General features: G+C 67.2%; 105 protein-coding genes, 2 pseudogenes and 1 riboswitch (2 of these 108 running past the window's edge). Of the genes and pseudogenes, 43 read left to right on the plus strand and 64 right to left on the minus strand.

All coding sequences use genetic code 11. The features are described 5' to 3' along the window. Nucleotides 1–533, minus strand: partial view of a ribonuclease D gene (gene rnd / locus J2X41_RS00765; RefSeq protein ID WP_310078838.1) — the 5' portion only. It extends 640 nt beyond the left edge of the window; the window shows 533 of its 1173 coding nt (coding positions 1–533); it begins with the start codon at nt 531–533; its stop codon lies off the left edge, out of view. A 112-nt stretch (nt 534–645) separates the two neighbouring features. Here rnd and purM point away from each other — a divergent pair, with 112 nt between their 5' ends. From purM to J2X41_RS00785, 4 genes are all read left to right on the plus strand, one after another. Continuing rightward, nucleotides 646–1671, plus strand: coding sequence for a phosphoribosylformylglycinamidine cyclo-ligase (gene purM, locus J2X41_RS00770; RefSeq protein WP_310078840.1), 1026 nt, complete (start codon nt 646–648; stop codon nt 1669–1671). After that, on the plus strand, nt 1668–2246 hold the full coding sequence (purN, locus tag J2X41_RS00775) for a phosphoribosylglycinamide formyltransferase (RefSeq protein WP_310078842.1): 579 nt from the start codon (nt 1668–1670) through the stop codon (nt 2244–2246). The genes purM and purN overlap by 4 nt, the downstream gene beginning before the upstream one ends. Nucleotides 2247–2479: 233 nt before the next feature. After that, nucleotides 2480–2585: riboswitch (glycine riboswitch) on the plus strand. A 281-nt stretch (nt 2586–2866) separates the two neighbouring features. Further along, nucleotides 2867–5269 carry a TonB-dependent receptor gene (locus tag J2X41_RS00780; RefSeq protein WP_310078844.1) on the plus strand — a complete coding sequence of 801 codons (2403 nt, stop codon included), beginning with the start codon at nt 2867–2869 and terminating at the stop codon, nt 5267–5269. A gap of 71 nt (nt 5270–5340) precedes the next feature. Continuing rightward, a complete protein-coding gene (locus J2X41_RS00785) occupies nt 5341–6558 on the plus strand; it encodes a dipeptidase (RefSeq protein ID WP_310078845.1) in 1218 nt (405 codons plus the stop codon). Between the two features lie 44 nt (nt 6559–6602). On the opposite strand, the pseudogene J2X41_RS00790 reads toward J2X41_RS00785, so the two are convergent. The 4 genes and pseudogenes from J2X41_RS00790 to ndk all read right to left on the minus strand — a co-directional run. Next, a pseudogene (locus J2X41_RS00790) lies at nt 6603–6703 on the minus strand (hypothetical protein); the annotation flags it as partial. 28 nt (nt 6704–6731) lie between these two features. Further along, nucleotides 6732–7376 carry a YoaK family protein gene (locus J2X41_RS00795; protein WP_310078846.1) on the minus strand — a complete coding sequence of 215 codons (645 nt, stop codon included), beginning with the start codon at nt 7374–7376 and terminating at the stop codon, nt 6732–6734. A gap of 63 nt (nt 7377–7439) precedes the next feature. Next, nucleotides 7440–8513 carry a histidine kinase dimerization/phosphoacceptor domain -containing protein gene (locus J2X41_RS00800; protein WP_310078847.1) on the minus strand — a complete coding sequence of 358 codons (1074 nt, stop codon included), beginning with the start codon at nt 8511–8513 and terminating at the stop codon, nt 7440–7442. 164 nt (nt 8514–8677) lie between these two features. Then, nucleotides 8678–9097 carry a nucleoside-diphosphate kinase gene (gene ndk / locus J2X41_RS00805; RefSeq protein ID WP_310078848.1) on the minus strand — a complete coding sequence of 140 codons (420 nt, stop codon included), beginning with the start codon at nt 9095–9097 and terminating at the stop codon, nt 8678–8680. A 99-nt stretch (nt 9098–9196) separates the two neighbouring features. Between ndk and J2X41_RS00810 the strand changes: the two genes are divergently transcribed. Next, nucleotides 9197–11065 (plus strand): ABC-F family ATP-binding cassette domain-containing protein, encoded by a 1869-nt coding sequence (locus J2X41_RS00810; protein WP_310078849.1) that lies wholly within the window; start codon nt 9197–9199, stop codon nt 11063–11065. Nucleotides 11066–11068: 3 nt separating this feature from the next. Here the strand turns inward: J2X41_RS00810 and J2X41_RS00815 are convergent, their stop codons facing one another. Both J2X41_RS00815 and J2X41_RS00820 read right to left on the minus strand, forming a co-directional pair. After that, nucleotides 11069–11620, minus strand: coding sequence for a hypothetical protein (locus tag J2X41_RS00815; RefSeq protein WP_310078851.1), 552 nt, complete (start codon nt 11618–11620; stop codon nt 11069–11071). Between the two features lies 1 nt (nt 11621). Beyond that, nucleotides 11622–12062 carry a hypothetical protein gene (locus J2X41_RS00820; protein WP_310078852.1) on the minus strand — a complete coding sequence of 147 codons (441 nt, stop codon included), beginning with the start codon at nt 12060–12062 and terminating at the stop codon, nt 11622–11624. Nucleotides 12063–12307: 245 nt separating this feature from the next. On the opposite strand from J2X41_RS00820, the gene J2X41_RS00825 reads away from it, so the two are divergent. Then, complete coding sequence (locus J2X41_RS00825; RefSeq protein ID WP_310078854.1) at nt 12308–12712, plus strand: hypothetical protein; 405 nt, start codon at nt 12308–12310, stop codon at nt 12710–12712. Nucleotides 12713–12736: 24 nt separating this feature from the next. Here J2X41_RS00825 and J2X41_RS00830 read toward each other — a convergent pair whose 3' ends face one another. The 4 genes from J2X41_RS00830 to J2X41_RS00845 form a co-directional block, all read right to left on the minus strand. Beyond that, entirely contained in the window at nt 12737–13087 is a 351-nt protein-coding gene (locus tag J2X41_RS00830) for a DUF2200 domain-containing protein (protein ID WP_310078856.1), read from the minus strand. A 100-nt stretch (nt 13088–13187) separates the two neighbouring features. Beyond that, entirely contained in the window at nt 13188–13532 is a 345-nt protein-coding gene (locus tag J2X41_RS00835) for a peptidase inhibitor I78 (protein ID WP_310078857.1), read from the minus strand. Then, complete coding sequence (locus J2X41_RS00840; RefSeq protein WP_310078858.1) at nt 13529–13990, minus strand: DNA polymerase III subunit chi; 462 nt, start codon at nt 13988–13990, stop codon at nt 13529–13531. Before J2X41_RS00840 ends, J2X41_RS00835 begins: the two co-directional genes overlap by 4 nt. A gap of 2 nt (nt 13991–13992) precedes the next feature. Further along, entirely contained in the window at nt 13993–15477 is a 1485-nt protein-coding gene (locus tag J2X41_RS00845) for a leucyl aminopeptidase (RefSeq protein WP_310078859.1), read from the minus strand. Nucleotides 15478–15718: 241 nt separating this feature from the next. Here J2X41_RS00845 and lptF point away from each other — a divergent pair, with 241 nt between their 5' ends. From lptF to J2X41_RS00880, 7 genes are all read left to right on the plus strand, one after another. Continuing rightward, nucleotides 15719–16855 carry an LPS export ABC transporter permease LptF gene (gene lptF, locus J2X41_RS00850; protein WP_310078860.1) on the plus strand — a complete coding sequence of 379 codons (1137 nt, stop codon included), beginning with the start codon at nt 15719–15721 and terminating at the stop codon, nt 16853–16855. Continuing rightward, on the plus strand, nt 16852–17955 hold the full coding sequence (locus J2X41_RS00855; protein ID WP_310078861.1) for an LptF/LptG family permease: 1104 nt from the start codon (nt 16852–16854) through the stop codon (nt 17953–17955). The genes lptF and J2X41_RS00855 overlap by 4 nt, the downstream gene beginning before the upstream one ends. Nucleotides 17956–17983: 28 nt before the next feature. Continuing rightward, nucleotides 17984–20419: an LPS-assembly protein LptD gene (locus tag J2X41_RS00860; RefSeq protein WP_310078862.1), complete on the plus strand. Its 2436-nt coding sequence runs from the start codon at nt 17984–17986 to the stop codon at nt 20417–20419. Between the two features lie 75 nt (nt 20420–20494). Next, complete coding sequence (locus J2X41_RS00865; RefSeq protein WP_310078863.1) at nt 20495–21862, plus strand: peptidylprolyl isomerase; 1368 nt, start codon at nt 20495–20497, stop codon at nt 21860–21862. After that, complete coding sequence (gene pdxA / locus J2X41_RS00870; RefSeq protein ID WP_310078864.1) at nt 21859–22863, plus strand: 4-hydroxythreonine-4-phosphate dehydrogenase PdxA; 1005 nt, start codon at nt 21859–21861, stop codon at nt 22861–22863. Before J2X41_RS00865 ends, pdxA begins: the two co-directional genes overlap by 4 nt. Nucleotides 22864–23011: 148 nt before the next feature. Beyond that, entirely contained in the window at nt 23012–23839 is an 828-nt protein-coding gene (gene rsmA / locus J2X41_RS00875) for a 16S rRNA (adenine(1518)-N(6)/adenine(1519)-N(6))-dimethyltransferase RsmA (protein ID WP_310078866.1), read from the plus strand. Between the two features lie 91 nt (nt 23840–23930). After that, a complete protein-coding gene (locus tag J2X41_RS00880; protein WP_310078868.1) occupies nt 23931–24386 on the plus strand; it encodes a GNAT family N-acetyltransferase in 456 nt (151 codons plus the stop codon). Nucleotides 24387–24431: 45 nt separating this feature from the next. Here J2X41_RS00880 and gmk read toward each other — a convergent pair whose 3' ends face one another. The 9 genes from gmk to J2X41_RS00925 all read right to left on the minus strand — a co-directional run bounded on the left by gmk (nt 24432) and on the right by J2X41_RS00925 (nt 31867). Further along, nucleotides 24432–25076, minus strand: coding sequence for a guanylate kinase (gmk, locus tag J2X41_RS00885; protein WP_310078869.1), 645 nt, complete (start codon nt 25074–25076; stop codon nt 24432–24434). Beyond that, a complete protein-coding gene (locus tag J2X41_RS00890) occupies nt 25066–25947 on the minus strand; it encodes a YicC/YloC family endoribonuclease (protein ID WP_310078870.1) in 882 nt (293 codons plus the stop codon). The genes gmk and J2X41_RS00890 overlap by 11 nt, the downstream gene beginning before the upstream one ends. Before the next feature lies 1 nt (nt 25948). Beyond that, nucleotides 25949–27097: an endolytic transglycosylase MltG gene (gene mltG, locus J2X41_RS00895; protein ID WP_310078871.1), complete on the minus strand. Its 1149-nt coding sequence runs from the start codon at nt 27095–27097 to the stop codon at nt 25949–25951. After that, nucleotides 27094–28374 (minus strand): beta-ketoacyl-ACP synthase II, encoded by a 1281-nt coding sequence (gene fabF / locus J2X41_RS00900; RefSeq protein WP_310078872.1) that lies wholly within the window; start codon nt 28372–28374, stop codon nt 27094–27096. Before fabF ends, mltG begins: the two co-directional genes overlap by 4 nt. Nucleotides 28375–28549: 175 nt before the next feature. Continuing rightward, nucleotides 28550–28789 carry an acyl carrier protein gene (locus J2X41_RS00905; protein ID WP_007672577.1) on the minus strand — a complete coding sequence of 80 codons (240 nt, stop codon included), beginning with the start codon at nt 28787–28789 and terminating at the stop codon, nt 28550–28552. A gap of 188 nt (nt 28790–28977) precedes the next feature. Continuing rightward, a complete protein-coding gene (gene fabG, locus J2X41_RS00910; protein WP_310078873.1) occupies nt 28978–29718 on the minus strand; it encodes a 3-oxoacyl-[acyl-carrier-protein] reductase in 741 nt (246 codons plus the stop codon). 140 nt (nt 29719–29858) lie between these two features. Then, a complete protein-coding gene (fabD, locus tag J2X41_RS00915) occupies nt 29859–30803 on the minus strand; it encodes an ACP S-malonyltransferase (protein ID WP_310078874.1) in 945 nt (314 codons plus the stop codon). A 67-nt stretch (nt 30804–30870) separates the two neighbouring features. After that, on the minus strand, nt 30871–31317 hold the full coding sequence (locus J2X41_RS00920; protein WP_310078875.1) for a hypothetical protein: 447 nt from the start codon (nt 31315–31317) through the stop codon (nt 30871–30873). Between the two features lie 70 nt (nt 31318–31387). After that, nucleotides 31388–31867 (minus strand): group II truncated hemoglobin, encoded by a 480-nt coding sequence (locus J2X41_RS00925; protein WP_310078876.1) that lies wholly within the window; start codon nt 31865–31867, stop codon nt 31388–31390. Nucleotides 31868–31990: 123 nt separating this feature from the next. Between J2X41_RS00925 and J2X41_RS00930 the strand changes: the two genes are divergently transcribed. From J2X41_RS00930 to J2X41_RS00940, 3 genes are all read left to right on the plus strand, one after another. Continuing rightward, the gene (locus tag J2X41_RS00930; RefSeq protein ID WP_404979851.1) at nt 31991–32545 is read left to right on the plus strand and encodes a peroxiredoxin; all 555 of its coding nucleotides are present in this window, start codon (nt 31991–31993) and stop codon (nt 32543–32545) included. Nucleotides 32546–32626: 81 nt separating this feature from the next. Then, entirely contained in the window at nt 32627–33739 is a 1113-nt protein-coding gene (locus J2X41_RS00935) for an AraC family transcriptional regulator (RefSeq protein WP_310078878.1), read from the plus strand. A gap of 71 nt (nt 33740–33810) precedes the next feature. Next, entirely contained in the window at nt 33811–34614 is an 804-nt protein-coding gene (locus J2X41_RS00940) for a sterol desaturase family protein (RefSeq protein ID WP_310078879.1), read from the plus strand. 4 nt (nt 34615–34618) lie between these two features. On the opposite strand, the gene J2X41_RS00945 is transcribed toward J2X41_RS00940, so the two are convergent. Next, a complete protein-coding gene (locus J2X41_RS00945) occupies nt 34619–35266 on the minus strand; it encodes a hypothetical protein (RefSeq protein ID WP_310078881.1) in 648 nt (215 codons plus the stop codon). A 92-nt stretch (nt 35267–35358) separates the two neighbouring features. Continuing rightward, nucleotides 35359–35907, minus strand: a complete 549-nt coding sequence (locus J2X41_RS00950; RefSeq protein ID WP_310078883.1) for a DUF2059 domain-containing protein — start codon at nt 35905–35907, stop codon at nt 35359–35361. 235 nt (nt 35908–36142) lie between these two features. On the opposite strand from J2X41_RS00950, the gene rpsF reads away from it, so the two are divergent. The 7 genes from rpsF (at nt 36143) to alr (ending at nt 43601) form a co-directional block, all read left to right on the plus strand. Beyond that, a complete protein-coding gene (rpsF, locus tag J2X41_RS00955) occupies nt 36143–36523 on the plus strand; it encodes a 30S ribosomal protein S6 (RefSeq protein ID WP_028038546.1) in 381 nt (126 codons plus the stop codon). Nucleotides 36524–36538: 15 nt separating this feature from the next. Next, nucleotides 36539–36814, plus strand: a complete 276-nt coding sequence (gene rpsR / locus J2X41_RS00960) for a 30S ribosomal protein S18 (protein WP_029914647.1) — start codon at nt 36539–36541, stop codon at nt 36812–36814. 13 nt (nt 36815–36827) lie between these two features. Beyond that, nucleotides 36828–37412 carry a 50S ribosomal protein L9 gene (gene rplI, locus J2X41_RS00965; RefSeq protein WP_310078885.1) on the plus strand — a complete coding sequence of 195 codons (585 nt, stop codon included), beginning with the start codon at nt 36828–36830 and terminating at the stop codon, nt 37410–37412. A 172-nt stretch (nt 37413–37584) separates the two neighbouring features. Further along, nucleotides 37585–40023 carry a TonB-dependent receptor gene (locus J2X41_RS00970; protein WP_310078886.1) on the plus strand — a complete coding sequence of 813 codons (2439 nt, stop codon included), beginning with the start codon at nt 37585–37587 and terminating at the stop codon, nt 40021–40023. A gap of 161 nt (nt 40024–40184) precedes the next feature. Continuing rightward, on the plus strand, nt 40185–41711 hold the full coding sequence (locus J2X41_RS00975; protein WP_310078887.1) for a replicative DNA helicase: 1527 nt from the start codon (nt 40185–40187) through the stop codon (nt 41709–41711). A 68-nt stretch (nt 41712–41779) separates the two neighbouring features. After that, nucleotides 41780–42463, plus strand: coding sequence for a MarC family protein (locus J2X41_RS00980; RefSeq protein WP_310078889.1), 684 nt, complete (start codon nt 41780–41782; stop codon nt 42461–42463). A gap of 55 nt (nt 42464–42518) precedes the next feature. Continuing rightward, nucleotides 42519–43601: an alanine racemase gene (gene alr, locus J2X41_RS00985; protein WP_310078890.1), complete on the plus strand. Its 1083-nt coding sequence runs from the start codon at nt 42519–42521 to the stop codon at nt 43599–43601. 1 nt (nt 43602) lies between these two features. Here alr and J2X41_RS00990 read toward each other — a convergent pair whose 3' ends face one another. Then, complete coding sequence (locus tag J2X41_RS00990; protein WP_310078891.1) at nt 43603–44796, minus strand: Yip1 family protein; 1194 nt, start codon at nt 44794–44796, stop codon at nt 43603–43605. 193 nt (nt 44797–44989) lie between these two features. On the opposite strand from J2X41_RS00990, the gene radA reads away from it, so the two are divergent. From radA to J2X41_RS01015, 5 genes are all read left to right on the plus strand, one after another. After that, nucleotides 44990–46372 (plus strand): DNA repair protein RadA, encoded by a 1383-nt coding sequence (radA, locus tag J2X41_RS00995; RefSeq protein WP_310078893.1) that lies wholly within the window; start codon nt 44990–44992, stop codon nt 46370–46372. Beyond that, complete coding sequence (locus J2X41_RS01000; protein WP_310078895.1) at nt 46369–46992, plus strand: CvpA family protein; 624 nt, start codon at nt 46369–46371, stop codon at nt 46990–46992. Before radA ends, J2X41_RS01000 begins: the two co-directional genes overlap by 4 nt. Then, a complete protein-coding gene (gene purF / locus J2X41_RS01005; protein WP_310078897.1) occupies nt 46989–48491 on the plus strand; it encodes an amidophosphoribosyltransferase in 1503 nt (500 codons plus the stop codon). The genes J2X41_RS01000 and purF overlap by 4 nt, the downstream gene beginning before the upstream one ends. Before the next feature lie 128 nt (nt 48492–48619). Further along, nucleotides 48620–49606 (plus strand): bile acid:sodium symporter family protein, encoded by a 987-nt coding sequence (locus J2X41_RS01010; RefSeq protein WP_310078899.1) that lies wholly within the window; start codon nt 48620–48622, stop codon nt 49604–49606. Between the two features lie 92 nt (nt 49607–49698). Next, nucleotides 49699–50451: an SDR family NAD(P)-dependent oxidoreductase gene (locus J2X41_RS01015; protein WP_310078900.1), complete on the plus strand. Its 753-nt coding sequence runs from the start codon at nt 49699–49701 to the stop codon at nt 50449–50451. A gap of 12 nt (nt 50452–50463) precedes the next feature. Here the strand turns inward: J2X41_RS01015 and J2X41_RS01020 are convergent, their stop codons facing one another. From J2X41_RS01020 to J2X41_RS01090, 15 genes are all read right to left on the minus strand, one after another. Further along, entirely contained in the window at nt 50464–51033 is a 570-nt protein-coding gene (locus J2X41_RS01020) for an alpha-ketoglutarate-dependent dioxygenase AlkB (RefSeq protein WP_310078903.1), read from the minus strand. Nucleotides 51034–51076: 43 nt separating this feature from the next. Beyond that, nucleotides 51077–52846 (minus strand): ribosome biogenesis GTPase Der, encoded by a 1770-nt coding sequence (gene der / locus J2X41_RS01025; RefSeq protein ID WP_310078905.1) that lies wholly within the window; start codon nt 52844–52846, stop codon nt 51077–51079. A 109-nt stretch (nt 52847–52955) separates the two neighbouring features. After that, on the minus strand, nt 52956–54371 hold the full coding sequence (locus J2X41_RS01030; protein WP_404979853.1) for a PQQ-binding-like beta-propeller repeat protein: 1416 nt from the start codon (nt 54369–54371) through the stop codon (nt 52956–52958). An 11-nt stretch (nt 54372–54382) separates the two neighbouring features. Beyond that, nucleotides 54383–55141, minus strand: coding sequence for a tetratricopeptide repeat protein (locus J2X41_RS01035; RefSeq protein ID WP_310078908.1), 759 nt, complete (start codon nt 55139–55141; stop codon nt 54383–54385). Between the two features lie 191 nt (nt 55142–55332). Beyond that, nucleotides 55333–56160: a 3-methyl-2-oxobutanoate hydroxymethyltransferase gene (panB, locus tag J2X41_RS01040; RefSeq protein ID WP_310079835.1), complete on the minus strand. Its 828-nt coding sequence runs from the start codon at nt 56158–56160 to the stop codon at nt 55333–55335. Between the two features lie 68 nt (nt 56161–56228). Continuing rightward, nucleotides 56229–56606, minus strand: a complete 378-nt coding sequence (locus tag J2X41_RS01045; protein ID WP_310078910.1) for a hypothetical protein — start codon at nt 56604–56606, stop codon at nt 56229–56231. After that, complete coding sequence (locus J2X41_RS01050) at nt 56599–57186, minus strand: RNA polymerase sigma factor (RefSeq protein WP_310078911.1); 588 nt, start codon at nt 57184–57186, stop codon at nt 56599–56601. The genes J2X41_RS01045 and J2X41_RS01050 overlap by 8 nt, the downstream gene beginning before the upstream one ends. Before the next feature lie 31 nt (nt 57187–57217). Continuing rightward, a complete protein-coding gene (locus J2X41_RS01055; protein ID WP_310078912.1) occupies nt 57218–57613 on the minus strand; it encodes a DUF6249 domain-containing protein in 396 nt (131 codons plus the stop codon). A 111-nt stretch (nt 57614–57724) separates the two neighbouring features. Further along, nucleotides 57725–58024: a hypothetical protein gene (locus tag J2X41_RS01060; RefSeq protein WP_310078915.1), complete on the minus strand. Its 300-nt coding sequence runs from the start codon at nt 58022–58024 to the stop codon at nt 57725–57727. Then, nucleotides 58021–58536 carry an RNA polymerase sigma factor gene (locus tag J2X41_RS01065; protein ID WP_310078916.1) on the minus strand — a complete coding sequence of 172 codons (516 nt, stop codon included), beginning with the start codon at nt 58534–58536 and terminating at the stop codon, nt 58021–58023. The genes J2X41_RS01060 and J2X41_RS01065 overlap by 4 nt, the downstream gene beginning before the upstream one ends. Then, nucleotides 58536–58973, minus strand: coding sequence for a hypothetical protein (locus J2X41_RS01070; protein ID WP_310078919.1), 438 nt, complete (start codon nt 58971–58973; stop codon nt 58536–58538). Before J2X41_RS01070 ends, J2X41_RS01065 begins: the two co-directional genes overlap by 1 nt. 60 nt (nt 58974–59033) lie before the next feature. Further along, on the minus strand, nt 59034–59216 hold the full coding sequence (locus J2X41_RS01075; protein ID WP_310078921.1) for a hypothetical protein: 183 nt from the start codon (nt 59214–59216) through the stop codon (nt 59034–59036). A 49-nt stretch (nt 59217–59265) separates the two neighbouring features. Beyond that, a complete protein-coding gene (locus J2X41_RS01080) occupies nt 59266–59925 on the minus strand; it encodes an HAD hydrolase-like protein (RefSeq protein WP_310078923.1) in 660 nt (219 codons plus the stop codon). Next, a complete protein-coding gene (locus J2X41_RS01085; protein WP_310078925.1) occupies nt 59926–60282 on the minus strand; it encodes an ArsC family reductase in 357 nt (118 codons plus the stop codon). A 111-nt stretch (nt 60283–60393) separates the two neighbouring features. Continuing rightward, entirely contained in the window at nt 60394–60840 is a 447-nt protein-coding gene (locus J2X41_RS01090; RefSeq protein ID WP_310078926.1) for a MarR family winged helix-turn-helix transcriptional regulator, read from the minus strand. Nucleotides 60841–60916: 76 nt separating this feature from the next. Between J2X41_RS01090 and J2X41_RS01095 the strand changes: the two genes are divergently transcribed. Continuing rightward, complete coding sequence (locus J2X41_RS01095; RefSeq protein ID WP_310078927.1) at nt 60917–61654, plus strand: thioredoxin family protein; 738 nt, start codon at nt 60917–60919, stop codon at nt 61652–61654. A 9-nt stretch (nt 61655–61663) separates the two neighbouring features. Next, nucleotides 61664–61897: a hypothetical protein gene (locus tag J2X41_RS01100; RefSeq protein WP_310078928.1), complete on the plus strand. Its 234-nt coding sequence runs from the start codon at nt 61664–61666 to the stop codon at nt 61895–61897. Here J2X41_RS01100 and tet read toward each other — a convergent pair. Then, a complete protein-coding gene (gene tet / locus J2X41_RS01105) occupies nt 61894–63090 on the minus strand; it encodes a Tet(A)/Tet(B)/Tet(C) family tetracycline efflux MFS transporter (protein ID WP_310078929.1) in 1197 nt (398 codons plus the stop codon). The two genes, J2X41_RS01100 and tet, sit on opposite strands and share 4 nt — an antisense overlap. 246 nt (nt 63091–63336) lie before the next feature. Further along, nucleotides 63337–63732 carry a DUF983 domain-containing protein gene (locus J2X41_RS01110; protein WP_310078931.1) on the minus strand — a complete coding sequence of 132 codons (396 nt, stop codon included), beginning with the start codon at nt 63730–63732 and terminating at the stop codon, nt 63337–63339. Between the two features lie 65 nt (nt 63733–63797). On the opposite strand from J2X41_RS01110, the gene J2X41_RS01115 reads away from it, so the two are divergent. Next, nucleotides 63798–65168: a PLP-dependent aminotransferase family protein gene (locus J2X41_RS01115; protein ID WP_310078933.1), complete on the plus strand. Its 1371-nt coding sequence runs from the start codon at nt 63798–63800 to the stop codon at nt 65166–65168. Nucleotides 65169–65284: 116 nt separating this feature from the next. On the opposite strand, the gene thpR is transcribed toward J2X41_RS01115, so the two are convergent. Further along, nucleotides 65285–65854, minus strand: a complete 570-nt coding sequence (gene thpR, locus J2X41_RS01120; RefSeq protein ID WP_310078935.1) for an RNA 2',3'-cyclic phosphodiesterase — start codon at nt 65852–65854, stop codon at nt 65285–65287. A 393-nt stretch (nt 65855–66247) separates the two neighbouring features. Between thpR and J2X41_RS01125 the strand changes: the two genes are divergently transcribed. The 5 genes from J2X41_RS01125 to J2X41_RS01145 all read left to right on the plus strand — a co-directional run bounded on the left by J2X41_RS01125 (nt 66248) and on the right by J2X41_RS01145 (nt 71983). Then, nucleotides 66248–67243, plus strand: a complete 996-nt coding sequence (locus tag J2X41_RS01125) for a histidine kinase (RefSeq protein ID WP_310078937.1) — start codon at nt 66248–66250, stop codon at nt 67241–67243. A gap of 373 nt (nt 67244–67616) precedes the next feature. Next, on the plus strand, nt 67617–68936 hold the full coding sequence (locus J2X41_RS01130) for an alginate export family protein (protein WP_310079836.1): 1320 nt from the start codon (nt 67617–67619) through the stop codon (nt 68934–68936). A gap of 22 nt (nt 68937–68958) precedes the next feature. After that, complete coding sequence (locus tag J2X41_RS01135; RefSeq protein WP_310078939.1) at nt 68959–70257, plus strand: CmpA/NrtA family ABC transporter substrate-binding protein; 1299 nt, start codon at nt 68959–68961, stop codon at nt 70255–70257. A gap of 61 nt (nt 70258–70318) precedes the next feature. Continuing rightward, on the plus strand, nt 70319–71185 hold the full coding sequence (gene ntrB, locus J2X41_RS01140) for a nitrate ABC transporter permease (RefSeq protein ID WP_404979866.1): 867 nt from the start codon (nt 70319–70321) through the stop codon (nt 71183–71185). A 12-nt stretch (nt 71186–71197) separates the two neighbouring features. Further along, nucleotides 71198–71983, plus strand: coding sequence for an ABC transporter ATP-binding protein (locus tag J2X41_RS01145; protein WP_310078944.1), 786 nt, complete (start codon nt 71198–71200; stop codon nt 71981–71983). A 108-nt stretch (nt 71984–72091) separates the two neighbouring features. Here the strand turns inward: J2X41_RS01145 and J2X41_RS01150 are convergent, their stop codons facing one another. After that, complete coding sequence (locus J2X41_RS01150; protein ID WP_310078946.1) at nt 72092–72988, minus strand: LysR family transcriptional regulator; 897 nt, start codon at nt 72986–72988, stop codon at nt 72092–72094. Nucleotides 72989–73243: 255 nt separating this feature from the next. Between J2X41_RS01150 and J2X41_RS01155 the strand changes: the two genes are divergently transcribed. Further along, on the plus strand, nt 73244–73978 hold the full coding sequence (locus J2X41_RS01155) for an SDR family oxidoreductase (RefSeq protein ID WP_310078948.1): 735 nt from the start codon (nt 73244–73246) through the stop codon (nt 73976–73978). 83 nt (nt 73979–74061) lie between these two features. Continuing rightward, nucleotides 74062–74658: an NADPH-dependent F420 reductase gene (locus J2X41_RS01160; protein WP_310078949.1), complete on the plus strand. Its 597-nt coding sequence runs from the start codon at nt 74062–74064 to the stop codon at nt 74656–74658. A gap of 275 nt (nt 74659–74933) precedes the next feature. On the opposite strand, the gene J2X41_RS01165 is transcribed toward J2X41_RS01160, so the two are convergent. After that, complete coding sequence (locus J2X41_RS01165) at nt 74934–75722, minus strand: alpha/beta hydrolase (protein ID WP_310078952.1); 789 nt, start codon at nt 75720–75722, stop codon at nt 74934–74936. 28 nt (nt 75723–75750) lie between these two features. After that, nucleotides 75751–76530: an SDR family oxidoreductase gene (locus J2X41_RS01170; protein ID WP_310078954.1), complete on the minus strand. Its 780-nt coding sequence runs from the start codon at nt 76528–76530 to the stop codon at nt 75751–75753. A 144-nt stretch (nt 76531–76674) separates the two neighbouring features. Between J2X41_RS01170 and J2X41_RS01175 the strand changes: the two genes are divergently transcribed. Next, a complete protein-coding gene (locus tag J2X41_RS01175) occupies nt 76675–77565 on the plus strand; it encodes an AraC family transcriptional regulator (protein ID WP_310078956.1) in 891 nt (296 codons plus the stop codon). A gap of 64 nt (nt 77566–77629) precedes the next feature. On the opposite strand, the gene J2X41_RS01180 is transcribed toward J2X41_RS01175, so the two are convergent. The 10 genes and pseudogenes from J2X41_RS01180 to J2X41_RS01225 form a co-directional block, all read right to left on the minus strand. After that, on the minus strand, nt 77630–79222 hold the full coding sequence (locus J2X41_RS01180) for an alkaline phosphatase D family protein (RefSeq protein WP_310078958.1): 1593 nt from the start codon (nt 79220–79222) through the stop codon (nt 77630–77632). Between the two features lie 72 nt (nt 79223–79294). Continuing rightward, nucleotides 79295–82108 carry a TonB-dependent receptor gene (locus tag J2X41_RS01185; RefSeq protein WP_310078961.1) on the minus strand — a complete coding sequence of 938 codons (2814 nt, stop codon included), beginning with the start codon at nt 82106–82108 and terminating at the stop codon, nt 79295–79297. A 142-nt stretch (nt 82109–82250) separates the two neighbouring features. Further along, nucleotides 82251–82934: a FecR domain-containing protein gene (locus J2X41_RS01190; RefSeq protein WP_310078964.1), complete on the minus strand. Its 684-nt coding sequence runs from the start codon at nt 82932–82934 to the stop codon at nt 82251–82253. Nucleotides 82935–83072: 138 nt separating this feature from the next. Continuing rightward, nucleotides 83073–83201: pseudogene (locus tag J2X41_RS25220) on the minus strand (FecR/PupR family sigma factor regulator); the annotation flags it as partial. Next, nucleotides 83188–83772, minus strand: coding sequence for an RNA polymerase sigma factor (locus J2X41_RS01195; protein ID WP_310078966.1), 585 nt, complete (start codon nt 83770–83772; stop codon nt 83188–83190). The pseudogene J2X41_RS25220 and the gene J2X41_RS01195, both read right to left, overlap by 14 nt. A 356-nt stretch (nt 83773–84128) precedes the next feature. Next, entirely contained in the window at nt 84129–84830 is a 702-nt protein-coding gene (locus J2X41_RS01200; protein ID WP_310078968.1) for a class I SAM-dependent methyltransferase, read from the minus strand. Between the two features lie 385 nt (nt 84831–85215). Beyond that, nucleotides 85216–86904, minus strand: a complete 1689-nt coding sequence (locus tag J2X41_RS01210) for a tannase/feruloyl esterase family alpha/beta hydrolase (protein ID WP_310078969.1) — start codon at nt 86902–86904, stop codon at nt 85216–85218. Between the two features lie 153 nt (nt 86905–87057). Then, nucleotides 87058–88665, minus strand: coding sequence for an FAD-dependent oxidoreductase (locus J2X41_RS01215; protein ID WP_310078971.1), 1608 nt, complete (start codon nt 88663–88665; stop codon nt 87058–87060). A gap of 80 nt (nt 88666–88745) precedes the next feature. Beyond that, a complete protein-coding gene (locus J2X41_RS01220; protein WP_310078973.1) occupies nt 88746–91700 on the minus strand; it encodes a glycoside hydrolase family 2 TIM barrel-domain containing protein in 2955 nt (984 codons plus the stop codon). 142 nt (nt 91701–91842) lie between these two features. Beyond that, entirely contained in the window at nt 91843–94494 is a 2652-nt protein-coding gene (locus J2X41_RS01225; RefSeq protein ID WP_310078975.1) for a TonB-dependent receptor, read from the minus strand. Nucleotides 94495–94959: 465 nt separating this feature from the next. Between J2X41_RS01225 and J2X41_RS01230 the strand changes: the two genes are divergently transcribed. Both J2X41_RS01230 and J2X41_RS01235 read left to right on the plus strand, forming a co-directional pair. Next, nucleotides 94960–97236 carry an FAD-dependent oxidoreductase gene (locus J2X41_RS01230; RefSeq protein WP_310078977.1) on the plus strand — a complete coding sequence of 759 codons (2277 nt, stop codon included), beginning with the start codon at nt 94960–94962 and terminating at the stop codon, nt 97234–97236. Nucleotides 97237–97305: 69 nt separating this feature from the next. After that, the gene (locus tag J2X41_RS01235; protein WP_310078979.1) at nt 97306–98466 is read left to right on the plus strand and encodes an MFS transporter; all 1161 of its coding nucleotides are present in this window, start codon (nt 97306–97308) and stop codon (nt 98464–98466) included. Here the strand turns inward: J2X41_RS01235 and J2X41_RS01240 are convergent. Beyond that, entirely contained in the window at nt 98451–99245 is a 795-nt protein-coding gene (locus tag J2X41_RS01240; RefSeq protein WP_310078981.1) for a helix-turn-helix domain-containing protein, read from the minus strand. The genes J2X41_RS01235 and J2X41_RS01240 overlap by 16 nt on opposite strands. Nucleotides 99246–99590: 345 nt before the next feature. Here J2X41_RS01240 and J2X41_RS01245 point away from each other — a divergent pair, with 345 nt between their 5' ends. Together J2X41_RS01245 and J2X41_RS01250 are read left to right on the plus strand one after the other, a co-directional pair. Continuing rightward, nucleotides 99591–100421 (plus strand): NmrA family NAD(P)-binding protein, encoded by an 831-nt coding sequence (locus J2X41_RS01245; RefSeq protein ID WP_310078984.1) that lies wholly within the window; start codon nt 99591–99593, stop codon nt 100419–100421. A gap of 287 nt (nt 100422–100708) precedes the next feature. Continuing rightward, entirely contained in the window at nt 100709–102244 is a 1536-nt protein-coding gene (locus J2X41_RS01250; RefSeq protein WP_404979854.1) for a nucleoside hydrolase-like domain-containing protein, read from the plus strand. 222 nt (nt 102245–102466) lie between these two features. On the opposite strand, the gene J2X41_RS01255 is transcribed toward J2X41_RS01250, so the two are convergent. From J2X41_RS01255 to guaB, 9 genes are all read right to left on the minus strand, one after another. Beyond that, on the minus strand, nt 102467–104758 hold the full coding sequence (locus J2X41_RS01255; RefSeq protein ID WP_310078989.1) for a TonB-dependent receptor: 2292 nt from the start codon (nt 104756–104758) through the stop codon (nt 102467–102469). A gap of 385 nt (nt 104759–105143) precedes the next feature. Next, a complete protein-coding gene (locus J2X41_RS01260) occupies nt 105144–106592 on the minus strand; it encodes an APC family permease (RefSeq protein WP_310078991.1) in 1449 nt (482 codons plus the stop codon). Between the two features lie 3 nt (nt 106593–106595). Next, nucleotides 106596–107288: a sulfite exporter TauE/SafE family protein gene (locus tag J2X41_RS01265; protein WP_310078993.1), complete on the minus strand. Its 693-nt coding sequence runs from the start codon at nt 107286–107288 to the stop codon at nt 106596–106598. Between the two features lie 12 nt (nt 107289–107300). Further along, nucleotides 107301–109256 (minus strand): primary-amine oxidase, encoded by a 1956-nt coding sequence (locus J2X41_RS01270; RefSeq protein WP_310078995.1) that lies wholly within the window; start codon nt 109254–109256, stop codon nt 107301–107303. A 131-nt stretch (nt 109257–109387) separates the two neighbouring features. Then, nucleotides 109388–110155, minus strand: coding sequence for a TetR/AcrR family transcriptional regulator (locus tag J2X41_RS01275; protein ID WP_310078996.1), 768 nt, complete (start codon nt 110153–110155; stop codon nt 109388–109390). Between the two features lie 634 nt (nt 110156–110789). Continuing rightward, entirely contained in the window at nt 110790–112349 is a 1560-nt protein-coding gene (guaA, locus tag J2X41_RS01280; RefSeq protein WP_310078998.1) for a glutamine-hydrolyzing GMP synthase, read from the minus strand. Nucleotides 112350–112454: 105 nt separating this feature from the next. Continuing rightward, entirely contained in the window at nt 112455–113735 is a 1281-nt protein-coding gene (locus J2X41_RS01285; RefSeq protein WP_310079000.1) for an RsmB/NOP family class I SAM-dependent RNA methyltransferase, read from the minus strand. A gap of 8 nt (nt 113736–113743) precedes the next feature. After that, nucleotides 113744–114139: an MAPEG family protein gene (locus J2X41_RS01290; RefSeq protein ID WP_404979856.1), complete on the minus strand. Its 396-nt coding sequence runs from the start codon at nt 114137–114139 to the stop codon at nt 113744–113746. Between the two features lie 3 nt (nt 114140–114142). Beyond that, nucleotides 114143–115343, minus strand: partial view of an IMP dehydrogenase gene (gene guaB, locus J2X41_RS01295; RefSeq protein WP_310079005.1) — the 3' portion only. Its footprint extends 263 nt past the window's final position; only the last 1201 of its 1464 coding nucleotides appear in the window; the start codon falls outside the window, past its right edge; it ends in the stop codon at nt 114143–114145.

Here is a 115343-nt window from a genome sequence, read left to right on the forward strand (position 1 = left end):
TCCACCCAGGCCAGGCGGCCGGCCTTGTCCAGGCGGTCGCGCAGGATGGGGAACAGGGTCGCCAGGTGGGTGACGTCGGCGACGGCGTAGGTCAGCTGGGCGTCGCTGAGCGGGCGGCGGGCCCAGTCGGTGAAGCGGCTGGACTTGTCCAGCTCGATCTTCAGCATCTGGCGGACCAGGGCGTCGTAGGCGATCTGCTCGCCGAACCCGGCGGCCATGCCGGCGACCTGGGTGTCGAACAGCGGCGTGGGCATGGCGTCGAGATTGTTGAAGATCTCGACGTCCTGGCGGGCCGCGTGGAACACCTTCAGGACCGACGGGTCGCGCAGGATGTCCAGCAACGGCGCCAGGTCGATGCCCTCGGCCAGCGGGTCGATGCAGGCTTCGGTGTCCGGCGAGGCCACCTGGATCAAGCACAGCTTGGGCCAGTAGGTGGTTTCGCGCATGAACTCGGTGTCCACGGCGATGAAGGGCTGGCCCTTCAACTCATTACAGAACGCCGCCAGCGCGGCGGTAGTGGTGATCGTCGTCATCGGCTGCTAATAGCCTCGCGCACCCCCGAGTCTGCAAGCACAAGCTTGGGGGGAGCGGCAAGTTTCCTTTCAAAAACGGCTCGTTGAGCCGTCTTCGAGCCAGAGCAAGCGCATGAGCGACCCCCAGAACGGCCTCACCTACGCCCAGGCCGGCGTCGATATCGATGCGGGCAACGCCCTGGTCGAGGCGATCAAGCCTCTGGCCAAGGCCACGCGACGCCCTGGCGCCGAGGCGGGCCTGGGCGGTTTCGGCGCCCTGTTCGACCTGAAGGCGGCCGGCTACGACGACCCGCTGCTGGTCTCCACCACCGACGGCGTCGGCACCAAGCTGCGCATCGCCATCGACACCGGCATGCACGCCACGGTCGGCATCGACCTGGTGGCCATGTGCGTCAACGACCTGCTGGCCCAAGGCGCCGAGCCCCTGCTGTTCCTCGACTATTTCGCCACCGGCAAGCTGGACGTCGCGACGGCCACCAGTGTGGTGGCCGGCATCGCCGACGGCTGCAAGCTGGCCGGCGCGGCCCTGGTGGGCGGCGAGACGGCCGAGATGCCGGGCATGTACGGCGACGGGGAATACGACCTGGCCGGCTTCTCGGTCGGAGCGGTCGAGCGCGACGGCGTGCTGCCCAAGCTGGACCGGCAGCGGGCCGGCGACCTGATCATCGGCGCCGGCTCGTCGGGCCCGCACTCCAACGGCTACAGCCTGGTGCGCCGCGTGGTCGAGCGCTCGGGCCTGGCCTGGGACGCTCCTGCCCCGTTCGCCGAGGGAAAGACCTTGGCCGAGGCGCTGATGGCCCCGACCCGCATCTATGTGAAGTCGATCCTGCCCCTGCTGCAGTCGGGCCGCGTCAAGGGCGGCGCCCACATCACCGGCGGCGGCCTGATCGAGAACCCGCCGCGCTGCATCGCCGACGGCCTGGTCCCCGAGTTCGACTGGAACGCCTGGCCCCTGCCCCCGGTCTTCGACTGGCTGCAGCGCGAAGGCGGCATTTCCGACCACGAGCTGCGCCGCACGTTCAACTGCGGCGTCGGCTTCATCCTGGTGGTGGCGGCGTCCGACGCCGAGCCGGTGCTGGCCGCCCTGCTGAACGCGGGCGAGGACGCGTTCATCTGCGGGCAGCTGGTCCAGGCGTGAGCAGGACCAAGGTCGCCGTCCTGATCTCGGGCCGGGGCTCCAACATGGAGGCCCTGGTCCGCGCCGCCCAGGACCCCGCCTGCCCGTTCGAGGTCGCCCTGGTGCTGGCCAACAAGCCCGAGGCCGGCGGCCTGCTGACCGCCGCGGCGGCGGGGATCGAGGCGCTGGCCGTCGATCAGAAGCCCTACGGCAAGGACCGCGAGGCCCACGAGCGCGCCATCGACGCCGCCCTGCGCGAACGCGGGATCCAGGTGGTGGCCCTGGCCGGCTACATGCGCATCCTGACGCCGTTCCTGGTCAACGCCTGGGAAGGCCGGATGCTGAACATCCACCCCTCCCTGCTGCCGGCCTATCCGGGGCTGGACACTCACGGCCGCGCCTTGCAGGCCGGCGAGGTCGAGGCCGGCTGCACCGTCCACCTGGTCACCGCCGGCGTCGACGAAGGCCCGATCCTGGGCCAGGCCCGCGTGCCGATCCTGCCGGGCGACACCGAGCACATGCTGAGCGACCGGGTGCTGGAGCAGGAGCACCAGCTGTATCCGGCGACCCTGGCGCAGTTCGTGCGCGGACTCTAAGCGCCCCGACTTGCACGAGGGCGAACAAGGCGCACCTTGGACGCCACGAAAAGCAGCGCGGGTTGCGTTTCAAAACGGCGCCCGACCTCTTGGCGCGCGCCCCGTGTCGCCACGAATTGACGCAAGCCCGGTTGCGGATCCTGCTGGAGCCGCTCTCGCGGGAGAGACCGGGCCTGGCCCGGCGCTGAAGGCGAAACCGCCCCGGAAACGCTCAAGCAGAAGGACCGCGACGGCCTCGAAACGCTGGAAAGCAGGGCGCGTCTGCGTGCGCCCTCGCCGAAGGAGCAAGGCGATTCCGCATCGCTGAATCTCTCAGGCGCCAAGGACAGCGGGGGTGCGGAAGGCGGGCCACGACGGTCCGTCGCGACACCCCTCGGCTGCCCATGACCTGAACAGACGCCTCAACGGTCCACTCCGAAAAAGCTCGCACCACCTCAACACGATGACCTGAGCGGTTATCGTGAGATATCCATTTGCGCAACCAATATAGACCATTTCCAATGTTTATAATTTAGACACAAGTGCGCACGGTCTGGACTTGGTTTTATTTTGTCATCACAAACAGCTTTTCTGAATTTACCGCGATAGACGGACCGTCGAGCTTGCTCCCGTCAAAAAGATTGGGGATAGTCATGACGAACACGCGTCTTTCGCCGGCCATGCGCCGCTTCCGGGCCCTGCTGCTGGCCGCTTCGGTGCTGGGCGGCGCGACGCCCGCCCTGGCCCAGGAGGCCGACAAGGCCTCGACGGTCGACGAACTGGTGGTGACCGGGGCCCGGGTGTCCGAGGCCAGCGTCGCCATCGGCACCGACCACGCCACCGCCACGGTGTCGATCACCCGCGAGGCCCTGCTGTCGGCCCCGGCCGGCGTCACCGGCCTGAAGATGCTGGAGTCCCTGCCCGGCTTCAACGTCCAGGCCAACGACGCCCTGGGCATGTACGAGTTCGGCAATTCGGTCTCGGTGCGGGCCTTCAACTTCCAGCAGATCGGCTTTCTGCTGGACAACATCCCCATGGGCCGCAGCGACCAGTTCGGCGGCAGCCCGATCTATCGCTATGTCGACAACGAGAACCTGCTGCGCGTGACGGCCTCGGCCGGGGCCGGCGACGTCGCCCTGCCCAGCTACGCCTCGCTGGGCCCGATCGTCGACTACTTCACCCAGAAGCCGTCCGAGACCGCCGGCGGCTCGGCCAGCTTCACGCTCGGCAGCGACGCCCTCAAGCGCGGCTTCCTGCGCCTGGAATCCGGCAAGGTCGGCCCGCTGTCGGGCTATGTCAGCGGCTCGTGGATCAAGGGCGACCTGTGGCGCGGCCCGGGCACGATCGACCGCAAGCACTACGAGGGCAAGCTGCGCTACGACCTGCCCAACGGCGGCGACCTCAGCTTCCAGACCGTCCACAACGACTATTACGACTACGACAGCCCCTCGATCACCAAGGCGCAATACGCCGGCACGGCGGGCGACCTCTTCGGGCGCAAGGGCCGCAGCTTCGCCTATCTGGGCGCCGTGCCGCTGTCCGTGCCGCTCGGCACGCCGGTGATCGTCCCGACCGCCAGCCTGCCGCAGACCGTGGCGGGGATCGTCTATTCCAACCCCAACTACGCCAACTACTACAAGTTCGCGGTCAACAAGCGGAAGGACCACCTTTACGGCCTGACCCTGAACACGCCGATTACCGACGCGATCGACCTGACCACGACGGCCTATTACGAGGACAAGGGCGGCTATGGCGTCTCGCCCGAGGACTATGCGACCTCCAAGGGCAATTACGACGCCGAGGTGGCGAAAGGGCTCACGGGGCTGACGGCTCCCAAGGGCCTGCAGTACGGCCTCTCGGCCATCGACGGCACGCGCAAGGGGGGCACGGCCAAGGGCAGCTGGAAGTTCGGCTTCAACAAGCTGGAGGCCGGCGTCTGGCTGGAGAAGGACGACTATCACCGCACCCAGGCGCGCTACAACACCGTCAACGGCGATCCCGACGGCGCGCCGCTATTGAACGAACCGGTCCACCTGCAGCGCGACTATGTCTCGACCCGCGACACGACCCAGTTCTTCCTCAAGGACACGCTCAGCCTGCTGGACGAGAACCTGAAGCTGGAGCTGGGCTTCAAGACGCTCGACGTGGACTACAATATCCATGGCAAGCGCCAGATCGCCGACTATCGCAACCATCTGACGCCGTCGATCGACGCCAACTGGAAGGACGACTTCCTGCCCCAGGTCGGCCTGGTCTACAGCGTCAATTCGCGCGACCAGGTCTTCGCGTCCTATTCGGAGAACATGGCCCTGCCGCGCGGCGCCGACGACGTGTTCTCGGCCGCCAGCCCCAGCGCGCCGGGCCCCAAGCCCGAGACCTCGACCAATCTGGAACTGGGCTACCGGGCCAACCGCTCGACCTTCAACGCCTCGTTCGTGGCCTACAAGACCGAGTTCAAGAACCGCCTGCAGCAGTTCAACGCCGTAGTGCCCGGCAGCGTCACGCTGGAAAGCTTCTATCAGAACGTCGGGGCGGTGAAGGCGTCGGGCGCCGAGTTCAGCGGCCAATGGAAACCCGACCTGCTGGGCGGCAAGATCTATTTCAACGCCAACCTCTCGTACAACAAGTCCAAGTTCCAGGACGACGTCCTGAACTACCGGTCCAGCGCCACGGCCGCGCCCGTCACCCTGGCGACCAAGGGCAAGGTCGTGCCGGACTTCCCCGAATGGCTGTTCCAGGGCGGGGTGACGGTCGAGCCGACGGACGGGGTGGTGTTCAACGTCTCGGCCCGCCACATCGACGACCGCTTCACCAACTTCGTCAACAACGAGACCACCAAGGGCTATACGATCGTCAACGCCTATCTCGACCTGGGCGACGGTTTCGGAGCCGGGCCGTTCGAGCAGATCAAGGCGCGGGTCAATGTCGATAACATCTTCGACAAGGACTATCTGGGCACCATCAACACCACGGTGACCACCCCGGCCAGCTTCCGGCCCGGCTCGCACCGGACGATCCAGTTCACCCTCTCCGCCGACTTCTAGGTCCACGTTCCGGCCGGTCTCGCCCTCAAGCAAAAAGGGTGAGGCCGGCCGGATAGCGTTCGAGTGCATCCATGACCCGATCCATCCTGCTGGCCGCCATTTCGGCTCTCGCCCTGGTCACCAGGGTCCAGGCCGCCGAGACCGCCGCCTCGGCCCGCGCCATCCACGAAAGCCTGCTGACCCTCGACACCCACCTGGACACCCCGGCCAATTTCGGCCGCCCCGGCTGGGACATCCTGGACCGCCACGACGCGGCCAAGGACGGCTCGCAGATCGACTATCCGCGCATGGTCGAGGGCGGGCTGGATGGCGGCTTCTTCGCCATCTACACGCCCCAGGGCCCGCGCACCCCCGAGGCCACCCGCGCCGCCCGCGACGCGGCCCTGATCCGCGGCGTCGAGATCCGCGAGATGGTCGCCAAACACGGTGACAAGTTCGGCCTGGCCCTGAAGGCCGACGACGCCGCGACCATCGCCGCCCAGGGCAAGCGCGTGGTGTTCATCAGCATCGAGAACAGCTACCCGATCGACGGCGACATCACCCTGCTGTCGGCCTTCTACGCGATGGGCGTGCGGATCAGCGGCCTGGCCCACTTCAAGAACAACGACATGGCCGACTCGTCCACGGACAAGCCCGAGTGGCATGGCCTGTCGCCTCTGGGGAAGCAGTTCGTGGCCGAGGCCAACCGCCTGGGCGTGGTGCTGGATGGCTCGCACTCGTCCGACGACGTGCTGGACCAACTGATCGCCCTGTCCAAGACCCCGGTGATCCTGACCCATTCGGGCTGCAAGGCGGTGTTCGACCATCCGCGCAACATCGACGACGCGCGGATCAAGGCCCTGGCCGACAGCGGCGGAGTGATCCAGGTCGACGCCTATTCCAGCTACCTGATCGACACGCCCAAGAACCCCGACCGCGAGGCGGCCATGGGAGCCCTGATGGCCAAGGCCGGGGCCCGCGCCAAGATGACCGAGGACCAGCGCGCCGCCTTCATGACGGAATACAAGGCGATCGAGGCCAAGTGGCCGGTCAGGAAGGCCACCTTCGAGGACTTCATGAACCACCTGAACCACGCCCTGAAGGTGGCCGGCGTTGACCACGTGGGCATCGGCATCGATTTCGACGGCGGCGGCGGGGTCACGGGCCTCAACGACGCCTCCGACTACTGGAAGATCTCCCAGGCCCTGCTGAACGAGGGCTACACCAAGGCCGACCTTGCGAAGATCTGGAGCGGCAACGTCCTGCGCCTGCTGCGCGCGGCCGAGGCGGCGAAGGCGCCGGCGGGGTGAGGCGTGGGCGGTTTTCGGGTTCGAACCGCCTTCCCCCTCCTGTTGTCATCCCGGAAGCCTCGCAGAGGCTGTCCGGGACCCAGGGGCCGGCGCATTGCGGTTGCCCTGGGTCCCGGGTCTCCGCTGCGCTTCGCCCGGGATGACAACCGTAAGGGCAGATCGAGCGCATAATCCTAAGCCGCCCGCCGTTCCCGCCAAGCCTTGGCCGCCGCCAGGGCGGCCACCACGCCCGCCGCCGCCCACAGCGCCAGGACGCCGAACCGCAGATAGGCCGCCGCGCCCAGGGCGCCGCCCAGGCTCAGTCCGGCCCACAACAGCGCATAGGGCCCCCAGGCCCAGCGATCGCCGCCGGTCAGGGCCGCGGCGATCCGCTGGCCGATCTTGACCAGGGCGCCGGTCATGTAGGTCAGCCCCACCCCGACATCGCCGTTGCGCTGGAACACCGCGTTCTCCGCGCCCATGGCCAGGACCATGGCCGCGACGCCCGCCGCGTCGAAACCGATGGAGATCAGGGCGGCGGCGAGGGTCAGCAACGCCGCCTCCAGCGCCAGGATCACCGATCGCCGCGCCTCGCCCACCCGGCGCGCGACCAGAGCGCCCAGCACCACGCCCGTGACGAACAGGCCGATCAGCGTCAAGGCCGTGCGGACCGTCGCCCACTGGCCGGTGGCGATCCCGACGCCGAGTCGCGTGGAGTTGCCGCTCATGAACGAGACGAAGAAGCCGCCCAGCTTCAGAAAGCCGATGGCGTCAACATAGCCGGCGACGCCCGACAGTCCGGCGGCCAAGGCGACGTCGCGGCGGCGGTAGTCCTTCATGGCCCTTGCCCCCAAACCGCCACGACCGAATCTTTACCGATCTGGCCTGAATGTCGATCCGCCCTAGCTCGCCGGCGGCGCCGCGTCCGCACGGGTGAAGAACACCGTCACGCGCATGCCTTCGCCAGGTTGGGATTCGACTTCGACACGCGCATGGGCGTTCTGGCGCAACGACTGGACGATCATGTTGCTGAGCTTTCCAGGCCTTGGCCAACTGTAGCCGGGGGCCAGCCCGACGCCGTCGTCGGCGACGATCACCCGGCAGCCGGTCTGGTCGACCAGGCTGTGAAGTTGGATCGTGCCGCCTTCGCGCGCCTTGAAGGCATGCTTGAGGGCGTTGGTCAGCAACTCGTTGACCACCAGGCCAGCGGGCATCGCCACGTTGATCGACACCATCCAGGTATCGACCTGGAGGTTCAGATGGATACCCTCCTGGGCATGGGCGCGCATCACCGCCGAGGCGATTTCGCTCAGATAGACGCCCAGGTCGACGGTTTCGGCCTGACTCTCGTCCGACAGTGATCGATAGAGCAGGCCCAGGGCCTCGACCCGGCCAGCCAGCCGGCTGAACCGGTCGTCGGTGGCGTTTTCCGGTACATTGCGCGCCTCGATGCGGATCAGCGCCGTGATCATCTGCAGATTGTTGGCCACACGGTGCTGGAGTTCCCGCAGCAGCAGGTCCTTGTCCTGGATGCGCTGCTCAAATTCGCTGAGGTCGGTGTCACGAGGCGCCGCCCCGACCAAGGCCAGCATGCGAAACACGGGCTGGCCGGCATCGTCCTGGATGACGTTCGACCAGGCGTCGACCGCCTGCTGGCCGTCGTCATGGGCGAAAGAGAAGGCGCCGATATAGTCCTGGTCATCGACGATCGCGCCGCTCAGCGCCTTTCCGCCCTCAGCGACCGCCTCGCCGGACAGCACCGACCACGTCGCGCCTTCCAGGTCGGCGGCGGCTTGCCCGCTCAGCCGCTCGAATTCGATGTTGGCGTAGACGATGCGTTCGACCGGATTGAGTTCCGACACCGCGATGGCGATCGGAACCTGGTCGAGGAACTGCCGGAACTGATCGCTTTCCAGCACGCCCGCCAGGTCGGGCGTGTTGAGCAGTTGATCCATCGGCTCGTTGTTTTCGGTCACCTCGCCGTACTCCCACCGCCGCGAACTCGACGGCGGACTGACGCGCCGAAGTTGGTCTTATAGCCCGACCGTAGCGGCGGACATAAGAAAAGCGGCGCGGCCTTGGGGCCGCGCCGCTTGACGGGTTTTCGAACCGGCGGCCGAGAACGGCCGCCCGGCCTCGTTTAGCCGACGATCTCGTCGTCCTTGAAGAACTGGGCGATCTCGATCGCGGCGTTCTCCAGGCTGTCCGAACCGTGGACCGAGTTCTCGCCGATCGACAGGGCGAACAGCTTGCGGATGGTGCCTTCGTCGGCGTTGTCCGGGTTGGTGGCGCCCATCACTTCGCGGTACTTCAGGACGGCGTTGTCGCCTTCCAGCACCTGGACGACGACCGGCTCGGCCGTCATCTGGGCGACCAGTTCGCCGTAGAACGGGCGTTCGGCGTGGACTTCGTAGAACTTCTTGGCCTGAGCTTCGGTCAGCTTGACGCGACGCTGGGCGACGATGCGCAGACCGGCCTCTTCGATGACGGCGTTGATCTTGCCCGTCAGGTTGCGACGCGTGGCGTCAGGCTTGATGATCGAGAAGGTGCGTTCGGTCATGATCCGAAAATCTCACAGAGAAAGTTTGTCGATTGGGAGGTTGCGGGCTTATAGCCGGGCGCCTCCTCCCCGCCAACCCGCCGCGTAACCTTAAATCAAATGCTCCAGATCAACGACCTGACCTTCGACGCCTGGGGTCGGCGGTTCTTCGACCACGCCAGCGTGAGTCTGCCGCCCGGCGCCAAGGTCGGGCTGATCGGTCGCAACGGCGTGGGCAAGTCCACCCTGTTCAAGCTGATCCTGGGCCAGCTGCACGCCGGCGACGACGAGATCAGCCTGCCCAAGAGCGCCCGGATCGGCTCGGTCGACCAGGAGCACCCGGCCACGCCCTTCACCCTGCTGGACACCGTGCTCGAGGCCGACGAGGAGCGCCACCGGCTGCTGACCAGCCTGGACACCGCCGAGCCCGAGGACATGGGCGAGATCTGGGCCCGGCTGATCGAGATCGACGCCGACGCCGCGCCGGCCAAGGCCTCGGAAATCCTGGTCGGCCTGGGCTTCACCCAGGAGGACCTGGCCCGGCCGATGGCCGAGTTCTCGGGCGGCTGGCGCATGCGCGTGGCCCTGGCCGCGGCGCTGTTCGCCGAGCCCGACATGCTGCTGCTGGACGAACCGACCAACTATCTGGACCTGGAAGGCGCCCTGTGGCTGGAGGCCCGCCTCCAGAAGTACCCGCACACCGCCCTGATCGTCAGCCACGACCGCGAGCTGCTCAACAACAGTTGCACCCACATGCTGCACCTGGCCGGCGGCAAGCTGGAGCTCTACACCGGCGGCTACGACGACTTCGAGCAGCGTCGCGCCGAGAAGGCCCGCCTGCAGCTGTCGGCCAAGGCCAAGCAGGACGCCGAGCGCGCCCACCTGCAGGCTTTCGTCGACCGCTTCAAGGCCAAGGCCTCCAAGGCCGCCCAGGCCCAATCGCGGATGAAGCGCCTGGCCAAGATGCAGCCGGTGGCCACGACGATCGAGGAGCGCGTCGCGCCCTTCACCCTGCCCTCGCCGCCGCGGCCGCTGCCGCCGCCGCTCATTCGCCTGGAACGGGCCAATGTCGGCTACGAGGAAGGCCGCTCGATCCTCAAGAACCTCAACCTGCGCATGGACCTGGACGACCGCATCGGCCTGCTGGGCGTCAACGGCGCGGGCAAGTCGACCTTCGCCAAGATGATCGCCGGGGCGCTAGGCGTGCAGTCGGGCGAGTTCCATCGCGACCGCAAGATGAAGGTCGGCTGGTTCCACCAGCACCAGATCGAAGCGATGGATCCGGAGGACACCCCTCTGGAGATCATCCGCCGGGCCATGCCGGACGCCTCGGAAAGCTCGCGCCGCTCGAAACTGGCGCAGTTCGGCCTGGGCTTCGAGAAGCAGGAGACCAAGGTCGAGAGCCTGTCGGGCGGCGAGCGCGCGCGGCTGCTGCTGAACCTGGTGGCGATGGACGCCCCGCACATGCTGATCCTGGACGAGCCGACCAACCACCTGGACATCGACTCGCGCCGGGCCCTGCTGGACGCCCTGAACGACTACGAGGGGGCGGTGATCCTGATCACCCACGACCGCTCGCTGATGGAGCTGGTCGCCGACCGGCTGTGGCTGGCCGCCGACGGCACGGTCAAGCCGTTCGACGGCGACATGGACGAGTACGCCAGGTTCGTGCTCGACCGCGCCAAGCAGGCGGTGAAGCCCACCCAGGTGGCCCGCGAATCCGCCAAGGCCGAGCCTGCCGCCGCGCCGAAGAAGTCGGTCGCCATCGAGCCGCTGAAGCGCAAGATCGAGGCCGCCGAGCAGGTCGTCACCCGCACCACCCGCCAGGTCGCCGAGTTCGACGCCCAGCTGGCCGATCCGGCGCTGTACAAGAACCCCGCCAAGGTCGCCGAGCTGACCAAGCGCCGCGACGCCGCCAAGGCCAAGCTGGACGAGGCCGAGGCCGCCTGGATGGCCCTGGCCGAGGAACTGGCCGCCGCCGAGGCCTGAGCCCTATTTGGCGGCGAAGAAGGCTTGGCGCAGTGCGGCCGACTTGACCTGCCCCGCCCCGATCCGCTGGCGCTTCAAGGTCTTGCGCAACGCCGCCTGGCCGCCCAGGCCCTGGGCGTAGCGGCGCGCGGCGTCCTGGGCCAGGGCGTCGAGCGTGGCCGGCGTCACCCCGTCCTCGCCGTAGTCGAACACCTCCCGTGGCGGGCCGATCAGCCGGCAGGCGCCGGGGGCGCGCGACAGCAGCACGCCCACCTTGTCGACCTCGACCGCGGGCTTGTCGCCCGCGCGCTCGACCAGTTCGCCGCCGACCACCAGGACCTCGCCCGCCGACATGCTGGCGTTGCCCGTCTGGGCGAAGATCCACAGCCGCCGGTCCCAGCGGGCGTTGGCCAGGGCCGGACAGGCCTGGACCAGGTCGGCGGGCGCGGCGGTGAACCGCGCCCCGGCCGGCAGCTTCAGGCCCAATAACGGGTCGACCGGCGGCTGGGACGGCGGCCGGGCGGCGACCGGATCGGCGGCGAGGCCGGCCAGCAGGGCGAGGATCGCGATCCTCACCTCAGCGCCTGTAGATGACGTAGGCGGGCTTCTCGCTGCGATAGGCCGGCCCAGGCCAGAACGCGTCCTGGACGAAGTCGGAGATCCAGTTAGCGCCGTCATAGCCCTGGATGTGCCCGGCCGTGCTGCTGCTGGGATTCTGGATCACCGCGACGTCGCCCACCTCCAGCTTGAAGCCGTCCGACGCCACGCCCTTGCTGATGGCGTCGCCGGAGACGAAACGCGCCACGGCGGTGAAGCCTCGCGCCTCCAGATAGGGCCCATAGTCCTTGGCCAGGCGCGGATTTGGGCCGGTGGCCATGCCGGCGGCCTCCAGGGCGATCCGCACGTACTTGGCGCATTGCCCACTGCCGTAGGGCGGCAGGGCCCGTGTCTTCAGCGTGGCGGCGAACCGCGCCTTGTCGAAGTCCACGGACGCCAAAGCCGTCGCCTGATCGCTCATCGTCACTCTCCCTGAGGTGGCGCGATGCTGGAGCGCCGCTTTCAGCTTGGCAACAGCCGATATCGTTTTTTCGATCGTTCCCGCCAAGCCTAAGCTTGGCCATGACATAGCCAATAGCCGAAATGGTCGCTCTCACCGGTTAGCCTGAGCATTCGGCGAGACGAAACGACGACATCGGCATGGTAAACGTGCCTAAACCACGTCTCTTATCCTTTACGTGACCCGGGACGCGTAGTCCTGGTCGCATGAATTCAGGAACCTCATCCCGAAATCACGTCGTGGCCAATCCGGAAGGCCTGTCCGCCGCCGCGGTGCTGGCGGCCTTCGGCGACTGGCTGGACCAGCGCCTGGCCGAGGCCATGCGACTGGACATGGACCTGGCGTTCCGTGACCGCCCGTTCGACGTCGAGATCGGCCGCGCGCCGGCCCTGGTCGGCTGGGAGCACCGCTACCTGCAGCCCGGAGCTCCGCCGCCCCAGGGCAAGATGTGGACGGTCTATCGCCTGCAGGACCAGAGCGGACGCCCCGCCCCGCTTCCGCTCAAGGCCGACGACTACGCCGACACGCTGACGCCGTTGCTCGGCGAGCTGGGCTATCTGGGGATCTTCGACGGCGAACCGGCGCTGTTTCCCGGCGTGGGGACGCGATAGCCCTCTTCCTGTCGCGCGACGCCGTCAGCGCCGCAGGATCTTGTCCATCGCCTTTCCCTTGGCCAGTTCGTCGACCAGCTTGTCCAGATAGCGGATCTCCCGCATCAACGGATCGGCGACCTCCTCCACCCGAACGCCACAGACCACGCCCTTGATGTCAGCCCGCGCCGGGTTCAGGGCCGGCGCCGTGGCGAAGAAGGTCTCGAAGTCGGTCTTGTCGGCCAGCTGGGCGTCGAACGCCTCGCGACTGAAGCCGGTGAGCCAGAGGATGATCTCGTCGACCTCGGCCCTGGTGCGCCCCTTCCTCTCCGCCTTGGCGACATAGAGCGGATAGACGCTCGCGAAGCTGGTTCCGTAGAGTCGATGCCTGGTCATCACGAACCCTTCCGCTTCACGACAGGGGCTGCCGGCCCGATCGACGGGGCATTCACCTCGACCGCCGCGCCGCCACAGTCAGGCCACGGGCCCGCCCTTCCTAGCCGCACTTGACCTGCTGAATCACGCCCGTGTCGGGATTGAACAGGATGTTCAGGCGGTCGGGACGGTAGTCCATGGTCACCGGGCAGGTCGTGCAGGCCACGCGCCAGCGCGACGGGTCGACGGGCGCCGGCAGGTCGGTGCGGTTCTTGCCGACGAAGGCTTGGGCGTCCTTCAGGCCGCACTGGTCCTTTTCCGCCGCCGCCGCTGGCGGCTTGGCCGGCAAGGCGACGGCCGGCGGCGCGGTCGGGGTGGTCGGCGGCGGCATGGGCGCGGGCTCGGGCGCGCCGCTGGAGCAGGAGGCCAGCAACAGCACCGCGCCGATCCACACAAACCGCTTCATGCCTGCTTCTCCCATCCGCGTTCGGCGCCCTGGCGCCAGTAGGACACGGGGTGGCCCGCGCCCTTGAAGGCCTTCCACCGGCCCCGCGCCAGGCGAAGGGCCTCGTCGTTGCGTCCGTCGAACAGCAGGATGCACCGTTCGAAGGCCGAAAGGTCGCCCGGCTCGGCCCCGTCCAGCAGGAACAACGCCTGGCCGCCGTTGGGGTTGTCCAGCTTGTCGGTCAGCAGCACCGGCTGGCGGTCGGCCATGGGCTCGTCGTCCAGGCCGTGCGGCAGGAAGCTGTCGTCGCGCCAGGTCCACAGATGAGTGTCCAGCGCCCGCAGGCGGGCGGGATCGCCGCCGCGCACCAGGGCCCGCCAGCCGCGTCCCAGGGTCTTTTCCAGCAGCCCGGGCAGCACCTCTTCCAAGGCGCTGCGCTCGAGGTGGTAGAACCAGATGTCGCAGGGCGCGGCGGTCAAGATCAACCTTCGTAGGCGTCCGCCACCAGGCGGTTCAGCAGGCGCACGCCGAAGCCGACCGCGCCGTCCGGGACGGTGGGATCGGTCGAGGGCTTCTTCCAAGCCACCGAGGCGATGTCCAGGTGAGCCCATGGCACGCCGTTGACGAACTTCTGCAGGAACAGCGCCGCGGTGATCGAGCCGGCCGGGCGGCCGCCGATGTTCTTCATGTCGGCGATCGGGCTTTCGATCTGCTTCTCGTAGGAGGCCGGCATCGGCATGCGCCACAGCGGCTCGCGCTCGGCCTTGCCGGCGGCCAGAAGTTTCTCCGACAAGCCGTCGTTATTGCTGAACAAACCGCCCAGGTCGTGACCCAGGGAGATAATGATCGCGCCGGTCAGGGTGGCTAGGTCGACCATGAACTTCGGCTTGAAGCGGTCCTGGCAGTACCAGAGGGCGTCGGCCAGCACGAGACGGCCCTCGGCGTCGGTGTTGATGACCTCGATGGTCTGGCCCGACATCGAGGTGACCACGTCGCCGGGGCGCTGGGCATTGCCGTCGGGCATGTTCTCGACCAGACCCAGGATCCCGATGGCGTTGACCCTGGCCTTGCGGCCGGCCAGGGCGTGCATGACGCCGGTCACGGCGGCGGCGCCGCCCATGTCCCACTTCATGTCCTCCATGCCGTCGGCCGGCTTGATCGAGATGCCGCCGGTGTCGAAGGTGACGCCCTTGCCGACGAAGGCCACCGGCTGGGCCGACTTGTCGGACGCGCCCAGCCACTTGATCACCACCAACTGGCTTTCGCGCCGGCTGCCCTGGCCCACGCCCAGCAGGCTGCCCATGCCCAGCTTGGCCATCTCGGCCTCGCCCAGGATCTCGACTTTCAGCCCCAAGGCCTCCAGGCCCTTCACCCGAGCGGCGAATTCTTCCGGATGCAGGATGTTGGCCGGCTCGGAGACCAGGTCGCGGCTGAACAGGATGGCGTCGGCGACGGCTTCCAGCGAGGCGAACGCCTTGCGGGCCTTGGCCGGATCGGCGGCGGCCACCTTGACCACGCTGACCGATGGCTTCTTCTCGGCCTTCTCCGTGGTGCGGTACTTGTCGAAGCGATAGGCCGCCAGCTTGACGCCGAAGGCCGCGCGGGCCGCGGTCTCGGCGTCGCCGCCGCCCAGCTTCAGCACCAGTTCGGTGACGCCGGACGCCTTCAGGGCCTGGAAGGCGTGGCCGGCTGCGAGTTCGACCGCTTCCGGCTCGAAGGCGCCGTCGCCGTCGACGCCGACCAGCAGCACACGAGCCGCCTCAAGGCCGGCGGGGGCGACCAGGTCCAGCGTCTGGCCCTTGGCGCCGGTGAAACGGCCGCCGGCCACCGCGCGCGCCAGGGCCCCGCCGGTCGCCTCGTTGACGGCCTTGGCCTCGGGCGACAGGGCGGCGGCCTCATAGGCCAGGACGGCCAGGGCGGCGTTGGCGCCGGCCTGGGTGTCGGCTGTGACGAACTCGATACGCATGACGCGCTCCTGATAACCGTTGGAGCCCTAGCAGGACCTTCAGCCCGTTGGATTGACCCAAACCCGAAGCGAAGAAAAGCACCAATCGTCAGGGGCCTTGGCCCGACGCGGGCGAGCGCCGCTTTTACGCCTGACTTGAGCGGTTGTGCGTACGCGAACACGCCGTGTAGAAGGGACCCTTCCCTGGGGGCGCGCCGCGCGACTCCGCCGTTTTCGTCCCCCGGTCCCCAGCCCAACCTCGATGCGCCTGATCGAACGCTATCTTTTCCGCCAGCTCCTGGGCCCGACGCTGTTGGCGACGCTGGCCCTGGTGGCGCTCGCCCTACTGGCGCGCAGCCTGTCGGAGTTCGACGTGCTGATCGAGCAGCGCCAGAGCGCCATGGTCTTCCTGAAGATCATCGCCCTGGCCCTGCCCCAGCTGCTGGGCATGATTCTGCCGATCGCCCTGTTCGTGGCCACCCTGGTGGCCCTGAACCGGCTGCATACCGAACAGGAGATCGTGGTCTGTTTCGCGGGCGGCATGAGCCGCTGGCGGGTGATCTCGCCGGCCATGCGCCTGGCCGTGTTCGCCACCCTGCTGTCCCTGGTCATGAGCCTGTGGGCGGCGCCCTGGAGCTCGCGGGCGATTCGCGAGACCTTCTTCGACATCAAGTCGGACCTGGCCTCGACCCTGGTGCGGCCGGGCGAGTTCACCGAACCGGGCCCGGGCCTGACGGTCTACGCCCAGACGATCGACCGCGACCAGATCATCCACAACCTCTTCATCCACCAGGAAAAGGCCGGCGGCGGCGCCGTCACCTACACGGCTCGCGAAGGCGTCATCGCCGAACGCAAGGGCCTGCCGGTGCTGGTGCTGCGCAAGGGCTCCAACCAGGAGTTCTCCAGCGCCGGCGTGCTGCAGTACCTGTCCTGGGACGAATACACCTTCGACCTCAGCTCGCTGTTCCAGAGCGACGAGCTGCTGCACTACAAGATCGGCGACCGCTACCCGCACGAACTGTTCTTCCCCGACCTCACCCAGGAATGGGAGCAGCAGAACCGCGAAAAGCTCCTGTCCGAAGGCCACTGGCGCCTGGCCAGCCCGCTCTACAACCTGGCCATGATGTCGATGGCGGTGGCGGCGGTGATCGGCGGCTCGTTCAGCCGCATGGGCTACGGCCGGCGGATCGCCATGGTCGGCGCGGCCGCCGCCCTGGTCCAGATCATCGGCTTCGGCGTCAAGGCCGCCTGCGACAACGACGTCTGGCTCAATCCCCTGCAGTACGCCGTGCCGCTGGCGGCGATCTGGTGGGGCCTGCGACAGATCTTCCGCCAGAAGGTCGCCCGCTACATCGCCATCGGCTCGCACGACGCCTTCCAGCCGGTGGGGGTCCAATGATCGGCGTCGGCATGATCGAGCGCTATGTGCTCAGAAAGACTCTGGCCGGCTTGGCGGCGGCCCTGGCGGTCGTCGCCGCGCTGGTCATGCTGATCGCCTTCGTCGACATTTCCAAGAACGTCGGCACTCGGACCGACGTCGGCTTCGCCCAGCTGCTGTTCCTGACCGTGCTGCAGGCGCCCGCCACGATCCTGGTGCTGACACCCTTCATCTTCCTGTTCGGGACCCTGGGCGCGTTCGTGGGCCTGAACCGGCGCAGCGAGCTGATCGCCATGCGGGCGGCGGGGGTCTCGGCCTGGCGGTTCATCATGCCGGCGGCGATCGCCGCCTTCGTCATGGGCCTGCTGACCCTGACCCTGCTCAATCCGCTGACCTCGGCGATGAGCGCCCAGTTCGAGACGTCGCGCAACGCGCTGATGGAAAGCTACCTGAAGTCGGCGCCCAAGGGCCTGTGGCTGCGCCAAGGCGACGAGAAGACCCAGGTGGTCATTCGCGCCCGGGCGCGCGACCAGGTGGAGGGCGCGGTCCGCCTGCGCGGCGTGTCGCTGTTCGTCTATGCCGTCCAGCCCGACGGGTCCCTGCAGTTCGCCCAGCGGATCGAGGCGGACGAGGCTCGGCTGGAGCCCGGCTTCTGGCGTCTGTCGGGCGTGCGCGTGGCCATGCCCGGGGCCGGGGCGATCCGCTCCGAGACCTACACCATGCCGTCCAACCTCGACGACCGCACCGCGTCGGAGCGATTCAACAATCCCCAGTCCATAGCCGTCTGGCTGCTGCCCGAGACCATCAAGCGCACCGAGGCGGCGGGGTTCTCGTCGATTCCGTTCCGCCTGCGGCTGCAGCAGGTCCTGGCCACGCCGCTGCTGTTCGCGGCCATGTCGGTCCTGGCCGCCGCCTTCTCGTTGCGCCTGATGCGGCTGGGCGGGCTGGCGGGCCTGGCCGGCGCGGGCGTAACCTTGGGCTTTGGTTTCTTCTTCTTTAACGAGCTGTGTGGCGCATTGGGCAAGGCCGACGTGCTGACGCCGGCTATGGCGGCGTGGACCCCGCCGATCGTGGCGCTTTTGGCAGGTCTGACGCTGCTTTGCTATACCGAGGATGGTTGAGTCTGTGTCGCCGGGATCGAGGACTTTGATGATGGAGCTTCGCTGGGGCGCGAAAGAGACGGGCCGCGCGGTCCTGCTGGCCGGAGCGGCTTGGCTCGCCCTCGCCACCTCGGCGCAGGCGCAGCAGCCGCTCGCCACCATTCCCGCCGCCCCCGCGCCCGCGCCGGCCGTCGACGACGGCCTGGGCGACACCGGCTACTATCTCGAATCCGACCTCCTGATCCGTGACGACGCCAATCAGAAGATGATCGCCCGCGGCGACGTCGAGGCCCGCTACCAGGGCCGCACCCTGCGCGCCGACGAGGTGGTCTACGACACCAAGACCGAGGTGGTCACCGCCCACGGCCATGTGACGCTGATCAACGCCGACGGCACCGCCGAATTCGCCAACGACATGACCATGGACAAGGACCTGAAGGCCGGCTTCGCGCGCGGCTTCTCGGCCCGCCTGGACAAGAACATCAAGATCGCCAGCGACAGCGCCGTGCGTCGCAACGAAAAGATCACCGAGCTTAACAAGGCGATCTACACCCCCTGCGAGGTTTGCGCCGCAAAGCCCAACCCGACCTGGAGCATCCAGGCCGACAAGGTGGTCCAGGACAAGAACAAGCACCTGGTCTATTACCATGGCGCCACCATCCGGGTGTTCGGCGCGCCGCTGATGTACCTGCCGGTCTTCTGGCACCCCGACCCCCAGACCGAGCGCCGCTCCGGGTTCCTGGTGCCCAAGATCGGCGTCTCCAAGAAGCGCGGCCTAGTCTATGAACAACCTTATCTGTTCGTGCTGTCGCCGTCTCAGGATGTGGTGATAACCCCTCAATTCAACACGAAAGTTAACCCGTTTCTGAAGGCCCAGTACCGCAAGCGGTTCTATTCGGGCTATGTCGAGGCGCGGGTCGGGGCCACCTACGACAAGGACTTCGACAACCACGGCGACCGCTTCGGCGAGGCGACGGCCAAGAGCTACATCCTGGCCAAGGGGCTGTTCGACATCGACGAGAAGTGGAAGTGGGGCTTCACCGCCGAGCGCGCTTCGCAGGCGCTGATCTTCGACGACTACGACATCAGCGACGTCTACGGCCAGCGCGGCCAGTTCACGGCCGACGACCATCGCCTGATGTCGCAGATCTACGCGACCCGGCAATCGGACCGGTCCTATCTGTCGGCCTCGATGATCTCGGTGCAAGGCCTGCGGGTCGTTCAGGTCAGCTCCGCAGGCTTGGCCAATCAGTTCGAGAACAGCGGAGCCTTCCCGCTGATCGGACCGATGGTCGAGGGGCGCTGGGAACCAGAATCGCACATTCTGGGCGGACGTCTTCGCGTCCAAGGCTCCGGCGTCGTCCTGACCCGTTCGGAATCGCAGTTCGGCGAGCCGCCCTACGCCTACGCTGCCTACAAGGGCCAGGACGGGGTGGATTCCGTCCGCGGCTCGATCAAGGGCGACTGGCGCGCCAGCCTGGTCCTGGGTTCAGGTCTGCGTGTCGAGCCTTTCGCCCAGGCGCGCGGCGACTCCTATCGCGTCAGCGACGTCTTCCTGCCGACCATCGCCGCGGCCGCGGGCGACACGACCACCAACATCAACTATTCGCGCGGGCTCGGCGTCGCCGGCGTGGACCTGAGCATGCCGTTCTTCAAGCCATTGAAGGACGGCGGCAGCGTGGTTCTCGAACCCCTGGTGCAGCTGGCGACCGGTTCCGACAGCTCGCGGGTGCCGATCGTCGTGGCCCGCGACCCCGCCGGCAATCCGATCTATTTCAACGAAGACAGCACCAACTTCGAACTGGACGAAACCAACCTGTTCGACGTCAACAAGTCGCCTGGCTTCGACCTCTATGAAGGCGGCACGCGCATGAACGTGGGCGGCCGCGCGACGGTGAAGTTCGCCGACGGCCGGGGCGGCAGCGTCCTGCTGGGCCGAAGCCTGCGCACCAAGGTCGATCCGCTGATGCCCACCCGCGCCGGACTGGACCAGAAGGCCTCGGACTGGATCGTGGCGGCCACGGTCACGCCGATCCGCGGGATCACCGCCTTCACGCGGGCCCGCTTCGACGACGACACCAGCAAGCTCAACCGCCTGGAAGCCGGCCTCGACGCCTCCGTCGCCCGCGGCTTCGGCTCCCTGCGCTACCTGAAGGACAACAAGGACACCTCGGGCTTCCGTCAGGAAAACCTGGACTTCATCGGCGACTACAAGATCCGCCAGAACTGGGGCGTGACCGCCCTGGGCCGCCTGTCCTACCAGGACGCTCGCGTCTTCGGCCTGGCCGCCAACGCCAGCAAGTGGTCCTGGACCCGGCGCGACCTGGGCGTCTACTACACGGACGACTGCGTACGCCTCGACCTAATCTATCAAAACGAGGACCGCTACACCCAGACCCCCAGCGGCTTGAAGTTGAAGTCCAACGAGTCCGTGGTGCTGCGCCTAACGCTCGCCACATTGGGCGACACACTGTACAGCGATTAGAATGTCACCGCGTCGGGGGACGCGCGATTAAGCGCGCGCCTTCCTTTGGACGCGTCTAGAGGAACGACAATACCGATGCGGTCTGCGCGTAGCGTGACGAAACTGGCGGCCTGCACCGCTTCCATCCTCGCCTTGACCGTGGCGAGCCTCGGCCTGCCCGCCCTGGCTCAGGAGGCCGCACCCGCGGCGACCCCGACCGTGGATGCGCCGCCGGCCGCGCCGGCCGCCGCCGCGCCGCGCGCCAATCCGCTGTCGGAAAGCGTCGCGGCCGTCGTCAACGACGACATCATCTCCAGCTATGACCTGATGCAGCGCATGCGTCTGCTGATGGTCACCTCGGGCCTGCAGCCGACCCAGGAGAACCTGCCTCAACTGGAACAGGAAGCCCTGCGCTCGCTGATCGACGAGCACGTCCAGATGCAGGAACTGCGTCGGGTGGAGAAGGCCCAGAAGATCACGATCATCTCGACCGACAAGGAGGTCGAGGAGCAGATCGAGGACATCGCCAAGGGCAACAACATGACCGGGGCGCAGCTGACCCAGCAGTTGCAGTCCCAGGGCGTCGGCATCGACACCTGGAAGGCGCAGATCCGCGCCGACAGCAGCTGGCAGGCCTGGATCAGCGGTCGCTACGGCTCGCGCCTGCGGGTCGGCGACGACCAGATCAAGGCCTTCGAACGCCGCCAGGCCGAAGCCGCCAGCAAGCCGCAGTACCAGGTCAGCGAAGTCTTCATCGACGCCGGCCGCGTCGGCGGCATGGAAGTGGCCCAGAACGGCGCCAAGCAGCTGGTCACCCAGATGCAGCAGGGCGCGCCCTTCGCCGCGGTGGCCCGCCAGTTCTCGGCCTCGCCGACGGCGGCCAACGGCGGCGACGCCGGCTGGGTCAGCCCCGGAGAGATGCCGCCCGAGGTCGACGCGGCGCTCGAGCAGCTGCGCCCCGGCCAGTTGTCGGCCCCGATCCCGGTGCGCGACGGCGTCTACATCATCTATCTGCGCGAGAAGCGCTCGGGCGCGAAGACCGCCTTGGTCGACCTCAAGCAGGTGGCCGTCGCCCTGCCCAAGGACGCGACCCAGGCCCAAGTCGACGCCGCCCAAAAGCTGCTCGTCGACCTCAAGCCCAAGATCACCAGCTGCGAGACCCTGGAGGCCACGGCCGGCAAGGTCGAGGGCGTGGTGGCCGGCGACCTGGGCGAGGCCGAGATCACCGACCTGGCGCCGGCCTTCCAGGAGGCCGCCAATACCCTCAAGGTCGGCCAGGTCTCGGACCCGATCCGCACCGACGCCGGCTTTCACCTGATCGCCGTCTGCGGCAAGCGCCAGTCGGGCGCCCAGGCACCGACGCACGACCAGATCGAAAACCGCCTGCGCGGCCAACAGCTTGCGCTGATCTCCAAACGTTATCTGCGAGACCTGCGCAACTCGGCGACCATCGAGACCCGGTGAAGACCACGGCCCTTGCCCTGAGCGCAGGCGATCCGGCCGGCATCGGGCCGGAGATCATCGCCAAGGCCTGGTCGGTGCTGCGCGCCGAGGGACCGAGCTTCATGGTGGTGGGCGACGCCCAGCTGCTGGCCTCGGCCGGCGGCGGGGTGAAGGTCCGCGCGGTCACCGGGCCGGTCGAGGCGATCAGGGTGTTCGGCCAGGCTCTGCCCGTGCTGGACATCCCCCTGCAGGCCCCGGTGGTGGCCGGCAAGCCGTCCAGCGCCTACGCGCCCCAGGTGATCCGCTGGATCGAGACCGGCGCGGGCCTGGCCCTGTCGGGCGCCGTGGCCGGCCTGGTCACCGCCCCGATCGCCAAGGCTCCGCTGTACGACGCCGGCTTCGCCTTTCCGGGCCACACCGAGTTCCTGGCCGAGCTGACCCATGTGGGCGAGCGCCAGCCGCCGCACGGGCCGGTCATGATGCTGGCGGCCCGCGACCTGCGCGCCACCCTGGTGACCATCCACACCCCGCTGTCGGCCGTGCCCGCGGCCCTGTCGATCGAGGCGATCGTCAACGCCGGCCTGGTGACCGTCGAGGCCCTGCGCAAGGACTTCGGCATCGCGGTTCCGCGCCTGGCGGTGGCGGCCCTGAACCCGCATGCGGGCGAAGGCGGCGCCCTGGGGAGCGAGGAGGCGGCGATCATCGAACCCGCCGTCCGGATCCTTCGGGACAAGGGCGTCCAGGTCAAGGGCCCCGCCCCCGCCGACAGCCTGTTCCATGCCGAGGCCCGGGCGACCTACGACGCGGTGCTGTGCATGTATCACGACCAGGCGCTGATCCCGGTCAAGATGCTGGACTTCTGGGCCGGGGTGAACGTCACCCTGGGCCTGCCGATCGTGCGCACCTCGCCGGATCATGGTACGGGTTTCGACATCGCCGGCCGCGGCCTGGCCCGGGCCGACAGCCTGGTCGCCGCCATCCGCCTGGCGGCCGAGATCGCCGACCGCCGCGCCATCGCCTAACCAATTCCGATCGAACTTTCGACGACAGTGAACCGCCCTCGTCCTTCGACAAGCTCAGGATGAGGGCTTTGGCGAAGGTTCTTCGGTAGAAATGCTTGTCGAAGGACGAGGATTGCGGTCCAAGACCGGCAAACCAGAGCATCCCGCCATGACGTCGCCCACCCTCGCCGACCTGCCGCCGCTTCGCGAGGTTCTCGCCGAGCATGACCTGCTGGCCAACAAGAGCTTCGGCCAGCATTTCCTGCTGGACCTGAACATCACCCGCAAGATCGCCCGCCTGTCCGGGGTCGGCGAAGGCGACGTGGTGATCGAGGTCGGCCCCGGTCCCGGCGGGCTAACACGGGCCCTGCTGGAGACCGGCGCGCGGGTCGTGGCGGTCGAGATGGACAAGCGCTTCATCCCCCTGCTGGAAGACCTGGGCGCGGCCGCCGACGGCCGGCTGACGCTCGTCCAGGGCGACGCCCTGAAGGTCGACATGGCCGCCATCGCCGGCGGACCGGCCCACATGGTCAGCAACCTGCCCTACAATGTCGGCACGCCGCTGCTGATCAACTGGCTGACCGGCCCGTTCCGGCCGCTGTCGATGACCCTGATGTTCCAGAAGGAGGTCGCCGACCGCATCGCCGCCGACGTCGACGACGACGCCTATGGCCGCCTGGCCGTGGTCTCCCAGACCGTCTGCAGCGCCAAGGTGGTCATGGACCTGCCGGCCCGCGCCTTCACCCCGCCGCCCAAGGTGGCCTCGGCCGTGGTGCGCCTGGTCCCGCTGGAGCCCGCGCCCGACAAGGCCCTGGTCGCGGCCCTGGAAAAGGTCACCGCCGCCGCCTTCGGCCAGCGCCGCAAGATGCTGCGCTCCAGCCTCAAGGGCCTGGGCGGCGGGGCGCTGTGCGACAAGGCCGGCATCGACCCCGACGCCCGGGCCGAGACCATCGACGTTGCGGGTTTCCAGGCGCTGGCGCGGGCGGTGATGGGTTAGTCGACCGGAAGCCGCCGCGCGCGACGGCCGCTAAGGGGGTTACGGACGTTCAGCCTACCTATTTAACTTGGAGTGATGGGAGACGAAGGCCGTGAGCGTCCATGTCCGCAGAGCCCGAACCGACGAGGCCGACCAGCTCACCGAGTTGGCCATGAAGGCCAAGGCCTCCTGGGGCTATGATGACACCTTCATGGCGATGTGCCGCGACGAGTTGACCCTCACGCCTGAGAAGTTGCGAACGTGGACGGTATGGGTGGCGGAGTGCGCCGGCGAACTCGCGGGCATGGTCGCCCTAGCTGGCGATGCCCCTGATGGCGAGCTCGAGGACTTCATGGTGGAGCCTCGTTTCCAGGGGCGGGGTGTGGGCGCGGCGCTGATAGGCGTACTCATCCGCGAATGCCAGTCGCGTGGATTTAAGCGGGTATGCCTCAACGCCGATCCTAACGCCGAGCCCATTTACCAAAAGCTCGGATTTTCCACTGTTGGTACTTCCCCGTCGCGATCGATCCCGGGACGCGCGCTTCCCCGGATGGCAAGAACGCTTTGATGATCGCAAACGTCCGACCAGGTCGAAACCCGCCCTATCGCCCCCTCAGATCTCTTCCCTCAGCAAATCCCCCACCAGGTTGCCGATCCACGGGTTGCGGGCCCGCTTCTGGCGTTCGGCGTGGTAGATGTGGGCCAGGTCGGCATAGGCGCGGTCGAAGTCGTCGTTGAGGATGACATAGTCGAACCGCTCCCAGGCGGCGACCTCGTCCTTGGCGCGGGCCAGGCGCTTGGCGATGACCTCTTCGCTGTCCTGGCTGCGGGCGTGCAGGCGGCGGCTCATCTCGGCCAGCGACGGCGGCAGCACATAGATCAGCACCGAGTCCTCGGGCAACTGGGCATGGACCTTCATCGCGCCCTGGAAGTCGATGTCGAACAGCACGCTCTCGCCGCGCTCCAGCGCCTCGACGATCGGACCGCGCGGGCTGCCGTAGTGGTTTCCGTAGACCTCGGCCCATTCCAGGAAGGCGTCGTCCCGAATCATGACCTGGAACGCGTCGCGGCTGACGAAGTGGTAGTCGCGGCCGTCGTGCTCGCCCGGACGCGGGTCGCGGGTGGTGGCGCTGATCGACAGGTGCAGGTCGTTGTGGTCGGCCACCAGGCGGCGGGTCAGCGAGGTCTTGCCCACGCCCGACGGGGCCACGACCATCAGCAGCAGGCCGCGCGTGCGTCCATGCGGATTATTCGACATTCTGAACCTGTTCCCGGAATTGCTCGATCGTGGCCTTCAGATCCAGGCCGTGCGTGGTCAGGGCGGTCAGCGCCGACTTGCTGCAAAGGGTGTTGGCCTCGCGCATGAACTCCTGGGACAGGAAGTCCAGGCGCCGGCCGGCCGCGGCGTCGGCGGTCAGCAGGGCGCGGGCGGCGGCCACGTGGCTGGTCAGCCGGTCCAGCTCCTCGCGCACATCGGCCTTGACGGCCATGGCCGCGGCTTCCTGGATGATGCGCTCTTCCGACGCCGCCTCGCCGATCAACTCGGTCAGCTTGCGGGCGTAGCGGTCCTTGAGCACGGCCGGCTGGCTGGCGGCTTCCCGCGAGGCCAGATGGGTCAGGACCTCGATGCGGTCGACGGCGCCAGTCAGGATCGGGGCCAGGGCGGCCCCCTCCTCCAGCCGCGCGGCCTTCAGACCGTCCAGGGCCTGGCCGATCGTGGCGGCCATGGCGGCCTCCACCTCGGCCCGGTCCTCCGCGGCCTCGTCCTCCTCGCGGGCGTCGATCACGCCGCGCAGGGCCAGCAGGCCGTCGAGCGTGGGCTTGGCGACCATGCCGGTGGCCACATAGGGCGCGCCGGCCTTCAGATAGCGCTCCAGCACCTCGACATTGACCTGCACGGCGGCCTGGGCCTCGACCCGCTTGGCCTGCAGGTTGACCGTCAGCTGGCCGCGCTGGAAGCGGGCCTGGGCGCCGTCGCGGGCGGCCCGGTCCAGGCCCTCGAAGCCCGGCGGGCCGCGAAAGCGGGTCTCGAGGTTGCGGCCGTTGACGCTGCGCGCCTCCACCGCCCACGACCAGGCCCCGTGCGAGCCCTCGACGCGGGCGAAGCCGGTCATGCCTGACAGCGCCATCCTAGCCTCCGGCGCCTGATCGCGCTTGCGGCGGGCTTTTCGCGGCCCCTGCAACGCCGGCCTGGGCCGCCGCCTTTGACCGCTCGACCTGCCGCCACTTGGCGACATTGCGCTCGTGCTCCTCGTAGGTCGAGGCGAAGACGTGGCCGCCGGTGCCGTCGGCGACGAAATAGAGGTCGTCGCTCTTCATCGGATTGAGCACGGCCGCCAGGGCGGCCTTGCCCGGATTGGCGATCGGCGTCGGCGGCAGGCCCTCGATCAGGTAGGTGTTGTAGGGCGTCTGGCGCTGCAGTTCCGACTGCAGGATGCCCCGGCCCAGCGGCCGGCCGCGGGTCAGGCCGTAGATGATGGTCGGGTCGCTGCCCAGGCGGACACCCTGGCGCAGGCGGTTGATGAACACCGCCGCCACGTGCGGCCGCTCGCGGGCCAGGCCCGTCTCCTTCTCGACGATCGAGGCCATGGTCACCGCCTGGTCCTTGGTCTCGTATGGCAGGCCCGGCTGGCGGGCGGCCCACAGGCGATCGAGCACCTCGTCGCGGGCGTCCATCATCCGCTGCAGCACCGCCGCCCGGTCCTCGCCGCGCTGGACCTGATAGGTCTCGGGCAGGATCGAGCCCTCCGGCGGGGTGGGCACTGTGCCGGTCAGCTCGGGCGCGCGCATCAGGATGTCGACCACCATGTCCGAGGTCAGGCCCTCGGCGATGGTCACCTGGTGGCGGACGATCTTGCCGTCGCGGACCTTGGCCAGCACCTGGCGCAGCGAGGCGCGCGAGGCGAACTCGTATTCGCCGGCCTTCAGCTTGCGCGCCGCGCCGGTGGTCTGGGCGGCGGTCAGGAACAGCGAGGACGAGCGGATCACCCCCGCCTGCTCCAGGCTGGAAGCGATCTCGGGCAGGCTGGCCCCGCGCCGCAGGACGACTGTGGTCTGGTCGCCCGATCGCGCGGCCGGGCCGGGTCCCTGATAGACCCACACCGCGCCCAGCACCACCAGCACGGCGGCCAGGCCCAGCATGGTCAGCAGGCCCGCGCCCATGGCGGCGATGCGGCGCCCAACCGGCGCGGTCTCGCGCCGGCGCGGGTTGGCCTTGCGGGGAGCCCCCGTCTTCTTCGGCGCCGGGGCGCGGCGTGTTGGCGAGGGCTTGCGGCTCACGAGACTTTGCGGAACACGACGGCGGCGTTGGTGCCGCCGAAGCCGAAGCTGTTGGACACCGCCACGTCGATCTTGTGCGGCACGGCCTTGTTCGGCGCCAGGTTCATGGCGACGTGCACGTCCGGGTCGTCCAGGTTGATGGTCGGCGGGGCGATCTGGTCACGGATGGCCAGGATCGAGAAGATGCCCTCGATCGCGCCGGCCGCGCCCAGCAGGTGGCCGGTCATCGACTTGGTCGACGACATCACCACGTTCTTGGCGTGGTCGCCCAGGAAGCGCTCGACGGCCCTGGCCTCGATGCCGTCGGCCATGGTCGAGGTGCCGTGGGCGTTGACATAGTCGATGTCCGAGGGCTGGAGACCCGCGTCCTTGACCGCCGCCGACAGGGCCCGGAAACCGCCGTCGCCGTCTTCCGACGGCGCTGTGATGTGGTAGGCGTCGCCCGACAGGCCGTAACCGATGACCTCAGCGTAGATCTTGGCGCCGCGCGCCTTGGCGTGCTCGTACTCCTCCAGGACGACAACGCCCGCGCCCTCGCCCATCACGAAGCCGTCGCGGTCCTTGTCGTAGGGCCGCGAGGCCTTCTCGGGCGTGTCGTTGAAGGCGGTGGCCACGGCGCGGCAGGCGATGAACCCGGCCATGCCGACCTTGCAGACCGCCGCCTCGGCCCCGCCGGCGATCATCACGTCGGCGTCGCCGTACTTGATCAGCCGGGTGGCGTCGCCGATGGCGTGGGCGCCGGTGGCGCAGGCGGTGACCACGGCGTGGTTGGGGCCCTTGAAGCCATAGCGGATCGAGACCTGGCCCGAGATCAGGTTGATCAGGGCCGAGGAGATGAAGAACGGGCTGACCCGGCGCGGGCCCTTGGCCTCGAGCTCCAGGGCGGTGTCGGCGATGGTCGACAGGCCGCCGATGCCCGAACCCAGGATCACGCCGGTCCGGTACTTGTCTTCCTCGGTTTGCGGGACCCAGCCGGAATCCTTCACGGCCTCGTCCGCGGCGGCGATGCCGTACAGGATGAAGTCGTCGACGCGCTTCTGGTCGCGCGGGCTCATGGTCAGGTCGGGGTTGAACGATCCTTCGACGTCCGGACCGCCACCGCCGCGTCCGTCGACGCGCGGCACTTCGCAGGCCACCTGACAGCCGTACTCGGTCGGATCGAAGGCCGAGATCCGATTGGCGCCGGACTTGCCGGCCAGGATGTTCTTCCAGGTGACATCGACGCCCTGACCCAGGGGGGTCAGGAGGCCAAGCCCGGTGACGACGACTCTACGCATGGATCACTCCCAACCTTCGTATCGCGGACATATGGGGGTTCTGGACGAATCCGGCATTCCCCCGAAGGCCGCGAATCTCGGCCACATACGAAAACCGCCGCGCGCACGATGGCAAGAGCCCGTGCGACGCGGCGGTTGATAGTGCTGTCCGCGGAATTTGCGCGAACCCGACGCCTTAGGCGCCGGTCTTTTCCGTGATGAACTTCACGGCGTCACCGACGGTCTGGATGTGCTCGGCGGCGTCATCCGGAATTTCGATGTCGAATTCTTCTTCGAACGCCATGACCAGCTCGACGTTGTCGAGGCTGTCGGCGCCCAGGTCGTCGATGAAGCTGGCCTTTTCGGTGACCTTTTCCGGATCGGCGTCCAGGTGCTCGATGACGATCTTACGCACGCGCTCGAGAATGTCGGACATTCTTTTAGTCCCTCGTTTTGAATCTTGCAGTTCCGCGGGCGACGGGGGCGAACCTTCACCACCCACGGGAATTGTCGGGCCACCGCCTATCACGTTCTTTTTCGAGTGACTAGCGGCACGTCCGGTTAGAAATGTGGGCTTTCGTCTTTCCAAGCAGAAAGGCGTCCAGCCTAGGAAAAGACGACCCGTCAGATCATGGCCATGCCGCCGTTGACGTGCAAGGTCTGACCCGTGACATAGCCGCCCTGGTCACTGGCCAGGTAAACGCACGCCGCGGCGATATCGCTCCCTTCGCCCAGACGGCCGGCGGGAATGGTCGACAGGATGCCGGCCCGCTGCTGCTCGTTCAGGGCGTCGGTCATCGGGCTGGCGATGAAGCCGGGGGCCACGCAGTTGACGGTGACGTTGCGGCTGGCCAGCTCCTGGGCCAGGGCCTTGGAGAAGCCGATCATGCCGGCCTTGGAGGCGGCGTAGTTGGTCTGGCCCGCATTGCCGGTGACGCCGACGATCGAGGTGATGCCGATGATCCGGCCCGCCCGGCGCTTCATCATGCCCTTGGCGGCGGCGCGCGACAGGCGGAAATAGCCTTCCAGGTTCACCTTGATCACGGTGTCCCAGTCCTCGTCCTTCATGCGGACGATCAGGCCGTCGCGGGTGATGCCGGCGTTGGCGATCACGATGTCCAGCGGCGCGCCGGCGGCTTCCTCGGCCTTGGCGACCAGGCCGTCCACCGCGGCGGCGTCCGACAGGTTCGCGGCGACGAACGACACGCGCTCGCCGAACTGGGCGGCCAGCTCGGACAGCGCCGATTCGCGCGTGCCCGACAGCACGACATGGGCGCCCTGCGCGTGCAGGGCCTTGGCGATGGCCCCGCCGATGCCGCCCGTGGCGCCGGTGACGAGAGCGGTCTTGCCGGTGAGATCGAACATTTGGTTTCTCCGTCCGGAGGATAGTGGGTGAACCCCTCGTCCTTCGACAGGCTCAGGATGAGGGTTTCAAATGAAGCGCCGCGTCCGTCGTCCTCATCCTGAGCCAGTCGAAGGACGAGGACGCCACCACGGCGTTGAGGCTAAAGCGACTTGGCGAAGGCTTCGAGGTCGGCCGGGCTGTTCAGGGGAACGGCCTCGGCGTCCGGGGCGATCCGCTTGGCCATGCCCGACAGCACCTTGCCCGCGCCGGCCTCGGCGAAGCGGGTGACGCCCCCCTCGCCCGCCAGCCAGGTCATGCTCTCGCGCCAGCGGACGCGGCCGGTGACCTGCTCGACCAGCAGCCTGCGGATGACGTCGGGATCGTGGACCGGGGCGGCGGTGATATTGGCCACCAGCGGGGCGCGGGGCGCGACGATGGTGGTGCGGGCCAGGGCCTCTTCCATCTCGTCGGCGGCCGGCTGCATCAGCGGGCAGTGGAAGGGCGCGGAGACGTTCAGCGGGATGGCCCGCGCGCCCAGTTCCTTGGCCTTCTCGATGGCCTTGTCGACGGCCGCCTTGGCGCCGGAGATCACCACGTTGCCGTTGTTGTTGTCGTTGGCCACGACGCAGACGCCGACTTCCGAGCCGGCGGCGGCGGCGGCTTCGGCCAGGGCCAGGTCGGTCTTGGGGCCGATCAGCGAAGCCATGGCCCCCTCGCCCACCGGCACGGCGCGCTGCATGGCCTGGCCGCGCAGCTTCAGCAGGCGGGCGGTGTCGGCCAGGGTGATGGCCCCGGCGGCGGCCAGGGCGCTGTATTCGCCCAGGCTATGACCGGCCACGAAGGCGGCCCGGTCGACGCCGACGCCGAACTCGCGCTCCAGCACGCGCGTCACGGCCAGGCTGACGGCCATCAGGGCCGGCTGGGCGTTCTCGGTCAGGGTCAGGTCGCCTTCCGGCCCCTCGCTCATCAGCTTGAACAGCTTCTGGCCCAGGGCGTCGTCGACCTCCTGGAAGACCTCGCGGGCGGCGGCGAAGGCCTGGGCCAGGTCGGCGCCCATGCCGACCGTCTGGCTGCCCTGACCTGGGAAGATGAAGGCGATGCTCATGGGCCCGCTCCGTCGTTACAAATCCAAGGGCGGGAGGGTTATGGGATCGCCGCGCCACGGGCAAGGATCAGTTTTGGCCTTCCGAGGCCTCCGGAGCCGTCGCCACGACCGTTCTCAAGGCGAGCGCAGGCTGCGGCGCCAGCTCCAGCACGGGTTCGGACGGCCGTGCGGGCGGCGGACAGCCCCTGCGCGCCAGCTTTCTGGCGCTCCACGACGGATCACAGCGACGCGGCGCTTCGGCGGCGCGCATGGCGGCCATCATGGCGATGTTCTGCTGGACCAGCCTCATGGTCCGCTTGTTGTAGTCCGGCTTGGGCATGCTGGCCGACACCGGCAGCTGCGGGAAGTGCGGCGTCCGGGCGGCGACGGGGACCGGTCGCGGCGTGAATGGCGCAGCGACCCGCGAAGACGGCAGGGGCCGAAAGCCGCGGATCGTCGGCGTCTCCGCCTGCGCCAGGCTCGCCGTCATCAGCGTCAGGGCCAGGATCGTCTTCGAAAAGATCGCGCCGCGCATTACAGCCGCCTCCGTCTGCCCTACCTTATTCTACCATGGCGGGAGGCGGCGCGCGATGGTCGACCGCCCTTCAGCCCAGCCAGGGTCCGCCGGGCGGCCCCCATCCCCAGACCGGCATCGGCGGGTCGTCGGTCGGGGCGGCGACGCCCGGCGCGGAATTGATCACCGCCAGCCGCGTGCCCCATTCCAGATAACCGACGAAGGCGGCGCGGAACTCCGGGTCCGCCGGCAGGCCGACGGCGTCGGCGGTGTCCAGCATCAGCGACACCCAGGCGCGGCGCTGCTCTTCGGTCAGGTGCCGCCCCAGGTGATGGCCGATCATCGCGGCGTGGCCGCCGCCGGCTTCGGTATAGGCCTTGGGGCCTCCGAACACCTCGGTGACGAAGGCGGCCACGTGCTCGGCGTGGCGCGGGTTCATGCCGGCGAACACCGGAGCCAGCACCGGGTCGTCGGGCACGGCGGCGTAGAAGGCTTCGAACAGCGTCCTGAAGGCGTCGGGCCCGCCCGCCCAGGCCGCCAGGGTTGGAATGTCCGTCTCGCCGAGCGCCATGGTCGCCTCCCCGTTCCAACCTTCGGACTTAAGGGCGCAGGTAGCCGTTTGGAAGCCGGAAGAATGGCGTTATTGAAATCGTGACGCAGCTGGCTGCGCCCTCGTCTTCCCTGGAGCCTATGCATGCAACGCCTGCTCACCGGTCTCGCTCGTCCCCTGGCGCTCTGCGCCGTCCTGATGACGGCCTCCCCTGCCCTGGCCGCCCTGAAGGTCGGCGAAAAGGCCCCCGACTTCACTGCCCCCGCCGCCCTGGCCGGCAACGACTTTTCCTTCACCCTGTCCAAGGCGCTGAAGAAGGGTCCCGTGGTGCTGTACTTCTTCCCGGCCGCCTACACCTCGGGCTGCACGGCCGAGGCCCACGAATTCGCCGAGGCGACGCCCGCGTTCGAGAAGCTGGGCGCGACGGTGATTGGCGTCACCGGCGGCAATGTCGACCGCATCAAGGACTTCTCCAAGGAGCACTGCCGCGACAAGTTCGCCGTGGCCGCGGCGAACGCCGACCTGATCAAGACGTACGACGTGGTGCTGCCGATGAAGGACAACCTGTCCAACCGCACGTCGTATGTGATCGCCCCCGGCGGCAAGATCCTGCTGGCCTACAGCGACCTGAACTTCCAGGGTCACGTCACCCAGACGATGGACGCGGTGAAGGCCTACAAGGCCGGAAAGAAGAAATAATTCCGGTTTCGGCCAGTCTCCTGCGAAATCGGCGCGCGCGGACCGCAGCGGCCCGCGCGCGCGACGTCTAGGATCACGGCCATGGTCGATACGATCCTCCTGGAAACCCTGGCGCGCGGCGCCGCCATCGGCGGCTTCGCGGTCACGGGGCTGGCCCTGGTCCTGGATCGGCGCGTGACGCCGGCCCGCTGGGTCGGCGGCCTGTTCTTCGCCTGCGCCATCGCCCATGTGGTCGAGGGCTATAGGCAAGGCGGCGCGGCGGCCGCCTTCCCGATCGTCTGCGTCCTGTCGGTGGCCACTACCGGCCTGTTCTGGGCCCTGGCCTATGCGTTGTTCACCGACGAGCGGCGCTTCTCGCTCCATCGGCTGTGGCCCGCCGTCGGGCTGGTGGCGCTGTGGCTCCTGGCCCGTTCGATGCCCCTGACGATCTGCAGGCCGTTCTGGCTGGCCTTCAACCTGGCCTCGGTCGGCCTGGTGACGCACGCCCTGCTGGTGATCTGGCGCGGCTGGCGCGGCGATCTGGTGGACCAGCGCCGCCAGCTTCGCGGACCGGTGATGATCGCCGCCGCCGGCTACATCCTGCTGCTCAGCGTCCGCGACATGGCTTGGATCGGCGGGCTGCCGGGGCTGCCCGCCGCCAGCCTGCTGCAGGCCCTGGCCTTGGCCGCCCTGGCGGCCGCCGCCTCGATCGCCCTGCTGCGCGCCGAACCGCTGTTGGTGGTGGTCCCTGCGACGGACGAAGCGGCTCCGTCGCCGCCCGTCGCCGCCCTGGATCTTACCCCCGCCGACCGCCTGGTGCTGGCCCGCCTTGCCAACGCCATGGACGACGACGAGGTGTGGCGCGGCGAGGACCTGTCGATCAGCGCCCTGGCGGCCCTGGTCGGCGCGCCGGAGCATCGCCTGCGCCGGCTGATCAACGGCGTGCTGGGCCACCGCAACTTCGCCGACTACGTCAACGGACGGCGCATCGCGGCGGCCAAGCTCGCCCTTGCGGCCCCGGACCTGGCCCTGAAGTCGATCTCGACCATCGCCTACGACTTGGGCTTCGCCTCGCTGGGTCCGTTCAATCGGGCCTTCCGCGCCGCCACCGGCGTCACCCCGACCGAGTGGCGAGTCGCCAATACCCCACCCCCCGCGCGGCTGAGGCTGGTCGAAACCAGCGATCCATCGCCGAAAGCCGACAAGACCGCCTGATTTCATCATCGGCGCGACAGACGGCGCCCGCCTGGGTCCTCCTCGGGACATCGCTCATCCGAGGAAGCCCGATGTCGTTCCTTTTATCCCTCGCCGAAAACTGGCTGCACGCCACGTTCACCGACGTCAGCCGCTACGTGATCTTCGCGGTCGGCGTCTGGCTGACGCTGTGGGTCGTGCTGGCGGTTCCGCTGGCCGGCCGCAAAATCCGCGAGGGCCGACCGCCCGCACGGCAGCTACTGGTCGAGTTCGCCTGCTCGATCCGCTCGATCCTGGTGTTCTCGACGGTCGGCCTGCTCAGCTTCGGCCTGTTCCACGCCGGCTTGATGCCCGGCCCCTACATCGCCCGCGAGCTGGGGCCAGTGTGGTTCTGGGCGAGCCTGCTCCTGATGGTCGTCGCCCACGACGCCTGGTTCTACTGGACCCACCGGCTGATCCATGACCGGCGGCTGTTTCGGACCTTCCACCGCCGCCATCACCGGTCCAACAGCCCCTCGCCGTTCACCGCCTACAGCTTCGACCTGGGCGAGGCGGCGATCAACGCGCTGTTCGTGCCGCTGTGGATGCTGGTCGTGCCCACCCAGTGGCCGGTCGCGGGCCTGTTCATGCTGCACCAGATCGTCCGCAACACCCTGGGCCACAGCGGCTATGAGCTGTTTCCGGCTACGCGCGACGGCCGTCCGCTGCTGCCCTGGCTGACCACAGTGACCCATCACGACCTGCACCACGCCCAGGCCGGCTGGAACTACGGGCTGTATTTCACCTGGTGGGACAAGCTGATGGGCACCGAGAACCCGCTCTACCTGGAGCGGTTCGCCCAGGCGGTGCGACGTTCGAGTCGCGCAGCGCCCGTGAAGGCGGCCGAGGCCGCCTAGAAGCCTACCAGGTGGTGCGGACCAGCTTGACCATCAGACGGCCGTCCTGGACCCGCTCGTCGGCGGCCCGCAGACTGACGGTGAACTCGGCGGGGATGTCGAACGGCCGGGTCAGGCTGAAGTCGACACCCTCGTCGCCCATCGTCCCGCCGCCGACGGCGATCGAGGCCACGGGACGACCGTCCAGGGTCAACTCGGACCGCACATTGGCCCGGGTCACCGGGGCCCGGCCGCGCAGATAGATCGGCTGAGAGGCGTTCATGTCCATCGACAGCCGCACGTAGTTGGCCTTGGGCAGCAGGCCGAAGCCGAACGAGCGGGCCAGGGATGAGCGGATCGCCGCCTCTCGGGCGTTCCAGGACGCGCCCACCCCGACCGCCCGATTCGCCGCGGCGTGCTCGTCGGGCTTCTGGTTCAGGTTGAGGTCGAAGTTGTAGGTCGGGTTGTCGAGGGCGCCGGCCACCTTGGCGGTGAGGGTCGCTTTCTCGGCGTCGGTCGACAGGTCCAGCGTCTGGGCGGCGGAATAGCCCTGGAAGTGGCCGTCAGCGCCCCAGACCGCCAGGTCCGGCTTGCGCACGATATCGCCCGCCATCGCCGGTGCGGCGGCGACGGACAGCAAGACCACCATCAGGGAAGTCGACCTGAACCCCATGAACGCCCGATAGCACAAGGCGGCGAGAGGCTGAAGCCTTGCGCCGCCTAATTTATATGACAGTTGTTCGACAACCCCCTTTTCGGGCGGGATCAGGACTTCGACGCCTTCGGGGCAGGCGCGGGACCGGTGCAGTTCAGCTTGGCGCAGAGCTTCTGCAGCATCTTGCCCTGCGTCTCGGCCATGATCGCCGGCATCTGCGCCATCATCTTCTGGGTGAGCTCAGGCGTCTTGGCGATCAGGGCCTGGCCGGACGGCGCCTCGTAGAAGGCCACCAGGTCGCGCAGCTCCTGTTCGGTGAAGACCTCGGCCACCGCGTCGATCATCGGGGCCTTCATCTTGTCGGTCATCTCGCGCGTGGATTCGACCACGGTCTCGCTGACCAGCTGGCTCTGCTCGTCGGTCAGTGACGGCGTCTGCTTGCGCAGGGTCTGGACCATGACAGGGACCATCTGCTCCATCATCTGGCCCAGCATCTTGTCGTAGTGGATCGCCTCGAAATAGCGCGCCGCCAGGGCGCGGGTCTCGGGCGTGGCCTTGGAAGCGGTGGCGGCGGCCGGCGGCGGCGCCTGCCGCGCCTGGGCCGCGCCGCCACCCAGGCACAGGGCCGCAGCGGTGACAAGAATGGCGAGACGCTTCATGATGATCCCCCGGACGGTGACGTCATCCTCGTTGTCTCATAACCACTTGAGGATGCAAGTCCGCTCGGCGGCTTGTGCCGCCGCGCCCTTTCCTGTATTAGCGCGCCCTCTCACGGATGGCGGTCTTGCACGCAGCCCTATGGGTCGGGATTTCCCGCTCGGCATGCAGGATCCATCGTGGTCGACGGACTTCCGCCGTCGCCCGCGCCGCCTTCCAAGCCGGAAGAAGGAAAACATGGCGTTCTACGAACACGTGGTCATCGCGCGGCAGGACATCTCGCCGCAACAGGCCGAAGCTCTGAATGAGCAACTCAAGGCTCTCCTGGAAGAGAATGGCGGTCACATCGCCAAGATCGAATACTGGGGCCTGCGCAACCTCACCTATCGCATCAAGAAGAACCGCAAGGGCCACTATTCCCTGCTCGCCATCGACGCTCCGGCCGCGGCCGTGAAGGAGATGGAACGTCAGCTGCTGATCAATGAAGACGTGCTGCGCTTCATGACCATCCGCGTCGAAGAGCTGGACCTGGAGCTGTCGCCGGTTCTGGCCCGTCGCGACCGCGAACGTGGCGAGCGCACCGAGCGCCCGCGCGACGACTTCGCGCCGGCCGCGTAAGGGAGAAGAGAGATCATGACCGATACCACTGCTCCCGAAGCCGGCGCTCCCGCCGCCGGTGGCGGCGCCCGCCGCCCGTTCTTCCGTCGCCGCAAGGTTTGTCCGTTCTCGGGCGCCAACGCGCCGAAGATCGACTACAAGGACGTGAAGCTGCTGCAGCGTTACGTTTCCGAACGCGGCAAGATCGTGCCGTCGCGCATCACCGCGGTGTCGGCCAAGAAGCAACGTGAACTGGCCAAGGCCATCAAGCGCGCCCGCTTCCTGGCTCTGCTCCCCTACGTCGTGAAGTAAGGGAGACACCACGATGAAAGTCATTCTGCTCGAACGCGTCGAAGGCACCGGCGTCCTCGGCGACGTGGTCACGGTGAAGGACGGCTTCGCCCGTAACTTCCTGCTGCCGCGCTCCAAGGCCCTGCGCGCCAACTCCGCCAACCTGAAGACCTTCGAAGCTCAGCGCGCTGAGATCGAAGCTCGCAACGTCAAGAACCGCGAGAACGCCGGCAAGGCCGGTGAAGGCCTCGACGGCAAGCAGTACGTGATGATCCGTCAAGCCGGCGAAAGCGGCCAGCTGTACGGTTCGGTCGCGGGCCGCGACGTCGCCGACGCCATCAAGGCCGAAGGCGGCAAGGTCGATCGCTCGATGATCGTCCTCGACAAGCCGATCAAGACGCTGGGCGTCCACGAAGTGAAGGTGCGACTGCACGCCGAGGTGACCGTCACGGTCACCCTCAACATCGCGCGCAGCCAGGACGAAGCCGATCGCCAAGCGCGTGGCGAAAACGTCATCGCCGCTCAGTTCGAGGAAGACCGCGCCGCTGACGCCGAAGCCGCCCAAGACATGGCCGAAGGCGGCGCCGGTTCGTTCGAAGGCGACCACTACGAAGCCTAAACGCTTCAGTAGCTTGAACTATCGGAAACGGCGCGGAGCGATCCGCGCCGTTTTTCTTTGGCCGTTCCCAGAAATTTACTCGTTTACGACAGGTGCGAATGGGCGCTTTCCTGCACGAGTCACTCGCGTGCAAAGCGAAAACGCAGCATGCAAACGTAGGGGAATGGACCACATGCGCAGTCGTCACCTTCTGCTGGCCGCCGTCTCGGCCGGCGCGCTCCTGCAACTTCCGGCCTTCGCGGCCGCCCAAGCCCAAGAAGCCGGCGCCAGCGCCAACGAGGTCGAGGAACTGGTCGTCACCGGGACCCGCACCCCGGGGCGCACGCGCCTGGACACCATCGCGCCGGTCGACGTGATCGGCGGCCAGGCCCTGGCTCGCCAGGGCAGCGGCGCCGAACTGGCCCAGGCGCTGTCGAACCTGACTCCGGCCATCGACTTTCCGCGGCCGGCCATCACCGACGGCACCGACCATGTGCGTCCGGCCACGCTGCGGGGCCTGGCCCCGGACCAGACCCTGGTGCTGATCAACGGCATGCGCGGCCACATCGGCGCCCTGGTCAACATCAACGGCTCGATCGGCCGCGGCTCGACCGCCTTCGACCTCAACTCGATCCCGACCGTCGCCGTCGAACGGGTGGAAGTGCTGCGCGACGGCGCCTCGGCCCAATACGGCGCTGACGCCATCGCCGGCGTCATCAACCTGCGCCTGCGCGAGGCCCGCAGCGGCGGCGGCGCGACCTACAACTACGGCATCTACAACACCGACGTCGACACCGCCCGCGGCGATCGAAAGGCCCACGACGGCCTGACCCAGTCGGTCTCGGCCTGGCAGGGCCTGCCCCTGGGCAAGGACGGTTTCCTGACCGTGATGGGCGAGTATGTGAACCGCCACCCGACCAACCGGTCGGACTATGTCAACCTGGCCTCGGCTCCGGACTACGGCCGCCCGGTCGTGCTGGGCCGCTACGGCGATCCCAAGCTGGAGAGCAGCGCCATCTATCTGAACGCCGGGCTGCCGGTAAGCGAGACCTGGTCGCTGTACGGCTACGGCGGCTACCAGCATCGCGATAGTGAGTCCGCCGCCACCGCACGAACCTACAACAACTCCAACAACGTCCCTGCGGTCTATCCGGGCGGTTTCCTGCCGATCATCGCCACCGAGATCGACGACTACAACATCGCCGGCGGAATCAAGGGCGAGTTGGGCGGCTTCGCCACCGACCTCGGCGTCAGCTACGGCAAGAACAAGCTCGAATACACGATCAAGAACACCATCAACTCGACCTACGGCGCGGCCTCGCCTCGCACCTTCAAGGCCGGCGGGCTCGACTACGACCAGTTCCTGGTCAACCTGAATATGAGCAAGGGTTTCGACCTGGGCCTGATCGAGCCGACCAACCTGGGTTTCGGCCTGGAATATCGCGAGGAAGGCTTCTCGGTCCACCAGGGCGAGCCGGCCTCCTACACCAAGGGGCCGCTGACCGGCGCGCCGGTGTCGCAGGGCTTCGGCGGCTTCCGCCCCTCCAACGTCGTCGACAAGACCCGCCACAACGTCAGCGCCTATCTCGACCTCGAGGGCAAGCTGACCGAGCGCCTCTCGTTCGACGCCGCCGCCCGCTATGAGGACTATTCGGACTTCGGCTCGAAGGTCACCGGCAAGCTGGCCGCCCGCTTCGACGTCGACGACGCCCTGGCCCTCCGAGCGGCGATCTCCAGCGGCGTCAAGGCCCCTGCCCTGCAGCAGCAGTACTTCAGCTACACCGCGACCAACAACGTCGCGACCCCGACCGGCTCGATCCTGGTCGAGTCGGGCACCTTCACGGTCGACAGCCCGATCGCCGTCGCGCTGGGCGCCAAGCCGCTGAAGGCCGAGGAGTCGATGAACTACTCGGCCGGCATCGTCTTCCATACCGGTCCGTTCGAACTGACCATCGACGCCTACCAGATCGACATCGACGACCGCATCGTGCTGTCGGAGAACCTGCCCAACCCCTCGACCCCGGCGGCGACGGCGGCTGTGATCACCGGCTTGCTGCAGAACTACGGCGTCAGCGCCGCGCGCTTCTTCCTCAACGGGGTAGAGACCCGGACCCGAGGCGTCGACATCGTCGGGCGCTACAAGCTGGAGACCGAGACGGCCGGTCGCTACGACTTCACGGTCGCCGCCAACTTCAACGGCACCGACGTGCGAAAGACGCCCAGCCTGCCGACCATCACCAATGTCAGCCAGCCGCCGTTCCTGTTCGACCGCGGCAACGTCCTGACCTATGAGGAAGGCACGCCGAACCAGAAGTTCGTGTTCAACACCGACTGGAGCCTGGGCGACTTCGGCGTCACGGCCAAGGCGACCTATTACGACAGCGTCCTGGTTCCCAACAACAACCCGACGCTGGACTACGAGACCGGCCATCGCACGATCGTCGACCTGGAAGGCCGCTACAAGCTGGGCCCCGCCGGCCTGGCGCTCGGGGTCAACAACCTGTTCGACCAGTACCCGCGCGAAACCCCGGCCCTGATCAACAGCCCCAGCGGCTCGATCGGCTTCCCCAGCTACTCGCCGTTCGGTTTCAACGGCCGGTTCCTGTACGCCCGGGTCAGCTACAACTGGTAGGACCCGCGGCGAGATCGAAGCGGCGCGGGGAGCGATCTCCGCGCCGTCTTCATGCGTCCGTTTCTGGCGTCACCGGGATATACACAGAACATCCCCATTCATCTGAGGCGCCCGACGACGCGAGCCAAGCGCGCGGGAGGGCTCCGCGTTAACTTGCGCCAATGTCTCTCGTCCCTGCTCTAGACCTTCGCCCACCCTCGCCGATGGGCGACATCGTCGTCGCCGTCGCGCCGCACAACCTGGAAGCCGAGCAGGCGCTGCTGGGCGTGCTGCTATACGACAACGCCGCCTATGAACGCCTGACCGACAGCCTGCAGGGCCGCCACTTCTACGAGCCCTTCCACGCCCGGCTGTTCGGCTCGATCGAGACCCACATCCGCAAGGGCCAGCTGGCCGAGCCGATCCTGCTGGCCGACGAGTTCAAGCACGATCCGGCGTTCGAGGAGCTGGGCGGCCTTCGCTACCTGGCCGACCTGGTGGACCGCGCCCCGCCCGCCGCCAATGTCGGCGACTACGCCCGCGCGGTGTTCGACCTGGCCCTGCGCCGCGACCTGATCCGCATCGGCGGCGAGATCGCCTCCACCGCCCACGGCGGCGTCGGCAAGGACGACGTCAAGCTGCCGGCCCGCGACCAGATCGAGGCGGCCGAACAGCAGCTCTACACCCTGGCCGAAAGCGGCGCGGCCAGCTCCGGCTTCGTCAGCTTCGGCGACGCCCTGCGCGGCGCGGTCGAGATGACCGCCGAGGCCTACAGCCGCGACGGCGGCATGTCGGGCCTGGCCACCGACCTGATCGACCTGGACACCAAGATCGGCGGCCTGCATCCCTCCGACCTGATCGTCCTGGCCGGCCGCCCGTCGATGGGCAAGACGGCCCTGGCCACCAACATCGCCTTCAACGTCGCCAAGAAATACGCCTGGGAACCCCAGCCGGACGGCACCAAGAAGACCGTCAGCGGCGGCGTCGTGGCGTTCTACTCGCTGGAAATGAGCGCCGAACAGCTGGCCCTGCGGATGCTGGCCGACGCTTCGGGCGTGTCGGGCGACAAGCTCCGCAAGGGCGAGATCGACGCGTCGGAGTTCGGTCGCGTGCGGGACGCGGCCATCGAGCTGCAGGAAGCCCCGCTCTATATCGACGCCACCGGCGGCATCTCGATCGCCAAGCTCACCGCCCGGGCCCGCCGCCTGAAGCGCCAGGTCGGCCTGGACCTGATCGTCGTCGACTACCTGCAGCTGGTCACCGGCTCGGACCTGGGCTCGAACGCCAACCGCGTGCAGGAAGTCTCGCAGATCACCATGGGCCTGAAGGCCCTGGCCAAGGAGCTGGCCTGCCCGGTCATCGCCCTGTCGCAGCTGTCGCGTCAGGTCGAGCAGCGCGAGGACAAGCGTCCGCAGCTGTCCGACCTACGCGAATCCGGCTCGATCGAACAGGACGCCGACATGGTCTGGTTCGTCTATCGCGAAAGCTACTATGTCGGCCGCTCCGAGCCGCGCGAAGGCACGCCCGAGCACCTGCAGTGGCAGGAGGACATGGACCGCCTGCAGGGCCTGGCCGAGGTGATCATCGCCAAGCAGCGTCACGGTCCCATCGGCACCGTGCGCCTGTCGTTCAACAGCGACACCACCCGCTTCGGCAACCTGGCCCGCGACCACTACTTCCACCAGATGCGCAGCGGCTCGGACGAATAGGGCCCAGGGATTTGACGCGGGCGGCGGGACTACGCCACCGTGTCGGGACCCGCTGAACGAGGCCGCGAATGGACTTCAATCCCCTGCCGACCTCCACGGTGGTCGGCGCGTTTCTGCTGGCCTTCCCGGCGCTGTTCTCGATCGTCAATCCGGTCGGCGCCTCGCTGATCTTCCACCAGGTGCTGGCCGACCGCACGCCGCGAGAGCGGCGGCGGCTGGCGCTGCGGATCGCGGTCAACGCCCTGCTGATCTTGCTGGGGTCGCTGCTGCTGGGCGGCTACATCCTCAACTTCTTCGGGGTCAGCCTGGGCGCGCTGCGCGTGGCCGGCGGACTGGTGGTGGCGATCCGCGCCTGGGGCCTGCTGATGGAGCCCGAGGCGCACGAGGACCGCAAGAGCGACGCGGCCTCGCCCGCCGAGCGCAAGACCGACGACATCGCCTTCTTCCCGCTGACCATGCCGTTCACGACCGGGCCGGGCTCGATCGCGGTGGCCATCGCCCTGTCGTCCCAGCGGCCGGCGGGCGGACACACGGTGATCCCGTTCTTCCTCGGCGCCAGCCTGGCGGCCCTGGCCGTGGCCCTGTCGATCTGGGGCCTCTACCGGGCTTCGGACCGGGTCATGGCCCTGCTCGGCGTCTCCGGCGCCCGCGTCATGTCGCGGCTGGTCGCCTTCCTGCTGCTATGCATCGGCGTTCAGATCCTGGCCAGCGGCGTCGAGAGCCTGGCGACCGACTTCCTGGCCCGCCACTGAAGATCCTCCGGATCTGGACTGGCCTTGCGCGGCGCGCTCGGCTACGCCCTGCCTCGTGACCGAAGCCAGCCGCCTCACCCTCGACCTGGACGCCCTGGCGTCCAACCACGCCGTGCTCAAGGCCGCCGCCGGCGGGGCCGAGATCGCGCCGGCCGTCAAGGCCGACGGCTACGGCCTGGGCGCGGCCCTGGTGGCCGGGCGGCTGTGGGACGAGGGCGCGCGGAGCTTCTATGTCGCCCGCTTGTCGGAGGGCCTGGCCCTGCGCCGGTCGCTGGGCGACCGCGCGGCGACGATCTACCTGCTGGACGGCGTCACGCCCGGCGCGGCCCCGGCCATCGAAGCGGCCGGCCTGACGCCGGTGCTCAACAGCCTGCCGCAGATCGAAGCCTGGAACAGCCATGCCCGCGGCCGCGTGCTGGACGCCGCCCTGCACATCGACACCGGCATGAACCGCCTGGGCCTGCGCCCCGAGGAGGCCGTGGTCCTGACCGGGGCCATGGACCGGCTGAAGTTCCTGAACATCACCCTGGTGATCAGCCACCTGGCCTGCGCCGGCGAGCCCGACCATCCGCTGAACGCCCGCCAGCTGGCCCGCTTCGCCGAGACCGCCGCCCTGTTCCCGAACGCCCGGCGCAGCCTGGCCAATTCGGGCGGGATCTTCCTGGGCGAGGCCTTCCGCTTCGACCAATGCCGGCCGGGGATCAGCCTCTACGGCGGCGGCCCGCGCGACATTCCCGACACGCGCATCAAGGCGGTGGCGACGCTGGAGGCGCCGATCCTCCAAGCGCGGGTCGTGCCGCGCGGCGAGAGCATCGGCTACGGCGCGGCCTTCACCGCCCAGGACACCACGCGCGTCGCCATCCTGGCGGCCGGCTACGCCGACGGCGTGCCGCGCGCCGCCCATCCGCGCGGATCGGTGTGGTTCGACGGCGCCCGGCGGCCGATGCTGGGCCGGGTGTCGATGGACCTGATCGCCGTCGACATCACTGACTGCGACGCCGCCCGCCCCGGAGCCCTGATGCAGATCATCGGCCCCGACCTGCCGGTCGACGAAGCCGCCGCCGCCGCCGGCACCACGGCCTACGAACTGCTGACCCGCATCGCGCCCCGGGCGCGACGCGTGATCAAGGGCGGCTGACCTAGCGCGCCAGCCCTTCCAGCCGCCCCGCATCAACGGACGCCACGGCCTGCTTCAGCACGTCGACGCTATCGGCGTTGCCGTTGGCCTCGACCGAGAAGCGCTCGCCGACCAGGATGCTGTAGCGGCCGGACTTGGCCTCGCGGTCCCATTCCTCGGTGGTTAGCCGGCCGTCGACCGTGCCGGACTTCTCGTAGCCGGTCTGGGTTTCCTTGGTGGACTGGGCGTTGACGGCGCTGGCCAGGGCGGCCACGCCCGCCATCGCGCCCAGGTCGGTGACCGCCAGGCGGAAGCTGGCGCCGTCCTTCTGGTAGTCGCCGGTGGCGACGGCCATCGACATGCCGCCGGCCCCGCCCGAATTGGTCTCCAGGCCCGTGCGCTGGAACCCGGCGACGGCGCCGGGCAGCAAGCCCTTGAGGGTCTCGGCCGGCACGGACGGGGCGTCCTTGCCCGCTTCCATCCGGGCGGCGGCGGCCTCCATCTTCTTGCTGGCCGCGTCCAGCTTGCCCAGGTCGACCTTGGCGCCGTTGACCTCCATCGTGCCGGACATGGTCCCGGTGTTGGCGGCGTGGCTGGCCAGGCCGGAGCCGAACATCGCCGCGCCCGCCACGGCCCCGGTGATCGCGCCGATGACGATCGACAGCACGATCGCGCAGAGGATGGTGACGGCCGTGTAGCCCAGCGCCTTTTCCTTCGGCGCCTTCATCAGCTTGGGCAGGCCCAGATAGAGCAGGTAGAAGCCATAGAGACTGGCCAGGGCGCCGATCATGACGAGCGGCGGGAAGATTCCCAGAATTCCGAACACCCAGGCGGCGGTATAGCTGTAGGCCGCGACCTTGAAGGCCTGGATCCGGTCCTTCTGGCCGTCGAAGCTAGGAGCCAGGGCGTCGATGATCAGGGCCACCAGGAACACCGACAGCAGGCTCAGACCATAGGCGATCACGGCGCTGATGATCGACGAGACCAGCGGCGGCTTCATGTGGAAGCCAAAGCCGCCGATGCCGAACACCTGTCCGCCGATCAGGCCGGCGACCGGCGGGATGGCGGCCAGGATGCAGACATAGCCGACATACAGCCCCTTGATCGTCGCCGGTTCGGCGTCGATGCGCTCCCACTCGGCCGAAGGCGACAGCAGCAGGCGCTTCACCCGGCCGACAAGGTCGGACGACGAGGCCCCGGGTTCGATGACAGTCATACGATCGCTCCTCCGCGAATCCTGAACGTCCCCCGACGCGGTCCCTGTATAACCATCACCATGGGAGGTTGAGAACATCGTTCTGTGAGAAGGACGGTTTGGGGCCGGCGGGATGCGCCCAGCGATGCGTCCGTCTTTGGCGCAGGGGGCCGCCAGGCTGTAGTCTTCCGTCACCTACGAATCAGGAGCATCCATGGCCCGCGACGGCGCCGTCTACGCCTGCCAGTCCTGCGGCGCGGTCTCGACCAAGTGGTCGGGGCAATGCTCGGCCTGCCAGAGCTGGAACAGCCTGGTCGAAGAAACCGGCGTTCGCGCGCCCGGCGCTCTGTCGGTCACCAAGGCCAGCCGTACACGGGGCCTGCAGTTCACCGGCCTGGAGAGCGACACCCCCGCCCCGCCCCGGATCATCACCGGTGTCGACGAGTTCGACCGGGTCTGCGGCGGCGGCGTGGTGCCGGGCTCGGCCATCCTGATCGGCGGCGACCCGGGCGTGGGCAAGTCCACCCTGCTGCTGGAGGTGATGGCCAAGGCGTCGCTGAGCGGCGTCCACTGCGCCTATATCTCGGGCGAGGAGGCCGTGGCCCAAATCCGCGGCCGGGCCGAGCGCATGGGCTTCGCGCAGGCCCCGGTGAAGCTGGCCGCCGAGAGCAGCCTGCGCGACATTCTCGACGGCCTGAAGCGCGAGAAGTTCGACCTGGTGGTCATCGACTCGATCCAGACCCTGTGGAGCGACGCCCACGAGGCCGGGCCCGGCACGGTCACCCAGGTCCGGGCCTGCGCCAGCGAACTGGTGCGCCTGGCCAAGAAGCAGGGCGTGGCCATCCTGATGGTCGGCCACGTCACCAAGGACGGCCAGATCGCCGGTCCCCGCGTGGTCGAGCACCTGGTCGACGCGGTGCTCAGCTTCGAGGGCGAGCGCGGCTATCCGTTCCGGGTGCTGCGCGGCGCCAAGAACCGGTTCGGGGCCACCGACGAGATCGGCGTATTCGAAATGGGCGACTCGGGGCTGCGCGAGGTGAAGAACCCCTCGGCCCTGTTCCTCAACGAGGGCGGCGAGCGGGCGGCGGGCGCGGCGGTGTTCGCCGGCATCGAGGGTTCGCGACCCGTCCTGGTCGAATTCCAGGCCCTGGTCGCGCCATCCGCGTACGGAACGCCCAGGCGCGCCGTGGTCGGATGGGATTCCGGGCGCCTGGCCATGGTCTTGGCTGTGCTTGAATCGCGTTGCGGCCTTGGTTTTGGCAACAAGGACGTCTATCTGAACGTCGCTGGCGGCCTGCGGATCACCGAGCCGGCGGCGGACTTGGCGGCGGCGGCGGCCCTGGCCTCCTCGGCTCTCGACATCGCCCTGCCGCAGGACTGCGTCGTCTTCGGCGAAGTCAGCCTTTCCGGTGAAGTGCGGCCCGTGAGCCGTATGGAGACACGTTTGAAAGAGGCCGCGAAACTCGGCTTTGGCCGGGCCCTTGGACCGCTGTCGGGGCTGCCCGAGGGCGGCGGAGCCTTGCCCGTGGCGGGCGTTGCGCGCCTGGCCGACGCGGTTCGCCGCATCGGCGACGAAATCTGGGGCCAGCTGACGTGACGCCGTTCGACATCATCTTCGGCCTGATCCTGCTGGTCTCGGCCCTGGTCGGCTTCGCGCGCGGCGCGTCGCGGGAACTGACCTCGGCCCTGTCGTTCATCGTCGCCGCCCTGCTCTCCCTGCTGGCCCTGCGGGTCACCGGACCGCTGTTTCGGGGCCTGATGGACCCCGACTGGGCGGCCACGGCGGCCGCCATCCTGGTCACCTTCGTGATCGCCTTCGTCCTGCTGCGCCTGGTCGGCGCCCAGATCACCAAGACCCTGCACGCCGACGGCGCCCTGGGCACGCTGGACCGCCTGATGGGCCTGGCGTTCGGTCTGCTGCGCGGCCTGGTGGTGCTGGGGGTGTTCAGCCTGGTGTTCCACATGGCCACCCCGCCTGATCGCGTGCCCAGCTGGATGTCGAAGTCGGCGCTGTATCCGCTGTCCAACGCCGCGGGCCGCGTGTTGAAGGTGTTCGCCCCCAAGGGCGCGGGCCTGGCCGGCAAGCTGGCCCCCGCCATCGAGGACGCCGTGCACGACGGCGCCAGCGACAAACCGTCCGACGGCAAGCCGGGCGAAGCAGGTTATGATAAGGACCAGCGTCGTTCCGTCGACGATCTGGTGGAGAAATCTCGATGACGTCTTTCGGCCAGTCGACCGACCGCTTCTCGTCCAAGCCCTGGCGGGATCCGGAAGACGACACCCTACGCCTCGAGTGCGGGGTCTTCGGCGTCTATGGCGTGCGTGACGCCGCCGCGGTCACCGCCCTGGGTCTGCACGCCCTGCAGCATCGCGGCCAGGAAGCCTGCGGCATCGCCGCCTTCGACGGTCAGCGCTTCCACACCGAACGCCACATGGGCCATGTCGGCGACGCCTTCACCGGCAACGACCTGGTCGAGCGCCTGCCCGGCGGCATGGCCATCGGCCATACCCGCTATTCCACAGCTGGCGGAAGCGGCATCCGCAACGTCCAGCCGATGTTCGCCGATCTCGAGACCGGCGGCGTGGCCATCGCCCACAATGGCAACCTGACCAACTTCCTCACTCTGCGCGAGCGGCTGGTTCAGGAAGGCGCGATCTTCCAGTCGACCAGCGACAGCGAGGTGATCCTTCACCTGATCGCCCGCTCGCGGAAGGCTCGGATCGTCGACCGCTTCATCGACGCCGTCGGCCAGATCGAAGGCGGCTACGCGATCGTGGCCATCACCAACAAGAAGATGATCGGCCTGCGCGATCCGCTGGGCATCCGCCCGCTGGTGCTGGGCGACTTGGACGGTCAGCCGATCCTGGCGTCCGAGACCTGCGCCCTGGACATGATTGGCGCCCGCTTCGTGCGCGACGTCGAGCACGGCGAGATGGTGGTGATCTCCGAGACCGGGGTAAAGTCGCTGCGCCCGTTCCAGACCGTCGCGGCCCGGCCCTGCGTGTTCGAATATGTCTATTTCGCCCGCCCCGACAGCGTCGTGAACGGCCGCTCGGTCTATGACGTGCGCAAGCGCATGGGCCAGCGCCTGGCCATCGAGACCGGCGTCGAGGCCGATGTCGTGGTGCCGGTTCCCGACAGCGGCGTGCCTGCCGCCATCGGCTTCGCCCAGCAAAGCGGCTTGCCTTTCGATCTCGGCATCATCCGCAACCACTATGTGGGCCGCACTTTCATCCAGCCGACCCAGGGCGTGCGCGAACTGGGCGTGCGCATGAAGCATAGCCCCAACCGCGCCGTGCTCGAGGGCAAGCGCGTCATCCTGATCGACGATTCGATCGTGCGCGGCACCACCTCGCTGAAGATCGTCCGCATGGTCCGCGAGGCCGGCGCCAAGGAGGTCCATCTCCGCTCGGCCAGCCCGCCGATCAAGTGGCCCGACTTCTACGGCATCGACATGCCCGAGCGCGAACAGCTGCTGGCCGCCACCAAGTCGCTGGAAGAGATGGCGCGATTCCTGGAAGTCGACAGCCTGGGATTTCTGTCGGTCGACGGCTTGTATCAGGCCCTGGAAGCGGGCCCCCGCGATCCGGCCCACCCGCAGTTCACCGACCACTACTTCACCGGCGACTACCCCACTCGGCTGACGGACCGCGAGATCGCCGAGGGCCGCAACGACCAGGCCGAGAAGCAGCTGTCGCTGCTGGTCAGCGCCTAGTTCCCGCGTCCTTCGAGGCTCGCCGATGACTCGCTCCTCGGGATGAGGAGCGCTGAGCCAGATCTACTGTTCCTCGTCCCGAGGCGCCGCGAAGCGGCCTCAAGGGACGCAGGGCAGCCCCCAACAGGATGCCGCGCTTGCTCAAAGACCTCCTCGCCAAGCTGAAGATCGACGGCTACATCCTGGCCCTGTTCGGCATGGTGGTGCTGGCCTCGGTGCTGCCGGTGCGCGGCGAGGCCGCGACGGTCGTCGGCTGGGTGGTCAAGATCGCCATCGCCCTGCTGTTCTTCCTGCACGGCGCCAAGCTGTCGCGCGAGGCCGTGGTCGCCGGCCTGACCCACTGGCGCCTGCACCTGACCATCCTGGGCTTCACCTTCGTGCTGTTCCCGGCCCTGGGCCTGTTGATCAGCCGGTCCGGCCTGCTGTCGCCCACCCTGTCGAGCGGCATGCTGTTCCTGTGCTGCCTGCCCTCGACCGTGCAGTCGTCGATCGCCTTCACCTCGATCGGCCGGGGCAATGTCGCCGCCGCCGTCTGCGCCGCCTCGGCCTCGAACCTACTGGGCATCTTCCTGACGCCGGTGCTGGTGGGGCTGCTGATGCACGCTCACGGCGAGACCGGCGGAGCCTGGGCGTCGATCAGGCCGATCATCATCCAGCTGCTGTTGCCGTTCGTGGTCGGCCAGCTTGTCCGCCCCTGGGTCGGACCGTGGATCGACCGTCACAAGGCCCTGGTCGGTCGGGTCGATCGCGGCTCCATCCTGCTGGTGGTCTATGCGGCCTTCAGCGCCGCGGTGATCGACGGCATCTGGAACAAGGTGTCGATTCCCGAGCTGCTGCTGCTGCTCGTCGTCTGCATCGCGCTGCTGGCGGTCATCATGGCCGCGACCATGTTCGGCTCGCGGGCGCTGGGCTTCTCCAAGCCCGACGAGGTGGCCATCGTGTTCTGCGGCTCGAAGAAGAGCCTGGCCAGCGGCGTGCCGATGGCCGGCATCCTGTTCCCCGGCCCGACGGCCGGCATTCTGGTCCTGCCGCTGATGCTGTTCCACCAAATCCAGCTGATGGCCTGTTCGGTGATCGCCCAGCGCTACGGCGCTCGGCCGATGGACGAGGTCTGACACCAAGGGAATCCGTTGGTGTCGCCACGCGTTTTGTTGGTGTTACCAACGATTTCGTTTCATCACGAAACGGTTCTGTTTAGAACCCGCCTATGACTTCCGACTCCGAAAAGCCGTTGGCCGGCCGCATCGCCCTCGTCACCGGCGCCACCCGCGGCATCGGCGAGGCGATCGCCCTGGGCCTGGCCCAGGCCGGCGCCCACGTCGTCGCGGTAGGACGCACCCAAGGCGCCCTGGAGGCCCTGGACGACGCGATCCTGACCGCGACGGGCGAGCACGCCACACTGGTCCCGCTGGACCTGCGCGAGCCCGACGGCCTGGACCAGCTGGGCGCGGCTCTCTACGAGCGCTATGGCAAGCTGGACGTACTGGTGGGCGCCGCGGGCGTGCTGGGCGCGCTGACCCCGGTCGGCCACCTGGACCCCAAGGGCTGGGACATGATCATGGCCACCAACCTGACGGCCAACTGGCGTCTGATCCGGTCCATGGACCCGCTGCTGCGTCGCGCCGAGGCGGGCCGGGCCATCTTCCTGACCAGCAGCCTGGCTAAGACCCACCGCGCCTTCTGGGGCGGCTATGCGGCCTCCAAGGCCGGGCTCGAGGCTGTCGTCGGCTGCTATGACGACGAGATGGAGAACACCACGGTGCGCGCCGTCTGCGTCGACCCCGGCGCCATGCGCACGCGGATGCGGGCCGGCGCCTTCCCGGGCGAGGATCCCCAGACCGTCCCCGCGCCCGACACCCTCGTTCCGCTGATCGTCGACCTGGCCCGCCCAGACCGCGTGCCGCCCAAGGGCGTGGTGCGCTTCAAGGAACGCGGCCAGGAGTCCGCCAGCATCGGCTGACCTCGGCAGTCCCTATGCCAGGGTGCGAAAGGTGATCGAATAGCGCAGGGCGTCGACCGGCGGGATACTGTGCTCCCAGACGGAGCGGGCGTCGCCCGCCAGCCAGTAGGCCGAGCGGGGCTCCAGGGTCAGGGATCGTCGCTCCCAGCCGGCCTCGCGTCGCCGCCGAAAGCGCATGAGGCATGGCGACAACAGCGAGAAGCCTATCACCTGGCCGAACGCCGGCCGGTCGCGATGCCAACCGATCGGCGCGCCGGTCTGATATTCGTTGACCAGGGCGTGGACCAGAGCCTGCGGCCTCAGGCCAGCAAGCGCTGCGGCCCGGTGACGCAAGGGCTGCAGGAAGTCCGGGATCGGCGGACCGTCCTCCAGTCCCTTCGTGGACTCCTCATAGCGCCGGCCGAAATACGCCACCCGCCGGCGCGCGGCATAGCCCCGCATCTCGAAGGGCCGCAGGTCGAGCCCCGCCAGGGCTTCGGCCAGCGCGGCCTCCTCGTCCGGATCGATCATCTCCGACCGATAGACGAAGCCCGGCGGTCCCGGCGCCGGGTCGTCGAACAGGCTGGCTTGTCGCGGGTCCATGCCTTCGGAAATGGCCCCGCACACGCCGCCGTTCCAGGGCGGCTCAGCGCCCCTTGGGCGGCGCCTTGTTGCCGCGAACGGTGCGGGCGCCGGCTACGGGACGACGCGGCGCGGTCTTGGAGCCCGCCGCCTTGCCGCCCGCCGCCTTGAAGCCAACCTTGTAGCTGGGCGTGGTGGACTTCTTCTGGGCGCGGGGCCCCTGCTTCTTGACCGACTTGACCGCCGCCTTGCCGGGCTCGGCCGCGGGCCCCGCGGCGATCTCGGTTGGCTTGGGCGCCTTGGAAGCCTTCGAGGCCGGTTTGCCGGCGCTCGGGGCCGGAACGGGCAGGCCCGCGGCCTGAGCGGCGGCCACCGCGGCGGCTTCGGCCACGCGCACCGACTTCTTGACGGTGTTGCGCGAGGCGCGGATCCGTTCCTTCTCGCGCTCCTTGCGCTCGAACTCCCGCTTGCCCTTGCCCGAGTGGCCCTTGGCCTCGCCTTCGGCATAGGGGTTGGCGCCGGACTTCAGGGTGATGCGCAGCGGCACGCCCGGAAGGTCGAAGCTCTCGCGCAGGCTGTTGATCAGGTAGCGCCGATACTGCTCGGGCATCTGGTCGGCGCGGCTGGAGAACAGCACGAAGGTCGGCGGGCGGGCCTTGGTCTGGGCCATGTACTTGGGCTTGATGCGCTTGCCGCCGACGCTGGGCGGCGGGTGGCGCTGCATGGCCATCTGCAGCCAGTCGTTCAGGTCGCGGGTCTTGACCTTGGTCGACCAGTCCTTGTGGCTCTTGAGCACGGCGGGCATCAGACGCTCGACGCCCTTGCCGGTCTCGCCCGACAGCGCGATCACGGGCGTGCCGCGCAGCTGGGGCAACATGCGCTCGGCGTGCTCGATGAAGCCCTTGAGGGTCGCGCCGGGGTCCTCGACGAGGTCCCACTTGGCCAGCACGAAAACGACGCAGCGCCCTTCCCGCTCGGCCAGGTCGGCGATCTGCAGGTCCTGGGTCTCGAACGGATGGGTGGCGTCCATGACCAGCAGGACCACCTCGGCGAAGGTGATCGAGCGGATCGTGTCGCCGGTCGAGAGCTTCTCGAGCTTCTCGTTGACCTTGGCCTTCTTGCGCAGGCCGGCGGTGTCGACCAGCCGCACCTTGCGCCCGCCCCAGTCCCAATCGACCGAGATGGAGTCGCGGGTGATGCCGGCCTCGGGGCCGGTCAGCAGGCGCTGCTCGCCGATCAGCCGGTTGATCAGGGTCGACTTGCCGGCGTTGGGGCGGCCGACGATGGCGATCTTGATCGGCTTGTCGTCGTCCAGTTCGTCGTGCTCGCCCTGCAGCTCCTCGGGCGCGATGGCGATCAGGGCGGCATAAAGCTCGGCCATGCCCTCGCCGTGCTCGCCGGAGATCTGGATCGGCTCGCCCAGGCCCAGCACATTGGCCTCGGCCGCGCCGTGGTCGCCGGCCTTGCCCTCGGATTTGTTGGCGGCGACCAGCACCGGCTTGTTCCGCTTGCGCAGGATTTCGGCGAAGATCCGGTCCAGCGGCGTCAGGCCCTCGCGGGCGTCGAACACCAGCAGGCTGACGTCTGCCTCGTCGATCGCCAGCTCGGTCTGGGCGCGCATCCGCGCCTCCAGGCTCTCGTCGGTGACGTCCTCGAAGCCGGCGGTGTCGATCAGCTCCAGGTCCAGGTCGCCAAGGCGGCCGTGCGCGAACCGGCGGTCGCGGGTGACGCCGGGCTGGTCGTCGACGAGGGCCAGCTTGCGGCCGGCCAGACGGTTGAACAGGGTCGACTTGCCCACATTGGGGCGGCCGACGATCGCGAGTTTCAAAGGCATGGGCTGTGATTAGTCGATTTCGAGGACAAAAGCGACAAACCCGGACTGGTGAGGACCAGCCCGGGTTCGCGTTGCTTGGATTGTGGGTCCGGGCGGGCCCGGAAGGACGCTAGCGAATGGCGATCAGATCCGCCTCGTCGGTGGCCAAATAGACCGTGTCGCCCATGGCGATCGGGCCCAGCAGCACCGACTGGCCGACCTTCAAGGTCTTCAGCGTCTCGCCGTTCTTGGGGTTCAGCGCCACGGCCTGGCCTTCGCTCGACACTGTGATCAGGCGGTTGGAGGCCAGGATCGGCGTCGACCAGACCACCGGATGCTTGGCCCGCTTCTTCTTCTGCTTCTTGCTCAGCTTGTCGGTATTGTTGAGGTCGCGGATCCAGTAGACCTGACCGGCCTCGCGCGAGACGCAGATCACCTGGCCGGCCTTGTCGACCACGAAGACCACGTCGCCGGCCGCCCAGGGGCTGGTGATGGCGGTGACCGGCAGGCTCCAGCGGGCCTGGCCCGTGCGCAGGTCGGTGGCCGAGAAGACGCCCGAGTGGCTGACGGCGAAGACGTCACCCTTGAAGATCACCGGGCGGCCGGCGATGTCGCGGATCTCGGACAGGGCGTTGGTGCGGCTGGCGCGGCTGAGGGCCTCGCTCCACAGGTCGTTGCCGTTGCTCGCGCGCAGGGCGACCAGTTCGCCCGAGGCGAATCCGGCCACGACCGTGTCGCCGCTGACCGCGGGACTGGTGGCCGCCAGGATCCGGGCGGGCTCGATCAAGGCCTGGTAGGTCCAGCCCGGCGCGCCGTCGGCGGTGTTGAAGCTCAGCAGTTCGTTGTCCGTCGAGATCACGAACACCCGGCCGTCGGCGACGGTGGGCGCGGCGTGGACCGGCGTGCTGGTCTGCTGGCGCCAGGCTTCCGCGCCGGTGGCGGCGTCCAGCTGGGCCACGAAGCGGAAACCCGAGGCGACGTACAGCTTGCCGTTGGCGTAGGCGACGCCGCCGCCGAAGCCCGTGCGGTCAGCCTTGCTGCCGCCGATGCCGAAGAAGCCGCGCTTCTTGCCAGGCGCCTTGGCGGGACGCAGGTCCTTGCGCCAGATCGTCGCCCCGCTCTTGGCGTCGAGGGCGCTGACGGTGGCCTCACCGTCCATGACGAAGATCTTGCCGTCGGCGGCCACCGGCGGCGCGGTCACGTGATACTTGCGGTTGGCCTTCTGGCCGAAGCCCTTGCGCCAGGCGATGTCGAAATTGGCGGCGGCCGCCACGTGCTCGACCGACTGCTCGGCGTTGCCGCCCGGCAGCGGCCAGTCGGCCTGGACGGCCGGCTCGGGCAGGAAGAAGTCGGCCCCCTTCAGCGCCTCGGCCGGCTCGACCTTCTGGTCGAAGGCGATGACCGAAATCCGCTGGCCCTGGGTGGCCAGGGTCTTGTTGGCTTCCTTCTTGTCGAAGGGATTGAGCTTGGAGATCGTCGAACAGCCCGCCACCGATACCGCGGCGGTCATCATCGCGGTGAGAAGCAGATAGCGCTTGGTCGTCATGGGGCGTCGGCTCATTGGGCGGTATTGGGGGCGACGTCGGCCTGGGGGCCGGTCGGAAGCGAGAGCGCGGCGGACGGCGGCAGGGCCATGGCGGCCTTGACTACGGCCGGCAGGTCCTTGGCGGAGCCGGAATCGATCATGGCCATCGCGCCCCGGGCGCGCTCGCGAATCTCATCCGAGGAGTTGTCGAGCGAGCTGGACAGCACCAGGAAGTCGCCGCGCGCGCCGGCCAGGTCGCCGGCTCGCAGCTTGGCGAAGGCCAGGGCTTCCTTGGCCTGTACGCGATAGGGACTCTTCTCGCCCATCAACGGGGTCAGCCTCGCCTCGACGTCCTTGTAAGGAGCCGTGTCGATGAGCGCCAAGGCGGAATTGAGGCCGGCGAGGTCGGCCAGCACCGGATTGGGCGAAAGCTTGGCCGCTTGGTCGAAATAGGCCACCGCCTCGGCGGTCTTGTTCTGCTCCAGGCGGACGCCGCCCATCTGCAGCAGGGCCAGGGCCTTGTAGACGGGCGTGCCGGTCCTGGAGATCGCCTCGAACGCCGGGAAGGCCGCGGCGGGGCCCGACTTCTGGCCCGTGGTCAGGGCCGCCTGATAGGCTTCGGTGGCCTTGTTGGTTTGGCTCTGCTGGTGGCTGGTCCAGCCCATCCAGCCGCCCGCGCCCAGAATCGCCACCGCGGCCAGCGCGCCCACCCAGGGCAGCGACTTCAGCGCGAGGGACTTGTAGCGGTCGGAGCGCAGCTGCTCTTCGACCTCGTCAAACACATCGACCACGAACGAGGCTCCGATAAGGGCGAAAACTGCGCCCTGAGGCGTCGAGCCCGAATTGCTCCGGAATCGACACGCGAAATGAAAACCATGGTGAGCGGACCCACCGAGGCGGCGAACCTATAGCGTGTCCGGGCCAGCCGCAACGGGGCGGAACCGGTACAGTCGCCGGTCTTTTCGCCCCGCCCCTCTCGGCCCTAGCTCTTCCTGGCGTAGTAGGTCTCGGCTTCGCCCGGGAAGGTGCGCGCCTTGACGTCGCGCGCATAGTCGGCGGCGGCGCGCTCGATCTCGCCTTTCAGGTCCGCGTAGCGGCGCACGAACTTCGGCGCCCAGTCGAACAGGCCCAGCATGTCGTCGACCACCAGGATCTGACCGTCGCAGCCGGCCGAGGCGCCGATGCCGATGGTCGGGACCGAGATGGCGGCGGTCACGTCGCGCGCCAGGCCCTCGGCCACGCCCTCGACGACGACGGCGAAGGCGCCTGCCTGCGCGGTGGCCCGCGCTTCCTCCAGCACCTTCAGCCGGCCGGCCTCATCCTTGCCCTTGGCCTTGAAGCCGCCGTCGACCAGCACCGCCTGGGGCCGCAGGCCGACATGGCCCATGACCGGAATGCCGCGCTGCACGAGATAGGCGATGGTGGCCGGCACGGTGGGGCCGCTCTCGACCTTGACGGCCTGGCAGCCCGTCTCCTTCATGATCCGCACGGCGTTGGCGTAGGCCATTTCCGGCGCGCCCTCGTACGAGCCGAACGGCATGTCGACCACCACCATGGCCTTGCGCGAGCCGCGCATCACCGCCTGGCCATGCAGGATCATCATGTCCAGGGTCACGCCCACGGTGTTGGGCAGACCATGGACGACCATGCCCAGCGAGTCGCCGACCAGCAGCACGTCGCACGACTCGTCCAGGGCCGCGGCGATCGGCGCGGTGTAGGCGGTCAGGCAGACGATGGGCTCGCCGCCCTTGCGGGCGGCGATGTCGGGGGCCGCCAGGCGGCGGACCTTCTCTTCACGATGGGCGGACAGGATCGACACTCCGGCGAAAGACGCACGCCGTTTTCCGCCAGATCGTTCGCCCCCGCAAGGTTCGCCGCCTAGACCTCGTCCACCAGCCGGGTCACGGCGAAGGCCAGGGCCAGCACCGCCAGGGCCACGCCCACCCAGAGGGTTTCCGAGCCGCCCAGGGTGAACAGCTGGTCGTAGCGATGGGTCAGCTTGTCCACGCCCAGGGTCAGCTGATCCGCGCCCTCCTTCGACATTTCGGAGAACTCGTTGGTGAACCGGGCCCCGACCAGCTGGACGGCGGCGGCCACGCCGGCCACGACGCCCGTCGCGCCGATCAGCACCCGGCGCAGCGCCCAGCCGCGATCCAGTTTCTGGGTCACCCGCTCGGCGAACAGCTCCGCGTCGCGGAACGCCGGAGCCTGGCCGTAGAGACGCGTCAGTTGGGTTTCGAAATCCAGGTCAGCCACGGTTTTCCCTCCTCGCGGAGTCGTTCGGTACGCTGTCGGACGGCGGGGCCATCCGGACTCTGAGTTTATCCAGACCACGTTTGACATGGGATTTGACCGTCCCAAGGGGGATGTTCAAGGTCTCGGCCGCCTCGGCGTGCGACCAGTCGGCCCCGTAGCACAGTGAAACGCACAGGCGCTCGGCCTTGGACAGATGCTTGAGCGCCTCGTCTAGGTCCAGGCGGTCGGCGGTCGCGCCGGGTCCGTCCGATCCGACCGGCGCGGCTTCCTCGGGCGCCTCGGTCAGCACGAACCGCGCCTCCCGCTTGACCTTGCGCAGATAGAGCCGCGCGGCGATCTTCTTGATCCACCCCGCGAAAGCCCCTTCCCCGCGATAGTCGACGATCTGTTCGTAGCCGACCAGGAAGGCGTCCTGGGCGATGTCGTCGGCGGTGGCCGGATCGGCCCCCAGCCGGCGCAGCAGGCCCCGCACGGCCGAGCCGTGGCGGCGCACCAACTCGCCGAAGGCCCGTCGGTCGCCGGCCGCCGCCAGGGCGGCCAGCTCGACGTCGTGGCCGGTGGGTGGGCGTTCAGTGCCCATAAGCGTGGTCCCCTCTCCCCCTTGTCCGCGCTCAAACTTCGGGCGGACGCTTGTTGGGGTTGAAGAAGCTGAGGATGATGAAGGCCAGGCCGATCATGCCCGGAATGGCCGCTCCGCTGACGGTGCCGAACATGGCGTTGTCGTTGATCTGACCCAGGGCGATCCCGGTCAGGGCGACGCCCCCGGAGACGAACAACAGGATGACCCCGATCCGCATGTCGCGATGAGCCGAGGACACCGTCCGAGGACGCACGTCCTTGGACAGAGCCTCGACGAGTTCGGGAGGCAGCGGTTGTCCCTTCTCGATGGCCGCGCGAACCGTGGCCTGCATTTCGCGGCGCTCGCGCGTCCGCAGCCACGCCGGCACGATGACGATGGCCGCGACCATCAGAAACGGCGCCAGCGGAATCAAAATTCCCCAGTTCATGACCTAATCCCCTCGAATGCTTGGCGGGAGCGCTTCGCCCTCGCCTTCTGTAGATAAGAGACCTGGGCCATGGCGATTGGAGGCGCCGGATCGGATGAAACTTTCGTAAGGCTAGCGGCGGGTCAGAACCTGTGCGCCCAGCAGGCCGGCGGCGGCGGCCAGGGTCAGGATCCCGGCGGCCGGCAGCAGGACCGGGGCCAGGGCGTGGACCGCCAGGTCCAGCACCGGGGCGCAGGCCCACAGCACCGCGCCCGCAGCGGCGGCGGTCACGGCGGCCGAGGCCAGCTTCAGCTGCAGCTCCCGCCGGGCCACCCGCTGCATCACCTCGGCGACGAACGCCGCGTCCACCGCCGGCCGCGCGGGGGCGGCGTCGGCGGACAGGAAAGCGGACAGGCGATCTTCGGGGGTCATGACGCGTCTCCCAATACGGCCAACAGTCTCTCACGTCCTCGGTTCACATGCGACTTCACCGTGCCCAGCGGCAGGTTCAGGGTTTCGGCCGCCTCGCCGTGCGACCAGCCCTGGCCCAGGCAGAGGGTGACGCAGGCCCGCTGGTCTGGCGGCAGGCCGGCCAGGGCCGCTTCCAGCGCCAGGCGGTCGGCCGGATCGGCCGCGCGCGGCGCCTCGGCCGCCTGGTCCTCGCGCCAGGCCTCGTCGCGGCGGGCGGCGCGGCGGGCGGACCGGCCGTGGTCCAGCGCCTTGCGCCAGGCGATCCCGAACAGCCAGGCGCGAAAGCCCTCGTCGTCGCGCAACCGGTCCAGGCTGGACCAGGCCGCCAGGAAGGCTTCCTGGGCGATGTCGTCGGCGTCGCCGAAACCGCTCTTGCGCAGGAACCCGCGCAGGCTCCGCTCATACATCGCCACCAGTCGCGCGAAAGCGGACTGCGACCCGTCCCGCGCGGCCCGGACGAGCGGTCCGTCCATCAGACCCGCGGTCCTCGATCCACCAGGATCGACACCGCCGCCGCCACGGCCAGGGCGGCCATGACGAAGGACACGATCACGAAGGCCGGCCCGGCCTCATAGAGGTCGGTGGCCGCCGCAAAGGTGAAGCCGGCGCAGAGGCAGCCGAACAGCGCGACCCGGGACCAGGTGTGCTGGCGCCAGTGGCGGCGGCGATGGCGACGGCGGAAGCGGTCGTCGTCGTCGTCCACCTCGCCCAGATCGTCGCCATCGTTCCAGCGCTTGCTGAGCTTGGCCATCAGCTCCGGCGGCGGCTCGCGTCCCGATTGGGCGTAGGTCTTGATCAGGTCCAGGGTGTCGCGGTTGGCCCTGTAGGACAGCCAGCTCTGATAGGCGCCGAACACGAACCAGCTCAGCGGAAAGATCAGCCACCAGAACTGTCGAAACATGTCTTCCATGGTCTTGGTCTCCAGGGGCGCGTCGCGCGCCTCGAAATGTCGGTTCGAAACCTTGAAGGATCAGCGGGCGTTGAGCCGCGCCACCAGCGCCGGCGGCGGCTCGTGGCCGGCCGCCGCGTAAGAGCGCAGCACGTCCAGGGCGTCGCGGCGGGCGCGATAGGCCAGCCAGCTTTGAAACACGCCGAACACGCCCCAGCTCAGGGGAAACACCAGCCACCAATAGGAGCGGAACAGCTCGTCCATCGGTCTTGACCTCCAGATCGACGCAACCCTTCGCGCCGTTTTCTGAAGACTAGTCGGCGCCGACCCGTTGATTGGATGCGGCGACCCGGGAAATAATTTCGTCCATGGCCGAGAACATCATGGTCGGGCCGTGATCGGCCAGGGCGCGCCGCGTGGCGTAGCCCCATTCGACCGCGCCGCAGGCCAGGCCCGCCTCGCGCGCCGCCTCGATGTCGCGGGTCTCGTCGCCAATGCACAGCACCCGGTCCTTGGCGATGCGCGCGGCCTTGACTACGGCCCGGAACTTGGCGGCCTTGCCGAAGATCGCCGCGCCGCAGCCGTAGTGGTCGACCAGGGCGGCCAGGTCGGACCCCAGGATCGAGCGGATGGTGGCCTCGGAATTGGAGCTGACGATCGCCAGGCGCAGGCCCGCCGCCGACAGGCCGCGCAGCAGGTCGCCGGTGCCCGAGAACAGCGGGATGGCGTGGGCCTCGGCGGCCATCATCTTCTTGCCGTGGGCGGCGACCAGCGGGACCTTCCACAGGGGCAGGCCCAGATAGTCGATGATCTCGCGGCTGGTGCGGCCGCGCAGCATGGCGATCTCGTCCTCGGTGACCGCCTTGAACTTGAAGCGTTCGGCCAGCGGCCTGACGGCGCGGATGGCCCAGGCCGTGCTGTCGGCCAGCGTCCCGTCGAAGTCGAAGATGACCAGATCGATCTGGGCGTCCATTCAGCCCCCTGAACCCAAGGCGCGACCATACACGTCAGGCTTGAATCCGACCAGCAGTTGATCGCCCGCCTCAAGGACCGGCCGCTTGATCATCGACGGATTGGCCAGCATCAGCGCGATGGCCTTGGCCTCGTCGATCCCCTGCTTGTCGACGTCCGGCAGCTTGCGGAAGGTCGTTCCGGCCTTGTTCAGCAAGGTCTCCCAGCCCACGGACCGGCTCCAGGTCTCCAGGCGCGGACGATCGATTCCCGTCGTCTTGTAGTCGTGGAAGCCGTAGGCGACCCCGTGACCGTCCAGCCAGTCCCGCGCCTTCTTCATCGTGTCGCAGGCCTTGATGCCGTAGATCGTGGTGGTCACGCCTGATTGCTCCGTGCGCGTCAGATTCTCGAGTCCGACCAACCTAGAGTTCGCGCGCCGTCGGGCAAAACGGAAAAAGCCGAGGCGAATGCCCGGCTCGCCGACGAGCGGTCAGGCCAGGGCCAGCAGGCCCGCCCGCAGGGCGTCGCCACCGCCATCGGGCAGGCCCGCCTCGACCTCGGCGTGGGTCTGCGTCCAGACCGGCAGGGCCCGGGCCAGCAGGGCCATGCCGGCCGGCGTCAGGGCCAGGCGGCGGCTGCGCCGGTCCTGTGGATCGACGCCGACCGTCAGCAGGCCGCGCCGCTCCAGGGGCTTGAGATTGGCGGTCAGGGTGGTGCGATCCATGGCCAGCAAGCCGGCCACCGAGCCGATGGTCGGCGGCTCGGGCCGGTTCAGCGACATCAGCAGCGAGAACTGGCCGTTGGTGATCGCGAACGGCGCCAGGGCCTGGTCGAACCGCCGCGCCAGCGCTCGCGCCGCGCGCTGGGCGTGGAGGCACAGGCAGGTGTCCCTGACGTGAAGGGTGGCGGCGAACGGGACTTCCAGCGGCTTTGACACCTCGCATTTATGTTGATATCAACTCTTTCTGTCAAGGCCGAACGGCTGGCGGGCTCACGCACCAGGGAGAACAACCATGCCCAACCACAAGGTCGCATCGCGCGAGGAATGGCTGGAGGCGCGCAAGGCGCTGCTGGCCCACGAAAAGGAAGAGACCCAGTTGCGTGACCGCAACGCCGCCGAGCGGCTGGCCCTGCCTTGGGTCAAGGTCGACAAGGCCTACGCCTTCGATACGCCGAGCGGCAAAAAGACCCTGGCCGAGCTGTTCGACGGCCGAAGCCAGCTGGTGGTCTACCATTTCATGCTGCCGCCCGACTGGGACGCCGGCTGTCCGGGCTGCTCGTTCCTGGCCGATCACCTGGACGGGACCCTGCCCCACCTGAACCATCACGACGTCACCCTGATCGCCGTGTCGCGCGCGCCGCTGGACAAGATCGCCGCCTACAAGGCCCGGATGGGCTGGACCTTTCCGTGGGTCTCGTCGTTCGAGAGCGACTTCAACTACGATTTCGGCGTGTCGTTCACGCCCCAGACGATCGCGGCCGGCGCCACCTACAATTTCGAGCCCGCCGGCGAGGACGCCAACGAACTTCCGGGCATGAGTTCGTTCTACAAGGACGAGACTGGCCAGGTGTTCCACACCTATTCCAGCTACGGCCGCGGCGGCGAGGAACTGATCGGGACCTACATGATCCTCGACCGCGCGCCCCTGGGCCGCAACGAGGAAGGCTCCATGGACTGGATGCGCCGCCACGACGAATACGAGGACGCCGCGCCGGCCAAGGCCTGTCACGGCGAAGCGGTCCCGGCCTAGGCGTCCGCCGTGCTGTGCTGCGCGCTGGGACTTCTGGCCCTGCTGACCGGCGCCTCGGCGCGCGGCCTGCGGGCCCTGCTGGGCGCGTGGCCGGTGGCGATCCTCGCCGGCGGCTCGGCCACGGCCCTGGCGGTCCTGGTTCCGCACCACCTGGAGCACTATCGCCAGCGCGCCCAGGTCAACGACCGCACGGTGCTGGCCGAGATCGTCGCCGCGCCGCTGTGCTCGGGCGGGCGGTCCTAGGCGGATTCGACGCGAGGCGCCTTCAGCGCCCGGCTGAAGTACACCGGCAGACACAGCAGGTAGAGCGCCGCGCCGGCCAGCCAGACCAGGCCTGGAAACACGCCGCGCGAGGCGAAGTAGAGCTGGCTGATCAGCAGGGGCGCGATCACCGACGAGACGCCGGTCAGGCTGGCCAGGACGCCCTGCAACCGGCCCTGGTGCGCCTCCCCCGCCCGCGACGACAGCAGCGACTGCAGCGCCGGTCCGCCGACGCCGCCCAGGCAGAACAGCGGCAGCAACAGGAACGCCACCCAGCCCCGGGAGACCAGGGCTATGGCCACATAGGCGGTCGCATCGGCGACGATGCCGATCGCCAGGGCCCGCTTCTCGCCCCAGCGCTCGCTGATCGGTCCCGCCACGAAGGCCTGGGCCAGGGCGTGGAACAGGCCAAAGCCCGCCAGCGACACGCCGATCGTCAGGCCGTTCCAGGCGAACCGGTCCTCGCCATAGAGCACCCAGACCGTGCCGCCGACCTCGCCGACGACGGCCAGGATCACGAAGGCCGCCAGCAGCGGCGCCAGGGTCGGAAAGCTGAACGCCCAGCGCATCGGCCCCAGCGGGTTGAAGCTGGAAAGCGTGATCTTGCCGCCGCGCCCCTGGTGGGACTCGGGCAGGACCAGCAGCGCCACCAGGAAGTTCAGGCCGTTCAGGGCCGCCGCCGCCAAGAACGGAGCCCGCACCCAGACGTCGCCCAGCAGGCCGCCGATTACCGGCCCGGCGATGAAACCCAGACCGAAACAGGCGCTCACATAACCAAAGCGCCGGGTCAGGTGCTCGGCCGGGCTGATGTCGGCGATATAGGCCGAGGCCACCGCGCCGCTGGCCCCGGTCAGGCCGGCGATGGCCCGCCCGACGAACAGCCACCAGAACGACGGCGCCAGGGCCAGGAACAGATAATCGACCGCCGCCCCGGCCAGGGACGCCAGCAGCACCGGCCGCCGGCCGAAGCGGTCGCTGAACGCGCCCAGGATCGGCGCGCAGGCGAACTGCATCAGGGCGTAGAGCGCCAGGAAGGCCCCGAACCGCCAGCCGAGGTCGCTGGTGTGGCCGACCTCGCGGAGCAGGCGCGGGATGATCGGCAGGACCAGGCCCACGCCGACCGCGTCGAGCGTCACTGTGGTCAGGATGACGCCGAGCGCCCTTTTCGTCTTCATGCCACGACCTTGGTCACGGTTACTCGAGGCCGCGATAGGTCGGGCCGGCGTCGCGGCGAGCCCTACACCTTGGCGGGCTTGCTCCATGGCGCGCGGGTGCGATGGGGGTCTCGTCGATGACCCCGCCCTAGCACCGGCGCCGGTACAGATCACTCTGAGCGCAGAGCGGGAAATCAGAGGACAGGCTAGGCGAGGCCAGTTTACAGAATCGTGACCGTGAAGAACGCCCGCCCGCGCCGCCCTCGCCTACCGCTTCTGGACGCTGGAGGCGCCGCCTTCGCTGGCGTTGTGAATGTATTGCTCGGCGACCAGCCAGGCCTTGACCGGCCGCAGCGTGCCCAGACACCCGATCAGCAACGCCGGAAAGACGGTGGCGAACTGCGCCCACAGCGGCGGGCTCCAGGCGATCACCGCCCACGCCCAGACCGCGATGACCAGGATGCCCACGCCGGTCATGACAAAGAAGGCTGGGCCGTCCGCTGGGTCGGCGAAGCTGTAGTCCAGCCCGCAACGATCGCACTGCTTGGCCAGGCGCAGGAAACCGCCGAACAGCTTGCCCTCGCCGCAGCGCGGACAGCGGCAGAGCAAGCCCGCCCGCAGGCTGGTCGGGTTGTCGAAGGGTGTGGTGAGCGGCCGTTCCATACAATGAGCGCCTTGTTGCATACATTCTTTACACAATGTATGTATCATCTCATGGAAAAGCAACCATGACACGGGATCGCCCCACGGCTGGCTGGCTGCGGCGCGTCCGCACTGGCCAAGGCCGGCCGATCTATCTGGCGCTGGTCGAGGCCCTTGAAACGGCCGTCCGCGAGGGCGAGTTGCAGCCGGGCGATCAATTGCCGCCCCAGCGGGCCGTGGCCGACCAGCTGGGCATCGACTTCACAACGGTCACCCGAGCCTATGGCGCCGCCCGAGCCCGCGGCCTGGTCGAGGGCGCGGTGGGCCGCGGCACCTTCGTGCGCCGCCGCGCCGTCGACGACGAGGCCGGCCTTATCGACCTCAGCATGAATCTGCCGCCGCCGCCCCAGGGCGTGTCGCTGGCGGCGCTGCTGAAGGAAACGACCGCCGCGATTCTCGACCGCACCGACGTGGCGACCCTGATGGCCTATCACGCCGGTCCCGGGACGCCGGGACAGCGCGCGGCCGGTGCGGCCTGGCTGGCGGCGACTCTGGGCGACGTCGGACCCGAACGGATCGTGGTCTGTCCCGGCGCGCAATCGGCCCTGACGGCGGTTCTGACCACGATCGCCGGGCCGGGCGCCGCGCTGGTGGTCGAGCCCCTGACCTATCCCGGGATTATCGCTCTGGCCGCCCGGCTGGGCCTGAGCCTGATCGCCTGTCCGGTCGACGACGAAGGCTTCCTGCCTGAAGCCCTGGCCGGGCTTTGCGCCGAGCACCGGCCGGCGGCCGTCTATCTGGTTCCGACCACCCGCAACCCTGTCGCCACCACCATGGGCCTGGCGCGCCGCCGCGAGATCGCGGCCGTCGTGGCCGCCAGCGCGGCCTGGCTGATCGAGGACGACCCTTATAATCGCCTGTTCGACAGCCCCCTGCCCGCCCTCGCCACCCTGGTGCCAGCACGGACCTTCCACATCGCCACCCTGTCCAAGACGCTGTCGCCGGGCCTACGCACCGCTTTTCTGGCGGCTCCCACCGACGCGATGGCCCAGCGGATCGCCGACGCCCTGCACGCCACGGCCCTGATGGGATCGCCGCTGATCACGGCGGTGGCCGTGCGCTGGATCCGCGACGGCGCCGCCGAGCGGGTTCTGGCCGGCGTGCGGCTGGAAGCCCGGGCGCGCCGGGCCATCGCCGCCGAGCTCCTGCCCGCCGCCCGCGGCGACGCCGAGGGGCTTCATGTCTGGCTGGACATCCCGGCCGGCCTCGACGCGGGCGGCCTTCGCGCCTTGGGGGCGGCGCGCGGCCTGGCGCTGGTCGGGGCGGACGCCTTCGCCGTCACCCCCGACGCCCCCGCCGGCCTGCGTATCTCGCTGGGCGGCCCGGCCAAGGCGTCGCTATTGCGTGAGTCGCTCGGCAATGTCGCAACCCTGCTGAAGCCGCCGACGATCGTCTGACACGACAAAAGCCCCGGAGCTTGAAGGCTCGGGGGCGAGTTCAAATCAAGGGGATACAGCTGGACAATGCGCCAGGCGGCGTTTGGTTCGGCCCAATCGCGGATCGCTCGCCACCTTCAGCGTAACGTCCATCGCGCCAGCGGGATGTGCTCGGTCCGCCCCAGCAGGCTGTGGACCAGGGTGAAGCCATCGACGGTCCACCGGATGGGCGAAAGGGCTTGCTCGGTGACCAGCCGCCGGTCGTAGAGCATGGTCACGTGCGGCGTGAAGCTCCGGTCGACCAACTTGCCCAGGCCGGCCCGCGCCATCGCCAGGCCGAGATCGCGCTGGAAAGCCTTCAGCGCCTCGAGACCGTCGCCGCCTTGCAAGACGAACGGGTTGTTGCCGCCGTTGTGGAAGCTGGCGGCGCGATCGAACGTGACCTCGAAGGATGGAGTGGTCATCGCGTCGGCCGCCTGGCTGGCCATCGCCACGATGTCGCGTCGCACGCCGGCATGGTCGCCCAGGTGATGCAGGGTGATGTGAAACCGCTCGGGCGCCAGCGGTCGGCCGGTCAGTTGGTGCGCGCCCCGCAAGGCGTCAGCGCGCTGGGCGATGGTCGCCGCCGTCGCCGGATCGGGAAAGATCGCGAAGAACAGCCGGTCCGTGATCGCCGGCGCGTCGAAGAGGGAAAACTGGTCGGACACCAGGACATCTTGCCGAGATTCCGAAAATGGCGCCACGCGCACATCCCGCAAGGACGGCGCTGGACCTTATTCCCGCTTGGCGTATGGCCGCAAAGGTCTAGCCTTGGGCGACACGCGGGAGCGATTTCCCGTCGCCCGAAGCGCCGCTCGAAATGTTCCGGAAGGAGATCTTCCCTGTCGTTCGTGACCGACGTCAGGATCTATTCCAACCCCTGCATCTCGAAAAATGTAGTTTTCCCCCCGAAGCAGCGGGCGCTGAAAAATATCCGCGGTGTTGTCGCGTCCTCATCCCGCGAATCTCGCATAACCGCTGGGGCGCCACGAACGATCAAACATAAGGCTCGATACTGAATGCACACGGCTCACGAGATGAGCGCATGGTCCGCGTCTGGTTTGCCCGAATCCGTCCTCGACACCGTCACGGCGAACGTGGCGATCCTGAACGCCGAGGGCGAGATCATCGCTGTGAATGACGCCTGGGCGCGCTTTGCCGAGTTCAACGCGCTGCCGGTGGAAAACCATGGACTGGGCCTGAATTATGTTGGGTTCTGCGACGGCTTGGGCGCCGGCGAAGCAGCCGTGGGCCTGCGAGGACTGCTGGCGGGCGAGCCGGGACCCTTCCGCCACGAATATCAGATGGACCTGGCCAACGGACCGTTGTGGGCCCGGATGACCGCCACCCGCGTCTCCAGCGACGGGCGTACGCTGGTGATCGTGGCGCAGGAGGACATCACCGTTCAACGCCACGCCCAGGCGGCCCTGGGACGCGCCACCGCCGCGCTGCTGCACGCCGAGGATGACGAGCGTCGGCGCATCGCCCGCGAGCTTCACGACGGCACCGCCCAGTACCTGACCGGCGCCAAGCTGATGCTAGGCGCGATGAAGGTGGAGGGCCGCGCCGAAAAGATCCGAGGCGAGATTGAGGCCCTGCTGGTCAACGCCCTAGAGGAGATCCGCAGCCTGTCCTACGTGCTGCATCCCCCGGCCCTGGAGGAGATGGGTCTTGGCCCGGCCATCCGGCAGATGGCCGAAGGCTTCGCGCGGCGCACGGGGCTGTCGCTGCAGATCGACATCGCCGACGACTTTCCCAAGATGGCCCGGCCGACCGAGGTGGCGCTGTATCGCGTCGCCCAGGAGGCCTTGGCCAATGTGCACCGGCACTCCGGCAGCCCTCGCGCCACGATCGGCCTGCGCCAGGCCGGCGAGATGGTCCTGCTGTCGATCCGGGACTACGGCGTGGGCTTGGCGGAAAGCGCCTCGGCGACCACTGGCGTCGGTCTGGCGGGCATGCGCCTGCGCCTGGAGTTCGTCAGCGGCCACATCTCGCTGACCAGCGCCTTTCCCGGCGTGCTGGTCGAGGCCTGGGCGCCCTTCCTGCCGAAAAGCTAGCGGACCTGCCGCCCGACGCTGATCCGCCAACGTCATCAAACGCGCGAAATCCGGGCAGCGCCCCCATCGTCCGTGCACCGCTGCTATGCAAATCGCCGCCTTTTCATGTTGCGATGCGACATGGTGGAGTTTTCGGATTGCCGCGACGCTCGACCGGCCCCCTCCTGCTCCCAACACGCGGGACAACGACGTTCCGCGATGGCCCGAGAGGGCCGCCGTAGGGCGATGTAGCCGTGCGGTACCGTTTGGACAACGACGTCCGGAGAGATCGCTCCTAGCGATCCCGCCGGGCGTTTTTTTTGGTCTATTGGGGGACTAGAGCATGACAAGACTGCGAGGAATGCTGCGTTGCAGCACGGCTTTCTGCGCCCTGATGTTGGGCGGGACGGCCTATGCGCAATCGGCGCCGGAGCCCGTTCCGGCCACCGCCGAACCCGCCGCGGACGTCGTCGAGCCGCCGCCGCCGCCCGCTCCGCCGCCGACCATCAGCGACCAGATCATGGCCGGCAAGCTGATCCTCGAAGTCCGGGCCCGCTACGAGAGCGTCGACCAGACCAAGACCGCCACCCTGAAGGACGACGCCTCGGCCTTCACCATCCGCACCCGCCTTGGCTGGGAGACCGGCGAGTTCAAGGGCGTCAAGGGCCTGATCGAATTCGAGGACGTCCGCCAGGCCGGCCCCGAGCACTACGCCGTCAACGTTCCCGGCGCGGCCACCGCCCCGCTGAACGGCGCCGACAAGGCCCGCTATCCGGTTGTCAACGACCCCGACGTCACCGAGCTGAACCGCGCCCAGCTGACCTGGACGCCCGGCGCCGCCCTGCAGGTCACCGCCGGCCGCCAGCGCATCCTGCTCGACGACCAGCGCTTCGTCGGTAATGTCGGCTGGCGCCAGGACGAGCAGACCTTCGACGCCGTCCGCGCCGACTTCGCTCTTGGCCGGGTCAAGGGGACCTACGCCTATGTCACCCACATCAACCGCATCCTGGGTGAACTCCGGGACTGGGACTCAGACAGCCATCTGCTGAACGTCACATGGTCGCCGGCCGAGGCCCTGCGGCTGCAAGGCTTCGTCTACGCCCTGGATTTCGGCAATTCGGCGGTCAACTCGTCGCTGACCAAGGGGGTCAAGGCCTCGGGCAAGACCTGGGTCGGCCTCTACCAGTTGGCCTACAACGCCACCTACGCCAAGCAGTCGGAGTATCACGGCAATACGCCCAACTTCGACCTGGCCTATTTCGGCGGCGACGTCGCCGGCACCTTCGACATCTACACGGTCAAGGCCAGTTACGAGTCGCTCGAGGGCAACGGAACCCGAGGCTTCACCACGCCGTTGGCCACCGTCCACGCCTTCCAGGGCTGGTCCGACGCCTTCGTCTCGCCCGGCGGCAACAAGAGCTTCGTCGACGGCATCGAGGACGCCAATCTGACGTTCAACGTCAAGCCGCGCTTCAAGCGAACCTACTTCTTCAACACCGACTTCCTGGTCCGCTACCACGACTTCGACGATCAGCGCACCGGCGCTGACCTCGGCCGCGAATGGGACCTGCAGTTCACCGCCGCCATCACCCCCAAGCTGTCGATCCAGCTGAAGTACGCCGACTTCCAGCGTGAAAAGACCGTGCCGCTCGGCACGGCGACGCCGCCGGCCTCGCGGACCAAGGCCTGGTTCACTCTCGAATACAAACTCTGACCTCCAGCGGGATTTGAAGCTCATGACCAAGATCGACAAGACCGCAGCCGGCTCCGAGATGAGCCTGACCCGTCGCAACGCCCTGTTGGGCGCGGCCGCCACCGTCGCCGCCGTCAAGGCCGCCTTCCCGGCCGGGGCCCACGCCGCCGGCGCCGGCCCCGAGGTGGGCAAGGCCAAGCTGGGCTTCATCGCCCTGACCGACTCCGCGCCGGTGATCATCGCCAAGGAGCGCGGCCTGTTCGCCAAGCACGGCATGCCCGACATCGAGGTGCTCAAGCAGGCCTCGTGGGGCGCAACGCGCGACAACCTGGTGCTGGGTTCGGAGCGCGGCGGCATCGACGGGGCGCACATCCTGTCGCCCATGCCCTATCTGATGACGACCGGGGCGATCACCGGCGGCGCGCCGACGCCGATGTACATCCTGGCCCGCTTGAACACCAACGGCCAGGGCATCTCGGTCGGCAACGACCTGAAGGCGGTCAAGGTCGGCCTCAACAGCGCCGGCGCCAAGGCCAAGTTCCAGCAGCTGAAGGCGGCCGGCAACATCGCCAAGGTGGCCATGACCTTCCGCGGCGGCACCCACGACCTGTGGGTCCGCTACTGGCTGGCGGCCGGCGGCATCAATCCCGAGACCGACGTCTCGACCATCGTCATCCCGCCGCCGCAGATGGTGGCCAACATGAAGGCCGGCACCCAGGACGCCTTCTGCGTCGGCGAGCCGTGGAACGGCCAGCTGGTCAACCAGCATGTCGGCTACACCGCCTGCCTGACCTCGGAACTGTGGATGAACCACCCGGAAAAGGCGCTGGGCATGCGCGCCGCCTGGGTCGACAGATATCCCCGTGCGGCCCAGGCGATCACCGCCGCCGTGCAGGAGGCTCAGCTGTGGTGCGACAAGGCCGCGAACCTGCCGGCCATGTGCTCGATCGTCTCGGGCCGCCAGTACGTCAACGTGCCGATGGGCGACATCCTGCCCCGCCTGCAGGGCACGGTGGACTATGGCGATGGCCGGACGCTGAAGAACTCGCCGCACCGGATGAAATTCTGGGCGGATAGCGCCAGCTTCCCGTTCAAGTCGCACGACCTGTGGTTCCTGACCGAGGACATCCGCTGGGGCGTGCTACCCCAGAAGACCAACACCCAGGCCCTGGTCAACAAGGTCAACCGCTCGGACATCTGGCGCGCGGCCGCCAAGACCATCGGCCAGACCGGTCCGGCCGGCGACAGCCGCGGTGTCGAGCGGTTCTTCGACGGCAAGGTGTTCGACCCGGCCAATCCGGGCGCCTACCTGGCCAGCCAGCCGATCAAGAAACTGGTCTAGGAGCGCGGTGATGACCTTTCCCAAGCCCTCGTTTTCACCGGCCGAACCCGTGGCGGGGGCCATGGGAGAGGTCAAGGCGGCGGTGGCTCCGCCGCCGCCCCCGGCCGCCGAGCCCCGGGCCTCGCGGCTGTCGGAACTGCGCCGCCGGGCCGGGGCCACGGCGGCGGCGGTGATCCCGCCGGCCGTGACCCTGCTGGTCCTGCTGGGGATCTGGCAGGTCATGGCCGGCGACTCCTATACCGGCGTGCCCTCGCCCCTGCACATCTGGGCCGAGTCCAAGGACCTGATCACCGACCCGTTCTTCGACCGGGGCGGGGTCGACAAGGGCCTGTTCTGGCACGTGCTGACCAGCCTCAGCCGGGTCGGCGTCGGCTTCTCGCTGTCGGCGGTCTGCGGCGTGATGCTGGGCGTGCTGATCGGCGCCAACCGCTGGGCCCACCGGGGCCTGGACCCGATCTTCCAGGTGCTGCGCACCGTGCCGCCCCTGGCCTGGCTGCCGATCTCGCTGGCCGCCTTCCAGCAGGCCCAGCCCTCGGCCCTGTTCGTGATCTTCATCACCTCGATCTGGCCGATCATCATCAACACCGCCGTCGGCGTGCGCAACATTCCGGCCGACTATGTCAACGTCGCCAAGGTGCTGCGGCTGTCGCCGGTCGAGTACTTCTTCAAGATCCTGCTGCCGGCCACCACGCCCTACATCTTCACCGGCCTGCGCATCGGCATCGGCATGAGCTGGCTGGCCATCGTCGCCTCCGAGATGCTGCTGGGCGGCGTCGGGGTCGGGTTCTTCATCTGGGATCAGTACAATTCCGGGCGGATCTCCGACATCGTCGTGGCCCTGGCCTGGGTCGGCCTGACCGGCTTCTTCCTCGACCGTCTGGTGGCCCTGCTGGGTCACGTCGTCTCGCGCGGCAACGCGGCGAGCTAGGAGACCATAACCATGGCCAAGGCCTATCTCTCCATCGAAGGCGTCGGCGTGACCTTCGCCAAGGGCGCGGCGCGCTCGGAAGTGCTGACCGGCATCGACCTGAAGGTCGAAAAGGGCGAGTTCGTCTCGATCATCGGGCACTCCGGCTGCGGGAAATCCACCCTGCTGAACGTGGTGGCCGGCCTGGTGCCGGTGACCACCGGCGCGGTCATCCTCGACAAGCAAGAGGTCAACGCGCCGGGACCGGACCGGGCGGTGGTGTTCCAGAACCATTCGCTGCTGCCGTGGCTGTCGGTGCGCGAGAACGTCTCGCTGGCGGTCGACAAGGTGTTCGGCAAGACCAAGACCGCCGCCGAGCGCCGCGCCTGGACGCTGCACAATCTGGAGCTGGTCAAGATGACCCACGCGCTGGACAAGCGGCCGGCCGAGATCTCCGGCGGCATGAAACAGCGGGTCGGCATCGCCCGGGCCCTGGCCATGGAGCCCAAGGTGCTGCTGCTGGACGAGCCGTTCGGGGCCCTGGACGCCCTGACCCGGGCTCACCTGCAGGACAGCGTGATGGAGATCCACGCGGCGCTGAACAACACCGTGCTGATGGTCACCCACGACGTCGACGAGGCGGCCTTGCTGTCGGATCGCATCGTGATGATGACCAACGGTCCCCGCGCCGCGATCGGCCAGGTGCTGGAGGTGGCCCTCCCCCGTCCGCGCGACCGTCTCGCCGTGGCCGAGAATCCCACCTACGTCCACGCCCGGGCGGCGGTGATCGAGTTCCTCTACGCCCGGCGCGCGGCCTGAGGACACGAACGCGCTCCCCGAGCGGCTGAGCGGAGCGCCTCGCCGAGGCCCAAATCGAGGAGATCGCCGTTCTCGGCAAGCTGGTCGTGGCCGGCGACCTGCTGGGCTTCAGTCGCGCGACATGGACTGCCCCGCCAGAAGTGGAGCGTGGGCGGCGAGCCTGCGGGACACGAACTCCGTGAAGAGGCGCACGCGCTTGGTCTTGCGCGTCTCCCCCTGGGTGAGGATCCAGAGCGTGCCGTACAGGTGCAGGTCGACGCCCGGCGCCCTGGCCAGCAGGGGGTCGGCGTCGCCGACGAAGCACGGCAGCGTCGTGATCCCCAGCCCTTGCCGCACGGCGACGATCTGCGCCCCGACGTCCGTGACCCTGAAGGGAACCCCGGTGGCGCCGACCTCGCCCTCGTTGGCCCAGTCCGGAACGCCATGGGCGCTGATGACGATCCACCGCAGGGGATCAGGCCCGCCCGCATGCCGCGCGGCCAGTCGATCGCGGGAGATGTAGACGCCGCCGAACACCTCCGGTCCCTTCAGGCCGTGGAGATTGAGCGGCAGGGTCTTGCGCTCGTAGACGACGCGGATCGCCACGTCGGCCTCTCGGTTGGTCAGGTTCGCCAGCTCGCCGGATGACATGATGTCCATCTCGATATCCGGATGCAGACGCGCGAAATCGGCGAAGTCCGGCATGAGCAGGTGTGTCGCCAGGGGCGGCGCCAAGGTCACCCGCAGCCGTCCGCGCACGCTCTGGTCGCGCCCGAAGACGCGGGTCTCCAACTGGTGCGACGAGGCCTCCATCTGGTTGGCGAGCTCGAGCACCTCCTCGCCCGCGGCCGTCAGGCGGTAGCCCGAAGGCAGCTTTTCGAACATCTGCGACCCGAGACGGTTCTCAAGCTGGGCGATGCGTCGCAGCACGGTCGCGTGGTTGACGCCCAGGCGCTCGGCGGCGGCCCGCACCGAGCCCGCCCGCGCGACGGCGAGAAAATAGCGAACGTCATCCCAGTCGATCATGGTGCATTCCCGCGCCGCGCCGTGTGCTGTCCGAAGCCGGTCCCTAGCACGTCGAACAGCCGTATGGGCGGTCGCCATGGCCGAGTCGACGAACGTTGCCCGATTTTGCACGCGGACACCGATCGTCAAACCGGATCGTTTTCGCACCACCGATGTGCGCCCTTCCGCACTCAACCCCCGACCCAGGCGGACCCATCTGGAGCGTCTCGGGATCTGCCCGAACAGCCAAACACAGAGCCCCGAAGGAGAGACGTCATGGGAAAGCTTGAAGGCAAGGTCGCCGTCGTCACGGGTGGATCGAGCGGCATGGCGCTGGCGAGCGCCAAACGGTTCGTCGAAGAAGGCGCCTATGTCTTCATCACGGGCCGGAGACAGGAGGCGCTGGACGAGGCCGTCAAACTGATCGGCCGGAACGTGACCGGCGTGCACGGCGACGCGTCCAATCTCGCCGACCTCGACCGCCTGTTCGATACGGTCAAGCGGGAGAAGGGCAAGATCGACGTCCTGTACGCCAGCGCCGGCGTCGGCGAAGCCGCCCTGCTGGGCGAGATTACCGAGCAGCACTTCGACGCGGCCTTCAACCTGAATGCGCGCGGCACGCTGTTTACGGTCCAGAAGGCCCTGCCGCTGCTCAACGACGGCGGGTCGATCTTCATGACCGGGTCGGTGGCTTCGATCAAAGGCTTTCCCGGCTACAGCGTCTATGCGGCCAGCAAGGCGGCGCTGCATGCGTTCGCCCGCGGGTGGCTCAACGAACTCAAGGGCAGGAACATCCGGGTGAACGTGCTGCATCCGGGGCCGATCGCCACGCCGATGCAGGACCAGGTCCTCACCGAAGAAGCAAAGCAGATGTTCGAATCCCTGATCCCGCGGGGAAAGATGGGTCGTCCCGAGGAAATCGCCGCGGTCGCGCTGTTTCTGGCCTCGGACGATTCAAGCTTCGTGAATGGGGTGGAGCTGGCCGTCGACGGCGGCTTCTCGGCCATCTGAATTGACGCCGGACCGGGAACCGGCGCCCCCCCGGCGCCGTCGAAGGCCGGGAAATCAAGATCGACACGGATCGGAAAAACATCATGAGCTACGCAATCATCGGCTTCGGCAAGATCGGCCAGGCGCTGGCCAAGGCGTTCGCCCGCAACGGCGTCGAGGTCTCCGTCGCCACCACGCGCGACCCGGAAAGCTTCGCCGCCGAAGCGGCCGCGATCGGACCCACGGTCCTTCCCAGGAAACTGGCGGACGCCCTCAAGGCGGACATCATCTTCCTGGCGGTCCGCTTCGAGTCGCACCCGCAGGTCGCCAAGGCGCTGCCCAGCTGGAAGGGCAAGACCATCGTCGACACGACGAACCTGTTTCCGGTCCCCGAGGGGCTGGAGATTCCCTCCTCCGCCGTCGTCGCCAAGGCGTTCACCGGCGCCAGGCTCGTCAAGGGGTTCAACCACCTGGTCGCCGCCACCCTGGCGGCCGATCCGGTCGTCGAGGGCGGCCACCGGGTCGTCTTCCTGTCGAGCGACGACGAGAACGCGGTCGCGCCCGTGGCCGCCCTGGCCAGACAGCTCGGGTTCGCACCGGTCAACCTGGGAAAACTCGACGAGGGCGGCGCGCTGGTGCACGCCCACGGCCGCACCTGGGGTCCGCTGATCTTCCAGGACCTGTTCAAGAAGGAGTCGTAATCGATCCACCACCGTGTGATCGAAGCGGAAAACCGGTCGCGCGCTATTGTCTTCAGACAACGCGCGACCGAGCATTGAAGGCCAGCGCGACCAGATCCAAGGCCTTCCCACACCGCTGCGCCCCCATCGGGGCCGCCGGCAAGGACGAGCCCCGCCTTTCCGGTCGGTCAGGTAATCTCGGCGGCGCTGAGTGGAACGGACTAGACGTAAACTGAGCGAGGACGGCTGCCGTATCGTCAGCCGTCCTCGTCGTTATCTGGAAAACACCGCCCCGATCATCGGCCGGTGGCGTCCAAAATCAGCGCGGACACCTCTCGGGGATGGGAGATGAGCGAGACGTGACTGGACGGTATCTCGACCGTTCGCGCGCCCATGCGGGAGGCCATGTAGCGCTGCAGGTCGGGATTGATCGTCCGATCCTCCGTGGAGACGGCGTAGAAGCTGGGCTTGGAACGCCAGGCCGCCTGGCTGACGCGTCCGGCCAGCAGCGCTTTCTGGAACGGCTGCTGCACGGCGAAAAGGGCGCGGGCTCTGGCGGCCGGCAGGTCCCCCGCGAAGTCCCGCAGGAAGGCTTCTTCGGTCAGCCGGCCCTCGTCGCCGTCATAGACGATCCCCGCCGAGGCCGGAGGGATCGGATAGCGAGCGGCGAGCGCCGCATAGTCCTCTCCGGCGTCCGGGGCCCGGGCCGCCACATAGACCAGGGCCGAAACGTTCGGATGGACGCCCGCCTCGGTCACGATCATGCCGGAGAAGGAATGACCTGCCAGCACGGTGGGCCCGTCCTGCCGGTCCAGCACCTTGCGGCAGGCGGCGACCGCCTCGTCCAGCGTTGTCAACGGGTTCTGGACGGAGGTTACGTTGAGCCCGCGCGCCTGCAGGCGCGGGATGACCTCCGACCAGCTCGAGCCGTCGGCGAACAGTCCGTGGACGAGAACGACGTTGGTCGCTTTCGCTGGAGACGACGCTGGCGGCGGCGCGGCTTGGGCTTTCGCCCTGGGCGCGGCCACGGCGGCCGTCGCGCCCAGGAGCAACGAGGTGGTGAAACGCCGGCGATCCATGATCATGACCTGTCTCCTAGGATTGAAAGGCCCGCTAGATCGCCATGCCGCCCGAGACTTCGATGCGCTGGGCGTTCACCCAACGATTGTCGTCGGACAGCAGGGCGGCGATCATCGGCCCAATATCGTCCGGCTCGCCAGCCCGGCCAAGAGCCGTCATCTCGGCGACCTGCCGGTTGAGCTCGGGATTGTCGCGCACCATGCCGCCGCTGAAGTCGGTCTGGATCGCGCCAGGAGCCACGGCGTTGACCGCGATGCGCCGCCCGCCCAGCTCCTTGGCCTGATAGCGGGTCAGGACATCGATCGCGGCCTTGAGCGAGCCGTAGGGCGCGCTGCCAGGAACGACGATCCGGCTCAGGCCGCTCGACAGGTTCACGATCCGGCCGCCGTCCTTGATCAGCGGCAGCAGCTTCTGGGTCAGAAAGAACACGCCCTTGAAGTTGACGCGATACAGCGTGTCCATCTCCTCTTCCGTCGTCTTCTCGATGGAATTGTGATGCGAGACGCCGGCGTTGTTGACGAGATAGTCGAAGCGCTCGGCCCCCAGGTCGCCGAGCGTTCCGCGCACTTGGTCCGCGAAGGCGTCGAACGTGGAGACCTCTCCCACCTCCAGTTGCAAGGCGACAGCCTTGGTCCCCGCCTCGGCCGCCAGGGCGACCACCTTTTCGGCCTCCGCGCGATTGGCGTTGTAGGTGAAGATCGACCGGACGCCGCGCCGCGCGAGGCTGAGGACGGTGTTGCGGCCGAGACCGCGGCTTCCGCCGGTGACGATGGCGATCGGCGTATCGGAAAAGGCCGTGATGCTGTCGGACATGACGCGCTCCTGCGTTCGAATTGATGAGGCGAGGATACGCGGGGGCCGTCGATGATGAATGCCGCAACCCTGCCCATTCTTGCCTATTCCTGCTCCTGGAATTAGATTGAGACGCTGGCTTTGGGATGACGCAGGCGGGCTCGGATGACGGACGATCTGGCGCATTCGGTCCTGCGCTATACGGACCAGCAGTCGGGCAAGAGTCCCTTCGCGACCGCCATCGCGGGGCTGACCATCCTGCGCTCCGACCATCCCAAGCCGCTGTCGCACATGATCATCAAGCCGGCCCTGTGCATCACGCTGCAGGGCGCGAAGTGGACGGCTTTCGGCGAGCGGCGCTTCGACTATGGAGCCGGCCAGGCCTTGGTGGTCGGCGTCGAGATGCCGGCGGTCGGCCAGGTGATGCAGGCCAGTCCGGACCAGCCCTATCTCGGTCTCGTCATCGAGCTGGACCTGGGCGTGATGCGCGAGGTGATCGAGAGCCTCGACAGCGCGCCGATCGCCTTGGAGAGCGTCCGCCACGGCGTCTTAGTCAGCGACTTCGAAGGACCGCTCGCCGACTGCGCCGCCCGCGCCGTCCGGCTGCTGGAGACCCCGCAGGCCATCGCCCTGCTCTATCCGGCCGTGATGCGCGAGATCTGCTATTGGCTGCTGACCGGGCCGCACGGCGGTGAGGTCGTGAAGATGGCGCTGGGGAGCGACCGCACCCGCCGTCTGGTCGGTGCGATCCACGCCCTGCGCGACCGCTACGCCGACCCTGTCCGCGTCGACGAGCTGGCGTCGATCGCCCAACTCAGCCCCTCGGCCTTTCATCGGCAGTTCAAGGCGCTGACCGCGATGACGCCGGTGCAGTATCAGAAGCAGTTGCGCCTGTTCGAGGCGCGCCGGCTCCTGGCGTCCGGCGAGACCAATGTGGAAAACGCCGCCTTTCAGGTCGGCTATGAGAGCGCCTCGCAGTTCAGCCGCGAATATTCACGGATGTTCGGCGCCTCGCCCCGCCGGGACGTCGCCTCGCTTCGGCGTCTCGCGGCCTGACCTCGCCCCGATGGCGTGGGAAGCCGATGGCCGCGGGCGTCGTTTGGCCTCCATGCCAGCCGGCTCAGACAACGCCCAGAGCCGGCCTCCCCTGCTCAACGACGAAGCGCGCCGCTGTCGAAAGCGCGCCGCCGGGTATCGTCACGCGATCGACCACCCGGACGTCCGTGCGCCAGTGGTCGCGACCGATATCGAAGACCTGGTAGCCGCGCCGCGCGTCGAAGAGCCGGCAATGCGGATTGCCGGCCGGGACGTCTTTCCAGCTGTCGGCCAGGACCACCCCGTCGCCGCCCGAACTGATGGATGACGATACGAACTCGGTGGCCACGGCGGGACCGTCCCAGGCGTCGTCGCGCGCCGGCACGACCCCGGCATGATGCTGGTGGACGTCGCCGGTGGCGATCACCACGTTGGTCAGCTTGCGGTCCTGGATCGCGCGCGCCAGTCGCTCACGGCTGGCGGGATAGCCGCTCCAGCTGTCGAGGTTGGTGCGGCCGGCGGCGCGCGACGGGGGATAGAGCAGCGGCATGACCATCACCTGCTGGGCCAGCAGGTTCCAGCGCATGTGATTGCCCAGCCCTTCCTCGAGCCAGGCCTGTTGCGCCGAGCCGATGATCGAGGGACGGGACGGATCGGCGATCGGCAGGCAGCGATCGCCCGCCTTCGCGCCGCAAATCTGGCCGCTGCGATACTGGCGCGTGTCCAGCACATGGACCCGGACCAGATCGCCGTAGTCGATGCGCCGGTGCATGCGCAGAAGGCCCGCGGTCGGAAACTGGGCGCGGCGGACCGGCATGTTCTCGTACCAGGCCTGCATGGCCGCGAACCGGCGCAGGCGAAAGAGCTCCCTGGGCGTGGCGTCCTGGTCGTCGTCGCCCGCCCAGTTGTTGTCGACCTCGTGGTCGTCGAACGACGACAGGAACGCCGCCGAGGCGTGGGCCGCCTGCAGGTCGGGATCGGTCTTGTACTGGGCGTAGCGGCGGCGATAGTCGTCCAACGTGTAGATCTCGTCGCCGACATGCTCGCGCAAGCAGGTCTTGCGGCGATCGGGGCCAACCCCGGTCACCGGACAGGCCTTCCCCGCCGCGCCCTCATAGATGTAGTCGCCATAGTGGAAGACGGCGTCCAGGTCGGGCTCCTGGCTCAGATGGCGATAGGCCGTGAAAAGTCCGGCCTCGTAGTGCTGGCAGCCCGCCACGCCCAGGCGCAGGCGGTCGGTTCGCGCGCCGGCGGCGGGGGCCGATCGCACCGTGCCCACCGCGCTCATCTCGCCGGCGGCGGAGAACCGATACCAGTAGCGCGCGGCGGGCTTGAGCCCGCCCACCTCGACATGGACCGAGTGCCCCAGCTCCGGCCGCGCCAGTTCGCCGCCGGACGCCACGATGCGCGTGAAGCCCTCGTCCTCGGCCACTTCCCAGTCCACGGGCACGGCGCGCATCGGCATGCCGCCGCCGTGCTCGAGGGGCCTGGCCGCCAGGCGGGTCCAGATCACGAAGCCGTCCGGGGCCGGGTCGCCTGACGCCACGCCCAGCGTGAAGGGATAGGCGCCCAGGCTCTTGCTCGCCATGGTCTGGGCCCAGGTCCGCGATCCGGTCAGCCCGGCGAACATAGTCAGGCCACCCATGGCCGTGATGAGCGTGCGGCGTTCAATCGTCATAGGAGGCGTCCTGAGAGAAGGCGCGGGCCGGATCGCTGTTCGGCCCGCGCGAGATGGCGGTCGGAAGCGTGATCAGGGCCGATAGATGACGTTGAGGAAGAAGGAGCGGCCCTTCTTCATCTCGGCGCGGCGCTCTTTGAGGTTCTGGTCGTAGCCAAGATAGAGATCCTCGTTGAGGACGTTCTTGGCCTGCAGCTTGATGATCCAGTCGCCGGCGACTCGGTAGCGAACGGTGGCGTCCATCTGGCCCCGGGCTTCGGGACCGCGGTTCAGCCACGGATTGGCGCCGATGCCGTCGTAATAGGCGTCGCCCCAGTTATAGCCGACCCGGGCTTCGCCATCTCGGGGCAGCTTGTAGAACACCGCTGCATTGGCCATCCAGTTGCGCTGGTAAAGCAAGCGGTCGATGTGCAGCACCTTGCCGTCGACAATGTAGTCCATGTCGCCCCAGGTGCGCGTGGCGTTCAGGGCGATCCCGACCTTGTCCTTCAGGAACCCCGGCAAGCCCGGGATGGCGTTGTTGATATATTGCGCCTCGACGCCTCGCATCTTGGACTTGTTGGCGTTCATCGGCGTGCTGACCACGTACTCTACGCCGTCGACCAGCTGCTCGTCCTTCAGGGCGTAGATGTCGTCCTTGATGGCCTTGTAGAAGGCGCCGATGCTGGCCAGGCCGTTGGAACCGTTGAAGTAGTGTTCCAGCGTCAGGTCGAAGTTGTCGGAGCGGCGCGGCTTGAGGTCGGGGTTGCCGCGCGAGATCGTCAGGTTGAGGTCGTTGCGCGACTCGGCCTGGGCGATGTCCTCGGGCGCGGGGCGGCCCAGGGTGCGGCTGTAGCCGCCCTTCAGGCGGAGGGTCTCGCTGAAGTCGTGAACCACGTTGAGCGACGGCAGCAGGTGCCTGTAGTCGCCCTCATAGCGCTGGGTCCCAGGCTGGTAGACGCCGCCAACGGCGCGCGGCACATCGGCCGAGTAGTCGGCGATGTCTAGGCGCAGGCCGGCGATGAAGCGGGTCTTCTCCAGCGCGTAGAGGCCCGACACGTAGCCGTAGCCGATGGTCTCATCGTACCGGTAGTCCGAGGCCGCGGAGGCGCTGGCTGACGAGGCCTTGTTGACGGCCAGGCCCGGCAAGACATCCTGGCGGAACTTGGCGTAGTTGATCCACAGTACCGGATAGTTCCACATCCACGGGGTGTAGCCGTCCGGCAGATATTCATAACCCGCCAAGCCGGACTTGCCCGGCGTGTAGACGGTCTGGTCCAGGTCGCGGCGGACATCGAAGTCGCGGATGCCGATACCCGCCTTGAAGCCAAGGCCGCGGGTGTCGGCGGCGAAGTTGCGCGTGAAGTCCAGCCTGGCCTCGGCGGCCTCGCCCTTGGCCTTGGTCAGGGTGTCGCCGGCGGTGAGCAGGGCGTAGTTGCCGGCCGTCGTCAGGCCGTCGGTCCCGACCAGATCGAACTTCACCGACTCGCCGGACATGTCGTAGTTCACCGACAGGGCGGCGGGCTTGTACTGGTAGGCGTTGGCCCATTCCAGATCGTAGAAGGTGTTGGCGTTGTAGCCGGCGCGGAACTCGAGGTTGGTGGACTCGTCGAGGTCGTAGCGGGTCTTGAAGATCGCGCCCTTGGCCTCGTTCTCGAAGCGATCGTAGTTGAACGCCGTGCGGACGTCGGGGATCTTCAGCGTGCCGGTGTGCTGGGTCTGGTTGGTCAGGCCCGTGAAGCCCCGCAGCGTGAAGACGTTGTTGGTCTGGTCCTCAGTCTGCTTGTAGTCGTAGACCATCAGCGAGCTGTACCAGCGCGACGAAGGCTGGAATTCGAAGGTGGCCGAGCCGCCATAGGTCTTGATGAAGCTGGTGAACTCGTAGTCGACCAGGGCCTGGGGCGCGGGATCGAAGCCGTTCCAGTTGGGGTTGTCAGGCGTCGTGGCCGCGCCGGCGGACGTGTAGTAGGTCCGGGCGTTGGGATTGCGCTTCACGTCGTCGTACGAGCGCTGCTGGTAGGCGCCGCTGAGCACCAGGCCAAACTGCTGATCCGACCCGAACCGGTGGGTCCAGAGGCTCTTGATCCCGCCGCTCCAGGGCGAGTCCTTGTAGCCGCCCAGGCTATTGCCGCCGGGCACGTCGTTGTCGGTGACGTAGCTGACGAAGGTGTCGATGTAGAACTTGTCCTTGCCCAGGCCGAAGGCGCTGTAGGGCACGATGTTGATGATCCCGCCGATCGCGCCGGCGTCCTGGTCGGCGGTGAAAGTCTTGTAGATCTCGGTCTTGCGAGCCGCCTGGCTGGGGATCAGCGCCAGGTCCACCCGACGCTGGCCGGCGCCCTGATTGGCGACCGAGATCATGCCGATGCCGTCGACCGAGACGTAGTTGAGGTCGGGCGTGATGCCGCGCACCGCCACATATTGGCTCTCCTGCTCGCCGTAGAGCACCTGCATGGTGCTGACGCCGGGCACGCGACTGAGGGCCTCGGCCAGGGATTGATCGGCCAGATCGCCGGTGTCGTCCTGCGCCAGGGCGTCGACGACGGTCAGCGAATTTCGACGGGTGGCGATGGCTTGCTGGTTTTGGAGCGCGGTGCCGGTGACGACGATGGCGTCGACCGCGGTGGCGTCTTCGTGGACGGCCTCGGCGGGAAATCGCCCGCCGATCGCCGCCAAGGTCACCACCGTGCCGTCCTGGGAGGCGACCCTCAGGCCCGTCCCGTCGAGAAGCAGCGCCAGCGCCGCGCGAGAGTCCATCGCGCCGGTCACCGCGCGGGTGCGGACGCCGCGCGTCAGCGCCTCATCGACGAGAATCTGAAACCCGGCCTGGCGGGCGAACTGGGGAATGGCCGTGGCGGCGGCCTGGGCGGGGACGTCGAACCGTCGGGCCTCGGCCTGCGCGGCCATCGGAAGCGCAAGCACCGCTGCAGCGACCGAGCCGAAAAGCAGACTATTATTACGACCAAAGAACATTGGCAGCCCCCTCAAGCACCACGTGCACGGTATAGATGCCCGGGAGGCCGTACTTCCTTCATCTGAAGGACGTATTTTATTGTGAATGTTCTATGACTATATCGCCATTCGTCTCGACTATCTTATTTCCCGTCATGCGAGCAGCCGCCAAAGCAAATTGTTGCGGTTGATCGATCAGGAAGTAGCCGACGATCGTTCGTTGGCCGGCAGCTGGATCGCGCAGCACGATCTTGCGGGTGTTGTAGCGATTGAACTCCTCAACGGCGCTGGCGATGGTCCCGCCGTCCAACACGATCTCGCCGCGGCGCCAGGCCAGGACGTCATCGGTGCGCGACGGCTTGGCCGCGGGCGGCGGAGGCGCGTTCTCGGCGATGAAAGCCTCGTGGCCGGCCGAGATGGCCAAGGGAGGGACCAGCGCGCCGTCCCGCCAGGCCAGCACAGTTCCTTCGGTCACCACCACCCGCGCGCCGCCTCCTTGGCGCCGGACCGAGAAGGCCGTCCCCGTGGCGCGCACGTGCACCGGGCCGGCGTCGACCACGAAGGGACGGGCATGATCCTTGGCGACCTGAAACCAGGCCTCGCCACGCCGAAGCGTGATACGCCGCTGGTGCTTGGCCAGACGTACCCCGACGCTGCTGTCGGTATTGATCATCGCCACCGAACCGTCTTCCAGCGCCACCCGGCGCTGCTCTCCAACCTCGGTGCGGAACCCGCTGAACGCGGGCGGCATCAGGACAACGGCGCACAGTCCGGCGGCCATGGCGGCCAGCGCCCAAGCGGCGCGCGGCGATACGCCGGCGAAACCCCGTGCGCGCCGCGTCGTCAACGCCGTCGGCGCCGGCGCCGCCTTGCTGACAACCCGGCCCTGATCCAGCAGCCTGAGGCCGGCCTGGGCCCGCAGGAAGGCGCCGCGCCGGCGCGGATCACTGGCCAGCCAGGCCTCCAGCTCAAGCCGGCGCGCTTCGTGCAGCGGACCGGCGTCGACGCGGACCGCCCAGGCGGCGGCTTCTGACTTAATGTCGGACATGGGCGGACGAACGCGGATCGGGGGTGACGGCGTCTTGAACCGGGGCGCAGTCGTCCTCTTCCTCCAGCGCCTTGAGGATGACCTTGAGCCCGCGGATCGAATTATTCTCCACCACCGCTTCGGTCACGCCAAGGCGCAGCGCGGTCTCCCTTTGGGAAAAGCCATGGATGCGGCGCAGTTCGATCACCTGTCGGCATACCGGCGGCAGCATGGCGATCAATCCCAGCACCCGTTCCAGTTCTCGCCGGGCGCCGGTCACCCGCTCTGGCGAGGGGCCCTCATCGCGCATGCGCAAGGCGTCGAGATCGGTGATGGCTTCGATCCTGACCACCCGTTCGCGGCGCAGGCGCTGCAGCAGCATCGAGCGCGCCGCAGTCAGGAAGTAGGCCCGGCCGTTGCGGATGTGGGCGACCGTGTCGAGTTCGGCGATCTGGCAATAGGCTTCCTGGATCACGTCGTCGACATCGCCGGACCGACGCATGGCCCGCATCAGCCAGGCGCGGACATAGGCTTCGTGCGGTAGAATATGCAGCGCAACCCAATCGATGATCGCTTCGCGACTGTCTTCCACGCGCCCCGTCCGATTAGAACATGGGCCGGAAAACCACGGCTTGATCACAGCTTGATGACATCGTCACGGCTTGTGAACCGGAACCCATCAGCGAGCGCCGAAAGTTGTTCTCGCAGGCCTACGGGTTGCCTGTCTTTTTGCAGATCAAGGCGACCTTGGTTCGTCCGAGACCACGTGTCCCGTACGCCAGCGGCTCGAGCTCGATCATCGACACCCATCTAATCGACCATCGGGCGTATGGCGCGACGTCGCCGAGCGTTGATCGCGCAGTTGAACATCGCAAGTCCAACCGCGGAAACCGGCGTCGCCCGTAAGCGAAGTTCGGACGTGCCGCCGGCGCGGACGCCTCGTGACAATCAAGCCTTCACGGCGTGCCACCCTCGGATCATGAACGCCTGGTAGAACGGGATTGGCTTCGAGAAGCCGGCGGCCTTCCACAAAGCTTCCGTCTCCGCCGGGGGCAGAACGCCCAGCATATCTCGCATCATGCCGCCAAGCTTCGTCAGCGACTCCGGCGTTGCGCCCATTAGAACTTGGATTCGCTTCCAATCTTCCAACATCTCGGGGAACTCCGGGGCGTCCAGATCGCCGCTGATCTCGGCGCTGGCGAAGCGGCCTCCCGGCTTCAGGCGGTGATGAATGGCCGAATAGAAGGCGTGTCGGTCTTCGCGTTTGATGAAGTGCGCGACCAGTAAACTAACCGCGGCGTCAAATCCGCCGTGGGGAGCATCCTGGGCATATCCCTGAAGAAGCTGGCAACGATCCAGCAAGCCAGCCTGTTCGAGCCGGTGTCGCCCCACAGCCAGCATCTCCTCGGACGGATCGACGCCGACGAACGACCAGCCCGGATATATCCTGGCCAACGACAGGATTTCAGCGCCGGTGCCCACCCCGACGCACAACACGCGCGCATCGGCGGGCAAGTCCGCCAGAACCAACCGCAGCATGAAATGCAGACCGTCGGAGATGGGGGCGAGCGCGCTGTTCCGACGATCGTAGGCGTCGGCGATCTCCTGGTTGAAGAAGTTGGATGAGGTCGCGGGTCTCAGCTGTTCCATTGTTATAATATAACAGGAAGTTTCGGGCGCGCCATCCGTCCTGTCTCTGTCAGCGTCGAGCGAGCTTGATCTGTTTGGCGACGGAGGTCCGGCTCCGACCCTGAGCGGACTTCAGATCCCTCTCCTTTAGGGAGAGGGAGGGGCCCGCCGCGAAGCGGTGGGAGGGTGAGGGGTTACAGCGTCGACCGGCGTGCCGGCACTCCGTCTTGCTCAGCACCCCCTCACCCCGACCCTATCCCCATGGGAGAGGGAGGTCCGACATCCACCCTTCCCAGCCATTCGAAGGTTTGTTTTGCCATTGGCTTGTTTCCAAGAAGCAGACCTTCGCCAACCTCCATTGAAGATCGGTGCGCACCGGATCTGGCGGACCATGGCGCGGCGGCGCTCAATCAACATATCGCGCCGCGACGGCGTGGATATTCCCCCGCGCCCGGACCTGGCAGCGGAAGCTGGACGCAAGCGCCGGGTTGCCGCCCGTATACCGAGGGAACTCCGGATAAGGACACAGGGGGCGCAGCGCCACGACGGGCTTGCGCGCATCGTTGTCTTGAAAGCGGGCGCCGAGCAGGCGGGTCGGCATGCGCTGGTTCTCGACCCACCGCACCAGAGCCCAGAGCGCGTCGCGATCGGGTGACATCTCCGCGCCGGGAGCCATGTCCTGACCGATATTCCAGGCGCCCGGCCCCCCCGTGCAATGCGCCATGCCTGGGGCCAGAAACAGGCGCATATAGGTTTGGACGGCGGCCAGATCACCACCGTTCGCGCTCACATGCCGCTCATAGTAGTCGACCGAGGTGTCAAACGGGATCACCGGATCGCTTAACCCATGATACCAGAGGATCTTCCCTCCACGCCGCCGAAAGGCGCTCAGGTCGGTGCTGTTGGCGTTGAGAAGGCCCGCCAAGACGCCGTCGATCCGATCGACGTCGCGATCGAAGTCGAACGACGCCGGCTGAAACGCGTCGCGTCCCAGAGCCCAGTAGAACGGATAGAACATTTGCCGCGGCCAGGTCTGGCGTTGTTGCGCCTCCAGGCCGGGCGGCGTCGTCTCGGCTCCGATCGCCAGGGGGGGATAAATCCGCTCACCGCTTCGGGGATTGACCGCGCCGTCGTAGACTCGGCGCAAGGCGAGGCGCTGGGCGTCGGTCAGGCAATCGGCCTTGTCGCCGGCGTCACAGCGGGGAACGGCCACGTCTTCAAATCTGCACCCTCTCGGGTCGGTAAGATAGTCGTCGCCCGGAGCGCCGCCGTCCCTGCCATTTCCACAGGCCTTCACGATCGCCGCATGAACCAGATCCAGCTTCGCGCCGGAAAGCTTGGCGCCGGGCGTCTCCACCAGGGCGTTCCAGTTCCAGAGAAAGGACATGTGGATGTGCGTTCGATCTTGCGCCGGGGCGCCGACCAGGACGCCGTCGTAGTCGTCGGGATAGCGCTGGACATTGACCAGCGCCTGCTGCCCTCCCGTCGAGCACCCCGTGAAATAGGAATGGCGCGCCGGCCGACCATAGAAGGCCTTGATGAAGGTTCGCGCCGCCCTCGCCATCTCGTGGTTGGCCCGATATCCGAAGTCGCGCCAACGCACCGGTCGCCCAATGGCGGCAAGCGCGTTGGGGGCGGTTCCCAGATCAGTGTTCGCGACCGCGAACCCTCTCCGGAGATTTTGGGTCATCGGCTTTCCGAGGGAGAGCCTGCCGGCGCCGCCGCCATTGCCCGTGCCCAGAAACCGTCCGTTCCAACCCGTGACGGGCAACCAGAGCTCGACGCCGATCGCCGATCCGCTTTCCGGGCTCATTGTCAGGTTGATACGGCAAAACGCTGGAAGCTGCGTCGCGGGGCCATCCTTTCCATCCGGGCCTGGCAGGATCGCTTGTCCAGCGGGTGTGAGCGCGACCGAATTCACTGTTGCGCCGTCAAGCTCCACGGCGCGCATCCTCTCGCACGCCAAAGCGCCTGACACAGGCTGGCGGTTGAGAAGGTTCGACGGCGTCGCCGCGGAGACGCTTCGCGCGACCAGCGCGAAGAGAGCGACAAGGATCCCCATCGCCAGTCCCGAACGAACGCTCGAAAACGGCATGGCCGGGACCCCTTTCAGAGCCGAGCGAGGCGCCCGGCCTGCCCATGTCAATGTCGATGTCAATGTGGGTGGGTCCATCGAAATGGTCGCTGGCTTTCGCGTCCTCACCGACGCCGGTTAGTCCCGGCGGTCCGGCTTCAGGCGCCGGGTGTTCTACTTCACCGACGGGTCGAGGACTTGGCCTTCCTGCAGGAGTGTCTTTTTCAGCTTCCCGTAGTCGACGGACTGGACCGCAACGTCGTCGTCGAGGGCTTGGGATGCGGCCGCGCCGGCCGACTGCCCCAGAATCGTGAACACCGGCTCCATGCGGATAGACCCATAGGCGATGTGGCTAGCCGACACCGCGACCGGCGCCAGCAGGTTGGTCGCCTCCGTGCGCTTGGGCACGATCGCGCGATAGCTGACCCCGTAAACCCGCCCGGGGGAGATCTCGATATTGCCCTCGTTTTGAACATGGCCACGAGCGTCGACATAACGACGCACATTGTGGGAATCGAGGTTGTAGGAGCCCAGGCCAATAGGCTCGGGTGTCGGGATCAGGCCGCGCAGATGGTTTTCGGTCATCACGAAGTCCGAGACCATGCGGCGCGCCTCACGGATATAGAGCTCGCGTGGCCAGGCGCCGTTGTCGGTGAACTCGTCGGCGCAAAGCCCCCACGGCGCCATGGATTGGCGGACATCCGCCGGCGCGCGGGGATCGTTCTGCAGGAACCAGAAGAAGCCTTCCTGATACCTTCGATGCTCGTCGGCGATCTGGGCCCGCTCGGCATAGTCAGCGGTCGGATAGGCGTAGTTCATGCCGATGTTGTCGGTCGAGAAACCACCATAGTTGTTGGTGTCGGTCTTGCCGCCCGGGATGCTGGAGAAGATGCCGAAGGGACCGCGGAAGCCCTCGTCCAGATACCGCGCCAGGACCTCGTAACGCATCGGATCGTAGCCTGCGGGCTTCTGGAACGCTTTGCGGTTGGCCGGGGTCTTGGTCATGCAGAGACGGTAGTTGTAGGCCTGTAGGCGGCTGTCGCCCTCCCCGTCGCCCCCCGCGGGCTTGGGGTCGATCCCGGGGAGCAGACCGCTGCTCGGGTCGCCCGGAACGACGTAGGGATCCACGTCCTTGACGAACTGATGATTGGTCGAGCCCGCGACCTGGATCCCGTTGAGGGTTTCCCCATACTTCGCGTTCGCCTCCCGGCCGGTCGTGAACGACACCCCCGCCATCGCCAGCAGGTCGCCCTCGTAGGTCGCATCGATAAACATCCGCCCCTTGTAGACATGGCCATCGAGGGTCTGAATCTGGCGGATGTGGGCGCTTTCCTTCGTCACCCCTCGCTCGGGGTTCAAGACCAGCTTCTGATTGAAGACGGGACGAATGCGAGCCTCGTCGAGCCAGCGCCCGTAGACGGCCTCCGCCACGTGCGGCTCGAAGATCCACATGGTGTCACGGTCGACCAGCGACCGGGATTCGGCGGTCTGGCCGCGGGTTGGCCCCGTATAGCCCGCGGCCACGTAGTGGGCTTTCAGATCCCGATAGAACTTCAAGGCCAAACCGCCGATCGCGTCGTGGTCGCCCGCGTCCGCGAAACCAAGGCCATTGGTGCTCATGCCGCCGATATGCCCCCCGGGGCACAGCAGGCTGACGCTATGGCCATGGCGTTTGACCTCGATGGCGGCGGCGATGCCCGCCGGCGTGCAGCCGTAGACGACGACGTCCGCCTCAGCGCTCAGCGCGGGTTGGGCCAAGGTCTGCGACGCGACGGTGGCCATCAGAACCCCAGTCAGGAATGTCAGCTGACGAAACATGTTGATCCCGAATTCGAGAGTGAAAACGATAGCGCTTTGGGCCCTCAGCGGAGCGTCAACACCTCGGCTGCCGCTCCGCCGAGGCCGAAATCGTCAACGGCGCAAAGCGTGACGGGTCCTCGCGGCCTGAAGTCGCGCAGGAAGGCGGAGCCAGACACCGCCGCGTCGACGATGATCTTCCGCGAGCCGGATCGAACTTCGTAGCCCGCGGCGTTCTCGACAGGTTCGAAGAGCAGAAGCATCGCGCCATCCGCTCCAGAAACCAGGTGCGCCGCCGATGGCGCCGGCAGCTCGCCGGGGCCGCGAGGAACGCCCACCTGGGGTTCCGTCCAGCCGCTTATATTGCCAAGGCCGTTGCGGCGACGCATCCGGACTCGATAGCGCGCGCCATTTTCCAGATGCGGAATGCGCGTCACGCCCGGCTGGTCGACGCTGATCGTCCTGGCCACGCCCGTTGCTTCGGACGTGACTTCGACATCGTAGAGATAGTCGATGGCCTCGGTGGAGTAGTTCAGAAAAAGCGCCCCGTCGGCCGCCTGAATGGACCAAAGCACGGGCGGCAGGTCCTCTTGGCTGGTCGTGGCCTGGCGCACGGGACCGGGCGGGCTCTCTCCGGCTCCATTGGTCGCGACCAACCGAATGTCGTAGGTTTTCCCAAGCTTCAGATCGGCGATCTCGATGAAGGTGTCGATGGTCGGCTCGGTGCGCCGCTCCCCTTCCTCGCTCCGCACCAGCGCCACATACTCGTCGGCGCGCGCGGCGGCGTCGAAGGTGACGCGCAGTTTCTGGCTCGACGTGTGGACGCTGCGAATGGCGGGCGCGCTCGGCGGCGCCAAATCGCTCTTGGCGGTCAGCAGCGAGTAGCCGAGAGGGTCGATCAGGTCGACAAGCAGGGAGACAAGGCCGGAGGCCGACTTGATATCGAGCTGAACCGCGCCGCCGCCCGGCGCCAGGACGGGGACATTGATCAGTCCCCCCTGGATCACCCTGCCGGAACCGTCGAGCGCTCGCCAGAGAAGGCGATATCCTCGCATGACATAGGCGGGCAGGTCGTTCTCGTCGCGCGGCGTCAGCGTGACAACGAACGTGCGATCCGCTCTTCTCAAGGTCATGCCGGCGACCGGCGCATGGGCGGCTCGGCAGGCGAAATAGCTTCGCTTGGGCCTGCGGTCGACCGTCAGCACGCCCCAGCTTCGATTTTGGCTCGGGGCGGTGGGCGGACTGTAGGGCCAACCCGGCCAGGAACTCCTGTAGTCGGCGAGCGTCCACAGCGCGGCGCCGACGACGTACGGCTTGTGACGCATCTCGCCCAGGAACGCGTCCACGGAATGGGTCGCCAGATTGGGATCTTCGGCGTCCAGGCCGCCGCCATATTCGGACAAGAAGATCGGCTTGCCGGGATGGAGCGCGCGCGTCTTCCTGATCGCCTCGCCGATGCCGCCGGCGACATTGTCGGCGTTATAGGCGTTGAGGAGAATGAGATCGGTGAACTTGACCGGATCGTCGGGCTGATTGGGCGCGGAATTGGAGGCGTAGACCGCAAGCCAGCGCGGGTCGAGCTTGCGGACGTGACTGACCGCCGAGCGGACATAGTCGCTCGCGGCTGGATTGCGATCGAACCGACCGATTTCGTTGCCGACGCTCCATCCGATGATCGCGGGGTGATTGTATTGCTCGGTGATCAGTCGCTCAAGCCAAGCGGCCGCTCGCTCCGAAGCGGGGTTCACGAGCTCGCTCTTGCCCCAGATCGGAACCTCGCTGATGCAGAGGACGCCCTTGCGGTCCAGATGGTCGAGAAAGTCTCGCGGCAGCGGAAAGTGCGACAGGCGGGCGATCGTCGCGCCCAGCATCTTCATCCGATCCACATCGGCGCGAAAACGCGAGGGCGGCAGTACCGAGCCGGTGCGCCTGTCCTCGGGAACGAGATTGAACCCGACCCCGCGAACCGGCTCGCCGTTCAGCAACAACTGTTCGCGGGAGACTTCCACCTTGCGGATGCCGAAGCTGTCCACAAGCCCATGGCACTGCGCGTCTTGGCGGAAGAGACGAACGCGCGCCTCGTAGAGACTGGGATTTGAAGGGCGCCAAAGATCGACCTTCCCTCGATCCAGATGAACGCTGAACTCGAAATCATGCCGGCCGCCCTGTGACCTGAAAGGTCGCAAGATCGGTGACCGATGCAAGACCACGCCCTCGTGCGTGATCGTCAGGTCGGCGCCGAGCCCCCCATCGACGTTCGCGGCGCTGCTGGCGCTCGCGCTGACCGACACCGTCGCCGTCCCCTCGTCGAGGTCTGGATCCGCCGCTATTTTCAACCGCTCCAGGCGGGCCTGGTCGGTGATCTCGAGCCAGACGGGGCGGCGGATCCCTCCCCAATTCCAGACCGCCCCCAAGCGGAACCGGTTGTCGACCATCACCGTCAGTTGGTTGAGCCCGCCGGACGGCGCGAGGGTCTGAAGATCGAAGTGAAAGGGGAGATAGCCCATGTCGTTGCCGCCGAGCACGCGCCCGTTCAGCCAGACCTTGGCGTCGTTATAGACCCCCTCGAAAACCAGTCGTACACGCTTTCCAGCCCATTCGGGACGGGTCGCAAACTCGGTTCGATACCAGGCGATTCCAGCATAGTCGGAATAGTCGTTGATGACGTCCCAGACTCCGGGAACGGCGATCTCGTCCCAGCCCCCGACGCGGTGTCCCGGTGCAAACCATTCCTCGCCCTCGCCAAGATTGTACGGGTCCGTGTGGAACTTCCAATCGCCATCGAGGCCGTGCCGCACCTCCCCTTCCGACGTCTCGACTGCTTCGGCCGTGGCCGTGGCGGAATGGCCGAGCGGCACGAATGCGGAAGCGGCCGAAACCATCAAGAGATCGCGGCGGGACAGGCCCTCGCCCCGGCGCGCACCTCCCTCCGCGCCTGACATCTTGCCGAGCGGCGCCGAAGGCGAAGGCGAAGGCGTAGTCGGCCATCGATCCTGCGTCATGTCAGCCTCATCGGTCATGGTGCGCCCGGACGGTCAAAAAGGCAGGCAAGCGGCCAAGCGCCGCTTGCCTCAGTGGAGGGGAATCCAACCCGTGGTCGCGAAGCCGGACGCTTGCGAGACTGGCCGCGCCATGCGCGCTCCGAACGGGGCGGCCAATCGACTAAAAGGTCATTGAAAGTCCGAACTTGTAAATTCGCCCGTATATGACGTTCGTCACCAGGCCCTCGGAGTACCCGTCGTAGGACCTCTGCTTGCTATTGAGAAGGTTGATGCCTTCGAGCTTCACCTCAACGCCTTTATACACCTTATATTTCGCCGTCGTCGACAGATCTTTATAACTATTCGTGAACACGCCGTTTCCCGTCGTTCCGTTCAGGCTGTTGAAATACTTGTCCCGCCAATTATAGGCGACCCGAAAGCCGATCGGCCCTTTCTCGTAGTAGCCGACGAGATTGATATTGTTTTTCGACAAACCGGGGAACGTCATCGTACGCCTCTGGGCGTCTTTGATCGGCGTCTCCGAGGCGATGTACGAATAGGTAATCATCGCGCCGAGGCCGTCGAGCGGGGCCGGCAGGAAGGTGAAGGGTTGCTGGTAGAGGAGTTCGAGGCCTTTGACCGTCCCGTTGCGGCCATTGGTCTGCCGGCTGATCGTGTAGACCGTGTTGTTGTAGGTCTCGGGCGCCTTGATCGAGACAACGAAACTGTTCACGTCCTTGTAGAAGGCGCCCAGGGAGATCAACCCCTCGCCGCCGAAGTAATATTCGAACGACAAGTCATACTGCTTGGCCTTGAAGGGATCCAGGTCGGGGGATCCGCCAGAACCCGTCCCCAGCTGCGTCTGGACGCCGTTTACGAACACCGGATCGTTGTTGAGCGAGACCCCGTTGTTGAGCGAGGACGTGCTCGGAAAGCTCAGCACCTTGGCGAAGCCCGCCCGCACGATCAGGCCGCTGGGAAAGATCAGCTGCCCGACGACGGACGGCAGGACCTCGCTGTCGTCGCGCTTGAAAGCCTTCGGCGTCGCGGTCGTCCCGCTCAGCACATTGCCGATCGATTCAAGGCGGCGGTCCACGAGACGAACGCCGGCGTTGCCCTTGAAATCGGCGAAGCCCAACTCGCCGGCGAAGTTCAGCTTCAGATAGGCGTTCTTGAAGTCTTCATTGATGTCGTAGGTCTGCCCTAGGCTGCTGAGCGATTGGGCGGGGTTCAGACAGGCGGGATCTTGCGAGATCGTCGGAAAGGCCGCGAACGCATGGCATGACCCGACCGCCGCCTCCTTCGCCGCGAGGTAGCTCCGCGGCAAACCGACCAGTTCGCCCGGCAGGAACTTGGCGTCGGAGAAAAGGCCCAGATAGGTCGGAGACAGCTGCGACGCCGGGACATTGGGCCTCAGCAGCGCATTGTGCGGCCGAACCGAGGTCTCCATGCGCTCAAAGCGCCCTCCGGCCTCCACGGACTCAAGGAAGCCCTTGGAAATCTTCCAATCGACGTCGATGCGCGATTGCAGGCTGTCGGTCTCGACCTTGCGCCCGTCGTCATAGTAGAGCGCCAGCGTCAGCCCCGCGGGATCGGTCAGATTGAAGTTCGAAAAGTCGAAAGCGCCGAAGTTTCCGCTCCTGAAATCGAACTTCAGCGGGGCCGCGGCCGAAGACGCCAGCGTCAAGCGCGAATAGTTGCGCGACGTATGGGCCACGGAGTGGCCGAAGGCGACCTGGGATGAAATCTTGAGCCGATCGGTGAGCCAGTAACTGCCGGTCAGGGCTTGCGACCAGATCTCGTTCTTGACGTCGAAGAACGAAACATTGGAGTTGGGGGTCGTCGTCGCCGTGCCCGCCAAAAGCACGTTGTTGTCGGAAAAAACCGCATTGGACAGGCCAGAGTTCGGGTTGAACCCGAGCCAGTAGCGATCGCGGTCGGCCTCTTCTCGGCTGTAGAGAACATCGGCCATCAGATCGAGCCTGGAATTGGGTCGCCATTGCACCACGGCGGTGCCCCCGATCTTTCGGCGGTCGTCCATGATCTCCTGGGCTCGCACATCGCTGTGCCCCGTCCGGGCGACGCCGCCGTATTTGAACGACGTGTAGCCGGAGAAGGTGGTCAGCCCCTGCTCGGAAATATTGCGCTTGGACTTCGACAGACTGACCAGGACCCCGAGCGTGTCGTTGGCGAAGGTGTCCGACACCATCGCAAACAGCTCGCTTCCGTTACGGCCAGGCAGATCGTCGCGCACGCCGCTCACCGTCAAGGCCCCGTTGAGCCCCTTCTTGTCGAACGGCTTGCGCGTGTGAATGTCGATGATGCCGCCCAGCGCGCCCGAGATCTGGTTGGCGCCCGCCAGCTTGGTGACCTCGAGCCGCGACACCAGCGGCGACGGAACGAGGGCGAAAAGGCCGTAGGTCGAGCCGCCCAGCTCATCGATGATGGATCCGCCACGGCCGGCTGAGTCAAAGATTTCGCGGCCATTGTACAGAACCACGTTTTCCCCGAGGCCGCGGATGGCGACATTGGTTCCCTCCCCCACGCCTCGGCCAAGCTGCACGCCTGAAACCCGCGCCAGGGACTCCGCCACATTGGAGTCAGGCAGGCTCCCGATATCTGATGCGACGACGGCGTCGACGAACTGGACCGTGTCCCGCTTGATCGATCTCGCCCGGTCGAGGCTCTTACGTGCGCCGACGACGACGGTCTCCACCGTGGTTTGCTCGGCGTTGGGCGCAGCGGACGCGGCGGCCTGAGCCTGGGCGATCGTCGCCACCGCCGTCGCCGCCAGACACGTCCCCGCCAGAAGCATCGACTTGAGAATCTTCATCTCCCTCCCCCATTTTATGTGTCGTTATTGTCGCTGTTATAGCATCAATATCACCCTTGCCAAGAGGCTTCGAGCGTCTTGCGGCAGCCTGGCGGCACCTCCGGCCGCTGGGATTAGTGAGCTGTCGCCTTGCGCTTGGGCTCTTCAGGAGCGAGGCGGCGAATAGTCGAGGCCCGCGATCCCATTGGCCGATTCCACAGTGAGCGCCGGCGGCCAAGGTGCACGCTCACCTGGCGTCGCCGTAGGCCAGGCCTCTTGTTGAGCTCGCATTATGATGCAATTATAGCAACGATAGCCGGTTCGCGTTTCGAGAGACAAGTGCCAGCCCCCGCCTCTCCATTACGCCCCACGATCACTGGCGGGCCGCTGGCATGACACCGCGATGAACGCGCGCGCCCTCAACCAAAGCATCGTCACATGCGCGACCAGTGAAGATGTAGTCGAGCGTCGTTTGGATACTTACACATGATAGAGTCTAGCGGTGGCGGCGAAGGACGGCGCCTTTATAATGAAGTGATCTCTGGCGACTTCGTCGTGGTCGGCGGGGGTCTTGCGGGCGTCTGCGCGGCGATCACGGCGGCCCGCGAAGGACTCAATGTCGTTCTGGTTCAGGATCGACCGGTCCTGGGCGGCAACGCCTCGTCGGAAGTGCGGATGTGGGCCGTGGGCGCCACCTCGCACATGAGTAACAATAATCGCTGGGCCCGCGAAGGCGGAGTAATCGACGAGATACTCGTCGATAATCTCTATAGAAATCCAGACGGCAATAGCCTGATCTTCGATATCATCGTCCTGGAAAAGGTCCGAGCGGAAAAGCGCATCCGGGTCCTTCTCAACACGGCGGTTTTTCGGGCCGTGATGTCCAGCGAGCGCTCCATCGCGAGGGTGCAAGGCTTCTGCAGCCAGAACGGAACGCTTTACGATATAAGGGCGCCGCTTTTCTGCGACGCTTCCGGAGACGGCATCCTCGGCTTTCTCTCGGGCGCGGCCTACCGCATGGGCGCGGAGTCGAGAGACGAGTTTGCAGAAGGGTTCGCGCCGGATCAGGCGTATGGCGAGCTTCTGGGCCACACGCTCTACTTCTATTCGAAAGACACGGGACGTCCGGTTCCATTCATAGCGCCGGACTTCGCCTTGAAGGACATCACCAAGATCCCGCGATATCGCCAGTTCAAGGCGTCCGACCAAGGTTGCGCCCTGTGGTGGATCGAATATGGCGGCCGCCTCCACACCATCAGGCAGTCCGAAGACATCAAGTGGGAACTTTGGAAGATCATCTACGGCGTCTGGGACTACATCAAGAATTCGGGCAATTTTCCCGACGCTGAAACACTAAACCTGGAATGGGTCGGGACAATCCCCGGAAAACGCGAGAGCCGCCGCTTCGAAGGCGACTACATGCTCACCCAGGCCGATGTCGTCGAACAGCGCCAGCACCAGGACGCGGTGGCCTACGGCGGCTGGGCGCTCGATCTGCACCCCGCCGACGGCGTCTATTCGTCCGAAACCGCCTGCACCCAGTGGCATAGCCAGGGCGTCTATCAAATTCCGTTCCGCACGATGTACAGCCGCAACATCGACAATCTGTTCCTGACGGGCCGATTGATCAGCGCCAGCCACGTCGCCTTCGGCTCGACGCGCGTCATGCTGACGTGCGCGCTGAACGGCCAGGCAGTCGGCATGGCCGCCGCGCAATGCCTCGAGTCCAAGCAACCACCGCGCGGCCTGCTGGCGCCCGACCAGATGCGGCGCCTGCAAAACCGCCTGAACGCGGCGGGTCACTATATCCCCGGGCGCCCCATCGAACGCGACGATCTCGCCGCGACCGCGGCGGTCACGGCCTCCAGCGAATACGCGCTCGACGCCCTGCCCGCCGGCGAGGACACCGCAGACCTTAGCTGCCCACGCGCCTTGCTACTGCCACTGACCGCCGGGCCCGCGCCCGCCGTGACGTTCCTGGTCGAGGTCGAGCAAGACGCCGAACTAGTCGCCGAACTGTGCGTTTCGGCGCGGGAAGGCAACTTCATTCCCGACAGGATGCTCGCCCGGAGCAAGGTAAGTCTAGGCAAGGACGATACGTCCGCTCGCTTCGTGTTCGACACCCTCATGCCGGACGGATACGCCTTTGTCGTTCTGCGCCCGGCGCCAGGCGTGCGGGTTCGCCTGTCGGATACCCGCGTCACCGGCGTCCTGACGGTCAGCCAGACGTTCGGCGACCGCGTCGCCAAAAGCGCGATCCAGTCGCCGCCCGCCGACATCGGCATCGACAGCTTTCCGTTCTGGATTCCCGAGCGACGTCCCGGCGGCAAGCTCTTCGCGGCGACGTTTGATCCGCCCGTCCGGCCTTTCGGCGCGGCGGCGGTCCTGAAAGGCCCTGACCGTCCAGCCCAGGCGGCCAACGCCTGGCTGCCCGCCAATGACGACGCCGCGCCCGCCCTGACCTTGCGCTGGGCGCAAGCCCAGACCGTCGGGCGCATCGAGCTCAGCTTCGATACCGACTTCGACCATGGCATGGAGTCGCTGCTCATCCGTCATCCTGAACGCGCTATCCCCTTCTGCGTCTCGTCCTACAGATTGGTGGCCGACAATGACGTCGAATTGGCCTTTGTCCGCCAGAACTACCGGACGCGGAACGTGATCCGCCTGGATCGGCCCATCCAGACACGGACGCTGACACTGGAAATCAAGCAGGGTAACGGCGCCCCGCCAGCCGTCTTTGCGGTCCGCGTATACGATCAATGAGGATCTGAACACATGTGGGGGCAAAGACTACGGGTACGATCGCGCTGGGCCGTTCTGGCGATGCTGTTCTTGTCGACGGTCCTGAACTATCTCGACCGTCAGGCGCTGTCGATTCTGGCCACGACGATCCAAAAAGATCTTGGAATCGACAACATCGGCTACGCCTTCATCGTGCAGATGTTCCTCATTTCATACACGATTTCCTATGTCGTCGCCGGTCGGCTGACCGACATTCTTGGGACCCGCGTCGGTTTGGCCTTGTTCGTGGGATGGTGGTCGATGTCCAACATGCTCACGGGGTTGACCCACAATATCGCGCAGTTGGGCGCTACGCGGTTCCTGCTAGGCTTGGGCGAAGCCGGAAACTACACGGCGGCGCCACGCATCGTCGCCGAACGCTTCGAACCGGAAAAACGCGGCCTGGCGATCGGCATCTATACCGCCGGCGCCATGGTCGGAGCCACGATCGCGCCGCCGCTCGTCGCTTGGCTAGCGCTTAGCCATGGCTGGCGCGCCACCTTTGTCATCACGGGCGCGCTGGGCCTGGTCTGGCTGGTCGTCTGGCTTTTCGTCGTTCCGCCGCGGCCCGCCGGCGAACGGGAAGATCGCAAGAGAGCCGATTGGAAGGGCCTTCTGACCACACCGCACCTTTGGCGGCTTCTGATCGCCCGCCTTTTGACGGACCCGGTTTGGTATTTTTACCTGTTCTGGTTTCCGAAGTACCTGATGGAGGATCGCCATCTCACGCTGCTCGACGTCGCTCGACTGGCCTGGGTCATCTATCTGGCGGCGGATTTCGGCAGCGTCCTGGGGGGGATGGCGTCCGGCGTGACGGGCCGGTGGCTGAAGTCCCCCGTCAAGGGGCGCCTCTCGATCATGGCCGCCGCCGCCCTGCTCGCCCCGCTCGGGGCGATCATCGCCGCGGGTCCGGATCTCCCGCTGATCTTTGCGATCGCCGCGCTGGTGAGCTTCTGTCATCAAGCCTGGCTGGTGAATCTTTCCGCGCTTATCACCGATCTGTTTCCAACCCAGGCCGTCGGCACCGCTTTCGGTCTGATCGGCGCGGGATCCGGGCTGGGCGGCATGGCCTCGACCTATATCGTGGGCGCCCTCGTGACGTGGCGCTCCTATGGCGCGGTGTTTCTCTGCATGGCGGTCTTGCACCCGCTGGCGCTATGTCTCGTCGCCCGGTGCCGTAAGGTCAAGCCTCAGCCTCAGATCGCGGGCTGAGGCAGGCTGCGCCTCTTCTCGAGATCGGCAAGGCTGGCGGTCTCCACCTCGCCAAGCCCGATGCGGCGGGCGGTCTCATGGAGAATGTGGGCCAGATCCGCGGCGCGTTCGGGCGAGATCGCGCCCGAAAAACCAATGGCGCACTCGACAGGGTCGCCCACGACCACAGCTACGGTGTGGTGCCCCTTTTCAGGCGCCGAATAGATGTGGGCGTAGCCCAACGTCCGGATCCGCTCCAGTTCCTCGAGCAAGGCGTCGGCCCCGCCCGGGAAACCTGGAATGGTTTCCATCGCTCCGTAGGTGGCGAGCACGTCCTCGGTTTCCATCGAGGCCAGAAGCGCCATGCCGATCCCCGACAGCGTGGCGGGATAAAGGGCTTGCGAGCCGATGAAGCCGCGACGGTCGCTCGATTTCGGGTCGGCGTGGAACAGATAGGCGACGCTGTCGCGCCACAACACCCCCAACGCGACAAGGTAGCCGGTCTCCATGAGCCGCTCCAGCGGGTGAAGCGCGCGACGCAGCAAACCCGAGGCGTAAAGACTTTGGGCGGCGATCACGTGCATGCCCGGACCAGGCATATATTTTCGGTTGGCGTTCTGCTGGGCGATCCCAAGATAGGCAAGCGTGCGAAGCAACCGGTTCACGCGCGTCGGCTCGAGTCCCAATTGCCGCGCCAACTCGCGGTTGCCTATGGGCCCGTCGGCGTTCGCCAAAGCCTGCAACGTTGTTATACCGTCGATAAGGCTCTGGTTTGGTTGGGCGTTTAGGCTCTTTTTCATATGTATAGTCCGCGACTCTCGCTGATTTTGTCCGACCCCTTGCGCCATGCCGCAACACGGAATCGCGCCGATGGACGCCCTAGCCGCTAAGACATAGCGCAATGGGCAGGAACGCGCGCGGAGGCGAGCTCCGGCTGGCGTCGCGCGTTCGACGCGGCATCGGCTTGGTTCTTCGATCAGGATACAGGCAGACCGCTCTCGTGGCGCCGTCGGTCGGCCTACGCACGGAACTCGTCGCGCCTAAGTCGCGTTGGACGCCAATGGGCGTTGAGTGGCACATGGCGGCTTCCGGAATTTCCGGGATTCAGGTTCTCCGATGCGCCCGCATGACATGGACGCTCGATCATGACGACCCTTGCAATCGGTGCAGCCGGCAGGTTTGCCGCCTCCGTCGTTCCGGCCCTGGTGCAGCGCGGCGCAAGAGTACGGGGTCTCGTCCATCGGCCTGAGCATGCCGATCAGGCGCGCAGCAGCGGTGCAGCTGAGGTCGCGGTCGGCGATCTTCGTGACCGGCAGAAACTCGACGCCGCGCTCAAGGACGTAGATTCCCTATTCTATATTGCCCCGGCTTTCATGCGGGACGAAGCCGAAGTTGGGAAAAGTGTGGTTGAGGCGGCTGTCCGCGCCGGCGTTCGGCGGATCGTATTCTCGGCGGTCATCCACCCAGTCCTATCCGTGCTCCCCAACCACGCCGCCAAGGTCCCCGTCGAGGAGGCTATCTTGACTTCGGGCATGGCGTACACGTTTCTCCATCCTGCCCGGTTCTATCAAAATTATGCGACCTTCTGGCCCAAAGTGATCAAGGACGGGGCACTGGTTGAGCCGTGGTCGGCAGATACACGTTTCTCTCTGGTGGACTATCGCGATGTCGCGGACGTCGCAGCGATCGCGCTGACCGAGGACCGACTGCTCCACGGCACGTTTGAGCTCTGCGCGCCTGGATATTGGAACCGCCGGGACATTGCCGGCCTCATAAGCGTAGTGCTGGGTCGCGAAATCAAAGAGCGTCGAGACCTGGATGTACTGGGCGATGTTCCCCAAGCCCAGAGGACGATGTTCGAACACTATGATCGACACGATCTGCTCGGCAATCCACTGACGTTGGCCGCGATCCTGAACAAGGAGCCCCGCGCACTCAGAGCCTATTTCGAGGAATTGGCGCATCAGGATCGCTGAGCGGGCGGCTAAGAGACCATGGAAGCATCATGGGGCTCTCACTCGCTATGCCAATCCGCCGATTTCTGCGCCAGACTACGCCACCGCCCTCTCGCAGTCAGACGGTGCTTTCCGCTCCTGCGGAACTGCGACGGAATCCCGCTTCGCATTGATCAATGGTTGCGGTACCAATAGTCAGACAAAAGCGATAAGACGTTAGGGGGTTCAATGATTGGCCGCTGCTGCACTCGCGATGCTCGCCAGGCCTCGGTGAGCGCCAAATCCAACGACCAGCGCGTAGCGGCCCAATGAAAGGCGCAACGGATCTATTCGCGGTCGGGCGAACGCCTGGGACCGGCGCCCAAGCGGGCCGGGACGGACAACGGGAAAAACGCCCTCGCAAGCTGACGAGGCTGCTGGCGATCGTCGCCACGCTGGCCGCCTTCGCCTGGCCCGTGGCCGCGCAGACGCCGCTTCCAGCGTCGCCGGAGCGCCAGCGCATGATCGTGCTGAGCGACATCGAGGCCGATCCCGACGACACCCAATCCTTCGTGCGGCTCATGCTCTACGCCAACCAGATCGACCTGGAAGGGCTGGTGGCCACGACATCGATCCACATGAAGACCTCGACGCATCCGGAGTCGATCCGCCGCATCATCCAGGCCTATGCCAAGGTCCGCCCGAACCTAGCCAAGCACGAGGCCGGTTTCCCGACGCCCGACCGGCTCGCCGCTCTGGTGAGCGAGGGACAACCAGGCTATGGCATGGCCGCGGTCGGGACGGGCAAGGATACGGCCGGGTCGCGGCTGATCATCCAGGCGCTGGAGCGCGACGATCCACGCCCGCTCTGGATCTCGGTGTGGGGCGGCGTCAACACGCTGGCCCAGGCCCTCCAGACGATCCGCGAGACGCGCCCGCCCGAAGCGGCCGCCCGCCTGATCGCCAAGCTGCGGGTCTATACGATCTCGGACCAGGACGATGGCGGGCCCTGGATCCGCCGGAACTTTCCAGAGCTGTTCTACGTCGTCAGTCCCGGCGGCTATGGCGCGGGAACCTGGACCGGCATTCACACGGTCATCGACGGCGCCGACAACCGCATGGTCAGCAACAGCTGGCTGCGCGATAACATCCAGCAAGGCCATGGCCCCCTCGGGGCTATCTACCCCGACGTATCCTACGGCATGGAAGGCGATACGCCGGCCTTCCTGTCGCTGATCCCCAACGGCCTGAGCGATCCCGAACACCCGGACTGGGGCGGATGGGGCGGCCGCTACGAGCTCTATAAGCCGGACGTCGCCACCACCGATCCGAGCGGTTTCAGCGGGGTGACCATCGAGCCGGAGACCCGGCCGATCTGGACCAACGCGATCGATACGTTCGCGCCGCAGGCCGCCCAGGACTTTGGCCGCGCTCACACCTCGGCCGAGCGATCCAAGGACTTCCGCGCCGGAATCTGGCGATGGCGCGACGATCTGCAGAACGATTTCGCCGCGCGGATGGACTGGACGACGCGGCCGTTCGCGCAGGCCAACCACCCGCCGGAGGTTCGGCTCGCTCACCCTGATCGATTGACCGTGAAATCGGGCCAGCGCTTCGTCTTGAGCGCGGTCGACAGCACCGATCCCGATGGCGACAGCCTGAGCTTCCAATGGCTGCACTATCAGGAGGTCGGCCACTGGCAGTCGGTGATCCCCAACGGCATCGCCGCGAACATCCATACGGTCGATTTCACCGCGCCAACCGTCACCGCGCCACGTGAGGCCCACTTCATCGTTCGGGTGACCGACAAGGGCGCCCCGCCCCTCACCCGCTACAAGCGGGTGATCGTCACCATCACGCCCTGACCCGACGCCGCCTTGGATCTCTATCCATGCTCTTGAGGCTGTCTCGTTCGCGCTCGCCACGTTGATGATCGGCCTGTCCGCCGCCAAGGCGCGGGCCGACAATCCGATCATCCAGATTCGCTTCACGGCCGATCCGGCGGCGTTGGTGCGTGACGGCGTCGTCTCCGCCCGGCCTCTCCCGAGCGAAGACGATGCCGCTTCGATACCTGTCGTTGGCGGACTTCAGTACCGGTACGTCCCCGTGACGCCGAAGGTGCGCGGCTCACCGAGATGTTGATAGTTGAAGCCGAACCCGGCGACGCTGATGCGCGAGGTATAGTAGAACTCGTCAGCGATGTTCTTGGCCCAGACCGCGATCTCAAGGGCTTGGCTGGGCGTTCGATAGGCCACGCGGCCATTGAGCAGGGCATAACTCGATTGAGCTTGGGCATTATTGTTCAGAACATCGAAATATTGCTTGCTGTTGACCACACCATCGAGATGAAGCGTCACCTGCCCCCAAGGCTGGTCGATGGCTTGCCAGTCGCCGGCGAGGCTAAGGCTGACCTTGGGTGCATTCGCCAGCTGGTGGCCATGGACATCGACGCCGCCGACTGAACCCTCGATGATCTTGGAGGATAGAAGCCCCAGCCCACCCGAGAGGGTCAAAGTCCTGAACGGCTTGCCGACGAACTCGATCTCAGCGCCGTAGACTTGCGATTTCGGCAGGTTCTGAAGTTGTTGAGCGGTCGTGATCGGGTCGACGTTGATGAACTGCTGGTTCTTGTAGCTATAATAAAATATGGCGGTGGATAACTGCAGCCTGCGCTCGAAAAACTGCGTCTTCAGGCCCGTCTCCATCGCCTTGAGCGCTTCAGGCTTGGCGACCGTCAATTCCGAAGGGTCGAAGAAGGCCTGGGCGTTGAAGCCGCTGCCGCGATAACCTCGTGAGGCGACCGCGTAGAGCAGGGTTCCCCCGTCAGTCTTGTAATCCAGGCCAAGTTTTCCCGAGAGATCGGTATTGTGAAACCGGGCGCCGGTCGTCGCATCCAGGTCCGTGGTCGATCCAGGAATGAGGTTCATCACCACGACCTCATCGGCGCCGATCGCCTGAGACTTGAACGCGTTCAGCACGCCGCGGTCATCCGTGTAGCGTAGACCCGCCCGCAGCGTCAGGGCCGAGGTCAGCCTATATTGCCCGTCGCTGTAGAAGGCGAGACTGGTCTTCTTCTGATTGAAGCTGTTCTTGATCTGACAGGCGACGGGGAACGCGTCGATGCAGTCCTGACTGTTGATGACACTATCGCCATTAGCGTCGATGTTCTGGTAGATCTTGAAGTTGGTGGAATTGTAGACGAACTCGCGACTGGCGTAGGCGCCGGCGGTCAGCTTCACCCGCGCGGAGCGATCGTAGGAGACCCTCAGGTCCTGCGCGACCTGCCTCACCCGATCGTAGTAGGGGATCTCCAGCGCTTTCAGCGGGCTGCCGTCGGTGTCTTCAGGCACGAAAAGCACCGCCTTGTTGCCCGAGGTGACCGAGGTCACGGTCAGGCCCTCGGCGAGCTTCCAGTTCATGTTCAGCGAAGCCGCTTCAGCCCGGTTCTTGCGGCGAGGCGTGTAGTCCGCCGACAGCGTACGATTGTTCAGACCCGTCCGAAAATCATCGACGTTCGGGTTCGACGCTGGAAACAGCTCGTGAAACGCCGTGTAGACGCCCGCGCCGATCCCCGAGGCGCCGGGATCGGCAAGAATTCCATAGTTCCTCGGATTGGCGTAACTGGCCGACACCCGCAGGATCGCGTCAAAGTTATCGTTCGGCTGGTAGAGGACCGATAGCCGTCCACCAATGTTGCGCGTGGCGTTCAGGTCCGGTCCGTTGGTGTTCTTGAACCAGCCGTCGGCCTGGGCGGCGGAAAAGGCGGCGCGCACGGCGACCTGATCCCCGAAGAAGGTGTTGAAGGCGCCGCTGGCTTCCTTCCGACCATAGTTGCCGTAGCCGACCGTGAGGTCTCCGGAATTTTCGAACGTCGGCTTGTTGGCGATCAGATTGACGGCCCCGCCCGTGGAGTTACGGCCGTAGAGGGTGCCTTGCGGGCCACGCAGCACTTCGATCCGCTCGATATCGAACAGCGAAACGCCGAACTCCGCGAAATTGCCGACGTAGGCCTCGTCATAATAGGTCGCGATCGGACCCGATTGGTTGAGGCTGTAGTCGGACATCGACACGCCCCGCAACGCGAAGATCGGCGTGTCATCACCCACCGTGCCTATGGCATGAAGGTTGGGCGCCGCGCTGGTTAGGTCCGACAGACTGGAGACATGCCGGGCGGTCAGTTGCGCCGCGCCGAGGGCGGTGATGGAGATCGGAACGTCGCTGAGCTTTTCCGAGCGCTTCTGCGCCGTCACCACCACCTCCGTCACCGTCTCCGCCACGGCGGCGTTCGGCGGTTTCGGAGCGACCGCCTGGGCTTGCACGAGAGCAGGCGCCAAGGTGACCAGGAAACCGGCCGCCAACGGCCCAGACTTGAACTTCATTTCAATCCCCCTTCAGAAATCCGTCGGCTCGCGCCGCTCAACGCGACCAGGCGTCAGTACAGCTCGGCGGGTGGTCAGCTCCGCACGGCTCGATCCACGGTCAGCGGATGGTTCGGCGGGGATAGCTCGGCGCGCCTCTTGGCCTTCCGAGCATCGACTTTCCCGTCGGTCCTGAGGAAAGGGTTAGGTAGGGACACAATATCGGTCAATTGCCAAACTTTGGTCGAATGACCGATATTCTTCACTGCCTCTTTGGGGGCGCGAGGCGCCTGAAGCATCGGCATAAATTCGCGGATTTCGCTCGGGTCCAGAACCACGCGGCGTCTGCACAAACGGCCGAAAGAGCACCCCTGCTCGGGCCGAAGGACAACCTTCGCGCCGAGCGTCAGGAAATCTCGGCCGACACCGCCTGGTCGGAGAAGGCGAGCCTTGCATAGTGCTCTGGCCGAGACACACGCATCCGACGGGCCATCCCATAGCCGGCGGCCGCGACCGCCAACACAAGCAGGGGAAGGATCATGACCGCCTTGGACGTGCTTCCCGACAGCAGCGGAAGGTTGACGATGGACAGGACCAGCGCGCCGCCAAGCCCAAGGGCGCTTCCCAGAGGCGCGACGACCCGCCGGAAAAAGCCGACATCGCGAGGGTCGGACCTGAAGAACCCCAACACGGCGACGGAGGTGAGACACTGGATCGCCAGGATCCCCAAGCTCGCAAAGGCGCCCGCCCAGGCGAACAGCTGACCGTAGGGGTCAAGGCGCAACAGGGCGCCAAGGCCGATCGCCGCGACCGTGGCGAGGGTCTGCACCAGACCCGCGACGTGCGGCGACAGATGAACGGGGTGAACAGCCGCCAGGGAGGAATGGCAGAGCTTCTCGTGGGCCATCGACGAAAGATAGCGGGCGATCGTCGCATGAAAGGAGAGGACGCAAGCGAACACGCTGGTGAGTAGGAGCAGATCGGCCGCGATCCGAGCCGGCCCGCCAAGCAGGGCGGATATGACGTCGAGATAGAAACCGCCGGGATTTGCTTTGGCCACGGCCGCAACGTTCCCGGCTCCGTAGTGGATCAGGATCGTCCAGGTGCTGAAGGCGTAGAACAGCGCGATCAGCAGCACCGCGGCGTAGGTCGCGCGGGGAATTGTCCGCTTTGGGTCGCGAGCTTCTTCGCCAAAGATGACCGTGGCCTCGAAACCGATGAAGGACGAGACCACGAAGACCAAGGTCACGCCGAGCCCCGGCCCGAACAGATGGGAGAACGACGACGCCGCCGCCGGCGCCGCTCCAAGGCCTTCGCGACCCAGGATCGCGGCGCCCAGGGCGATCAGCACGGCGACCTCGCAAGCCATGCAGACGGCGAGAACCCAGCCGCTGAACGTCACGGCTCGGCGACCGCACCAGTGCACGATCCCGGCGGCGACGATCGACGCCAGCCACCAGGGCAGGTTCAGCTGAAACAGATCCATCGCGGCCTGGTGGGCGAAGAATCCGAGCAGGCCGTAGGCTCCGACGGCGATCGCCTGGTAGGAGGCCAGCGCCATGACCGCGGTCGCAACGCCGGCCTCCCGCCCCAGCCCTTGCGCCACATAGGCGTAGAAGCCGCTTGAGGTGGCGATGAACCGGCTCATCGCCGTGAAGCCGACGCTGAAGAGCAGGTAGAAGGCGCCGACGAGGAGAAACGCCGCCGGCACCCCCGGTCCGGTTCCGAAGGCGAAGGCCGCCGTCGACGGGCCGACCACGGCCGTGAGCGGGGCGGCGGCGGCCACGACGAAGAAGACGATGTGGGCCGAGCCGACCGCGTTGCGGCGCAGTCCGGTGGATCCGCGATCAACCATGATTCATGGGCCTTTGCAGAGGGTGCGATAGAAGTCCGGGCTGGCCACCAGAAGCGACAGGGGCGCCAGCGCGACGAGGACAAATCCAAGGACGAGGCGTCGCCGCGGCTGGGGCGCCCTGCCCCCCGAGCTCTTCAACATGGCGAAGGCGGCCCACCAGGCCGCGCCCAGGGCCGGCATCGTCCCGAGCGCAAACGCCGCCATGTAAGCCGCGCCACGCAGCGGGCTTCCGGTGAGGCTAGCATTGAAGAGCGCGAGGTAGACCATGCCGCATGGCATCAGGCTCCAGCCGAGGCCGGCGAGCAAAGGGCGAAGTCGCCCCTCGCCTCCGATAAAGGGCATCGGCCGCAAACGAGGCAGCCATCGGTCGGCCAAGCGTGGCGTCGGCGCGAAGCCCACGATCGAAAGACCGGTCCAGACCAGTACGCCGGCGGCGAGCCAGCGCATGACCGGGTTCAGCCCCGCCAGGTTGAGCAGTGCGCCCAAGCCGCCGCCGCTGAGGCCCACCAGGCTTCCGCCGATCGTGTAGCCCAGCATGCGGCCGCCATGGATGCCGACGACGCTCGACCATCTTGCCGTCGTCGAGCGGGACGTCGGCGTCAGCAGGGCGAACGAGACGCCCGAGCAGACGCCGACGCAATGGGCGCTGCTTGCCAGGCCGGTGAGGAAGCCCGCAAGGAGATCGAGGCCTTCCATCGCCGACGCCGCCTATGACGACGCGCTGGCGCAGCAACTCGCCTTGTTGGTCGCGGGCGGAAGATCGATGGCCGGGTTCTGGTCGAAGAACCCTGTCGGCATCAACTTGAACCCCGTCGTGATGCAGGGCTGGACGGGGAAATCTTCGATCCGCACGGGATGGTGCAGACCGAACACGTGCCATAGGACGATATCGGCGTTTTCAATCGGCCGGTCCTTGGCGACGAAACTGGGCAGGCCGCCCTCCCCCGTCGAGTGGTTCATGTACTCGCCGGCGGGATATCGTTCCTCGGGATCGAAGGCTGTAACCCACAGATGGTTCTGCACGAAGCCCGCGCGCCGACCCGAGTAGCTGTCGGCACGCACGAACGGCGTAACGGCGTGGGACGCTTCCAACTTATAGGCCGTCGGCGCGCCGACACGGTTGCGAGCGTTGGGGTTGATGACCTTCCAGTACCGCATGGTTTCCGGATTGGCCCGACGGCAGGCCGCCAGTTCTGTCTTCAGCACGGTCGGCTCGTCGTAGAACGCGTTCCCATAGGGATTTTCCAGTCCCTCGGGTTCCGCGTAGCTGTTGCACTCGACGATGCTGTTCGCGTCGCCGTCCACGGCCATGTCCAGCCTGGCGCAGAAAATGTGCTGGTGGATGTGCCCGACCAGGCCCGGCGCGACTTCCGTGCCGTACTTGCCCGGATGGCCCGGCAGACAGGCGGCTGTATTGATGATGCCCGTCGCCTTGATCTCGAACTCGATGGTTCCGTCGAGGAACAGGTACCAATAGAGGGCGTATTCGTAATTTCCGACGGTGGCGATGGTTGAAATGACCAGCTTGCGCGCCCGCCGGACTTCAGTCCGTTCCGTGCGGAAATCCGTGTGTTTCCACAGAAGGCCGGAGTCTTCTTCATGGATGCAGATCGCTTGCTTGATCGTCATCACCGAGCCATCCATCTGGTTCAGGTGGACGTCGAGATATTCGATGGCGCCCAGACAGTCGCAGCCCAGGGTCAATGCGTTCGCCAGTTTTCCGACGCCGTATTCCCCGATGTCGAACACATGCTTTCGGAAATGGCCGTTGTCGGGCGTTCCGTACGGCACGACCATCTCGACAAGCGACGCACGATAGAGGATGGGCCGGCCGCCATAGCGGATGTCGTGGAGGGTCAGAGCTTCACGGGCGTTGAAGCCGACGACGAGCGACCACCTGTCCCAGGTGAGCACGCCGTCTGTAATCTGGAAGTCGACCCCTTCGGGTTGGGTCACGTTGATCGGCTTGGGCGCGGCGCGATCAGACGCCAGGAGCGGGGCCTCGTAGTTCACTTCGGTCATCGGGATTGGCACGACGCCGTAGTCGTCGACCCGGATGACCTGGCCGCTGGTCAAGTCGACCACGGCGTTCAAGCCCTCGATCGGATGGGCGTAGAAGTTCTCGTTTTCGTAGAGCCGCAGCCAGGCGAAGACGTGGCAAAGGTGCCGTCCCTCTTCGCCGGGAACGTCGAAATTCCCCGCTGACCAGGGATCTATGCAGACCCGCGCCATGTCCGTGACGCCGCGCTTGGCGCAGCCTTCGATGAAGCGCGGATCCGCGCGGACGATATCCTCGATCGGCATGAACTGCTCGAGTTGGATCATCGGTCGCTGATCGGGAAAATGCTCCTGCGAAAGGACGCGGCCTTCGGTGATCGAGACGGTCATGCGGGTGACCCCGACGCGGTCGGCGTCAAAAAGATTCACCCGCGCCGCCCGGCCAATGGCGTCGCCGGACTTGAAGGCTCGGACCTCGCTTTTAGGCGGCTCCAAGAGTTCGATCGTCTCGAAGCGCGATCGCTCCGTACAGATAGGAGAGGCGCGCACAATCGACACGACGGCGGCGATTTCGCCTGGCGCGAGCGGCGACAACGGATGCCACACCGCACAGGCCTGGTCCTTCAGCGCATCCGCCTCGCCAGAAACTACAGCCATATCCGTCATTCGCCGTTCTCCCTCGGCCGAGCAGTCCAGCCTCATTTCCGGACGCTTGACCAATCTTTGACAATCGTCAAGCTTTTCGGCGTCAAGAAGGCGTCTGATCGCGCGGGTGAGCACGGCTGCAGCGCTGAGGGCTATTTTTTCCGCGCCGCTCTTTGTTTTGCTTCCGGCGAGGGTGCCTGAGCTCGGCTCGACTTGGGTTCTGGTTTGAGCTCGACCGGGAGCGCCCACGGCGAGGCGCCCGAGTCCAGATCACCCAACTGGCCGGGTTCGAGAGTCTTGATCAAGTCGATGAAGCTGCGGCAGGCCAGGCGTTCGAGCCAAGGCATTCTTGGCTGCCAGGGCTTCTCATAGCCCGCGAAGATGGTGAGACCTTCCATGGAAGCCGAGATGAAAAGCGCCAAGGTTTCGCGCTCGTTCTCGGGCAGCGCTGGGTTTAGCTCGGCGATGAGTTGATTCAGCTTCGCCCGGGCGCGCCGATACATCGCGTCGACACGAGTCTGGACGGTCGGATCAACGTTCGCCAGCGCCCACAGCTCGGGGAAGATCCGCGTCGTCTTTTTGGTCGTGATATCGGCGAGGATCAGCCCGACATAGGTTTCGAGACGCCGTTCGGCGGATTCCCCAGGCTCGCGACCGATCTCCGCGAAGGCGTCTTCATAGGCGCCGATGATGGCGTCGAGCAGGGCCGAGATAAGCTCGTCCTTCGAGCGGAAATAGTAGTTAAGATTGCCGACCTGCAGACCGCATTCGGAAGCGATCCGGCGCAACGTCAGGGCCGCGCAGCCTTCTTCGACAAGGACTCTGTGGGCGGCCCGTAAGATCTGCTCGATGCCCTCCTGTCCTCGGGCATAGCCCTCGCGGGGCGTGATCTTCAAGTCTGGAACCGTGAACTTCGACAAGCCTGTAGTCCTTACCAGCAGCCGGCCGACAACCGGAAGGCGTCGAGCCGGCGAAGCCTAATTCGCTCGGCTCCTGACGCTCAACCTAAGCCAGGCCGTCCGGCAGGGCTTTGAAATTCGAATTCAGCAACCATCGGGCAAGTCGCACCGCGTCTCACCATCGCCGAACAAAGCCAGCCATACATATATTCGATCTTGGCGATTGCCAAAGCTTTGATGAACGTCAAAGATTCAATCTCGTGCGCTCCCGACACCTGCCTGGGTCCGTCGCGCCTCGCGAAAATTCAAGTTCTCAGGGAAGCTCAAGCACACCTTTACCGACCTATAAGCGCCTGCGTTGGTTCGGCTCGCGTTAGGTTCGGACGGCCAGCCATTGCTTCGAATAGCGGCCAGCCAACACCATGGCGCGCCTCGATGGACCGAGCCTTTGCGGCGCGATCGCATCAAAATCGCCGATTGCCCGTCTTTCCACGCCACACTATCACGCGGCATTCGCACCGCTTTACGTCACCCAGCAATGGGATCTTAGTTGGCTTCAGGTCACCGGACGACATGTGTTGCGCCCCTGATGGGTCATTTGAAATTGAGGCCTGCGAGCGGCGCGATATTGAGTTGATGTGGTATTATATTACCGTCACTCCCACTCGATCGTGCCGGGCGGCTTTGACGTGACGTCGTAGACGACCCGGTTGACGCCGCGGACCTCGTTGATGATCCGGGTGGCGGTCTTGCCCAGCACGTCCCAGGGGAACTCGAAGAAGTCGGCGGTCATGCCGTCGGTCGAGGTGACGGCGCGCAGGGCCAGGACGTTTTCGTAGGTGCGGGCGTCGCCCATGACTCCCACGGTCTTGACGGGAAGCAGCACGGCGAAGGCTTGCCAGATCTTGTCGTACAGGCCCGCCTTGCGGATCTCTTCCAGGTAGATGGCGTCGGCGTCCTGCAGGACCTTGACCTTCTCGGGCGTGATCTCGCCGGGGATGCGGATGGCCAGGCCCGGGCCGGGGAACGGGTGGCGGCCGACGAAGGCCGGAGCCAGGCCCAGCTCGACGCCCAAGGCGCGGACCTCGTCCTTGAACAGCTCGCGCAGCGGCTCGACCAGCTTCAGCTTCATGTAGTCGGGCAGGCCGCCGACATTGTGGTGGCTCTTGATCACCGCCGAGGGGCCGCCGCGGGCCGAGACGCTCTCGACCACGTCGGGATAGAGCGTGCCCTGGGCCAGGAACGCCGCGCCTTCGATCTTGGCCGCTTCCTTGTCGAAGACCTCGATGAACAGCCTGCCGATGGTCTTGCGCTTGGTCTCTGGGTCGCTGACCCCGGCCAGCTCGCCCAGGAACAGGTCGCCGGCGTCCACGTGGATCAGCGGAATGTTGTAGTGGTCGCGGAACAGGGTGACGACCTGATCGGCCTCGTTCTTGCGCAGCAGGCCGGTGTCGACGAACACGCAGGTCAACTGGGCGCCGATCGCCTCGTGGATCAGCACGGCGGCCACCGAGCTGTCGACGCCGCCCGACAGGCCGCAGATCACCTTGCCGGTCCCGACCTGGTCGCGGATCTTTTGGACCATCTCCTGGCGGAACGCCGCCATGGTCCAGTCGCCCTTCAGGCCGGCCAGGGCCAGGAAGTTCTTGTAGATCCGCGAGCCGTTGACCGTGTGCACCACCTCGGGGTGGAACTGGACGGCGTAGATCTTCCTCGCGTCGTTGACGATGGCGGCGAACGGCGCGCCGGTCGAGGTGGCGATCACCTCGAAGCCTTCCGGAATGGCGGTGACGCGGTCGCCGTGGCTCATCCAGACGGTTTCCGGCTCGCCGACGCTGGCCAGCCCCTGGAACAGCGGGCTTGGCTTGCCGATGGTCAGTTCGGCGCGGCCGAACTCGCCGGCGTGGCCGCCCTCGACCTTGCCGCCCAGCACGTCGCACAGCAGCTGCTGGCCGTAGCAGATCGCCAGCATCGGCACGCCCAGGTCAAAGAGCTTGCGGCCGATGCGCGGACTGTCCTCTTCCAGCACGCTGGCCGGACCGCCCGATAGGATGATCGCCGAAGGCTTATAGTCGTCGACCAGGGTCTCGGCCTTGTCGAACGGATGGATCTCGCAATAGACGCCGGCCTCGCGCACCCGGCGCGCGATCAGCTGGGTCACCTGGCTGCCGAAATCGACGATCAGGACGCGCTGGTGATGGGGTTCGGCGGTCATGGGCGGCAGCTCTCCAGCGTCATTGTTTCGGTTCGGTCTCCCTGTCGGGAGCAATCTCATTCTTTGCGAGCCCTTTCGTCCCAACCGTGAGCGGTCGGGCGGGCTCTAGGGCGCGTACGACCCGCGCTCGATCACCGCGGCGAAGAAGCCGTCGGTGCCGGCTCGATGCGGGGTCAAGCGCAGATAGCCTTCCGGCGTCAGGTGCCGTTCGACGCCCGCCAGGGTGATCGGCTTGACCGAGAATCCCGGATGGCGCTCGACGAAGGCCGCCACGCGGTCCTCATTCTCCTCGGCCAGCAGCGAGCAGGTAACGTAGATCAGGCGGCCGCCCGGCTTCACGAAGTCGGCGGCGTCGGCCAGCACGGCGTCCTGCTCGATCTGGCGCTTGGCCAGCTGGTCGGGCGACAGACGCCACTTGGCGTCGGGGTGGCGGCGCCAGGTGCCCGAGCCGGTGCACGGGGCGTCGACGAACACCAGGTCCAGCTTGCCTTCGAGGCCCTTCAACGGCTCACCCTCGATCGGCGAGCGGATCTGCAGGTTGCGGACCCCTGCCCTCTGGCCGCGGCGAATGGTGTCGGCCAGGCGACGGGCGTCGCTGTCGTGGGCGTAGATCTGGCCGCTGTTGCCCATGGCCGCGGCCAAGGCCAGGGTCTTGCCCCCGCCCCCAGCGCAGAAATCCAGCACCTGCTTGCCCTTGATCAGCCCGGCCGTGGCGGCGGCGATCTGCGAGCCGAGGTCCTGGACCTCGAACCAGCCCTTGGAGAAGGCCGGCACGGCCTCGACCGACGGCGTGCGGTCGGCGGCGCCTGGCGCGGGGATGCGGAAGGCGGTGTCCAGCACACCGGCCGGCTCGGCTCCGATCAGGGCCACGGCCTTGCCGCCGCGCTCGACGTCGGTCTTCAGGAGGTTGATGCGCAGGTCCACGGGCGCGCGCTCGGCCAACGCGGCCATCTCGGCGCCGTGGTCGGCGCCCAGGGCGCGCGCCAGGTGCGGCTGCAGCCAGTCGGCGTAGTCGCCGGCAACCGGGGCCGGCGCGTCGGCCAGGGACCGGGGCGAGACCAGGCGCTCGCGCTCGGCGTCGGTCAGGGCGCCGGGGCCGTGGTCCTCGCCGGCGGCTTCGGCGATACGGTCCAGCGACCACTTCCAGTCCTGGGCCAGCACGCCCAGCACCACGCCGCGCGGGCTATCGTCGCCCATCATCCAGCCCAGCGAGCGCTTGCGACGCAGGGCGTCCAGCGCCAGGCCCGACACGAAGGCGCGGTCCTTGGATCCCGCATAGCGGGCGCTCTCGCCCCAGCGCTTCAGCGCCATCCGTACGGGGAAATGACGCGTCTCGATCTCGGTCAGGACCTCGATCGCCGCTGCTAGTCTGCCGCCGTCGCGCATATTTGCTTTCAGATCACCAAGGCCGCCAGGATCAGGCCGATGCCGATCAGGGAAGCCAGCCAGACCAGCGAGCGGATGACCGGCACGCCGAAGGCATAGAGAAAGATGTAGATCGCCCGCGCGCCGACATAGAGCACCGCTCCATGGGCTGAGAGCATGCCCAGCCGACCGCCTAGATAGGCGACCAGCACGGCGGCGGCGAAGAGCGGGAAGGTCTCGCGGAAATTGGCGAACGCGCGCTCAAGGCGCCCCGCCATGCCCGTCAGCACCACCGGCGTGTCGCGAGGGCCCACGTTCCACTTCAGACCGCGCTGCGGCTGGGCGGCCGCGGCCGCCCAGAGCAGGTGGACCAGGCCGATCACGACGGCCCAGCCCAGCATCTGAAGTTCGAGCGCCATCCGCACCGGCTAGACCGCGCTCGGATAGTTCGGCGCTTCCCGGGTGATCATCACGTCGTGGACATGGCTCTCCCGCAGGCCGGCGCCGGTGATCCGTACGAAGCGGGCCCGCTTCTGGAACTCCAGGATATCCGGCGCGCCGACATAGCCCATGGCCGCCCGCAGGCCGCCGACCAGCTGGTGCAGCACCGGGGCGATCGGGCCCTTGAACGGCGTTTGCCCTTCAATGCCTTCCGGCACCAGCTTGAAGCTGTCGGTGATGTCCTTCTGGAAGTAGCGGTCGGCCGAGCCGCGGGCCATGGCGCCTACCGAACCCATGCCGCGATAGCTCTTGTACGAGCGGCCCTGGTACAGGAACACCTCGCCGGGCGCCTCTTCGGTGCCGGCGAACATCGAGCCCATCATGGCGGTCGAGGCCCCCGCCGCGATGGCCTTGGCCAGGTCGCCGGAATATTTGATGCCGCCGTCGGCGATCACCGGCGTGCCGCTCTCGCGGGCCGCGCGGACGGCTTCGGCGATGGCGGTCAGCTGCGGCACGCCCACCCCCGCGACGATGCGGGTGGTGCAGATGCTGCCCGGGCCGATGCCGACCTTGACCGCGTCGGCGCCGGCGTCGATCAGGGCGCGGGCGGCGTCGTAGGTGGCGATGTTGCCGGCCACGATCTGCACGCGGTTGGCTTCGCGCTTCAGGCGGCTGACCGCCTGGGCGACCTGGCTGGAGTGGCCGTGGGCGGTGTCGATGACGACCACGTCGACGCCGGCGTCGACCAGGCCCATCGAGCGCTCGAAGCCGGCGTCGCCGACGGTCGAGGCGGCGCCGACCAGCAGCCGGCCCTTGTCGTCCTTGGCCGCCAGGGGGTGGGCCTGGGCCTTCTCGATGTCCTTGACGGTGATCAGGCCGACGGCGCGATAGGCGTCGTCGACGACGATCAGGCGTTCGATCTTGTGCTTGCGCAGCAGCTCGCGCGCCTCGCGGTGATCGATACCTTCCGACACCGTGATCAGGTTCTCGCGGGTCATCAGCGCCGAGGCCGGCACCTTGTCGTCGCCCTCGAAGCGCATGTCGCGGTTGGTCAGGATGCCGACCAGCTTGCCGCTCTTGGCCTCGACCACGGGGAAGCCCGAGATCTTGCGGCGAGCCTTGATCTCGCGGATCTCGGCCAGGGTGGTGTCGGGATTGATGGTCAGCGGATTGATGACCATGCCGCTT

It is taken from the genome of Caulobacter sp. BE254, from assembly GCF_031457295.1.
GTDB lineage: Bacteria > Pseudomonadota > Alphaproteobacteria > Caulobacterales > Caulobacteraceae > Caulobacter.

Excerpts from the sequence above, each read along its gene's own strand:
- der (WP_310078905.1), bottom strand. The coding sequence starts at position 52,846 with ATGCCTTTGAAACTCGCGATCGTCGGCCGCCCCAATGTGGGCAAGTCG.
- J2X41_RS01115 (WP_310078933.1), top strand. The coding sequence starts at position 63,798 with ATGACACGGGATCGCCCCACGGCTGGCTGGCTGCGGCGCGTCCGCACT.
- J2X41_RS00940 (WP_310078879.1), top strand. The coding sequence starts at position 33,811 with ATGTCGTTCCTTTTATCCCTCGCCGAAAACTGGCTGCACGCCACGTTC.
- J2X41_RS00830 (WP_310078856.1), bottom strand. The coding sequence starts at position 13,087 with ATGACCAGGCATCGACTCTACGGAACCAGCTTCGCGAGCGTCTATCCG.
- J2X41_RS00920 (WP_310078875.1), bottom strand. The coding sequence starts at position 31,317 with ATGCGCGGCGCGATCTTTTCGAAGACGATCCTGGCCCTGACGCTGATG.
- J2X41_RS01095 (WP_310078927.1), top strand. The coding sequence starts at position 60,917 with ATGCCCAACCACAAGGTCGCATCGCGCGAGGAATGGCTGGAGGCGCGC.
- J2X41_RS00785 (WP_310078845.1), top strand. The coding sequence starts at position 5,341 with ATGACCCGATCCATCCTGCTGGCCGCCATTTCGGCTCTCGCCCTGGTC.
- J2X41_RS00845 (WP_310078859.1), bottom strand. The coding sequence starts at position 15,477 with ATGCGTATCGAGTTCGTCACAGCCGACACCCAGGCCGGCGCCAACGCC.
- J2X41_RS01050 (WP_310078911.1), bottom strand. The coding sequence starts at position 57,186 with ATGGGCACTGAACGCCCACCCACCGGCCACGACGTCGAGCTGGCCGCC.
- J2X41_RS01260 (WP_310078991.1), bottom strand. The coding sequence starts at position 106,592 with ATGGTTGATCGCGGATCCACCGGACTGCGCCGCAACGCGGTCGGCTCG.
- J2X41_RS01185 (WP_310078961.1), bottom strand. The coding sequence starts at position 82,108 with ATGGCCGCGCAGGCCGAGGCCCGACGGTTCGACGTCCCCGCCCAGGCC.
- J2X41_RS00990 (WP_310078891.1), bottom strand. The coding sequence starts at position 44,796 with ATGACTGTCATCGAACCCGGGGCCTCGTCGTCCGACCTTGTCGGCCGG.
- J2X41_RS01270 (WP_310078995.1), bottom strand. The coding sequence starts at position 109,256 with ATGACGGATATGGCTGTAGTTTCTGGCGAGGCGGATGCGCTGAAGGAC.
- rpsR (WP_029914647.1), top strand. The coding sequence starts at position 36,539 with ATGACCGATACCACTGCTCCCGAAGCCGGCGCTCCCGCCGCCGGTGGC.
- fabG (WP_310078873.1), bottom strand. The coding sequence starts at position 29,718 with ATGTTCGATCTCACCGGCAAGACCGCTCTCGTCACCGGCGCCACGGGC.
- ndk (WP_310078848.1), bottom strand. The coding sequence starts at position 9,097 with ATGACCGAACGCACCTTCTCGATCATCAAGCCTGACGCCACGCGTCGC.
- J2X41_RS01065 (WP_310078916.1), bottom strand. The coding sequence starts at position 58,536 with ATGGACGGACCGCTCGTCCGGGCCGCGCGGGACGGGTCGCAGTCCGCT.
- rplI (WP_310078885.1), top strand. The coding sequence starts at position 36,828 with ATGAAAGTCATTCTGCTCGAACGCGTCGAAGGCACCGGCGTCCTCGGC.
- J2X41_RS00970 (WP_310078886.1), top strand. The coding sequence starts at position 37,585 with ATGCGCAGTCGTCACCTTCTGCTGGCCGCCGTCTCGGCCGGCGCGCTC.
- J2X41_RS00855 (WP_310078861.1), top strand. The coding sequence starts at position 16,852 with ATGATCGGCGTCGGCATGATCGAGCGCTATGTGCTCAGAAAGACTCTG.
- J2X41_RS01145 (WP_310078944.1), top strand. The coding sequence starts at position 71,198 with ATGGCCAAGGCCTATCTCTCCATCGAAGGCGTCGGCGTGACCTTCGCC.
- tet (WP_310078929.1), bottom strand. The coding sequence starts at position 63,090 with ATGAAGACGAAAAGGGCGCTCGGCGTCATCCTGACCACAGTGACGCTC.
- J2X41_RS00810 (WP_310078849.1), top strand. The coding sequence starts at position 9,197 with ATGCTCCAGATCAACGACCTGACCTTCGACGCCTGGGGTCGGCGGTTC.
- J2X41_RS01155 (WP_310078948.1), top strand. The coding sequence starts at position 73,244 with ATGGGAAAGCTTGAAGGCAAGGTCGCCGTCGTCACGGGTGGATCGAGC.
- J2X41_RS01130 (WP_310079836.1), top strand. The coding sequence starts at position 67,617 with ATGTTGGGCGGGACGGCCTATGCGCAATCGGCGCCGGAGCCCGTTCCG.
- fabD (WP_310078874.1), bottom strand. The coding sequence starts at position 30,803 with ATGAGCATCGCCTTCATCTTCCCAGGTCAGGGCAGCCAGACGGTCGGC.
- J2X41_RS01020 (WP_310078903.1), bottom strand. The coding sequence starts at position 51,033 with ATGGACCCGCGACAAGCCAGCCTGTTCGACGACCCGGCGCCGGGACCG.
- J2X41_RS01160 (WP_310078949.1), top strand. The coding sequence starts at position 74,062 with ATGAGCTACGCAATCATCGGCTTCGGCAAGATCGGCCAGGCGCTGGCC.
- J2X41_RS00890 (WP_310078870.1), bottom strand. The coding sequence starts at position 25,947 with ATGGCGCTGTCAGGCATGACCGGCTTCGCCCGCGTCGAGGGCTCGCAC.
- lptF (WP_310078860.1), top strand. The coding sequence starts at position 15,719 with ATGCGCCTGATCGAACGCTATCTTTTCCGCCAGCTCCTGGGCCCGACG.
- J2X41_RS01250 (WP_404979854.1), top strand. The coding sequence starts at position 100,709 with ATGAAAGGCGCAACGGATCTATTCGCGGTCGGGCGAACGCCTGGGACC.
- J2X41_RS00825 (WP_310078854.1), top strand. The coding sequence starts at position 12,308 with ATGAATTCAGGAACCTCATCCCGAAATCACGTCGTGGCCAATCCGGAA.
- J2X41_RS00980 (WP_310078889.1), top strand. The coding sequence starts at position 41,780 with ATGGACTTCAATCCCCTGCCGACCTCCACGGTGGTCGGCGCGTTTCTG.
- J2X41_RS01135 (WP_310078939.1), top strand. The coding sequence starts at position 68,959 with ATGACCAAGATCGACAAGACCGCAGCCGGCTCCGAGATGAGCCTGACC.
- J2X41_RS00925 (WP_310078876.1), bottom strand. The coding sequence starts at position 31,867 with ATGGCGCTCGGCGAGACGGACATTCCAACCCTGGCGGCCTGGGCGGGC.
- J2X41_RS01230 (WP_310078977.1), top strand. The coding sequence starts at position 94,960 with ATGATAGAGTCTAGCGGTGGCGGCGAAGGACGGCGCCTTTATAATGAA.
- fabF (WP_310078872.1), bottom strand. The coding sequence starts at position 28,374 with ATGCGTAGAGTCGTCGTCACCGGGCTTGGCCTCCTGACCCCCCTGGGT.
- radA (WP_310078893.1), top strand. The coding sequence starts at position 44,990 with ATGGCCCGCGACGGCGCCGTCTACGCCTGCCAGTCCTGCGGCGCGGTC.
- J2X41_RS00820 (WP_310078852.1), bottom strand. The coding sequence starts at position 12,062 with ATGAGCGATCAGGCGACGGCTTTGGCGTCCGTGGACTTCGACAAGGCG.
- J2X41_RS01245 (WP_310078984.1), top strand. The coding sequence starts at position 99,591 with ATGACGACCCTTGCAATCGGTGCAGCCGGCAGGTTTGCCGCCTCCGTC.
- J2X41_RS01215 (WP_310078971.1), bottom strand. The coding sequence starts at position 88,665 with ATGGCCACCGTCGCGTCGCAGACCTTGGCCCAACCCGCGCTGAGCGCT.
- J2X41_RS01175 (WP_310078956.1), top strand. The coding sequence starts at position 76,675 with ATGACGGACGATCTGGCGCATTCGGTCCTGCGCTATACGGACCAGCAG.
- J2X41_RS01055 (WP_310078912.1), bottom strand. The coding sequence starts at position 57,613 with ATGAACTGGGGAATTTTGATTCCGCTGGCGCCGTTTCTGATGGTCGCG.
- J2X41_RS01220 (WP_310078973.1), bottom strand. The coding sequence starts at position 91,700 with ATGACCGATGAGGCTGACATGACGCAGGATCGATGGCCGACTACGCCT.
- J2X41_RS01265 (WP_310078993.1), bottom strand. The coding sequence starts at position 107,288 with ATGGAAGGCCTCGATCTCCTTGCGGGCTTCCTCACCGGCCTGGCAAGC.
- J2X41_RS01200 (WP_310078968.1), bottom strand. The coding sequence starts at position 84,830 with ATGGAACAGCTGAGACCCGCGACCTCATCCAACTTCTTCAACCAGGAG.
- purM (WP_310078840.1), top strand. The coding sequence starts at position 646 with ATGAGCGACCCCCAGAACGGCCTCACCTACGCCCAGGCCGGCGTCGAT.
- J2X41_RS00835 (WP_310078857.1), bottom strand. The coding sequence starts at position 13,532 with ATGAAGCGGTTTGTGTGGATCGGCGCGGTGCTGTTGCTGGCCTCCTGC.
- guaA (WP_310078998.1), bottom strand. The coding sequence starts at position 112,349 with ATGACCGCCGAACCCCATCACCAGCGCGTCCTGATCGTCGATTTCGGC.
- J2X41_RS01285 (WP_310079000.1), bottom strand. The coding sequence starts at position 113,735 with ATGCGCGACGGCGGCAGACTAGCAGCGGCGATCGAGGTCCTGACCGAG.
- ntrB (WP_404979866.1), top strand. The coding sequence starts at position 70,319 with ATGGGAGAGGTCAAGGCGGCGGTGGCTCCGCCGCCGCCCCCGGCCGCC.
- J2X41_RS01180 (WP_310078958.1), bottom strand. The coding sequence starts at position 79,222 with ATGACGATTGAACGCCGCACGCTCATCACGGCCATGGGTGGCCTGACT.
- J2X41_RS01210 (WP_310078969.1), bottom strand. The coding sequence starts at position 86,904 with ATGCCGTTTTCGAGCGTTCGTTCGGGACTGGCGATGGGGATCCTTGTC.
- J2X41_RS00860 (WP_310078862.1), top strand. The coding sequence starts at position 17,984 with ATGATGGAGCTTCGCTGGGGCGCGAAAGAGACGGGCCGCGCGGTCCTG.
- J2X41_RS01030 (WP_404979853.1), bottom strand. The coding sequence starts at position 54,371 with ATGACGACCAAGCGCTATCTGCTTCTCACCGCGATGATGACCGCCGCG.
- J2X41_RS01170 (WP_310078954.1), bottom strand. The coding sequence starts at position 76,530 with ATGTCCGACAGCATCACGGCCTTTTCCGATACGCCGATCGCCATCGTC.
- J2X41_RS01015 (WP_310078900.1), top strand. The coding sequence starts at position 49,699 with ATGACTTCCGACTCCGAAAAGCCGTTGGCCGGCCGCATCGCCCTCGTC.
- J2X41_RS01060 (WP_310078915.1), bottom strand. The coding sequence starts at position 58,024 with ATGACCCCCGAAGATCGCCTGTCCGCTTTCCTGTCCGCCGACGCCGCC.
- rsmA (WP_310078866.1), top strand. The coding sequence starts at position 23,012 with ATGACGTCGCCCACCCTCGCCGACCTGCCGCCGCTTCGCGAGGTTCTC.
- J2X41_RS01165 (WP_310078952.1), bottom strand. The coding sequence starts at position 75,722 with ATGATCATGGATCGCCGGCGTTTCACCACCTCGTTGCTCCTGGGCGCG.
- J2X41_RS01075 (WP_310078921.1), bottom strand. The coding sequence starts at position 59,216 with ATGGACGAGCTGTTCCGCTCCTATTGGTGGCTGGTGTTTCCCCTGAGC.
- J2X41_RS00945 (WP_310078881.1), bottom strand. The coding sequence starts at position 35,266 with ATGGGGTTCAGGTCGACTTCCCTGATGGTGGTCTTGCTGTCCGTCGCC.
- J2X41_RS00865 (WP_310078863.1), top strand. The coding sequence starts at position 20,495 with ATGCGGTCTGCGCGTAGCGTGACGAAACTGGCGGCCTGCACCGCTTCC.
- gmk (WP_310078869.1), bottom strand. The coding sequence starts at position 25,076 with ATGTCGAATAATCCGCATGGACGCACGCGCGGCCTGCTGCTGATGGTC.
- J2X41_RS00935 (WP_310078878.1), top strand. The coding sequence starts at position 32,627 with ATGGTCGATACGATCCTCCTGGAAACCCTGGCGCGCGGCGCCGCCATC.
- J2X41_RS01225 (WP_310078975.1), bottom strand. The coding sequence starts at position 94,494 with ATGAAGATTCTCAAGTCGATGCTTCTGGCGGGGACGTGTCTGGCGGCG.
- rpsF (WP_028038546.1), top strand. The coding sequence starts at position 36,143 with ATGGCGTTCTACGAACACGTGGTCATCGCGCGGCAGGACATCTCGCCG.
- J2X41_RS01110 (WP_310078931.1), bottom strand. The coding sequence starts at position 63,732 with ATGGAACGGCCGCTCACCACACCCTTCGACAACCCGACCAGCCTGCGG.
- J2X41_RS00975 (WP_310078887.1), top strand. The coding sequence starts at position 40,185 with ATGTCTCTCGTCCCTGCTCTAGACCTTCGCCCACCCTCGCCGATGGGC.
- J2X41_RS01070 (WP_310078919.1), bottom strand. The coding sequence starts at position 58,973 with ATGGAAGACATGTTTCGACAGTTCTGGTGGCTGATCTTTCCGCTGAGC.
- J2X41_RS01080 (WP_310078923.1), bottom strand. The coding sequence starts at position 59,925 with ATGGACGCCCAGATCGATCTGGTCATCTTCGACTTCGACGGGACGCTG.
- J2X41_RS01190 (WP_310078964.1), bottom strand. The coding sequence starts at position 82,934 with ATGGCCGCCGGACTGTGCGCCGTTGTCCTGATGCCGCCCGCGTTCAGC.
- purF (WP_310078897.1), top strand. The coding sequence starts at position 46,989 with ATGACGTCTTTCGGCCAGTCGACCGACCGCTTCTCGTCCAAGCCCTGG.
- J2X41_RS01150 (WP_310078946.1), bottom strand. The coding sequence starts at position 72,988 with ATGATCGACTGGGATGACGTTCGCTATTTTCTCGCCGTCGCGCGGGCG.
- J2X41_RS01240 (WP_310078981.1), bottom strand. The coding sequence starts at position 99,245 with ATGAAAAAGAGCCTAAACGCCCAACCAAACCAGAGCCTTATCGACGGT.
- J2X41_RS01010 (WP_310078899.1), top strand. The coding sequence starts at position 48,620 with ATGCCGCGCTTGCTCAAAGACCTCCTCGCCAAGCTGAAGATCGACGGC.
- J2X41_RS00950 (WP_310078883.1), bottom strand. The coding sequence starts at position 35,907 with ATGAAGCGTCTCGCCATTCTTGTCACCGCTGCGGCCCTGTGCCTGGGT.
- J2X41_RS00930 (WP_404979851.1), top strand. The coding sequence starts at position 31,991 with ATGCAACGCCTGCTCACCGGTCTCGCTCGTCCCCTGGCGCTCTGCGCC.
- J2X41_RS01255 (WP_310078989.1), bottom strand. The coding sequence starts at position 104,758 with ATGAAGTTCAAGTCTGGGCCGTTGGCGGCCGGTTTCCTGGTCACCTTG.
- J2X41_RS00795 (WP_310078846.1), bottom strand. The coding sequence starts at position 7,376 with ATGAAGGACTACCGCCGCCGCGACGTCGCCTTGGCCGCCGGACTGTCG.
- J2X41_RS00905 (WP_007672577.1), bottom strand. The coding sequence starts at position 28,789 with ATGTCCGACATTCTCGAGCGCGTGCGTAAGATCGTCATCGAGCACCTG.